Source organism: Nostoc sp. (assembly GCF_036916985.1).
In the GTDB taxonomy this organism is placed as follows: domain Bacteria; phylum Cyanobacteriota; class Cyanobacteriia; order Cyanobacteriales; family Nostocaceae; genus Nostoc.
The window spans coordinates 1-85,288 of the sequence record NZ_JBALFD010000050.1; the positions used below are offsets into that span (position 1 = coordinate 1).

74 protein-coding genes, 1 tRNA gene and 1 CRISPR repeat array are annotated in these 85,288 nt (G+C 39.3%); of the genes, 25 read left to right on the plus strand and 50 right to left on the minus strand.

From position 1 onward, the window contains the following. Positions 1-202: 202 nt before the first annotated feature. The 4 genes from V7L07_RS17190 to V7L07_RS17205 form a co-directional block, all read right to left on the minus strand. Positions 203-406 carry a hypothetical protein gene (locus tag V7L07_RS17190; RefSeq protein ID WP_335059785.1) on the minus strand — a complete coding sequence of 68 codons (204 nt, stop codon included), beginning with the start codon at positions 404-406 and terminating at the stop codon, positions 203-205. A gap of 36 nt (positions 407-442) precedes the next feature. Next, complete coding sequence (locus V7L07_RS17195; RefSeq protein WP_335059787.1) at positions 443-2,779, minus strand: NACHT domain-containing protein; 2,337 nt, start codon at positions 2,777-2,779, stop codon at positions 443-445. A gap of 287 nt (positions 2,780-3,066) precedes the next feature. Beyond that, the gene (locus V7L07_RS17200) at positions 3,067-4,200 is read right to left on the minus strand and encodes a hybrid sensor histidine kinase/response regulator (protein ID WP_335059789.1); all 1,134 of its coding nucleotides are present in this window, start codon (positions 4,198-4,200) and stop codon (positions 3,067-3,069) included. Beyond that, positions 4,197-4,787, minus strand: a complete 591-nt coding sequence (locus V7L07_RS17205; RefSeq protein WP_335059791.1) for a response regulator — start codon at positions 4,785-4,787, stop codon at positions 4,197-4,199. Before V7L07_RS17205 ends, V7L07_RS17200 begins: the two co-directional genes overlap by 4 nt. Before the next feature lie 1,086 nt (positions 4,788-5,873). Between V7L07_RS17205 and V7L07_RS17210 the strand changes: the two genes are divergently transcribed. Beyond that, positions 5,874-11,042 carry a PAS domain S-box protein gene (locus V7L07_RS17210; protein WP_335059793.1) on the plus strand — a complete coding sequence of 1,723 codons (5,169 nt, stop codon included), beginning with the start codon at positions 5,874-5,876 and terminating at the stop codon, positions 11,040-11,042. 547 nt (positions 11,043-11,589) lie between these two features. On the opposite strand, the gene V7L07_RS17215 is transcribed toward V7L07_RS17210, so the two are convergent. From V7L07_RS17215 to V7L07_RS17225, 3 genes are read right to left on the minus strand one after another with little or no spacing between them, the layout of a single operon-like run. Next, positions 11,590-13,431: an AAA family ATPase gene (locus tag V7L07_RS17215; RefSeq protein ID WP_335059795.1), complete on the minus strand. Its 1,842-nt coding sequence runs from the start codon at positions 13,429-13,431 to the stop codon at positions 11,590-11,592. A 37-nt stretch (positions 13,432-13,468) separates the two neighbouring features. Next, on the minus strand, positions 13,469-15,373 hold the full coding sequence (locus V7L07_RS17220) for an ArsA family ATPase (protein WP_335059797.1): 1,905 nt from the start codon (positions 15,371-15,373) through the stop codon (positions 13,469-13,471). Between the two features lie 28 nt (positions 15,374-15,401). Continuing rightward, positions 15,402-16,085 carry a GvpL/GvpF family gas vesicle protein gene (locus V7L07_RS17225; RefSeq protein ID WP_335059799.1) on the minus strand — a complete coding sequence of 228 codons (684 nt, stop codon included), beginning with the start codon at positions 16,083-16,085 and terminating at the stop codon, positions 15,402-15,404. 199 nt (positions 16,086-16,284) lie between these two features. Between V7L07_RS17225 and V7L07_RS17230 the strand changes: the two genes are divergently transcribed. Beyond that, a complete protein-coding gene (locus V7L07_RS17230; protein ID WP_335059801.1) occupies positions 16,285-16,542 on the plus strand; it encodes a gas vesicle protein in 258 nt (85 codons plus the stop codon). A 353-nt stretch (positions 16,543-16,895) separates the two neighbouring features. Here the strand turns inward: V7L07_RS17230 and V7L07_RS17235 are convergent, their stop codons facing one another. The 7 genes from V7L07_RS17235 to gvpA (V7L07_RS17265) all read right to left on the minus strand — a co-directional run bounded on the left by V7L07_RS17235 (position 16,896) and on the right by gvpA (V7L07_RS17265) (position 22,070). After that, positions 16,896-17,285 (minus strand): gas vesicle protein GvpG, encoded by a 390-nt coding sequence (locus tag V7L07_RS17235; RefSeq protein WP_335059803.1) that lies wholly within the window; start codon positions 17,283-17,285, stop codon positions 16,896-16,898. An 11-nt stretch (positions 17,286-17,296) separates the two neighbouring features. After that, on the minus strand, positions 17,297-18,034 hold the full coding sequence (locus V7L07_RS17240) for a GvpL/GvpF family gas vesicle protein (RefSeq protein ID WP_335059805.1): 738 nt from the start codon (positions 18,032-18,034) through the stop codon (positions 17,297-17,299). A 173-nt stretch (positions 18,035-18,207) separates the two neighbouring features. Beyond that, complete coding sequence (locus V7L07_RS17245) at positions 18,208-18,675, minus strand: gas vesicle protein K (RefSeq protein ID WP_335059917.1); 468 nt, start codon at positions 18,673-18,675, stop codon at positions 18,208-18,210. A 95-nt stretch (positions 18,676-18,770) separates the two neighbouring features. Beyond that, positions 18,771-19,220, minus strand: coding sequence for a gas vesicle protein (locus V7L07_RS17250; RefSeq protein ID WP_335059807.1), 450 nt, complete (start codon positions 19,218-19,220; stop codon positions 18,771-18,773). A 2-nt stretch (positions 19,221-19,222) separates the two neighbouring features. After that, positions 19,223-20,470 (minus strand): gas vesicle protein GvpN, encoded by a 1,248-nt coding sequence (gvpN, locus tag V7L07_RS17255; protein WP_335059809.1) that lies wholly within the window; start codon positions 20,468-20,470, stop codon positions 19,223-19,225. A gap of 406 nt (positions 20,471-20,876) precedes the next feature. Continuing rightward, positions 20,877-21,524, minus strand: a complete 648-nt coding sequence (gvpC, locus tag V7L07_RS17260; protein WP_335059811.1) for a gas vesicle protein GvpC — start codon at positions 21,522-21,524, stop codon at positions 20,877-20,879. Positions 21,525-21,854: 330 nt separating this feature from the next. Continuing rightward, entirely contained in the window at positions 21,855-22,070 is a 216-nt protein-coding gene (gene gvpA / locus V7L07_RS17265; RefSeq protein ID WP_015080752.1) for a gas vesicle structural protein GvpA, read from the minus strand. A 1,175-nt stretch (positions 22,071-23,245) separates the two neighbouring features. On the opposite strand from gvpA (V7L07_RS17265), the gene V7L07_RS17270 reads away from it, so the two are divergent. The 3 genes from V7L07_RS17270 (at position 23,246) to V7L07_RS17280 (ending at position 26,251) form a co-directional block, all read left to right on the plus strand. Further along, complete coding sequence (locus V7L07_RS17270; RefSeq protein ID WP_335059813.1) at positions 23,246-23,725, plus strand: hypothetical protein; 480 nt, start codon at positions 23,246-23,248, stop codon at positions 23,723-23,725. Positions 23,726-23,754: 29 nt separating this feature from the next. Continuing rightward, positions 23,755-24,006 (plus strand): hypothetical protein, encoded by a 252-nt coding sequence (locus tag V7L07_RS17275; RefSeq protein WP_335059815.1) that lies wholly within the window; start codon positions 23,755-23,757, stop codon positions 24,004-24,006. Positions 24,007-24,961: 955 nt separating this feature from the next. Continuing rightward, positions 24,962-26,251 carry a hypothetical protein gene (locus V7L07_RS17280; protein ID WP_335059817.1) on the plus strand — a complete coding sequence of 430 codons (1,290 nt, stop codon included), beginning with the start codon at positions 24,962-24,964 and terminating at the stop codon, positions 26,249-26,251. A 37-nt stretch (positions 26,252-26,288) separates the two neighbouring features. On the opposite strand, the gene V7L07_RS17285 is transcribed toward V7L07_RS17280, so the two are convergent. Next, complete coding sequence (locus V7L07_RS17285; RefSeq protein WP_335059819.1) at positions 26,289-26,975, minus strand: RNA-guided endonuclease InsQ/TnpB family protein; 687 nt, start codon at positions 26,973-26,975, stop codon at positions 26,289-26,291. Positions 26,976-27,000: 25 nt separating this feature from the next. Beyond that, complete coding sequence (locus V7L07_RS17290; RefSeq protein WP_335059821.1) at positions 27,001-27,180, minus strand: hypothetical protein; 180 nt, start codon at positions 27,178-27,180, stop codon at positions 27,001-27,003. 35 nt (positions 27,181-27,215) lie between these two features. On the opposite strand from V7L07_RS17290, the gene V7L07_RS17295 reads away from it, so the two are divergent. The 3 genes from V7L07_RS17295 (at position 27,216) to V7L07_RS17305 (ending at position 28,621) form a co-directional block, all read left to right on the plus strand. Beyond that, entirely contained in the window at positions 27,216-27,788 is a 573-nt protein-coding gene (locus V7L07_RS17295) for a hypothetical protein (protein ID WP_335059823.1), read from the plus strand. A gap of 8 nt (positions 27,789-27,796) precedes the next feature. Further along, positions 27,797-28,291 (plus strand): hypothetical protein, encoded by a 495-nt coding sequence (locus tag V7L07_RS17300; RefSeq protein ID WP_335059824.1) that lies wholly within the window; start codon positions 27,797-27,799, stop codon positions 28,289-28,291. 141 nt (positions 28,292-28,432) lie between these two features. Continuing rightward, positions 28,433-28,621 carry a hypothetical protein gene (locus V7L07_RS17305; protein WP_335059826.1) on the plus strand — a complete coding sequence of 63 codons (189 nt, stop codon included), beginning with the start codon at positions 28,433-28,435 and terminating at the stop codon, positions 28,619-28,621. On the opposite strand, the gene V7L07_RS17310 is transcribed toward V7L07_RS17305, so the two are convergent. The 16 genes from V7L07_RS17310 to V7L07_RS17385 all read right to left on the minus strand — a co-directional run bounded on the left by V7L07_RS17310 (position 28,618) and on the right by V7L07_RS17385 (position 48,597). After that, positions 28,618-29,850 carry a glycosyltransferase family 4 protein gene (locus tag V7L07_RS17310; protein WP_335059828.1) on the minus strand — a complete coding sequence of 411 codons (1,233 nt, stop codon included), beginning with the start codon at positions 29,848-29,850 and terminating at the stop codon, positions 28,618-28,620. The genes V7L07_RS17305 and V7L07_RS17310 overlap by 4 nt on opposite strands. Before the next feature lie 18 nt (positions 29,851-29,868). Next, entirely contained in the window at positions 29,869-30,702 is an 834-nt protein-coding gene (locus tag V7L07_RS17315; protein ID WP_335059831.1) for a glycosyltransferase family 2 protein, read from the minus strand. A 6-nt stretch (positions 30,703-30,708) separates the two neighbouring features. Continuing rightward, entirely contained in the window at positions 30,709-31,470 is a 762-nt protein-coding gene (locus V7L07_RS17320) for an FkbM family methyltransferase (protein WP_335059832.1), read from the minus strand. After that, a complete protein-coding gene (locus tag V7L07_RS17325; RefSeq protein WP_335059834.1) occupies positions 31,463-32,650 on the minus strand; it encodes a glycosyltransferase in 1,188 nt (395 codons plus the stop codon). Before V7L07_RS17325 ends, V7L07_RS17320 begins: the two co-directional genes overlap by 8 nt. 6 nt (positions 32,651-32,656) lie before the next feature. Then, positions 32,657-34,564, minus strand: coding sequence for an asparagine synthase (glutamine-hydrolyzing) (gene asnB, locus V7L07_RS17330; RefSeq protein ID WP_335059836.1), 1,908 nt, complete (start codon positions 34,562-34,564; stop codon positions 32,657-32,659). 61 nt (positions 34,565-34,625) lie between these two features. After that, positions 34,626-35,723 (minus strand): glycosyltransferase family 4 protein, encoded by a 1,098-nt coding sequence (locus V7L07_RS17335; protein WP_335059838.1) that lies wholly within the window; start codon positions 35,721-35,723, stop codon positions 34,626-34,628. A 76-nt stretch (positions 35,724-35,799) separates the two neighbouring features. Further along, complete coding sequence (locus V7L07_RS17340; protein WP_335059839.1) at positions 35,800-37,239, minus strand: hypothetical protein; 1,440 nt, start codon at positions 37,237-37,239, stop codon at positions 35,800-35,802. Positions 37,240-37,432: 193 nt separating this feature from the next. Next, the gene (locus tag V7L07_RS17345) at positions 37,433-38,968 is read right to left on the minus strand and encodes a hypothetical protein (protein ID WP_335059841.1); all 1,536 of its coding nucleotides are present in this window, start codon (positions 38,966-38,968) and stop codon (positions 37,433-37,435) included. Then, positions 38,965-39,624 carry a class I SAM-dependent methyltransferase gene (locus V7L07_RS17350; protein ID WP_335059843.1) on the minus strand — a complete coding sequence of 220 codons (660 nt, stop codon included), beginning with the start codon at positions 39,622-39,624 and terminating at the stop codon, positions 38,965-38,967. The genes V7L07_RS17345 and V7L07_RS17350 overlap by 4 nt, the downstream gene beginning before the upstream one ends. Positions 39,625-39,772: 148 nt before the next feature. Continuing rightward, on the minus strand, positions 39,773-40,747 hold the full coding sequence (locus V7L07_RS17355) for a glycosyltransferase family 2 protein (RefSeq protein ID WP_335059845.1): 975 nt from the start codon (positions 40,745-40,747) through the stop codon (positions 39,773-39,775). After that, positions 40,748-41,959 (minus strand): glycosyltransferase family 4 protein, encoded by a 1,212-nt coding sequence (locus V7L07_RS17360; protein WP_335059847.1) that lies wholly within the window; start codon positions 41,957-41,959, stop codon positions 40,748-40,750. 66 nt (positions 41,960-42,025) lie between these two features. Beyond that, the gene (locus tag V7L07_RS17365) at positions 42,026-42,967 is read right to left on the minus strand and encodes a class I SAM-dependent methyltransferase (protein ID WP_335059849.1); all 942 of its coding nucleotides are present in this window, start codon (positions 42,965-42,967) and stop codon (positions 42,026-42,028) included. Positions 42,968-42,972: 5 nt separating this feature from the next. Continuing rightward, positions 42,973-44,004 carry a CgeB family protein gene (locus tag V7L07_RS17370; protein WP_335059851.1) on the minus strand — a complete coding sequence of 344 codons (1,032 nt, stop codon included), beginning with the start codon at positions 44,002-44,004 and terminating at the stop codon, positions 42,973-42,975. Next, positions 44,001-44,759: an FkbM family methyltransferase gene (locus V7L07_RS17375; RefSeq protein ID WP_335059853.1), complete on the minus strand. Its 759-nt coding sequence runs from the start codon at positions 44,757-44,759 to the stop codon at positions 44,001-44,003. Before V7L07_RS17375 ends, V7L07_RS17370 begins: the two co-directional genes overlap by 4 nt. A gap of 8 nt (positions 44,760-44,767) precedes the next feature. Continuing rightward, the gene (locus V7L07_RS17380) at positions 44,768-45,931 is read right to left on the minus strand and encodes a glycosyltransferase family 4 protein (protein WP_335059855.1); all 1,164 of its coding nucleotides are present in this window, start codon (positions 45,929-45,931) and stop codon (positions 44,768-44,770) included. A gap of 485 nt (positions 45,932-46,416) precedes the next feature. Beyond that, a complete protein-coding gene (locus V7L07_RS17385) occupies positions 46,417-48,597 on the minus strand; it encodes a GumC family protein (protein WP_335059856.1) in 2,181 nt (726 codons plus the stop codon). 809 nt (positions 48,598-49,406) lie between these two features. Between V7L07_RS17385 and V7L07_RS17390 the strand changes: the two genes are divergently transcribed. From V7L07_RS17390 to V7L07_RS17410, 3 genes are all read left to right on the plus strand, one after another. Next, the gene (locus V7L07_RS17390) at positions 49,407-50,822 is read left to right on the plus strand and encodes a sugar transferase (protein ID WP_335059857.1); all 1,416 of its coding nucleotides are present in this window, start codon (positions 49,407-49,409) and stop codon (positions 50,820-50,822) included. Then, a complete protein-coding gene (galE, locus tag V7L07_RS17395) occupies positions 50,819-51,829 on the plus strand; it encodes a UDP-glucose 4-epimerase GalE (RefSeq protein ID WP_335059858.1) in 1,011 nt (336 codons plus the stop codon). The genes V7L07_RS17390 and galE overlap by 4 nt, the downstream gene beginning before the upstream one ends. Positions 51,830-53,475: 1,646 nt before the next feature. Further along, complete coding sequence (locus V7L07_RS17410) at positions 53,476-53,640, plus strand: hypothetical protein (protein WP_335059860.1); 165 nt, start codon at positions 53,476-53,478, stop codon at positions 53,638-53,640. On the opposite strand, the gene V7L07_RS33505 is transcribed toward V7L07_RS17410, so the two are convergent. Together V7L07_RS33505 and gvpA (V7L07_RS17415) are read right to left on the minus strand one after the other, a co-directional pair. Then, positions 53,615-53,734, minus strand: coding sequence for a hypothetical protein (locus tag V7L07_RS33505; RefSeq protein WP_442936062.1), 120 nt, complete (start codon positions 53,732-53,734; stop codon positions 53,615-53,617). The genes V7L07_RS17410 and V7L07_RS33505 overlap by 26 nt on opposite strands. Positions 53,735-54,078: 344 nt before the next feature. Continuing rightward, the gene (gene gvpA, locus V7L07_RS17415) at positions 54,079-54,294 is read right to left on the minus strand and encodes a gas vesicle structural protein GvpA (protein ID WP_335059862.1); all 216 of its coding nucleotides are present in this window, start codon (positions 54,292-54,294) and stop codon (positions 54,079-54,081) included. A gap of 448 nt (positions 54,295-54,742) precedes the next feature. Between gvpA (V7L07_RS17415) and V7L07_RS17420 the strand changes: the two genes are divergently transcribed. After that, on the plus strand, positions 54,743-55,009 hold the full coding sequence (locus V7L07_RS17420) for a hypothetical protein (RefSeq protein WP_335059864.1): 267 nt from the start codon (positions 54,743-54,745) through the stop codon (positions 55,007-55,009). Between the two features lie 732 nt (positions 55,010-55,741). Here V7L07_RS17420 and V7L07_RS17425 read toward each other — a convergent pair. From V7L07_RS17425 to ruvC, 5 genes are all read right to left on the minus strand, one after another. After that, positions 55,742-57,175, minus strand: coding sequence for a vWA domain-containing protein (locus V7L07_RS17425; RefSeq protein WP_335059866.1), 1,434 nt, complete (start codon positions 57,173-57,175; stop codon positions 55,742-55,744). Positions 57,176-57,587: 412 nt separating this feature from the next. Further along, positions 57,588-57,656 (minus strand) — tRNA-Leu (locus V7L07_RS17430). A gap of 32 nt (positions 57,657-57,688) precedes the next feature. Beyond that, positions 57,689-58,432 carry a hypothetical protein gene (locus V7L07_RS17435; RefSeq protein WP_335059868.1) on the minus strand — a complete coding sequence of 248 codons (744 nt, stop codon included), beginning with the start codon at positions 58,430-58,432 and terminating at the stop codon, positions 57,689-57,691. 473 nt (positions 58,433-58,905) lie between these two features. Then, on the minus strand, positions 58,906-59,106 hold the full coding sequence (locus V7L07_RS17440; protein ID WP_179066998.1) for a hypothetical protein: 201 nt from the start codon (positions 59,104-59,106) through the stop codon (positions 58,906-58,908). A 654-nt stretch (positions 59,107-59,760) separates the two neighbouring features. Beyond that, positions 59,761-60,252, minus strand: coding sequence for a crossover junction endodeoxyribonuclease RuvC (gene ruvC, locus V7L07_RS17445; protein ID WP_292852093.1), 492 nt, complete (start codon positions 60,250-60,252; stop codon positions 59,761-59,763). A 254-nt stretch (positions 60,253-60,506) separates the two neighbouring features. Between ruvC and V7L07_RS17450 the strand changes: the two genes are divergently transcribed. From V7L07_RS17450 to V7L07_RS17495, 10 genes are all read left to right on the plus strand, one after another. Continuing rightward, entirely contained in the window at positions 60,507-61,874 is a 1,368-nt protein-coding gene (locus V7L07_RS17450; protein ID WP_335059869.1) for a gluconeogenesis factor YvcK family protein, read from the plus strand. Positions 61,875-61,963: 89 nt separating this feature from the next. Continuing rightward, on the plus strand, positions 61,964-63,187 hold the full coding sequence (locus V7L07_RS17455; protein ID WP_335059871.1) for a tyrosine-type recombinase/integrase: 1,224 nt from the start codon (positions 61,964-61,966) through the stop codon (positions 63,185-63,187). 97 nt (positions 63,188-63,284) lie between these two features. Next, positions 63,285-63,521, plus strand: coding sequence for a hypothetical protein (locus V7L07_RS17460; RefSeq protein ID WP_335059873.1), 237 nt, complete (start codon positions 63,285-63,287; stop codon positions 63,519-63,521). A gap of 132 nt (positions 63,522-63,653) precedes the next feature. Next, the gene (locus V7L07_RS17465) at positions 63,654-67,706 is read left to right on the plus strand and encodes a hypothetical protein (protein WP_335059875.1); all 4,053 of its coding nucleotides are present in this window, start codon (positions 63,654-63,656) and stop codon (positions 67,704-67,706) included. A gap of 831 nt (positions 67,707-68,537) precedes the next feature. After that, a complete protein-coding gene (locus tag V7L07_RS17470) occupies positions 68,538-69,071 on the plus strand; it encodes a hypothetical protein (RefSeq protein ID WP_335059877.1) in 534 nt (177 codons plus the stop codon). Between the two features lie 33 nt (positions 69,072-69,104). After that, positions 69,105-73,730, plus strand: a complete 4,626-nt coding sequence (locus V7L07_RS17475) for a tape measure protein (RefSeq protein ID WP_335059879.1) — start codon at positions 69,105-69,107, stop codon at positions 73,728-73,730. A 235-nt stretch (positions 73,731-73,965) separates the two neighbouring features. After that, on the plus strand, positions 73,966-74,172 hold the full coding sequence (locus V7L07_RS17480; RefSeq protein ID WP_335059881.1) for a hypothetical protein: 207 nt from the start codon (positions 73,966-73,968) through the stop codon (positions 74,170-74,172). Continuing rightward, complete coding sequence (locus V7L07_RS17485; protein WP_335059883.1) at positions 74,165-74,380, plus strand: BRO-N domain-containing protein; 216 nt, start codon at positions 74,165-74,167, stop codon at positions 74,378-74,380. The genes V7L07_RS17480 and V7L07_RS17485 overlap by 8 nt, the downstream gene beginning before the upstream one ends. Continuing rightward, complete coding sequence (locus V7L07_RS17490) at positions 74,346-74,687, plus strand: hypothetical protein (RefSeq protein ID WP_335059885.1); 342 nt, start codon at positions 74,346-74,348, stop codon at positions 74,685-74,687. The genes V7L07_RS17485 and V7L07_RS17490 overlap by 35 nt, the downstream gene beginning before the upstream one ends. Before the next feature lie 193 nt (positions 74,688-74,880). Beyond that, the gene (locus V7L07_RS17495) at positions 74,881-75,534 is read left to right on the plus strand and encodes a hypothetical protein (RefSeq protein WP_335059887.1); all 654 of its coding nucleotides are present in this window, start codon (positions 74,881-74,883) and stop codon (positions 75,532-75,534) included. A 313-nt stretch (positions 75,535-75,847) separates the two neighbouring features. Continuing rightward, positions 75,848-76,248: direct repeats of the CRISPR family, unit length 37 nt; unit sequence GTTTCAATCCCCTTGCGGGGTAATAGTTTGTAGCAAC. Between the two features lie 324 nt (positions 76,249-76,572). On the opposite strand, the gene V7L07_RS17500 is transcribed toward V7L07_RS17495, so the two are convergent. Together V7L07_RS17500 and V7L07_RS17505 are read right to left on the minus strand one after the other, a co-directional pair. After that, a complete protein-coding gene (locus V7L07_RS17500) occupies positions 76,573-77,250 on the minus strand; it encodes a recombinase family protein (RefSeq protein WP_335059889.1) in 678 nt (225 codons plus the stop codon). A gap of 336 nt (positions 77,251-77,586) precedes the next feature. Next, positions 77,587-77,868 carry a hypothetical protein gene (locus V7L07_RS17505; protein ID WP_335059891.1) on the minus strand — a complete coding sequence of 94 codons (282 nt, stop codon included), beginning with the start codon at positions 77,866-77,868 and terminating at the stop codon, positions 77,587-77,589. Positions 77,869-78,094: 226 nt separating this feature from the next. Between V7L07_RS17505 and V7L07_RS17510 the strand changes: the two genes are divergently transcribed. From V7L07_RS17510 to V7L07_RS17520, 3 genes are all read left to right on the plus strand, one after another. Then, positions 78,095-78,325 (plus strand): hypothetical protein, encoded by a 231-nt coding sequence (locus V7L07_RS17510; protein WP_335059893.1) that lies wholly within the window; start codon positions 78,095-78,097, stop codon positions 78,323-78,325. A gap of 74 nt (positions 78,326-78,399) precedes the next feature. Further along, a complete protein-coding gene (locus V7L07_RS17515; RefSeq protein WP_335059895.1) occupies positions 78,400-78,582 on the plus strand; it encodes a hypothetical protein in 183 nt (60 codons plus the stop codon). After that, the gene (locus tag V7L07_RS17520) at positions 78,575-79,138 is read left to right on the plus strand and encodes a GIY-YIG nuclease family protein (protein ID WP_335059897.1); all 564 of its coding nucleotides are present in this window, start codon (positions 78,575-78,577) and stop codon (positions 79,136-79,138) included. Before V7L07_RS17515 ends, V7L07_RS17520 begins: the two co-directional genes overlap by 8 nt. Positions 79,139-79,377: 239 nt before the next feature. On the opposite strand, the gene V7L07_RS17525 is transcribed toward V7L07_RS17520, so the two are convergent. The 9 genes from V7L07_RS17525 to V7L07_RS17565 form a co-directional block, all read right to left on the minus strand. Next, complete coding sequence (locus tag V7L07_RS17525; RefSeq protein ID WP_335059899.1) at positions 79,378-79,776, minus strand: hypothetical protein; 399 nt, start codon at positions 79,774-79,776, stop codon at positions 79,378-79,380. A gap of 129 nt (positions 79,777-79,905) precedes the next feature. Next, a complete protein-coding gene (locus V7L07_RS17530) occupies positions 79,906-81,606 on the minus strand; it encodes a hypothetical protein (protein WP_335059901.1) in 1,701 nt (566 codons plus the stop codon). Positions 81,607-81,671: 65 nt separating this feature from the next. Further along, complete coding sequence (locus V7L07_RS17535) at positions 81,672-82,403, minus strand: hypothetical protein (RefSeq protein ID WP_335059903.1); 732 nt, start codon at positions 82,401-82,403, stop codon at positions 81,672-81,674. Continuing rightward, positions 82,403-82,798 (minus strand): hypothetical protein, encoded by a 396-nt coding sequence (locus tag V7L07_RS17540; protein WP_335059905.1) that lies wholly within the window; start codon positions 82,796-82,798, stop codon positions 82,403-82,405. The genes V7L07_RS17535 and V7L07_RS17540 overlap by 1 nt, the downstream gene beginning before the upstream one ends. Before the next feature lie 141 nt (positions 82,799-82,939). After that, positions 82,940-83,338, minus strand: a complete 399-nt coding sequence (locus V7L07_RS17545; RefSeq protein ID WP_335059907.1) for a hypothetical protein — start codon at positions 83,336-83,338, stop codon at positions 82,940-82,942. 11 nt (positions 83,339-83,349) lie between these two features. Continuing rightward, positions 83,350-83,541 (minus strand): hypothetical protein, encoded by a 192-nt coding sequence (locus V7L07_RS17550; RefSeq protein WP_335059909.1) that lies wholly within the window; start codon positions 83,539-83,541, stop codon positions 83,350-83,352. After that, positions 83,538-83,813, minus strand: coding sequence for a hypothetical protein (locus V7L07_RS17555; RefSeq protein WP_335059911.1), 276 nt, complete (start codon positions 83,811-83,813; stop codon positions 83,538-83,540). Before V7L07_RS17555 ends, V7L07_RS17550 begins: the two co-directional genes overlap by 4 nt. A gap of 191 nt (positions 83,814-84,004) precedes the next feature. After that, positions 84,005-84,268, minus strand: coding sequence for a hypothetical protein (locus V7L07_RS17560; protein WP_335059913.1), 264 nt, complete (start codon positions 84,266-84,268; stop codon positions 84,005-84,007). After that, complete coding sequence (locus V7L07_RS17565) at positions 84,261-85,220, minus strand: hypothetical protein (RefSeq protein ID WP_335059915.1); 960 nt, start codon at positions 85,218-85,220, stop codon at positions 84,261-84,263. The genes V7L07_RS17560 and V7L07_RS17565 overlap by 8 nt, the downstream gene beginning before the upstream one ends. Between the last annotated feature and the right edge of the window lie 68 nt (positions 85,221-85,288).

The window sequence follows — 85,288 nt, forward strand, 5'->3', positions numbered from 1 at the left end:
AGGGAGGAGCAACGAAAAATTAAGCTTTTTGCTCCCCTCTCCGTGTCGGAGAGGGGCTGGGGGAGAGGTCAAATAAGACTTGTCGAACTCACGTTTTGTTAGCGCAGCGTAAAGCCTTCTCTACGAGAGGCTCCGCCAACGCTTAGAGCGAGTCTTCTCCCAAAGGGAGACGCTAAGAGCGATAGCGCCAGCGGCAAGCGAGTCATCGAGCGTCACGAGCGTCATTTTGAATTTTGAATTTTGAATTTTGAATTGTTAATTCGTCCTTGTCCACGATTTGCATCCTCAACAGTTCTGGCTGTATGTTGGTTGGGGCATTTTCCATAAAAGGCGGCAAGTTGCTGATCGCACTCTGCGTTACAAGTGCTTCTACGGGTTGATGAGTTGCCTCAGCAATACGAACCAATTGGCGAAAGATAGTTTCTGGAAGTTCGATTGTTACTTACTGTGTTGTCATCGTTGTATCTGGCAGTAAAATCAAAGTCTCCTCAATCATCTCTCGTAACTTGGGAGTAACATTACTAGCAGTGCTGAAGCAATATACTAGTAAACTGTTTGCCTCCCAGTATTGCTGAATTAACTGTAACTGTTCATCACTAAATTCCCAATTATAGCCTATCTGTCGGTTAATTGTGATCGCTTCATTTAATTGTGTAGTCCATGATTGCCCGTTAGATTGCCACCATGCTTTTAATATCTCTCTATCTTGTTGTGAACTAGGCAATTCATTTTTGAGGTATTGCAGAGATTCATATAAAGATGTATGATCTTGTAATAAATAATCAATATCAAGAGCTAATTTTATAGCAGAGATGCGCTTACAAAAAATCTCTGGAGTCAAAGCTAGGCTAACGGCAAGGATATGGATTAAAGCTAAGTCTAAAGCTAAATCATCAGCTAATTTTCCAGCAAGATGGTTATCTAAAGATATAGCTAGAGTTTGATTGCGCGATAAAAAATAATGAGGAGGTAGGACGAGGGTAAAGTAAAAAGCACGGATAGCAGATGGATGACAATCTGAGGTAACTGTTGAAGACTTTTGCAGCACCCAAGTAAGAAAACGCTTTAATGTTTCATCTCTAACAGCTAATTTCTCAATTTGTTGCTTCATTAACTGGAATAAATTATCAAACGATCTGAGCATTTCAGATGTAAGCAAAATAACTTCACGCCAGCGTTTATCAAACAAATGATTGACAACTTGTTCTAATGTTTTTTGATCGCCATTAGCAACAAAGTTCCTCGCAGTGAAGTATTCGTGAAATGTTAAATGAGAAAAAGAATAAATCCCTCTAGCTTGTTCAACTAATAATCCATGCTGTAACTCAATTGCTTGAAGTACAGCTTTACTATTTACTTGTAAATCTTCTATATCAGTCGGTGCATTGGGTAGCAAATAGAGATAGTCAGCTATTAATTGACAAATTTTACTTTCTTCAAAAAAGTAATCCCCTGTTTCAAAAGAAATAGCAGCTATATAACTAAGTAATTTAATTTTCTGAGTTAAAGTTAAATTACGGTAAACCTCATCTCTTTTTATACCTCTTGCTTCATCCCAACGTACCAGTAATAACTCTAATCCTTGTTGATAAATTTCGGAACGCTTAGTCGGAAAATCGCCTAAATATTGAAAAACTAAACAAGTGAGATTTAGTAAAAGAGGTGTAGATGCTAGGTTTTGAACCAGTCGATTTTCGGGAAGCGCTATTGTATCAATAAATTTAGAGGCTAATGTTTTTCTTAAACGGAGATTATTTTTAGCAAATGCTGCAAACCATTTGTTAGCAAAAGTTGAAATTTGTAATTTTGTAAACTCAGCAATTTCTACTTCAGCAAACCCTTTAAATTTCTGATGTCTAAATGCAATCCTACAAGTAATAATTACTATATTTTTATAAAAAATATCCAAAAAATTGCTAATTACTTTATTGATTCTATCACTATTTTTATCGGCGATTTCATCCAAACCATCTAGCAAAATTAAAGCTTTACCTTCATGAAGTAGATATTCTAATTCTTGTTGAGTTATTTTGCAAATGCTAAATTCTTGAATTAAATAGCTTAATAAATAATTTTTATCATCATAATCCATGTTTTCAGCAAAATCTTTCAGACTAATAAAAATAGGAACCCTTTGAGTCTGAAATTTACCTTGATTACAAAGGATAGCAATTGATTGTAAAAAAGTAGTTTTTCCTGCTCCTGGCTTTCCAAGTAAGATAAGCTTAGAAGATTTTTCAATAGCTTGTAAACCTGTAATTTTCTTAGTACTAACTTCCTCGGAGTCAAATTTATCTAAAGCTTTATTATCAAATTTTTGTAAATCTGAAATATCTAGCCATCTTTGACTGTTAATTTCTTCTACTACATTTACCTCAACAAATAATTCATCTAATTCTACAGTACGAGCAACATCTAGCAACCGCATCGTACCACATTGGTGTTGAATTTTTTCCGAGTGAGCAGCACGTACTTTAATCACTAAAGGGTCAATGATAGTAGAATTTTTACTTTCCATTATCTGCTGAGATGCTAAGTCTTCATCTGGTTCAAATTCCAGTTTTTGAACAATATCTTCTGGTTCTAGTGCTAGACTCAAGCAAATTTCATGGAATATTTGACGGGCAACAGGTTTGCCAGTAAAAAACTTCCAAATTGGTTGGCGGCTGTCTAAACCAACTTGACTTGCAAGATATTCTTGTGTCCAACCTTTATGATTAAAAGCCTGCTTGGCTTTTCTAATACCTTCATCTGAAGCTTGGAGAGATCGTTTGGCCATGCTGATATCAGAAATTTATTCAATTAAAGAATTAATTGACATCAATTGTATTCAATTTTTTAAATTAGCGACAAGTGAATTATTTATACTAGTGTATGGTGTTGCTCTTTGTCAATAAAAAACAGAAAAATATAGTTGAATTTTTTAAAAACTTAGTTCGATAAACTTATCTAGAGAGACAGAATTTCCAAATATGCCATTTAATTTTCATTAATTCAGATAATCTTAATTAAGATTAAATAAGCTTATAGTGAATTTTTGTTAAGTAATCAATTTATTTATCAATATTAAACAGATACAGAATCTACTTTCAATGGAAGTCTAACTACAAAACTTGTTCCTTTACATAGCGTACTATCTACGTGTATTGTGCCTTTGTGCAGATCCACACATTGCTTAACAATTGCTAGCCCTAATCCTGAACCTGGAATTGTAGCAACATTGGTAGCACGTTGAAAAGGTTCAAATAGTTTAGCTTGAGATTCTGCTGGAATCCCTATTCCTTGGTCTGTTACTTGAAAACACACACTATTCTCTTCGCAAGTTAGGGATAACGAGATTGTACTACCTTTTGAAGAGTACTTCACTGCGTTGGAAAGTAAGTTATTTAGTAAATGCCATAGTAGCTGTTCATCTAAACAGGCAATATAACTTTCGGCATTTGCTAAAAAGCTAACTTCATACTGATCTTTAAGTGTAAACCGCAAAGATTCAGCTATTTCTGTACAGAAATTTACCACATCTATTGGTGTGGGGTTAAATAGAAAACTGTTAGATTCGGATCTGCCTAGTGTGAGTATATTCTCTAAAAGATTTGTTAAGCTATGGGTGGCAGAATCAATGCCGTTGATATGATTTTGTTTTCTTTGCTCTGACATCTGATTTCCATAGGCTTTCAACATTTCAGTACTAAGCTGAATTGTGGTCAAACGGTTACGAAATTCATGTGCTGCCATGTAAAAGTGCTGAGATTTTATCTGATTTTTGGACTCAGCAATTTGCTGATTAGTTTTGGCAGCAACCAGCGCTTTCTTAACTTCAATCTCTGCTTGGTGTCGGGAAAGAGCCATCTCAATTGTGGTAGCTAGTATTCTTTCATCAAATGGTTTTAAAATATAACCAAAAGGTTGGGAAATCTTAGCTCGTTCTAGTGTCGCTCGATCGGCATTAGCAGTTAGGTAAACTACAGGTAAATTAAAGCGAGACTGGATTTCTAAAGAGGCTTCTATTCCATCCATTTCGCCCTCTAGCCTGATGTCCATTAGTACTAAATCTGGCTGCAAAGTTTCTGCTATTAAAATAGCCTCTTCTCCTGATGCAACTAAAGCAGAGACATTATATCCCAAGTGTTCTAGAGTTTCTCTCAGGTCATCAGCAACTAACTGCTCATCTTCAACTATCAAAATTTGGGTATGATTCATGATTTATTTGGATTTATTTCCTGTAATCTTTGGCTTAAACTATAAATTTCTTTGAGATTTTTTAATATTTCATCTTTATCTATTAATTCATAGTTATCTATCAGCTTCTTGGAAATAGACATAATCTCCTGAAGAGGATTACACAACTCGTTGCTAGTCGATTGAGTGATAGAGTTATAATATTTGTTTATTTTTCTTTGAGTTTGTCTATTAATTATTTCTTGCTTTTCAAATCTTGCTGTTATTGCACCCAGTAAATCTGCTCTTGTAAATGGCTTAACCAGATAATCATCTGCACCTAATTCTATGCCTTGACGGATATCACTCTGAGAAGCTTTAGCTGTAATAAATATGAAAGGAATTGCTTCAGTTTCTGGATTTTCACGACACCAACTAACGACTTCATATCCATCTAACTTAGGCATTGTAATGTCGCAGATAATCAAATCTGGAATTTCTGCTTGTAGTAATTTAATGCCGACTTGTCCGTTCTCTGCATCCATAACATAGAAATTTTCGGCAGTCAGCATTTCTACAATAACGCTACGGATATCTTCCTGGTCTTCAATTACTAAGATTTTTGTCATTACTTGAGATGTATTGTCTGTTTTAGTATTTGGACTTCGGACAAAAAATAGTTGTTTGCAAATAATATGACTTTGGTAGGAAATTACTGAAACTTTGATTATTTACTAGGTTGTGTAGAACGAAGTTAAATCCAAACCTAACATTTTTCAAAGAAACGGTTTTTTATTGGCAGTCCAATTGTTAAATTATATTTTGCTAACTTTTGCCAACAAAGTCATAATATTCACGAACAAAAATGATTAATCTTGTTTATATTTTTTGCCCTCTTCTATTAAATCGCCTGATCCTTGCAGTAAAGGATCTACAGATTGTTGCAGTCATTGAATCTTGGATCTCACAGCTACTTGCTAAACCGCCATGAGGTAAGCTTTACGACTAGCTTTTTCAAGATGCTTGTATTTAGTATACTTCCCTTTTGTTTCGGTCGGTAAAATAGCTTGAAATATTTGTAGTTTATATAGGACTCCTATTTAATTTTTGAACAAAACTTAGTACATCTTTCTTCCCTATTCCATATTCCCTATTCCATATTCCCTATTCCATATTCCCTATTCCATATTCCCTCTCCCTACGAGTGATTCACAAATCAAATAGGATTGCTATAGTATTAGTAAGTAAGTAGGTAGGCACAAATCAACCCAACTATGTAACCAAATACAAAATGCTTGAAACCCTTGTGACTGCAAGTCTTAGAGACGCTACGCGAACACTTCGCTTCACTGAGTTCGCAATTATATAGTTATAAATTTTCTCGCCTACCTATTTAAGTATTCTTTTTAGCTAAATAGTGCATTATCCAAAAAGCAGGTGGAGTAAGCAACTGATTTGCTTGAAAAACTTTAATTTTTGTTTCCAATCGTTCTGAGGCTTTGTAAAAAAAACGTACATATTTTCAACTATACTGAAAACTCGATATACAACTTTTTTTATAGAGAGTTGTGTCAGTATTAATACTTCAGGAATTTTATTTATTCTGTTTTCAATACCCTATTCATGGTTGACTCGATATCAGAAAACTTTTGAATCTGGCAAATAGAGAATTTCAATTTTTTGATGAAATACGATCGCGTTTATATGTGTGATTTATGAGTCATCGTTCCTACCTAACTATTCTAGTGATTGATGATTGTGCCGAAGATCGGGAGATATATCATCAGTATTTACAACAGGATGCATTGTATATATATAATATTTTAGAGTTTCAGACAGCAAAACAGGCGATGACATCGTGTCAGGAACAGATACCAGATGTAATTTTGCTGGATTATTTATTGCCCGATGACGATGGATTAGGATTTCTGCAAAACCTGAGAGAAAACCTGAATAATAGCCAATCTGCCGTCATTATGCTCACAGGACAAGGAGACGAGACGATCGCTGTCCGTGCCATGAAAAAAGGCGCTCAGGATTATTTGGTGAAAAATTATCTCACACCGGAAATCTTGCAAAGTGCCATTCATCATGCCGTGGAACTGAAGTTGCTGACTCAGCAGTTAGAACAAAGTCGGCAACAACAACAACTGATGGCGGCGATCGCTTTACGGATTCGTCAGTCCCTCGATCTAGAAGAAATTTTGACTGCTACAGCCGCAGAAGTGCGCCAGTTTCTTCAGACAGACAGGGTGGTGATTTATCAATTTCAGCCTGATATGAGCGGAACTGTGGTGGCGGAGTCTATACTTCCCGGTTGGACAGTGGCGATGGGAGCGGGAATTCAAGATGATTGCTTTAAAGATGGTGCTGGAGCCGATTATCACCAAGGAAAAAAACGGGCAATTGACGATATAAATCAGGCAGGCTTAACGCTTTGTCATTTGCAGCTATTAGAGCAATTTGAAGTCAAAGCCTGTCTGATAGTACCTATTTTGGTGACAAATAACTTATGGGGATTATTAATTGCCCACCAATGTACTGCACCCCGTCATTGGCAGTCATTTGAACTTGACTTGTTGGATCAGTTGGCCGTGCAAATAGCGATCGCCATTCAGCAAGCCAGTGCATATCAGCAAGTACAAACAGAACTGCAAGAACGAAAACGAGTAGAAGCAACTCTGCGAGAGAGCGAACAACGGTTTCGGCAGATGGCTGATACTGCTCCGGTACTGATTTGGATGGCTGGATTGGATAAAGCTTGTCAATACTTCAATAAAACCTGGCTAGAATTTACTGGTAAAACCTTAGAAGAAGAGGTAGGCGATGGTTGGGCGCAAAGAGTACATCCCGATGACTTACAAGATTGTTTAGATACTTATATCAATGCCTTTGATGCGCGCCAACATTTTCAAATGGAATATCGCCTCGAACGCTTTGATGGAAAATATCGTTGGATTTTGGACACTGGCACTCCTCGTTTCACCCGTGAAGGAGAGTTTCTTGGCTATATTGGCTCGTGTGTAGATATTAGCGATGTCTACGACGAGTTTTGCTTACGTAAGCAAGTAGAGCAAGCCCTGCGGCAAAATGAGGAGCGGTTGAGTCTGGCTCTAGAAGCTGCGCGTATGGGTAACTGGGACTGGAATATTACCACAGGAGAAATTCACTGGTCGGCGAACTTGGAAAAACTTTTTGGTATGGTTCCCGGAACCTTCGATGGTCAGTATGAAACATTTATGACGACGATCCACCCGGACGATCGCGAGTCAGTTGTACTAGCAATTAATCGTGCTGTCTATGAGCGAGAAGATTACAACATCGAATTTCGATTTATCAAATTAGATGGTACTCTACATTGGGCGCTAGGTAGAGGTCGTGTCTTTTATGACCAAAAGGGTAATCCTGTGCGGATGAGTGGTGTAGATAAGGACATCACTGAACGCAAACATGCAGAAGTCGCCCTTAAAGAAAGTGAAGCTCGCTTTCAGGCGTTCATGAATAATAGTCCCGCCGCTTCTTGGATTACCGATGAAAATGCTCGGATGCTCTATCTGAGCCAGACTTACCTCCGTACCTTTCAACTACCAAGTGGAAAGCTAGAGGATGTGATTGGCAAGACAGTTTTTGAGGTGTATCCGGCGGAAATAGCCCAGCAGTTTTTGGATAATATTCACCAGGTTGCACAAACTCAGCAAATCCTAGAAACCATTGAACAGGCTCCTAAACCAGATGGTACACTGGGCGATTTCTTAGTCTATAAATTCCCTTTACCAGCAACGACCGAGCAATTAATGGTTGGTGGCATTGCAGTTGATATTAGCGATAAAATTCGTGCAGAACAGGCATTGCAACAACTAAATCAAGAACTCGAAGCCAGAGTTGAAGAACGCACGGCGGCTTTACGCGAAAGTGAAGAACGTTGGCATTTGGCACTACGAGGCAGCAATGATGGTATCTGGGATTGGAACATCAAAACTAGTGAAGTTTTCTTCTCGGCTCGTTGGGAAGAAATGCTGGGCTTTGCTGAGAATGAACTTATCCACAATTTTGAAGCATGGTCAAGCCGAATTCATCTCGACGATCGCGATCGCATTATGAAGGCGCTGACTAACCATTTAGCCCATAAAACACCCTTTTTCCAAGAAGAATACCAGATAAAATGCAAAGATAGCTCTTATATTTGGATATTAGACCGGGGTCAGGCATTGTGGGATGAATTCGGCAATGCCATTCGCATGAGTGGCTCGGCAACGGATATTAGCAAACGCAAGCAAACGGAAGCAGCATTATTAACCGTTACCAGACTGAAACAAGCTATTTTAGCTAGCATCGATTATGCCATTATTTCTACCAATTCCGAGGGAATAATTCAAACTTTTAACCTGGCTGCTCAGAAGATGTTGGGTTATACAGCCGATGAGGTTATTGGTCAGTTAACAATAAACAGGTTTCACGATCCAGAGGAACTCAAGCAACTTTCAGATGCACTCTCGCGGGAGATGGGCAGGGAAATTCCCTTTGGAGATTTATCTATGCTGAAAACCCAGCAAGATAATTGCGAGGTAGAATTAACTTTCATTCGTAAAGACGGTTCGCGCTTTCCTGTTGCTCTATCGGTTAAACCCCTGTGTAATCTAGAAGGACAAATTATCGGGGGTGTGGGGATTGCCAAAGATATCACCCAGCAAAAACAAATTGAAGCTCAACTCCGCAAAAATGCGGCTAACCTCGAATCTGCACAACGGATTGCAAATCTGGGTAGTTGGGAGATGGATTTACACACGCAACAATTAATCTGGTCAGAAGAAGTATTTCGCATATTTGGTTGTAATCCTGAGTCTGGGACACCAAGCTACAACGAAATGCTCAATTACATTCATCCAGACGATCGCGATCGCCGTGATTTGGTTTTGCTAGAAGCAATGGAACAGGGACAGCCTTATGAAATAGAGTATCGTTTTTATCGAGCAGATGGAAGTTTGGGTTATTTACTATCACAAGGCGAATTCATCTTAGATATTAACGATCAACCATGTCAATTAATTGGCACTATCTTTGATATCACCAAACGTAAGCAAACTGAAGAACAACTACGCAACCTTTCAGATCGATTGGGCTTGGCGCTCAAGTCAGCCAATATTGGTATTTGGGACTGGGATATGATCCACGCTCTCGACTGGGATGATCGAATGTATGAACTGTATGATTTACAACGGTCTGACGTGATTTTAGCGTATCAAGACTGGGCAAATAGGCTCCATCCAGATGATCGAACTGTAGCAGAAACTACTTTTCAAAATGCTGTAGAGCGGGTAAAAGAACTTGATACGGAGTTTCGGATTATTCTTGCCGATGGCAGTATCCGCTTTATTAAAGCCTCTGCTCTAATTCAACACAATGAGCGGGGTGAACCACAGCGCATGGTTGGCATTAACTATGATATTACCGATCGCAAACAAGTAGAGTTAGCTCTGCGGGAGAGTGAACACCTTTATGCTACCTTGACAGAAGCAGCCCCAGTTGCTATTTTCCGCCTTGATGCTGCTAGTAATTGTATCTACGTCAACGAGCGCTGGGGTCTGATGATGGGTAAACCAACAGCAGCAGCGTTGGGAAAAGGGTGGTTAGAAAATATACATTTAGAAGAGTGCGATCGCCTGTTGATGGACTGCTCTGACCCCTTTGAAACAAGATGTAAGCTGCATGAAACCTGTCGGCAAGAGGTCAAATATTTGCGTCCAGATGGTTGCATCTCCTGGTTCTATATGCAGATAGTACTCGAAAACAACCCCAGTGGTACGCTTGTCGGCTATATAGGAACCCTGACAGATATCACCATTCGCAAAGAAATTGAATCAGAAGTTAATCACCACCGTGATTTGCGAGAAGCAATCTTTAACGAATCAACCGATGCTCTTTTCTTAGTAGACAGCGATACCTATTTGATTTTTGATTGCAATCGCCGTGCAGTTGAGTTATTTGAGGTTTCAGAAAAGGAAGAATTAATTAATATTCAGGGGAATACACTGCAACGTTACCAATTTACTCCCCAAGAATTGGCTGAGATTATACAAGAACTGAATCAAAAATCTTCTTGGAGTCGGGAAATTGAATATGTCACCCGCAAAGGGAATTTATTTTGGGGGAATTTAGCAACTAAACGAATTACTGTCGCAGGGAAGACGATTAATTTGGTGCGATTGTCTGATATTAGCGAGCGCAAAAAATCAGTAGAACAAATTCAGCGATCGCTAGAAGAAAAAGAAACATTACTTAAAGAAATTCACCATCGAGTAAAAAACAACCTGCAAATTATTTCCAGTCTGCTCAGGATGCAATCTAGACGTTCTGACGATGAAACAACTTTGTCGATGTTTAAAGAATCTCAAGATCGCGTACAGTCAATGGCTTTGATTCATGAGCAACTGTATCAGTCAGCAGATATTTATGAAATCAACTTTGACAACTATATCAAAAGTCTGATAGATAGCTTATTTCGCTCCTATGGAGTCAGTCAAAAAAATATTGTTCTCAATATAGAAACTAATGGGATTAAATTACCACTTGATACAGCTATTCCCTGCGGATTGATAATTAACGAATTGGTTTCTAATTGTCTAAAGTATGCATTTTCCGAACAAGAGAAAGGCAATATTACAATTTGTCTCGAACAATCCTCAGAAAAACAATTAAATTTAGTAGTTAAAGATAATGGTATTGGCATTTCCGAAACATTAAATTGGGAAAATAGCAACTCTTTAGGCTTAAGAATTGTGAAAAATCTAGTTAGACAGCTAAAAGGCAATATTATTTTAGAGCGTGAAGGTGTAAACTCTCACAGACATCGCGGTACTACCTTCTATATTCACTTCCCCCAATAGACTCCGAAAAAGAATGTAGAGACGTAGCATTGCCACGTCTTTACAAGGGTTCTGGGTAACGCATATTTAATTTCTGGAGATGTCTATTGGACATCTCTGGAAAAGATTTAGAAACCACAAATTTGCACGCAGACCTAACCCCCCTTCCCTTGTAGGGAAGGGGGTTTTAAAGCCTCTCCCCGAAACGGAGAGAGGTTTGGAGAGGGATCTTTTTTCTTTTCTGGAGATGTCCAATAGTCACACCGATCGCCTAACCGCCCAATTGCGTGCTTTAGGCATTGAACCAGAATTATTAAGACATAAACTTACTATTAACGTAACGTAAGTTCGAGGAATCATATAGTGTCCGTCTAATTAGCCGTAACAAAGACCTCTAAGAAGGTTTTACTATGCAAAACCGTCCCTCTCCGAGTCGGAGAGGGACAGACTTGAACTTTAGTTCAAGGCAGGGAGAGGTTTATCGAACTCACGTTAACATAGGAGCAATTCATAAATTGCCCCTACGTTAATAAATCGCTAAAAACCTATGTTTTGATCTCAGAAAAAGCTAATCTGGGCGCTGTTGAGTTAGAACCTGATAAGCATAATTGAAATCATCAGTAGTAATCCTGATTTCAGTTGGCTCTGTCAACCCTTGGGAGCGGAAACGCCGAATTGCTTCTACCGCCGCTTGATTGCACAGTAAAGTTAAATCTGCACCATTCCAGTCTTTGCTCATCTCTGCCCAATAGTTTAAATCTACATCTTCTAGGGGTCGTCCTTGACTATGGACTTGCAGAATTGCCAAGCGACTAGCTAAATCTGGTAAATCTACCTTCATCTGTAAATCCAATCGTCCAGCTCGTAACAAAGCTGGATCAAGGGCATCAGGTCGATTTGTCGCCCCAATTACCAAGATAGTACTTCCCACTTCTATACCATCTAACTCAGTGAGTAATTGACCGACTACGCGATCGCTCACTCCCGAATCACCATTGTAACTGCCGCGTGCCGGGGCTAAAGTATCAATTTCATCAATAAATACTACACAAGGCTCCGCCTGACGCGCCTTAGCAAATAACTCGCGCACAGCTTGTTCACTCGCACCTACCCAACGGGTGAGTAATTCTGGGCCGTTGACACTAATAAAATTAGCTTTGGCTTGGGAAGCGACAGCTTTAGCCAATAAAGTTTTACCCGTCCCCGGTGGCCCCCACAATAAGATTCCCTTGGGTGCTAGTGCTTTAGTTTGCAGGTAAAGTTCTGGATACAGTAGCGCTCCTTCTACTGATTCCCGTAGAGTTTCCTTAATCTTATCCAAACCGCCAATATCTTCCCAAGCGATATGGGGAACTTCCACTTCCACACTCCGCAATACAGCCGGTTTAATTTCTTTGAGTCCTTGCAAAAAGTCAGTTTGGTTAACCGTCATGTTTTCAGGGATTTGTCCCTCAATCGAAGGAATTTGCCGACGCAAGGCTATGTAAGCAGCTTTTTGACAAACAGCTTTCAAGTCTGCTCCCACAAATCCTACAGCCCCTTCAGCAATGACATCTAGGTTAACCGTCTCATCCAAAGGCATCGCACGGGTGAGAATTTCCAGAATATCTCTGCGTCCTTTAGCATCTGGAATCCGAAACTGCACTTCGCGGTCAAATCGTCCAGGACGACGCAAAGCTGGGTCAAGATGGTCGGGGCGGTTCGTTGCAGCCAGAACAATCACACCTGGACTGTGAGAAAAACCATCCATCAGACCCAATAGTTGAGCCACAACGCGTTTTTCCACCTCACCTTCTACAGAATTGCGGTCTGGAGCTAGGCTATCGATTTCATCAATGAAGATAATACAAGGAGCATTCTTAGCAGCTTTCTCAAAGATACCGCGCAGTCTTTGCTCGGCTTCACCGTAGTATTTACCGATGATTTCCGGCCCCACAATAGCAATGTAATTAACGCCGAGTTCTTCAGCTAAAGCACGCGCAGTCAGAGTTTTACCAGTACCAGGAGGGCCAACTAAAAGTACGCCCCTGGTTGGTTCTAGCCCCAGTTTAGCTAGCAAATCGGGGCGTTTTAAGGGAATAGCAATTAGTTCTTTGAGTTCTCTGAGAATCTCATTAAGCCCACCGATATCTTTCAAAGCATTACCAGAAGGAGAATCAGGTGGTGGAACAATGTCAGGTGCAGCTCCATTCCCTGCATCAGAATTAGGAGAGGGTTGGGTGCGGATACGACTTGTGCCAATATCGTTAGCCATATTATTAGGACGCGGCATATTCCCAGACCGAGGAATATTGCTCATAGAACGGGAGCTAATCTGGAAATCCGTCTTAATTTCTCCCTTTTCTACTTTTTCTTCTAAAGTCTTAACTAATTCAATTAACTGCTCAAATCCCTTGAATAAATCACTCATACAATAACTCCAAAAATCTACTTTAATTTTGTCGTATTCATCTTTTTTTGTTAGTTAATTCCTCAACTTCAAATAAAAGATTTGCAGCTCCTTTAATCCGGGCTATAGGCTCCACAGAACGGGGTAAACCAGGTAGCCGAATCATAGTTTGCTCTGGAAATAGACTGCCATCAATTTCTACCTCTCGACTGTAACGATTCTGAACTATATAACGCTGGTTAACACCCATATTTTTGAGAGACTCTGTTAAACGTATATGTTCAGATATGATTGCCACTTCCGACTGAATTACACCAATAAATTGAGTATGTTGGGGATTTTTCAAATTCTTTTGCGCTTGTACAACTTGTTGGCGTAAATGTCGTAAGCGTCCAATTAAATCAACTTTACCCAAAACATCTTGATATTTTATCCACAATTTAAATATCCAAGATAACCAATCACCTAAAGCCGATGGCATTTCTAAAAATTGGAGAAGATGACCAGTTGGTGCTGTATCTAAAATAACTAAATCTTGCTGCTTACTGTCTAATAAATCCATCACAGTAATTAGGGCTAGCATCTCATCAATACCTGGTAAAGCTTGAGACATAATCTGCCGCCATGCCTCTGGAACATAAGCAACATTATATGTTGTATCTGTTTGCGAACCTTCACCACTAATCATATCCGCTAATTCCCAAAGATAATCTACGCGGAACTTTTCTAAAACTTTATGAGCATCAATTTCTTGGCCAGTCAAATTAGATGCTAAAGATATAGGCTCATGTCCTAATTTTGTCCCAAAAGCATCTCCTAAAGAATGCGCTGGGTCTATAGAAATGACCCGAATTTTTTTATCTGGATGTTGTTGGGAAGAAGCCCAAGCGATAGCGGCTGCTACTGTCGTTTTACCTACACCTCCTTTACCACCAACAATAATTAATTTGCATCCTTCATTGAGAAAATCATGGAAGCTAGGTAAAACTTTAGCAGGCCATTGAATCAGTGGTGGTGGAGCAAGTTCAACACTTTCTATTTGTTTAATTTGGGCTGCTAGAGAATCTAAAGCCACGTCGCCCAAAGGTTCTACCCTCTGTTCCGGTAAGATAAAAACAGGGTGATTAGGGCTAAGTTCTAAGTATTTTTTCAGGAGATTTTGCTGTTCGGCATAACGATCTGGCTCTAGCTCCGAATTTAGCAAAATTCGATTGATGAATAATCCGGCATAAGGAACTTCTAAAGTTTTTAAACTATTTAAAAACCGCTCAGTTTCTAAAAAACACATAGGTTCAGAAATACCTACGACCAAACAACCTGTAAATTTTTCGTCTTGCAGTAAGCGTCTGCCTTCTGCTAATTCGGTTTTCATGTCTACTAAAAATTTATCGACTTCATCAGGCGTATAACTGCCTTTAAAAGTTTTGGTGATAACTCGATATTTCTCTTGAAACAATTCTAAGGAATTTAAAATAACATCTAAAAAATCTTTTAAGCCTAATAAATTTAAGGTATGTCCAGAAGGAGCCATGTCCACAACTACACGATCTACCTTTTTTTCATACAGTAAACGTTCAATTTCTAGCAATCCCATTAATTCATTTAAGCCAGGCCAGTTTAAATCCCATACCGGTGCTAAATCGGCTCCATCAGCTAAACTACCACGTTCTACCAGCATTTCTAAAAAGTGGCTATATTTGGCTTTAAATGCCAACAACAATTTTTGAGCATCCAGCGCTTGAACACTCAAGTTAGGTAAATCTGTTAATGGTAGGGCAATATCATTAACTTCTGATTGCAATACATCACCTAAAGAATGTGCCGGATCTGTAGAGATTAACAGAATTTTTTCTTGAGGGAACTTTCGCGCCCAATAACGTGCAAAACTGCAAGAAATGGTAGTTTTACCAACCCCACCTTTGCCGCTAAACATAACTAGATGTAATGAATCATAGTAGTTCATAATTGAAAAGTCCCTGAAAAACTTGTAATTAAATAAAATGATAAGGAGGAAGAGGTTCTCCCAAGATTAAATTCCAATGAGGACATTTTTTTTGCAAGCTTAATACTTGTTCTAAAAGTAAAGCTTGATCATAGCGATTGACTAAAAGATGAAGCCGTACTTCTTCTGCATGATCTTGAACGATCGCAGATGATTGATAAGTTTCCGTAATTACATTAATTAGATGAAATTTTTCTTCATTTTGGGCAGCAAAAAAGCTTTTTTGCTGCTCATAATATTGTTTTTTAGCCAAAAAATAATCTCTGCCATTTGCCCCAGATGGCTTGGCAAGTTCTTCAACTTTCTGGGGAATGACCTTTAAAGTATATTCGTTTTTTCCCTGAATGTTATTTAGCTTATCTTGATATTCCTGAGCATGGAATTCTATATGATTTAGTAATGTATCTTCAGAAAGAAAATAAGTGCCAAAACGTAAAGGTAAAACTGTCATCTGACGAGATAGCTCACAGATAACACGGTCATGAGCTAAAACCATTTTGATGACTTGCTCATCGTTATTTTGGCTTGATTCTAAAGATATTCCCGATTCTACAACAGCTGAAATATTCTTACCATTAATCAAGAGTAATTCACCAAGATTGCCAGATGGCAAATTGACAGGGAAATCAGGAGTATTGAAAAATGCATAGGTGTATAAATTCTGCGATCGCATGATTTTAACCAGATAACAAACTAGGCAATCTAATCCACAGTAACTAAAACAATCATATTGGCATAAAAATAAAAAAAATGCTGGGATTTAGGAAAATATTTATATTCTTAAAATTTTAGTTATAATACTATCAAATATCCAGGTTAACCCCATGAAAAGAATACATAACCAAGGAATAACCAGACCTAAAATTAGCACAATGCCTCGTAATCAATCTGAGGCATCCAATCAATTAGAGCTTTATAAGCTAATCACAGAAAAACAAAGGATTAAGCAAGAGTTAGTTTTTATTGATCAGCGAAAAGTGATACTTACAAAACGGTTATCTACACTCCAAGGCCAGATAGATGCGACAGACAATAATATTAAGCATTTCCGTAATTCTGAGTCTCCAGTAGCGCGTCCAAAAATCTTCTTTGAAACTAATAACTACAAGGCTTTTGATATTGAATACTAAGCTCTAAAGCCTTAAAAGTTAGTTGAAAGTAAGAACAAAAAGTAAACAACTAACCCGCAAAAGCGGGTTATTAATTGTTTAATTTTCTAGATTAACTAGCTAGAGATAAATTAACTTTTGTAGCTATAAGCTTAGTATCCACTGCTGAACAAAAAACTAATTTATTACCTTTGTCCTCTAGTTTTTTCATCCGTTATAAGTATATACGGGACTCCTATTTAATTTTTGAACAAGACTCAGTACACATCTCTCCTTTCTTCCTTGTTCCTTCCCTATGCCAGTAAGTATGGCTACGCCACGCTCCGCGAATAGTAATCAAATCGAATTGCTATACAGATCGTGATGACTAGTTATTATGGTGATAAAACTAAATTTTTATTATCTTCATATTCTTTTATAAATACGTCTTTCTCTTGGCAAACTTCATTCTCTTTAGATACATCTATAAACTCAGATTGTACTGAATAATCTTCAGATTCATCATCTTCAGCTTCTAGAGCTAGGCGAGACTCTTCCTCCAATTCCAAAGCTTGAATTTTTAAGAGAAGTTCTTCTTCTTGAGTATCAAATTCTTCTTCAGAAAAATCGCCCATATCAAATTTTAGTTGCAGACTTAATAATTGTTTATGGAGATTTTCTTGAGCATCAAACTCAGTATTAGTACGTTCTTGAATTTGTTCTCCAATCCACACAAGTCCACTAATTGGGCCCATGAGTGGTAATAGTAAGATTTTCCCTAGCATAATCTTGACTCCTATGAAGCAATTTGAGCAAAAGTATAAGGTGCAGTAAAGTTGTTGTAGCGAATGCGTAAACGTTCACCAAATTTTTGATCAATCGCTTCGACTTGTTCGCTAAATATAGATTCTTGTTCCCAAGGAATCAAAAACGCAGCGTTATAAATCATGTCTTCTGTCATTGGAGCATTTTCGATCATTTCATCTGCCAATGGTTTTAACTCATCAAAAAACACTTGAATTATTGATTCCTTGCGAATTGCTAAATTATTTTCAATTAATTGTCCAATGTGAATTACCTCCTCCATACTTAATGTCTTTCCTTCCATTTGGTCTCGTTTGTTTTTCAAGTCTTTATGAGACTCCATCAAGGCCTGTAATTCATACTTACTGTCCCAAAAAATCTTAACACTGACCTCTCGGCGCCCAGCTAATTTTTGGAATAGCTCTTGTAACTGCTCTTTATATGGTTGAAGTAGTTGTGTAGATACTGTTTCCCAATTTTTCACAACTAATCCAAAACGTAAAGGCAGTAAGGTTCTAAATCCAGCTTGCATAGCTTGTTCTAGAACTTTTTCGTGGTTGATTAAATTGCGTCGAGAAGCTAAATACTTTTCTTGTTGTGCCTCTGAATATAAAAAAGTAAATCCATCGATTACTTGACTATAGACAGGTTGAGAATCCAATCCTTTAAGAGCAACTGTTTCTGGAATTGGCTCAGGAAAAATCCCGTATACGTAAAGACCAAATGTCATAAAACTAAAGAATACCCAAACTAAAGGAATTATCAGAATTTACGCAAGTATTAGAGATTTATTGATGAGAATATCAAGAGTCAATAGTCCAACTTGACTTAACTTTTGATTGTGGACTATTGACCACCTCTCTTCTTGTACTAGTGTGCCAATTGTGTAAGTCTTTTTTGTAATTACAACGGTCTTGAGGTTAAAACTAACCGCAACTTAAGATGAATGAGATTGAGTTGAGCTATACCTAAATCTACTTCACCGTCCACAACAATTCCGGTATTTAAAAGACGGTCTAGTAGTTCCAGTATAGAAGGCTGATTCCCAATCTCACCTGGATAATAAGATCCAGGTGATGGCAAAAGAGTACCAACATCTCCTAAATTTATATTCAAGTCTGCTGGCTCAATCTCAAAAATCTCACACAAGTTTAAAACTTGTTCTTCTAGCTTTTGCAAACTTTCGCCTGCTCGTTCTAAATCAGATTCGCTGAGAGAGTTTTGTTCCATACGCCGAATTACTTGTGCTTCCATCAGCTGGCGTACTAGTTCCACTACAGTCAAAAGTAAAGGAGCTAAACCTGCTTTGCTGTTAGCTTTAGAAGTGGTAGGTAGCAAATCAGGAGACTGTTCAGAGGGAGTACAAACCATTGCCATGATGCTATCTACCTTTTCTAAAAGTATTGAATTCGACTTAATCTTGGTATAAATTGGACATGGATTACTTTGACATTTCCAAAAATTTATTACGCCCCAACTTGGGAATCCTTTTCCAATTGGTCATTTACTTCGTATGTCGGCTGGAAATCGTCTTGATTATTCGCTGCGAATGTAGCTTCATCTTTCACATTTGCAGATGTGAGTAAACGTAGCTGTGATTCTAGACTTTCTAGCCGTTGTTGAAGTTGTTGGTTTTCTTCAACTAAACGTTGAGCTTTGGTACTGAGATATGGGTCACTTTCCCACCAGTTTATACCCATCTCACGAGCTTTATCAACTGAAGAAATTAACAGACGAATCCGAATATTTATCAGTTCAGTTGAGGCAATAGATATAGAAATGTCACCAGCAATCACAATTCCTTTATCTAAAACTCTTTCGAGAATATCTGCCAAGGTGGAGCCTTGCGTAGATGTAGGAACTACTCTATTTGAGTTAATTTGAGGACGTGTTGGGTGTAGTGGGGTGGTAGTCACAATTAATTCGGCTCTTCAATGGTATATAAACGGTTGTTCTTACTCACTAATCTTTTTTGCTCTAAAGCATTAAGAGCATTAGTTGCTGAGATCCGGTTGAGGTTGAATTCTTTTTGAATCACAACTAATGCTGCACTTTTGCACTGTTGTAAGTACTGATAAATTTCCTTCTCGAAAGGAACAGAATTATCTACAACTGGATGTTCTGGGTCTTCTGGATGAAGATCACTAAAATGAGAATCGATGATGGTAGGGAATCCGCCTTCAGCGATCGCTTCGCTATCTTCAAGACGCTCATCTGTATCCTCTGCTGTGATACCATTGTGCGATTCCTCTACTGCCAGTACTCTTGGATGGTTCAGTAATTCTAGGAAAATCGTTGTAGCTTCGCTAGTAGACAACTTAGTGCGGTTGAACAGCACATCTGCACAAATTTCCCGAAAATCAGAATTTTCTGGTGATACCAAAATATTGTGTTCCGCACATACCTTAGCAATGACCAAACAAGACCGCAATCCTGATGTCTTCTCGCCACCTGTACGTGAGCGAAATGCTTTAACCAACTGCACAATTAAGTGAGCATCTGGTCTATTGATGCCTGTTTTATTAGCTAATATCTCAGTTTGAGTTAGCTCATCCGGTTCTGGCATATTAATAGTGACCAACCGATCGATTAAAGCATCCTGAGTCGCATGGACTCCGTAGTACTCTTCTGGGTTGGAGGTGAAAATAGCCCGAAATTGGGGATGAACGTGCAGGTATTCTGGCTGATTACTACTGGGAGGAAGAGTCAGAATTTTTTCTTCTAAAGCAGAGAGCAAGACGTTATTCACTTCTGGTCGTGAACGGTTAAATTCGTCATAGACCAAGGTTAAGCCTTCTCGACAAGCTAGAGTTAGTCTAGAATCAACCCAATTTTGTTTAAATTCGTCTTCGACTTTGAGAACGCTGTGAATGTAGTTATCCAGTAACTTTTTATGGGTGTAACCCGATTCACTACCAATCAAATCAGAACTTTTAAATTCATCATCTCCGAAAATTAACATGATTGGTCTATCCAGACAGTTAGCCAGGTGCATGGCTAAGGTTGTTTTCCCTGTCCCTGCTGGACCACGTAAGTGAATCGCAAAACCTGATGCGAGATAGCGCAATGCCCGAATTACTACCTGCTCAATCGCTGGTGTGATGACAAATTGCCCTGGACGGACACGAAGAACAGCTCTTTTGTTGTTATTTGCAGTGATAGTCATAGATTACGATGATGAAAAATAGCTTTTCGAGACAAAAAACTCAGAATGTTGCAATTTGTAACTTGATATGATATTCTAATTAAACAGATTAACAAGCCAAAAAGTTAATGCTTCTTAGTTCCAAAAACTAAGCTCAAGCAAAACTTTAAGACTTGATAACTCAGTAACACTAAATTAATAGATAGAATATCTAAACTTTTACACTAAAACTCATTGTTGAATTTGCCCCCTTTTCTGACCAGTTATTTAACTGCAAGATTAGGGGGTTTTACTATTTAATCTAGTCCGCCAACAGATTACCAATTCTCTAAAATAAATCTACGCATGTACAGCGAGGAGCAAAGGAGAATTAACTGTAATTTAGAGAACGGGTATTAACTCCCTTGGTCAGAGCGTTTACTAACGACTAAATGTGCGTGCCAAAAATGCTCACAAACAAATCCTGACGAAATTGATGCAGAGATTGCTTTTGTGCTTTGGCTTGCTCAGTTCTGTTCTTTGCTGTTTCTGTGAGAAATTCGTGGGTTGTTTGCTCAAGTTCTTGGTAGAACTCCTGCAAAAACTTTGCTTGAGCTTGAGCTTGAGCAAACCTTTCTTTAGTAGCTTCTGTGAGAAACTCGCGGTTTGTTTGCTCAAGTTCTTGGTGGAGAGCTTGAGCTTGAGCAAGCCTTTCTTTATTAGTTTCTGTGAGAAATTCGTGGGTTGTTTGCTTAAGTTCTTGGAAGAACTCCTGCAAAGACTTGGCTTGAGCTTGAGCTTGAGCAAACCTTTCTCTAGTAGCTTCTGTGAGAAACTCGCGGTTTGTTTGCTCAAGTTCTTGGTGGAGAGCTTGAGCTTGAGCAAGCCTTTCTTTAGTAGTTTCTGTGAGAAACTCGTGGGTTGTTTGCTGTAGGTTTTGGTGGAACTGATGCAGATATTGGGCTTGCTTTTTGGCTTGCTCTTCTCTATTTGCTGTTGTAGCGGACAAGAATTCATGAGTCTCTTTAAATAGTTGAGATACTTCCTCAGCTATCGACTTATGCTCTTGCCGGATTTTTTCCATTAAAGCTGTCATGAGATTCTCCACAATATTATTAAAATCTTGAATAAACTACATTAACTGGACAATTAATATCCAGATAATGTAGCTCAAACAATATCTGCTCTTGGCATTTTATCCTTTGATAAATCTTGATTGAGAAGTATCAAGATAATCGACGAAAAACAGAAGACCAATCAGAATCACTTCTACCAAGTCTCTATGAAGATAGGCTGATGTGCAATGGATTAAAACGAACTGCAAAGAGAAAAACACAAGGAGATGAGTTATCCAGAAAGTCTGCCACGGCTGACTTCACAAAGAAATGGTTTGAGCAATTCTAATTTGATTGTATCTACTTAATAATTAAGCAGGTACAGCAGCTGACTGTGTTAAGCCTACAGCTTCTGCATATTTCAAGTAGGTTTCAACAGATGCAATAACGATCCGAGCTTCGATTGCAAGTAATTCAATACCAACTAGAGAAACACGTACCCAAGCATCTATAACGATACCTTTATCCAAGATACGGTCAATAACTTCTGCCAAGCTTGAAGAAGAATTGGTTTTTTCGACTGCCATGATTTTAGACCCTTAACTCATTGTTGATTTTTAGTATTAGCGAGGCATTTGCCTTTGCTTTCTACTGAATCAAATTAAACATACGTTTTCATAAATGTAAAGAGTTCATCTGTATAAAAAATGCAAAAAGATAGCCAATCAACAACAATTGAGAGCTTTGATGTTTAATTTATGTTGATTTAATATCAAATTTAAATTGGAATGTAATTTTTAATATGTAATTTTGTTTGTTTTGTAATCTTTAACGTATTTTTTTTTAATTTGTAATTTTTCAAAATTATTTTTACTCAATATGTTGATTTACATTGGACAAGTAATTTAGTAAGTAAATACACTGTAATTTTTCCACATTGTTTCTAAAGGTACGTGATATTACAGTTACTTAAATCTTGAAAAATTAAGTTAGGATGTTTTGAAGAATTATCTTGCGACAAAAATCAGTATCTGCTCGTTGAAGATAGAGACAAGGGGAGAAATCAGATGAGGATTCAAACCCCGCCTGATTTGGGGACTTTTAACTAAAAAAATAATCAGTCGCTTTGGGGAGCAGGGGAAGAAGAAATTTGATATTCGTATTGGATGCAGGAATTGAGTAGTTTAATTTTTGAAAGTCTCTAAGCATTCTTTCTTTTTACTTTTGCGTTCTTGTACTAGCTTCTCTAGAAGCAGGATATGACAGAGAGTTCAATTCAGTAAAAGGCTTCGTTATGAGCTTTTACTACAGAGGCAATGTCACTCAAAGCAAGCTATTAGAGTTTTTAGAGAATATTGGTATTTCGATAAAAGCAGAATATTTATCGAATCTACTCACGAAAAGAATATTTTAAGCCTGAATTGAACTAAGTATACATACAAGATTTAGCAAGTAGTATTTAGCAGCATTTTAACGTGTAAAGATAACGGCAATTTATAGACAGTGTAAACAAAAAACCTACCATAAATGCTTTTTTTTAACTTCTTATATGTACAAACTATCTAAATAACTATTTAATCTGTAAGTTTTGTTGTAACTAAGCCAGACTATAGTATGTTTGCTTAAAATTTTAATAAATCTGGAAAATATCGAATCATTGGTAGAGAAAATAACTTTATATTTAAATAAATTTTATTGTTCGTAATGTCCGGATAAAAAGATATGAATTACGAAATATTAATGTATATTAAGACAAACAAAAATGAATAATGCCCATTACACTGATCCTACTTTTGATCGACTTTTCGCTCAGATTAATCCACAAATTGCAAGTACCTTCACAGATAAGCAAATAGAAGCCCTAAAAAAGGCTTTTAGCTATAATAAGTCTTCTCCTCATTTTTTAGACATAAGAGTTTCAATACCAATTCCCAGACTAGAATTTTATCTAGTTTTATTAGCAGGATCAGAACGTCGCTCTCAAAACCGTTTACGCTCTGAAAAAGGTTTATATCCTTTTTGGACTCTTAGCAATAGCTTGTTCATCATAGGATTTTCAATCATTCTATTGATTTGTAGTTTCACAATACTTTCCTTTATATTGTCTTCACTGAATCTCACATCTACTCTGTATTACCCTACATCAATTCCTTGGATTTATGATAAATCAGAATGTGAATATACTAACAGAGTTTGGCGTGATGATAAGTGCTGGGATTATAAACACAGCCCTAATTTTTAAACTTTACTTTCAGTCAGGTAAAAAGCAAGATGTCTCAAAATAGTTCAAATAAAAATTCTTCCAAAAATGACCTTTTCGTGCAACAGTTTTTTGCTCGTATTCCTCCTGAAATAGTAGCTACTTTTACCAATACACAGTTAACTGAGATAAAAAAAGCATTTAATGACCGTATTTATAAACGTCATCTTGTTGATATTAGAGTTTCTATACCATTTTTTGTGAAGCGGTTTTATGTGGTTTTTCTATTAGGTAAAGAAAAGCGTTTAAAAAAGCGTGAATAAATTTGATTGACTAACAAAAACCTAAGTTTAAGAAAAATACTTGTGTATACACTGCAGCATGCATTGGGGGAAACAAGAAAATCTAGTTTCCTCCTCAATACATACGGGGAGGGCTAGGGTGGGGTAAAACTGACGCGAAAAACCAGGTGAGTAAACTATTTCAGACTTGTGTATACACCATAGCTTTTTAAGGGGGGTTAGGGGTAGGCTGTTGTGATTATAGTTTGCACATTGAGGCGGCAGGGGAGTAGGGTGCAAGGGAGAGGAGTTACAGGTTTTGCCTAATCATGCTAATGATGCATGCAATTTGTAGACGCAACAGCTTACCTTCTGCCGACGCTCTCTACGTTCGCGCAGCGTGTCGCAGACAGACGCTAAAAGCGTAGCTTGCTTCCCTGTAAGGGTACGCAGACTCGCTACCGCTGCGCTATCCTGCCTTATCCTGATGATAAATATTCACACCGACCTACTTACATCCAAACGAGAAGTGTTATAATTTTGGGGATAGTTGATTTTTTTCTTTATCAAATCATCAAGTCTTGTGATTATCTAGATAGTTTTGAGATGCCCGTTAGTTTTCATTAGGAAATAAGGTGCATTTCCCCTAGCCTCAAGTCCTTAAATACCAATTAGATAGCTCTGACTTTTCACGTTATGTGGAAAAGTTAACGAATTAAACTAACCCCCTTCCCGCACTTCGCGCCGCTACGCGAACTTAGGGAAGTGGGAAAATTTAAAGTCTCTCTCCTTTTAGGAGAGAGATTTAGAGAGAGATTTTACAGATACCGTGAAATACCAATTAGATAGCTTGGTATTATAACCTTTTTTTATCTTCTATTTTGTCTAAATCCTGTCAATTGTCTATATTGCTGTAGAGTTACTATTGCTGAATAGTAATTTTACATATAGATGAATCTCATATCTAGGTAAATAATTGTACAAAGGAATATCATTGATGCGTGAAACACAAAAAATTATTAATGGTAGTGATAGTTATGAAATGATTAGTATTAACTCAGCTTGCTGGAACTCAGGGAAAATCCTGTTAACTTTTCTGCTAATGTTGACTGATATTTCTATCCAATCGGCAGTTGCTGCGGATAGGGTTATTTCTGAAAATCTAGAGACTCAATTGAGACTATCTAGACTTAATACACAATCGAATATTAGCTTAAGACAAAGATTGCTGGTATCTCAAAAAAATAATACTGTTGCTGAATTAGAGACTGTAAGTATTAGTGATGGTTTTAGTGCTAACGTTAAACCTAAACTATTCAATGAGGAACAACAGGCTGCTTCTTTAAGAACTAACATTTTTTTTAAAAAACAACAGAATGCATCTTTAACTGAATCAACCAACACTCAAACCCGAAAAGCGATTTTTTCCCCTCAAGTAAACTCTTCAAATCTGAGTCCAGCACAACTGCTGATGCCACTCAACCAAGGCGATCGCCAGATTCTATCCCAAACTCAAACTCCCTCTACTGTCTCTGAAACTGAACTAAATGATGGTGAATTACGTCAAAGGCTAAAAATTAAGCCTTTGTTGGGAGGTACCAGTGGTAAACAAACCTATCCTCCTAGCCTCAGCTTTGGGATTCCTAGTGCTTTCGGCGCTAATTCGGGAGACTTTTTCTTAGCAGCATCGGGAGCAACTCGCAGGGAAGCAAATGGCAATGCAGGTTTCGATGGCAGTACAAGTGTAGGTTTTGGTTTGGGAAATAGCCAGAAATTAATTGGTTTAGAAGTCTCCTTTAACAACGGTAGTATCAAAAACTTTGGTGCTAATGGAACTTTCGATCTCAAAGCCCACCGTATTCTCTATGCTGGTAGTAAGAATCAAGTTGCAGCCGCAGTTGGCTGGAATACTTTTGCTCAGTATGGCAGTGAAGGAGTAGCTGATTCTACTGTCTATGGTGCAGTCACAAATGTCTCCGTGTTGCAACCGAATAGCTCTAATAATAAAATGCCATTGGCGCTCACAGTGGGAGTGGGAGGTGGTAACTTCCGCCCAGGAAATGACAGTGTTGGGGTATTTGGAGGATTCGGTTTACAAGTTCATCCTCAAGTTGGTATCGGTGCATCTTGGAGTGGAGTAGGCCTAAACGCTGGAGTTTCTTTTGTTCCCGTTCCAACTATTCCTCTGACAATTGTGCTTCAAGGTTCAGACCTCACAGATAGGACACCTGGCGGTACTGCTGTCATTCTCAGCATCAGCTATGGTTTCAATTTCCTGCCTAAGTGACATGACTCCGATCACTAGGCATCGGAGCCTCTAAGAATCACTTCTTAGATTTCCTAGTTGTTCCCAAAAGGGTTTTCGACTTTGACCTAGACTGAGATATCTCAACCCCTGGCAAAGCATCTGCATAGGCGTTTTGGATTCCGACATGTCCCGCCGTACTAATCAGTTCTATTCCTCTATTTCTAATTACTTGACCACTAGCAACATCCCTATCGGTTGTATAGTTGCAACTAGAACAATGATGCACTCTCACACTCAAGTCTTTTCTAACTTCTGCACCGCATTCTGGACACTCAATCGATGTCCCCCTTGCACTAACCTCAGAGAAGAATTTACCACGCTTCCAACACACATACTTGGTAATATTTCGGAACTGTCCAAACCCCGCGTCAAGCATCTGTTTACCCAGCATCCCTTTTGCCAAAGTCCGGTAATCCAAATCTTCCATGAAGACCATATCACCAGCCCCGCAAAGGGCGTGAGCTTGCTTAAAGTGAAAATCCTTGCGGGTGTTATCAATAGTGTGGTGAAGTCTGGCAACTTTGATCCGTTGTTTTTCGTAATTCAAAGAGCGCTTCTTTTTTCTAGAAAGTCTGCTTTGCAGCAATTTCAGCTTGCTTTGCATTACTTTCAGAAACTTGGGCGACTTCACAAGAACACCATCACTAGTTGCCAAAAACTTTTCAAGTCCCACATCCACCCCAATGGGATGACCGTGTGGCATAGGAGGACTTTCACCCCCATGAACATCAAGTTGTCATGATTTCCCATGCGGCTAATCCTCTACTCGTTTCAGAGTTAGTTTCTAGCCAACGATTCACACATATTGCTAATTCATGGTTAACATTCCAGTATTTTAAAACATTTAGTGGTGAATGTGCCTCTGGTAAATATAAAGCCGTCCTACAAGGACGGGATTTTAAACCCATTTTTCTGATAAATACCTTATCTCTAGAGAATCACCATGAGAAAAATCAAGTCTTTGATCCTTGCTTTTAGTTTGAGTCCTCTGCTGTTGAGTGCTTGGCAGTTACCAAGCGAAGCCCAACTTAGCCAAAATAGTCCCAGTAAAGGAACAGCGGGTTCAGTCAGTGGTAATAACGGAGGTGCTGCTAGTATTAGCGTTTTTTCAGTCCCCATCACTGTTCAAAGTGGTGGCGTAACCACATCAGGCAACATTACAGTCACAACTAATGCTAGTGGAACATTTATAATTACCGTTTCGCCTGCGATTCAAACAGCTGTGAATACGGCTGGACAAAATGCTATTGTAGCGTTACAAACTGGCGGTTCGATACAACAACAAATCGCATCGTTGCTTGCATCGGGGGCTGCTCTGACGGTGAGTAGCACTGAAGCGCCAGTTCTTAATCAAGTATCTGTAATAACTACAGTAAGTGGTTCGACACAAACACAGGGGTTTCCCACCATAGGGGATGCCATTGCATTTGTCAGAACCTCAATTGCTGCACTACCTGCCAATGGCTCCGTTTCTTTGCAAATTGGTGGTAACACAATAGTTATATCTAATCCATAAAGATGATTATGAACCAATTCAAGTCTTTACTGATTTCTCTGAGTCTTAGTCCCCTACTTTTAGGATTGGGGAATTTTCCAAGTCAAGCACAAACCCCTAATAGTTTATCTGAAGAAACTATAACAAGGGTTGTTACAATTAAGAAAACAAATGGAGAAAATCTTAGTTTTAAAATTGTTGGGCCACGCGATAAGGCAAACAATGCAGCCGTTGTTTTTGCAACTTTGTTGGGAGTAGGAGTTGATACTAATGTTGCCAAAACTGTTATTCCCATAGTCTTAGCCGGGGCTGATACTCTATTGACAACAGATTTAATTCTCAATCTCAACGGCTTGGTGACACAGCAAACGGGAGTAAATGTAACTAAGCTTAATCAGGCAATTAATACCTACAATACCATTGTTGACAAAGCTGATACAAATTCCTTGAAAGCTTTAAATAACACTCCCGAATTTACTGCTATTGGAGGGTTGTTGCGAAATCTCAGAGAGCCTTTAGGGTAAATATTTTGGTGTTGCACAATCAAAGGATGACTCTTGTCGGATGGTATATTGTCCGCCCAAAAAAGCAGGTACGGGCAATATGCCCATCCCACAATATTTTTAAAATCATCCCGCGATCGCTATGAGTTAAGTAAGCTTTGAATGAAACGCAAACAGAGATTGATGTGGTTGGTTTTAGCGATCGCAACCATAGTTTTGGGTAGTCTAGGGGATTCTGGTTACACCTGTGGCTGTAGCGTCTCAAAATCAACCATCAGAATCATTGGTAAGAGTATTGCGAGATTGTGGGCGATCGTTTTTGAGGATTTTCGTTGGCAGAACCGGATCTAGTTTGAACCTACGTTTGAAATAATTACTTCTTGGTAAGCATCATCTTGAAATAAAATCTGTTGATATTCCTCTAAAGCACGCTGAAATGTATATCTGCTTTTATAAAGTTGACGCGCCTTTTCACCCATTACCTTAACTCTTTGGTTATCATTGGCTAATTCACTAATTAACTTAGCAAGGTGTTCAGGATTATTAGGAGGTATATTAATACCACAACCAGAAGTTGTTAAAAGTTGGTCAATATATGAGTTTGGTGCAGAGATAGAAATGATTCCCCTACCTGCGGCTAGCATTCCGTAGAGTTTAGAAGGAGCAACTATTGATTCTGCCCCAGGTATAAGGCTGACTAGTGAAAGATCGCAAGCGGTAAGAGATAAGGGCAGTAGTTCTCTAGGTTGGTAAGGTAATAAAAGTATATTTTTTAGTTCCTGAGTGTGGATTGCTTGTTCAACTAATTTAGTTTTCGCTCCAGCACCAATAAAGACAAATTGAATAGGAGTGTCTTTCAGTATTTTAGCTGCTTCAGTGATAGTTTCAATATCATGCAGTCTACCCAAATTGCCGGAGTATAAAACTGTGAAAACTTTGTCAATATTATAATGTTGAGCAAAATTATTTGCTTGTTTATTAGAAATAATAATATCTTCTACTGCCCAATTCTCAATTACTTTGATTTTTGGTTTTAACTCAGGATATTTATTCTCCAAAAAACACTGCATAGAAGTGCTGAGGACTATAATATTGTCAGCATATTTGTAAGTTAAATAAATTAATTTACTAAAAAAAATAAATAAAAAGCTATTTTGCGGAATAATGCCAGACATTACAGCAGATTCGGGAAATATGTCTTGGAGTAAAAAATGATATTTTCCACCACGAGTAATTTTAAATATAGTGCCTATAAGGCCGGAATATGGTGGATTAGAAGCAATTAATAGAGGAGTTGTATGAGATAGGGAAAATATTACATATTTCAAAGCACCTAAAATAAAAAATACTGAGCTAATTACTTTACTCAAAATGCTAGTGCTGGCTGTGATGGGAGAGAAAGCACGGTAGATTGTAATTTGATTTGATAATTCAGGTGTAGTATTGTTTGCCTGAGTACCTGTGAATATATTTACCTGATAACCTTTTTGGGAAAGCCCTTTGGCTAAATCAGTCATGAGTTGGGCAGTAGCAGCATAGTTAGGGTAAAAGTATTGAGTGATTATTGTAATTTTTCCCATGTATTTATTGTGGAATTATCAAAGAGGTAATCCAGATTTTTTACGTCTCAGTTCTATGATTTTGACTACTATCATAAATTCATATATGGCATAGAGTAGACAGAAAATAAGAGCCGTTATTCCTTCTAAAAAACCTAATCTGAGAAAATACATTTGGATAAATCTGACAATGGGACGCAAAAACCAAAGTTTAGCTGCCAATAATCTAAGTTTTAGTTTGCGTTCAGTTCCTAGAGCAGATGCTTTGCCTGTTTCCAGAAATTCTACTACATTTTGGGCATCCCAAGAAGAATAGCGATCGTGCCGTTCTAACCAATCTCCAAATCCTTTAGAATTGGCATAATGATCGTAAGGAATATTAATTCTGCCAACTTTAGCATCTGAAGCAAAGTGTTCCCAAACACCACCTGTAAAAGTGACTTCTCCTAGCTTTAGTAAACGGGAATGCCAATTAGGATATCCTTGTGTAAGCTTGAGCCATTTACCCCAAAATAGATAACGTGCAGGCAGTTCATAAGCATTGTATTGTTGATTATTGGCAGAACATATACACTGAACTTCTGTTGCTAAATTGGATGGAACAACTTCATCAGCATCTATAAATAATACCCATTCACTCTTTAAATTGCAATTCTGTAAAGCCCAGTTACGTTGTTCAGAAAATTTGAATGGTGGAAGTTGAATATGGGTAAAAACTTTGGTTCCTAGTGATTCTGCCAATTGTATTGTTCCATCAGTACTGCCTGAGTCTAAAACAATAACTTCTTGACACCATTGTAAAGAGTCTATACACCGATTAAGATTGCAAACTTCATTTCTAGTAAGAATAACTGCACTAATATCTGAATTCATAGGTAGCTATTCCCTTATACAATAAAAGTAGCCAAGGTTTTTGTGATCTGCTCGCTTCACTATAAAGCCCTGTAATTGTAAAATCTTCTCTAATTTATCTACATCACCTTTGTTTGGATGATATTCTAATGCCATACTTTTAACAGCTTTAGTCCAAGATAAATCTCCTTGAAACAGGGGGAATTCACCACCTTCAACATCACATTTTAAAAAGTCACAAGTCCCCACACCTTCTATGTATTCATAAATATTAAATTCTTGTATTTGAGGATTTAATTTCAGTAATGATTGTGTCCATTCATCATAGAATCCACCAACGACAGCACATTTAACTTCTACACGATTTTCAGAGAAATTTTGTTTAACATTATGCTTAATGATATTGACAAATTCTGATTGTGCTTCTACTGCATAAACTTGTGCTTGAGGTGCTTCGGTAAGTGCAAATATTGTAAATGCTCCGCCATTTGCCCCTAAATCAAGTATGTGTTTTGCATCTTTTAATTCACCTAATTGAGCGTAACATAAGTGACCATATATTTCACGTATAACTCCAAAATCAAGATTATTGAAATAAAGTTTTTTCCCGTTAAAGTTTATACTAAATGATTCATTTAAGCTCTTATCTAATAGTCCTAAACTTTTAGTTGTTATTAAAGCGTTGAAATATTTTTTTATTCCTGATATCCAACGTATATATAAAGGTAAAGGCAGAAGTTTTTGAACTAACAATAATTCATTGTAAAAACGATATAAATTACTAAGCATAATTTTTCTCTCTAATCTGAATATAATAATTTGCTGTGTGTAGAGAAGTTTTATCAATGGAGAAAATATTTTCTATCCATGCTCTAGATTTAAATTTTATAGTTTGCATTTTGCTAGGAAATTGAATCAATTCCCTAATAGCCTCAGTCCACTCTGATGGAACTCTAGAACGCACCCACCCCACGCCACCTTCAGCTACCTCATCATGTAGCCCTACTTTGTCGGAAATTAAAACCGGACATCCACAAGCTAAAGACTCGACAACAACATTGCCAAAATTTTCATGGCGGCTGGGCAAGACAAACAAATTAGCAGCAGAGTATATTGCTGGCAGTTTCTTAGGTTCGCATCTTTCAAGAAAAGTAACTTTGTCTGAGAGGTTTGCTGCTTGAAACTGCTGCTGTAGTTTTGCTTTAGTACCATCGTCATCGCCACCGACAAAAACCATCTGCCAGTTGAGATGTTGTAAGGGTGCTAAAGCTTGAGGTAATAAATCTAACCCTTTTTTGTGGTGGAGACGACCTACATTCAAAAGTATAAAGTCATCTTCACTAAGGTTTTGAGATTTACGCCATATTTTTGCTTCTTCTAAAGCAGGTTGCCAAAACTCTGTGTTTAAGCCGTTGGGAATGATAAAAGATTTTCCCGGTAGTTTTAGCCAAAGACACTCTTGTAATTCTTGCTTGCTAGTGTAGTGTATACCAGCTGCATTTGTCATATTAAAGCGTTCTTGCCATAAATAATACAGTATTTTTTTAGCTGTTTTTTGCTGCCAGGAGTAAGGCCCAAGTGCGCCTCTAGGCGAAACAATATAGGGAACGCCTTGATGTTTGGCTGCTTTGCAAGCCGCTCCACTGGTACGCTGCCAAACACCTGTGATATGGATAATGTCAAATTCCCTGGCTCTTGCTGTTACTGCTTGCTCCATACCTGGGCAATAAATACCCATTCCTGGTTCTTGCTGAAAATATGTGACTTTGACTCCATTACGGATGACTGGCTGGTTGAGGGGCAATTCTGGTTGATTATTTAACCCAGCATTAGAAGTAAACACTTCTACTTCATGACTAAGGGCGGTTAATCCTTCACAAAGCTGGCTAACACTAAGAACAGGCCCCCCAAATTGCCAAGCAGGGGCGTAAACCGGGATGTAGTGTAGAATCTTGAGTTGGTTTTGCATTATTACCTAGCTATGCTTTTGCAGATAAAACCCAAGGCTCGTCAGTGCCCAGTAACGACGAACTTGTTTTGCCGGATCGCCAATTTTTAAATCATGTTCTACTTGGTCGGCATTCAGATGAAAGCCGTGAGCTTGATTAAGGTGAGTAAAAGCTGCGTGTAAACAGTCTCGCAGAGGGCCGCTTAAATACATTGCATAATCTAAATCGAAGCCTGTTTTCTGACGGCGCAGAGCGTGCTGTAAGCTTGGCGGAATCTGACTAGATAAAAGGGGCTTTTTCTTTTTTTTAGTTGTTCGTTTATCACGCCAAGGAATTTGAATTACTTTTTCCATATAGCGCCTACCTAAATAGGGTACGCGTAGTTCTTGCTGATTCGCCATTGTCGCCCAGTCGCTATCTCTTAGTAAGGTATTTCTTAGGTAGCCTTGAATTTCACCAAGAGAAATTAAAGTTTCTACATCAAGATTGAGTTTGCTGTCTGTTTCATCATCACAATTTGCCACTGGATTGTAAAAATCTGGCGCTACGGGCAAAAAGGCAGATATTTGATTAGGGGTAAAGAAACGTCGTGTTTCTCTTAGCATTCTGGAAGGCGAATCTATTTGCTGAAATAAAAGATTTAATCTTTCTTTATAAATAGAATGCTTACCCCAGCCCTTGATATTTTCTATCCAAGGCAGAAGTAGAGACTTCATATCACCCAAACACTTTCCTAATTGATATAACTTTGCTATGGAAGCAAAATGAGGATAGCCACCATGTAACTCATCTGCACCACAACCACTAAGAACAACGGTTATGCCGTGTTGTAATGAAGCTCTAGAAATAAGATAAGTATTTGTACCATCTGATGAGGGTTGATCCATTGCTGTAAAGCTATCAACTAACCAAGTATTTAGTGTTTTCTGAGATAGGTAGGCTACATAATGTTTTAGCTGGAGTTTTTGTGCAGTCATAGCTGCCAAATTACTCTCATCTTTAGTAGAGTCTTGTAAATCGAAGGTAAAAGTAGAGAGACGACCTTGCATAACTGGAGCTAACATACTAGCAAGCGCTGTACTGTCTATTCCGCCTGACAAAAATAAACCCACAGGAACATCAGCAATAATCTGCTCTTTGAGAGTATGTAACAAAACTTCGGTATGACTTGTGTGAGAAGTCGGTTCCTGTGTGTGATTGCGTGCGTGTTGAGCTAAATTCCAATAACGAATAGGGGTAGATATAGTGGCTAAGTCTGTCCGCAAATCAATATAAGCATAATGAGCAGGGGGAAAAGCTTTAATCGCTTGTCTGATAGTACGCGGCTCTTGGATACTGCCATATATTAAATACTCATCGATACTCTGCTTGTCCCAGTCTGTTGCTACTAATCCAGACTTCATTAATGCTCGTACTTCCGATGCTAAAGCGATGCCTCCGCCGCGAGTTTGAGCATAGTATAGTGGTTTAATTCCAATGTGATCTCGTGCTACTAACAGGCGTTGTTGAATAGAGTCAAACAATAAAAAAGCAAACATACCGTCTAGGCGTTCCACTATTTGCTCACCCCAGACACGATAACCTAATAACAAAACTTCTGTATCACTATGAGAGGTAAACTCTACACTCTGTGCTTTCAATTCTTGGCGTAGTTCTGAGAAGTTATAAATTTCCCCGTTAAAAATAATCACATTACCCGTTTTTGCATCTACCATAGGCTGATGCCCAGCAGGACTAAGGTCAATAATTGCCAGACGAGTATGCAGTAGATGAATGTGGTTTGTTGCTCCTACAGTTCTTTGCCACGTACCTTGGGAATCAGGGCCTCGATGATGCAGAGCAGCTAAGACATTTGATAAATTAAAATCTTCTCTGCCTATGTAAGCATATATACCACACATACGTTTAAGAGATTTGATTGGTAGATTGAGCAAGATAACTGTGATTTTGAGCAGAGTTGTTTAGTTATTCTCGAATGGCAATTCATAAAATTGTTCACACGCTAGATTCTTGCAATATTTGGTCGCAAATCTGGTGACACCTCCGCTCAAAATTTTCATAAGAAAAATAGTCTAATCCTTGCGGTATCATTCCTTTAGGACGCTTCAACGCCTCTAAAATTCCCGCTTTTACTTCTTCTAGGTCATCAGGATTAACAACAATACCTAATAAACCATTTCGTACTGCCTCACGACTGCCATCAACTTTACTTGCAACTACGGGAATACCGCAAGCCATTGCCTCTAAAAAAACAAAGCCAAATCCTTCTCCCTTACTCGGCATCACATAAACATCTGCTAGGCGATAGTGGTCGGCTTTTTCGGTTTCAGAAATAAATCCTGTGAAGATTACTTTTGTCTGAAGATTAAGCGATCGCACTTTCTCTTCTAATCTCTCTCTATCAGATCCTTCTCCCACTATTAAGTAGGCTAAATTAGGAATTATTTCGCTCAATTTAGGTAGCAGCTCGATTATGACATCAAACCCCTTATATCGTTCATAAGAGTCCAAACGTCCCAATGTCATCAGAACTATCTTGTCCTTCAGTCCATATCGGGAAAGAAGTTCAGAATTTTTATCATCATGCCCATACTGTTCGAGGGCGATCGCATTTGGCAGTAAAAATTGTTGTGCCTTGGGTATCTTTGCCCAAGATTGAAAGCGATCCAATGTAATTTGGCTGATAGAGACAATATAATCTACTGCTGGAAGACAATAGTTGACTAGCTTGCTATAAGGCTTCCAGGCTTCGATGCCATAGATTTCTAGGAGTATAGGTGCTTTTGTCCACAGTTTAACTAGCCAGGCAAGCGGCAGCATGTAAAGATGGCCGCAGACAATTAGATCGAATTTGGGGTTGGCTCTGATGGTATGGGAAATGGTATAAATGTAAGCCAGCTTACCTTTTATTCCTGAGGTAATATATGTAAGTTTTTGGGGCAAAACCTCAATAGGATCGACAACGCATCTTGGAATAGCAACTACTTCATCACAAGTCTTGGTACTACAGAGAGAGTTAATGAAGTCTCGGTTGTACTGTGAGATACCCCCTCGTCCTCCAAAGGCATCTGTTAACAGAAAAAATATTCTCATTTTTTCAAAAAATAATAAATTTTGTTAATTAAAGTCTTTATTAAAAGTGTTGGGACTACTTTTATATAATTCATTTTTAGGTTTTTTCATGTACATTTTTAACTTTTTTTGTTGTTGCTTCTAGCAAAAATATAAAACCCCATATCAACAAGGCATCTCTAATAAAATTGTAAGTTATAATACTGATGCATCCCAGAATACTTGGAGCATAAAGTATGGAGCAAGTGTAAGCAAAAGATATCCTTAAAGTTATTCTTAGTAATTGGTTTTTTAACCTGCCAATATATTCACTCAGTTTTGTTAAATAGAAAGATATAATTAGTGAAAACATAAAAACCGCTCCATAACCTCCTCTCTCAAAAGCATCAGCCATAGAAGTTATAGGTGCGTTAGTAAATTGAGTTATATCTACACCATATTCATCTCTTAATCTTTCCCCTCCATCATCCATAGGCTTTTTGTCGCTTATAATTTTGGGTATAAATACTGTTGCAAGACGTTCAAAGTTGCGTAACCCAATATAAGATCCGGTCTCAGCAACATGATCGATTACTATTTGTCCTGTAGGCTCTGCAATTCTCGTGAAAGTACTATAAAGAGGATCATCATAATCAGATCCCGTTGCTTCTAAATTTCCAGTGGCAGCTTTACCTATGAGTTCTGCACGAGTAACTAGATTTATAGAGTCACTAAAATCTAAATTTCCTCTAACATTACCAATTGTAATAGTAAAAAACAAAACAAATGGAATTGAAATTACAATGAATTTAATTATATCTTTAGACTTAAGATTGGAATAAAAGCTTCCTAAAATAGTATAAATAAGCATACGAATACTAAAGCCACGTCCACCAGTTAGACTAGCTACCAGCATAGAAAAAATCAAAATTATTAGACTAACAATATTTGATGGATTGAGGATTGGGCGACTTAAGCGAACTCCTAAGAATAAAAAGAACAAGTACTGTAATGTACTAAAAGCAGTTAAAAAGTATAATGGGCTTCCAGTCTCCACTGCGTTCCCGATCTGTTGCCTAGCGAAAAAACCACCACTTAAATAATTGACAACCATAAAAAATACAAAAATAGCACCAGTTATTTGAAATCCTTTATAAGTTAATTCACTTGTGATTTTTTCATTATGATTTAAGCATTTAGATGGATTTTTTTTAAAAGGTTTAGCAATTGAAGTACCTACTAAACTTCCCCAAATTACTAGGTTAATCAAAACCATTGTAACTATGGTATGTTTACCAATGCTGAAGCCTGATGGAGATAAAAAATATACACAACCTAAGAACCCGATAACCCAACAAATGAATTGACTGATTGAATAGCTTATTGATAACATCCGAATTTCCAAACTTCCATCCAATAATGACAAATACATCATCATAATTAAAGGGATAGTAGCGAAAATTCCCAAAGATAATTCAAAAAGACTAAAAAGACTTGTAATAGCTGAAGATATTAGTAGAAATACTAATATTGTGCCTATATAAGAAAGCTTATTCATTGGGGTAAATGTAGTATTTTTTTATTTACAATCCTATATCAATGTAGCTGAAAACGAGATATAAATTATCAATTTGTAATTTAGATTTGATGTTAACATTGACTTAAGAAATCCATTTAATTATTGAAAATCCAAGCTAACTTAAATGTTACTGGAGAGGATAAAACTTAGTTTTTAGCATACTTAGCAAGACTCAAGTCCGATGCCTATAGCTTAAAGATGTTAATTTATGAAATAGTTTAATTAGTCTATAACGCACATCCATAGATAAATATTGCCATTGCCATAAGTATAGTCCTATTAAAATTATTCCTCCAACTATTGATGCAATTAACGGACTCAACCAATATAGTCCTACAGATACATAAGTTAACCCCACTATAACAACAGAAGAAAAAGCTAAAGTAATTTTAGTAAAGTTTAGATTACCGCCCAGACTTTGAACTTCTATAATGGTGTAAGTTGTTGCCATTATCACTGAACCAATTATTTCACTACAAACTATTGCTATCCCCACAGCAACCAACCCATCTTTAGCCAAGAAAAGGCTAGTTATGCCTAAAATAATTGTCGTTTGCACAACCGCAATTGTTGTTTGTGCTTTTATATGATTAATACCTATTAGATAAACGCTTTGAGGATTACCAAAGTTTTTTAGTGAAATTGACCAAGCTAATATTAAGTAAAGCACCCAATTAAAGCTGATTTGACCTCTTGTCCAATGTAAATATATTGGCTCGATACATGGTAGTGTAATCACTAAGCCAAGATTAATTAATAGACCCCCTGACCACCAAGCCGTAGAAATCATATCTGCTAACTTTTTATGTTCACCCTGAGTATGATAACGCGTCATCTCAGGTACTAATGACATGGTAATAATTGCAGTCCCCGCTAAAAAAGTATTAGTAAGAGTTCGCATAGTGCTAAGTGCAGGAATAAATGCTGCTCCAACTATGGCAGACACAAATAAAATTAACCCATTATTTTGTAATTGGGATAAAAATCCTACACCTGTAAGAATCAATGATTTAGAAATATTAGTAAATGCAGTTTTTAAATTTCCACCTATCCAGAAAGGATAAAGCTTATAAAATATTTTATAAATATCCCAAAAAAATAGTATATAAATCAAACACACAACTATACTGCTAATAATACAAGCTACAAGTATTCCGCCACCTAATATAGCAGTCAGTAAAATGCTTGCAACATTAAACAAACGTGCAATAATTCCCCAAAGAGTAAATCTGACGAATAATCCAGCTGGTAGATATAGACGAGATAGAATTCCACCTACAGAACCAGTTATAACCCATGTAATTGTTAAAACAAGTAATCCTAATCCAATTTCTTGATTCTCTCCTACAGGTGAAGTATATCCTATTAGTTTTCCTGTTACCCCAAAAACTACAATTCCAACTGATATTATTATTTGTAATAAACCTAGTAAGCCAGCCGTCCAAATACTTGATGCTAAGGTTGTCTTTAGTTTTTTGGTATCAGTTGTGTAAAACTTAGTTAACTCGTTACCTACGTAGCTTTGATGCCCAGTATCAATAGTTTGTAATAAGCTGCTCAATGCAGATAAACCTAACCACAATCCATAGTTGTTAACACCCCAGAATTTCATAAGAATAGGAACAATTAGAATAGTTTGCCCTATTGTAATTACAAATGAAAAAATACCAATAAGAGTACCATTAAATGCACGTTTTTCTACGGTCATAGTATAGCCTCTGATTTTCTAATCACAGCACCTACTGCTACGTGAGAAGGATTATTCATACTCCTTCCATAAGTATTGAATAGTTTGTGAATTAGCCGAGATTTGATTATCTTTAATTTATTTTGAGAAGGTTTTGGAAGATTATATTTGCTTCCTTCTCCTAAATTTATTTCTACCTTGGAAACACCTATATACTCAAAATACTCATCTACAAGTGTTAATCCTTTCCTCCGGCAGTATTCTTCATAAAATGCAGGATTAATTCGCCAACAATCAATTGGATAGTCATGAATTGGCCAGACTGTGGGAGTGATGATAACACAAGTTCCGTTGGGTTTCAAAATAGAAAATACGTTATCTAATACCCTGATTGGATCAAAAGTATGCTCTAGAACGTTAAGAACTAAAATAGAAGAAATTTTCTGATTATCAAATGCTTTATTAATTTCAACTTCTGAATCTTCAAAATTAGCGACAATATCAACTCCTTCTCCTGGATAAATATCAGTTCCAATATATTTTAATCCAGCATTTTGGAGTAAACTTTTACAGTTATGCCCCTCGCCGCCACCGCTTGCACCAAGGTCTAAGCATGGAGAAGAAATCAAACCAGCATTGAGTAATTTTTTAATATATTCAAAATCTGCTCCTATCATCTTATTAATCTCCTGCGTTAGTTTTAAGTTAGCAAATGATAAAACACTAAGATTTTCTAATTTACTAGATTTATTTCAATCTAATTAAATTAATTTGCTGTAAAGCGAGTTGCTATTAATTAGTTTGTTCATAGACACAATTTTTATATTAATTTGGTGGTAAAATAAAGCTTTTATGTCTACGAGCAGTCCATCTCTGGGGTAACGTTTTCAACATAACCCAGAATGTTTTACCAAAGCCCGTAACTTGATTTACAGCCCTAACAATAGTTAGAGCCTCTGATAAATATCCTCTAAGAGCAAGTTTGAAGGCAAACCACAGATGAAACTGCATAATATGCAATGCCCAATTTGGTGCTGACTTAAGATTTCTGACATAGGGATTGGCCAAGAGCATCTTTACCATTTCAGCTCCTTCTTTGGAAGTACTGAGATTCTTTCCATTGGCAACTGAGAGTTGTTCTTCGTGAACTCTAATAGCTGCTACATTGACTCTAGAAATCAGAATTGGGCTACAACAAGCAACTCGATATATCCATTCCCAGTCTGCTGCATGTCGCCAGTCTGCTCTAAAATCACCAACTCGTTTATAAAGGCTCTTTCTAAAAAACATTGCAGTAATATTGCCATTAATACTCCCAAATTTAAGTAATAATGGAACACTTTGATTGGGTTGCAATATTTGAGTTTCTTTCGCTATGTAATCATAATAAAACTTTTTAGCATCAGGCAATATTTCTCCATTCGCATTAACTGAATATGTAGAAGATAATATAAGATTAGCCTCTGAGTATTGTTGAATTGCATTGATATTAGTCTCTAGGCAATGGGGTAAGAAAAAATCATCAGTGCAAATAATTGTTATGTATTCACCATTGCAGTGATTAATAGCTTGATTAAGATTAGCAAAAAGACCTATATTCTGAGAGTTATAATAAACGTTTACTTTCGGTAGCGCGGCATATTTTTGTAATAAATCTTTTGTATCTTCTGAAGAATGATCATCTGCTATAATTAATTCCCAGTTTTGATAGGTTTGCTGTAAAACACTATCAATGGCTTGAGCCAAGTATTTTTTACGATTGTATACAGGCAGAATAATTGATACTAAAGGTTCTGTCATTTAGACCTCAATTTTTGTCTTAGCAGATTTTGGTTCATGCAGGGATTTATAAGATGCAATAGCACGTTGAGCGTAAAAACTCCAATCCAAACCTATAGCTCGGAATGATAATGCTGCTTCTCGTTTAGATAAAAGTAAATTTCTATCCTGGGCTAGTATTTGTAAGCAAGTGGCTATAGCTTGGCTATTCCGTGCAGGCACTAAATATCCTGCTGGATATTCTTCGATGTCGCCGTATAATTTCATAGGTTCTACACCTGACATTCGTAGTAAGTCTTCACCGCCTGAATTAGTTGTACAAATCAATGGCAAACCACAAGCAAGCGCTTGTAACTGAACCATTGCCATACCCTCTGCAATACTTGCCATCACAAAGATACTGCTATTGTGGTAGTAGTCTGTTAACTCAATCTGCGGTACATGACCAATCAATTTAACCCGCTCATCTGCCCCTGCCAACAAAACGGGACTTTCCGCCGTAGCTCCACCAACTAAACACAATTCGCTATTGGGTATATCTGCTTTCATAAAGGCTCGTACTAAATAATGAATGCCTTTACGCACGCTCAAAGAACCAGCATAGATAACCCTAAAAATATCATCCTGCTTTGCACCTGGCAAAAAGCTTTTAAGATTCGTTCCAAAAGGGTTATGAACTAGGTGTTGTTCAGGAAATCCCTGAGCCAAAAAACCACGTTTCACAAACAAGCTAGGTACTGCTACCTTTTCTGCTAGTTCGTATTCTCGTAGTTCTTGAGCAACAATCTCTGGGTGGGTTTCTGCCCAACACAGACCTAACTGCTGATATTCTTCCCTCAATATTTGACATTGCACCTTCATGTGAGCAGAACTACCTTCTAACAAAAAGGGTATGTTATTCCGTTTTGCCCAGTGCATAGCAGGTTCAGAAAAACTTGACCAGCCGTGTACTAGCGTGCTGCCTTCTAGGTATCTACTTGCTGCTTCAGCAAATAAATTATGAACTAAGGCTTGACATTTCCTCATCCATTTTTCTTTACCTATTTGGTATATGATTTTCCCTAATAAAAGAGTTAGAGGCAAGCTAATTACTTTATCATCTGGTATTCCCCATTTGCGGGTTTTATATTTAGGATAGTTAGTGATTAAACGATGTAAAATCCCTGCTGAGTGCAGTTCTTTTGCTAGGTCAAATGCGTGCCATCTTCCACCAACAACAATAGATATTTTCATTTTTACACAGATACTTTTCTACCAATTACGATAAGTGTATGTATTCACTCAATGTTCCTTTAATCTTTAGTAAATACTAGATGGTTTAATCAAGCGGACTAGATTAGCACTAATTAAAAAATCATCCTCAGATTTATTAGTGTTTTTATTGCATAATTCTCTGAATTTTTCGGAGAATTCATTCTTAAAGACTAAAGATTTAGGGTCTAATTGAAGAATTAAATCTTTTATTTGGAAACCTATTTCGTAAAAAAATTCACAATATTCTTGAGTACTTAGACGTGAAAACAAATCAATTTCAACATAACGACCTCCACTTTGAAAATCTTCATTAGTTTGTAAAAAGGAGAGAAAATATTTCATATATTCTTCAGAATCTAGCAACAAATGGTTAAAAGAATTTTGTAACCCACCCCTTCCTGAAAAATGATCGCCACCAGCACAAAACCACAGAGGCCCATAGCTAGCATATAAAATTCCCCCTGGCTTCAAAATCCGAAACGATTCTTTGAGAACTGATTTTAAATCTTGGCAGTGTTCAAAAACTGCATCTGAAGCACACAAATCAATTGATTCATTTTTGAGAAATGAATGAGCTTCCAAAGGAGATTGATAGAACTCAATTTCAACATTTAATATCTTTTTACAATAATGCGTAATTTCACTCCAAGATTCTTTGAATTCAAATAAGTCAGTTGCAATAATTTTTTTAGGCTTTAATCTTGCCCAAGAAATAACATCCCAGCCAGTTCCAGTTCCTTGAACAAGGATAGTAGCTTCTCTAATTTTGCATAACTCTGACCCCCAAAGACGACGAGTTTCTAAAGGCATTCCACGTCCTGGAAGTACGAGAGATGGTTGAAGAACTTTTAAAGTCTGTGTTGATAAAAATTGGCTAGCATATATAGAAAGTAAAGGGCGACTAAAAAAGTACAATAAACGCTTAACTATGCTTGTCTTATGTAATTTATCTTGCTCTAACCAAGAGATATTATAGTAATTTTCCATAATGGCTATTCACAACACATCTCTAATATAGTTTTTAATCGACTTGTATATGTATTTGTATCTTTGATGATAATTTTCATGCCAATCTTTCGCATTTCTTCTCTTTCAACAGGATTTTCCAATAACCATTTACACTTATTAGCTAAATCTTCTGGTGAATTAAAAAAACCGTACTCAGGATACCCAGCTAAAATTTTTCTGTGTTCTTGAGTATCTTCATAAATTCCGCATCCGCCACAGGCAGCTATTTCAAATGTTCTCATAGTAGATTCATCTTTATTGCGTTTTCTGACAATACCTAGTGATAACTTAGAAAAATAAATAGCTAGCCGTAATTCATGCTCAAAAACTGCTGGTAGCTTTTGCCATTTTTTTAGATTTAGTCTATCCCAAGCTGCACCATAAATTTTTAAGTTTAATCCATTCAATGAAGATAGAGCATCCAAAAAAGGAATACGTTCACTATCACCTGTACCTATAAAGGAAATATCTGCTTTAAATAAATCTTGCTCAACTTGAGAAACGTTTATCGGCTGGTGGCAAATAAACGGAGCATAGGCAAATGGCAAATAATGAACTTTTTTAACTTCGTGTTTAATTAGCTCTGACAATATTTTTGTTTTTGTACTTATAACTAAATCATACCTTTTAAGATTGGATATAAAAAATTCGCTCCGATGGTTTGGATTCCACGGATAATCAGTTAAATAATTAACAATCTTTGTACCTATTCTAGAGCAAATATCGAATACTTCATTTGTTAAAGGAAAAATTCCTGTTACTAAAACAACTTGTGGGCTAAATTCATTTATACAGCTAACTATTTTTTTATTAAAAGACCACCATTCTAAAGGACGTTTTCCTGATATTTTAAAAAATATTTTGCCCCATAAGTGTTTCATAGATGGAGCGTAGGAATTCCAGCTTGTATCACTGGCATAAAATAAAAGGTTTAATTCTTGAGATCCTCTGGCAAATATGGAACCTAATTGATAACTTTCCGAAATATTGCCAACAATTAGTATTTTATCATTCATAATGAACAATTATTAGGTGTTGCCAGCCATTCATCGCACTTTAATCCATATAAATCTTTATTTATTAGTGCCATAGAATAGTTGTATTTATGCAAAATAACTTGACAATCATTAACTTGATTTTCTCCATGTGTAGCTAGTAAGATAATTGGTCTATGTTCTTGAAAAAATTTCTCTCCACCCTTCAATACATTTGCTTCAGCGCCCTCAACATCTATTTTCACTAAGCTAACTGGATCATTTAAATTATTTAACGAATCTAAAGAAATAATAGAAACTTCTAAATTTCCCTTGTCTGTCAAATATCCTTGTGCGTGTAAATGAGAAGTAACAAACTTCATTTTCCCTATTTTGTCACTGACTGCTGCTGAAATAATCTCAATATTATTTATTTTATTCAACTGTATATGCTGACGAATAAACTCAATATTTCTAGGTAATGGTTCAAAAGATATTACTTTACCTGTTGCTCCAACTAGACGGCTCAACAAGATACTAAAAAAACCTACATTCGCACCAATATCTAAAACAGTAGTGCCTTCCAGCGATAGCTCAGTCAATAGCTTCTGCTTATCTGCTTCATAAGAGCCTAGCCACATTCCATGTACTCCACTTCCCACAATCCACTTCATTCCTTTTGCTGGGCCTTGCAGGATAGGAAATATAGATTTTGTAGGTAATAGAGATAAAGGAAGACGAAGAAACTTCCCAATTAGATTGTTTGAGCGAATATTACTAAACTTAAATGCAACCATAATATTACCTACGCAATTAATTGAACGTAAACATTTGTAGCTAGGTTACTTGGATTAGGTAATGATTTTAATTCTCTATATCGTAATTTAGACTGTACAATTGCCTGCGAAATTATCCTCGTTAATTGTAGAGTATCACTACATGAAAAAATCCAACCATGCTTAATATTTGTTATCAAATCCTTTGCACAACCAACCTTATCACTTACAATAACTCTCAAACCAAACTGAAGAGCTTCATTAACAACTAATCCCCAGGTTTCTCCATTCTGAGAGGGGAGAATTAATGTATCTGCCATTGTATAATATTCACCTAATTCCGACTGATTTTTAAAGCCAACAAAAATAGCTCTTTCACTTAGCTGTAATTTTACTCTTTCTTCAAACTCTTCTCTTAATTCCCCATCTCCCACAGCAAAAAACCAAGTTTTTTCTTTTTCTACTGATGATAGTTTTTCTAAAGCATCAGGAATTATTAAAGGATTCTTTACTGAAAACATCTTGCCGCAATAGATTAGAACATGATCTTCTTCTCTAATACCTACCTTAGCTCGTAAAGTTTCTCTCTGTGGTAGCCAAAAGTCTACCTGTTGTTGAAAAAACTCTGTATCAATGGCGTAGTGAGCTAAAGTCATACGACTCTTATCTACTCCCATTCGCAAATAATGATTGATAGAATTTGTTCCAATCGGGAAAAAATGAGTAAATTGACGATAGTAAAAAGATAAGAATAGTTTACGTATTTTGTCCTTGATATAAAAACGTGATAATGCCTCATCTGTTGTTTCAGCCCTAAGCATTAACTTGTGTCTAGCTAAAGTTAAGAGCAAAGTGCTAACAGTAATGAAAGTAGGTGAATAAGCAAAAATCAGTACAGCATCAGGTTTATAGCGATTAATTGCAGCAACAGCTTTAGTAGCTAATTTGATACCTTGTATTCCTCTTAAATCTTTCAGCGAACTTGTAGAGATGAATTCGTGTTCAAAACCTGCTGTTGGTTGACAATCCCATTTAAATACTACACCAAAGTTAGGATCTTCTCTGGGTATTACACCATGATTACAGCCAAAAAACACTTTTATTTGTAAATTTGGTTGCTGTGCTAACTCACGAAATACAGGTGCAAAATACTGAACTGGATGAGTAAGCAGAATTGCAAGTTTTATTAACATTTTAATTACTTTATCCAGTATATTTTGGTGATTCTAAATTACTTGTACAAAACTTTAAGTAGTTTAGAAGTTAAAATATGGTGTTCAACATACACCATTCGGATATTTCAAAAATTAAACAAAAATCCTCTATGAATTTTCAAACTTATGATTGAATTCCTAAATCAATCACCGAAGAAGCGGAGGGGCACTTTGCTGGGAGCAGGGGGAGCAAGAGAAGAGTCCCGGAGCCGTGGAGCGGAGCGTAACATGGGTATGTTCGCGGAGCAGAAGCCCCGCCATAAAGGGCGCTCTTACTGGGGCGGAGTACAAGCTCCGTCTCAGTTTCCCCCTTGCTCCCTGCCCCCTGCTCCCCTGCCTCTTTTGACATTAACTTCATATCTCACCTGTAATCCTACTAACCTAAATATTGAATTACCTCAGAGAAAACACTGGCTTATCAAAATTACTAACCAGTTAAAGCAGTTTTAATCCAGTGATTCTACTTAAGTTCGACTTAATCCTATCTTTTTTCCAGAATTATTCTCTCCAGTTTGTGTATGTGAGTAATAATACGCATAATTATTGTTGCCAGTATTTACAAAATTCACTACTATTCCCAACACAGGTACACGTGAATGCTCAATAAGTGCCTTTGTAGTCTTAGCCGCAGCAGAATTAACTACACCAGGACGTACAATTAGCAACATTCCATCTGCCATTTTGCCTACTATCGAGGCATCAGCTAGAACACTTAAAGGCGGAGTGTCAATAATTACGCAGTCATAATCTTGGGAAGCTTGTTTCAATAACCCATTCATCCGCTGTGAGTCCAATAGTGCAGCAGGGTTAGGCGGTATGGTGCCAGCAGTGAGCAATTCTAGATTGCTCACCACTTCTTTAGCTACTCCTGCTAACGTAGCCTGCCCCACTAAAACATTACTTAATCCCATCAAGTTAGGTTGTTGCCATATTTCGTGTTGATGGGGGCGGCGCATATCTGCATCAATCAATAGCACTCGCTTTCCCATTTGGGCAGTTGCTACCGCCAAATTAGCTGCCACAAAAGATTTACCCTCATTCATCACAGAACTGCTAACCACAATTACCTTCAGTTCCTTATCAGAAAAAGTGAACCCCAGGTTAATCTGGAGCATTTCAAAGGCTGCATTGATTGATGAATAAGGATTATTGAGTACCGGTAATTCGGTTATACTTTCACCACGAGCCAGTTTATCTTTTTGATCAAAAACCGGGATTGTACCCAACAAAGGATAGTCCAACAACTGTTGAGCTTCTTCTGTCGTCTTCACAGATGTGTCTCCAGCTTCTAGTAATAAAGCTGCTGCGATCGCTAAGAAAAATCCTAAAAATCCCCCTAATGCCAAATTCAAGAGAATACGAGGAGAAATTGGTTTTTTCGGAAGTAAAGCTTCGGAAACAATCCTGGCATTACCTACATTCTGATTTTCCAGCACTTGAACTTCTTGCAATCGTTTGAGCATTTCTTCGTAGGTTATTTGAGCAACCTGTAGCTGTCGTTGCCGTTGTCGTTGCAGTTGTTCTAATTTGGGTAAGGTTCTCAGACGTGCTTGATAAAGTACAAATGGCTTCATCAACACACCAACTTGATTCTCCAATCCCAACCGTTCTACTTCCACTTGCACCAAATTAGCGGTTAGGGTCTGCTTGAGTTCTCCTATTTGTAAATCTTGGTCTGGGATAGGCTGCACACTACCCAGAGTTTGGGTCACTCTTCGTTCTAGCTGCTCTTTGAGAGCTTGTTCTTTACTTAACAAACTAGTAATGACTGGGTGTCCATCGGTAAATCGTGACCTCTCCACAGCTAACTGATCTTGAACCTTTTGATATTCTGATAGCACTTCTTGTACTGCTCTTGATTGACTTAAGCTGCTAAGTGCTATAGCTTGCTTTGTGTTCAATGCCAATTGATTTTGCAAAGCACCAGAACGGCTCCTAGCATCTACCAACCGCGCCCGAAGTTGGGTTATTTGATTGGATAATTCATTGAGACTTCTAATGCCTTCTTGAGCTTCTACTTCTAAAGAAACAACCTCGTATTTTTCTTTAAACTGACGCAGTGCTGCTTCTCCTTCTGCAACTTTTACCTCAACTAGAGGTAGTTGCTTGTTTAAAAATTCCCGTGCTGCTCTGGCTTCAGAACGGTTAATCCGAACATTATTTTCCAGATAAACACTCATCAATTTATTGATGATAACAGTGGCTTGTTGAGGATTACTACTACGGTAAGAAAGTTGTAAAATATCCGTCCCTCGGATAGTTTTTATTTTCAAGTTACTTAGAAAAGTATCTATTTCTAAAGGTTGTCCCAGTTTATTTTTCAGATGCAACTCAGCAATAGTTTTTTGAGTCAGGGGGTAGGAGCGAAGAATTTCCGCTTCAGTTTCCAAAGGGTTAGAGAGATTTGTCACCCCGCTAAGTTGTCCCAGTTGTTCACTTACACCTGTAAGGGAAGAAATGCCACTTTGCTTATTAAAAAGAAGTTTACCCTCGGCTTCATAAATGGGTTTTTTACTAGAAGTAACTAACCCTGTGACTCCAAAAACCGACCCCATAATGATTGCCATCAGGAACCAACGTCTTTTTAGAATCCGCCAATACTGTTGAAAATTAATCAGGTCTTGATCGTCTTGATGAGAAGGCATAGTTTAGTTAATACTCCAGATGTTGACACAGATGTTGACACTCCTAAGATTTAGTTGACTCATTATTTACTGATACTACAGTGAGGAAGTGGAAGAGGATAAAGTTCACTTTGTCCAAATATTCTCTGAAATTGTTCCTCATTGATTGCAACTGGATCTGGATAAACCATAAAGCTTTAGTCAAACACTATCAAGCTTCCGCGATAAAGACCTACGTATTTTTACTTGATTTTTGTAATTACTTATTTTTGACGTATAACTTGCCATAAATATTACTAGATTTTGGACTTAATTAAAAAATATCTTATTGTAGGCGTAGCCCAATCCAGGCATCATTTTACTACAGCCAAAGTGAATCAATAAATATACAAAGTATACAAAACATACAAAGTATACAAAACATACAAGGTATACATTAATGAATGAAAAAATATTAAAACCTTTTAAAATTATAGGGTTAAATAATTTAGTTATCATCTCAAAATAAATACGTTAATTGTAATAGTTACGTAATTTCCACATAGCTGATAGCTAAGATCAGGGTTAATAATAAAGAGAAAGGAAAGAGTTCATAAATACTTAATCAAACAAATCAAGACGATTTTTTTGAGTAATCTCACATCATTTTGTTTTTTTAGGTGTTGAAACCAGGATTTTGTTTTCGATTACTGGTCTTGTAGTTTGCTGATGAGTTTGAAATTATTTTGAACTATTGAAATCTGATACTAAAAGTTTCAGGACAATTATTGCTTACATCCAATTTTTTATGTCTCTACTATAATCTTTCTAATTTTTATTAATGTACGTAAATGACTACTAATCTTGCTATTGCTATTGGCAAAAAAAACAAGAAGTTATATCAGGCACACAATATCCTCTCTCTATTACTGTTATTAGGTGATATTGTGGGTTTATTATTGGGTTTGTCTCTCTGTTTATGGTTGCGATCGCGTCAATATCTGAATGGTTTTGATCCTTTTATTTATTTATTTATTTTCCTCGTTCTCGCTGGGCTGTATTTAGCAGATACTTATCATCCAGATACTCAAATAGCAGGATTGCGCGCTCCATCTCGCATTTTGATTAGTAATGTTGTTGTTGGTCTCATTATTGCGTCTCTCATTTACCTTACTGGTGTTTGGGGCAAAGAATCGGTCTTGAAACGAGGAATTTTGCTCCCCTGCTTAGGCATATTTACCACCTGGGCTATGGGATCAAGAATATGGGCAGCAAACTGGGCGCGATCGCAAGCTCAACACAGCCGTTGGCTGATTTTGGGTGCAGGTAAAAAAGCCATTCTATTTGGCAAAACTTTTCTAGAACGCAGTTCATTAGGGCGCTTAGTTGTTCTAGTAACAGCAGAGCAGAACATTAATGAGTTAGCAAAAAGCAATCGAGTTTCTGCGGGGAGCCTCAATGACTTATCCCAATGGAGCCAACAACCTTGGTCAGGGGTAGTAGTAACAACCCCGATGGAATTATCTGATGCACATATACAGCAGTTGATGCAGTTACGTTTATCTGGTATCTCCATCTACGGGATTCCCGATATTTGTGAAATCTTGTGGTATAAACTTCCCTCATTCCTGCTTCAGGATAACTGGCTGGCTTTTGGTGCTGGTTTTAATTTAGCGGCTGACAGCATTAGTCAAAAGCTGAAGCGGTTATTAGACATTATTCTGGCATGGTCATTATTTCTGTTTCTATCTCCACTGATGTTGCTAACAGTACTGGCAATTAAGTTGGATAGTCCAGGCCCAGTGGTGTACACACAGATGCGGACTGGTTTGGAAGGAAAGCCCTTTAAAGTTTATAAATTCCGTTCCATGTATCAAGATGCCGAAAAACGGGGAGCGCAGTGGGCGTATGAAGGAGACCCTCGGATTACCAGATTAGGACGCTGGTTACGCCTAACTAGAATCGATGAACTACCACAGATTTTAAACGTCCTCTGGGGAGAAATGAGCCTCATTGGTCCTCGTCCAGAACGGCCAGAATTTGATATCAAGCTACGACAAGAAATTCCCTACTATGACTTACGTTATGTCGTCAAACCTGGAATCACAGGCTGGGCACAGGTTATGTACCCCTACGGTGCATCAGTAGAAGATGCTTACGAGAAATTAGCTTACGACCTCTACTACATCAAAAACTATTCCCTAGCTTTGGATTTAGCGATCGTCTTTAAAACCATTCGAGTAGTATTACTAGGTAAAGGCAGATGAATAAAAAAGTCTTAGTCACTGGTGGAGCAGGATACATTGGCTCCCATGTCGTTCGTCAATTGGGCGAAGCTGGTTACGATGTTGTGGTGTATGACAACTGTTCTACAGGTTCACCCCAAGCAGTATTAGATGGTGAGTTAATTATTGGTGATTTAAAAGATTCAGAATCTCTTTACCAGGTATTTTGTCAGCATCAATTTACGGCAGTGTTACACTTTGCTGCCAGTTTGAATGTACCCGAATCTGTTTCTCATCCCTTAGACTATTACGCTAACAATACTCGCAACACCCTGAATTTACTCCGTTGTTGCAACAACATGGGTGTGAAGCAAATGATCTTTTCCAGTACAGCAGCGGTCTATGGACAACCAGAAACGAGTCCTGTCACTGAATCTACACCAACTGAACCGATTAACCCCTATGGGCGATCAAAACTTTTTTGTGAATGGCTAATTCGTGACTATGCAAAGGCTTCTGATTTGCGTTACGTAATTCTACGATACTTTAATGTTGCCGGAGCAGAACCTAGTGGGCGATTGGGGCAGATATCAAAAAAGGTATCTCATTTGATTGGAGTTACCTGTGATGCTGCACTCAAACGCAGAATAGGAGTACAAATTTTTGGTACGGATTTTCCAACACCCGATGGAACGGCAATTAGAGACTATATTCATGTTGAAGACCTAGCAACAGCACATCTGGATGCTTTGGCTTATCTGGAGCAAGGTAACGAAAGCCAAATTCTCAATTGTGGTTATGGGCAAGGTTACAGTGTCCGTCAAGTTATCGAACGGGTTAAGGCTATTTCTGGGGTAGATTTTCCGGTCATTGAAACAGAACGTCGCCCTGGCGATCCTGCTTGTGTGATAGCTAGTGCTGATAAAATCCGTAAATTACTGGGCTGGCAACCAAAATATAATGACTTAGATCAAACTGTCTACACTACCCTAGCCTGGGAAATGCAGAAGAAAGATTTGATCTTAAAATCACTAGCCGAGGTTGCGTAAACCAGCAATTCTCATGATGAGAATGGTTATCAGTCCGACAAAGAACGTCTATGATAAGCGCTCTCCTGTTTCCATTGGTTAGATCCAGCGTGACGCACCCTTCGTATGTTTTCATCGCGTGGATGAGGCAGTTCTTTATAGCCCTGTTTTGTCGCTCTCGTAAAACAATAATCGAAGCAAGATTCTGAAACTTTGATTGAATCAAGCTTTGAGCCTTTATTTTCTAACAGGAACTTAAATGTATAGGCAAAACCTCGATATTAAAGCTCTGAAAGGCTTTCAGCGATTGGGTTATCCTAAAGTGATAAAAGAGGGATAGTTAGCATGTTGCTGAATCTAGGCGCTACTGCGAGGTGGAATCACTGCTTTGGCAAAGCGCTCAGTGATTGTTTTGTAACAGTAGAATGTGTCATAACCGCTATCAGCCGACACTTGTTGAATCTATATGATCAATCTGTTCCAATAAATCGGGCAGTACCTCGCAATCAGCTACATCACTGTTACAGTTACTAACGCCGCCAAAATTTCCCCACTTCCCTCATCACAGGCTAAATGCAACTTGCGCTATGTCCGAATGGCACGCTTGTAAGGCTCTAAGCGATGCAGAGATGATGTACAGTAGTCATCACAGCCGCAAAACAAGTTCTATCAAAACTTAATTCTATTAAGCAAAAATTTTACTAGGCAAGAGTTTCAGTAGCTTTTCCAGTTACAGCACTATCCAAGGCGTGTGCAAATACTTGCTGCCACTTAGATGTCATGTGACACCAGTGAAAGCGAATTTGTATATCTGCTAAATCTTGCTTTTAATCGCTAGGCTTCTAGCGGCCAGTCATCAGACAAGGAAGTACCAAAGTTTGATGGTACTAACTCCCAAGCTTGAGCTAAAAGAACTTGCATAGTGTGATACCCCTTTGAGCCACCTTTTATTTCATAATCTGGTAAACAATATTGGGGAAAACTTGTATATGGTTGTCAAGGGTCTTGAGGAGACAAACGCAGGTGAAGGATTTTCTAGTTAAATAAATGGATGTCGCAAATGCCAGCACATTTGACTTTTGATTTTGACTTGTAACTAAAATTTCAGTAAATGAACAACCTTTGAGCTAACGAATGAGATTCACAACGAAAATAGAGAGCTACGAGGTTGGGCTAGGATTCATTAGTTATTCGCAATTAAACAAGAAGCAGCTTTTTTGCTGTTATTTGTAGCGATAGTCATAGATTACGATGATGAAAAATAGCTTTTCGAGACAAAAAACTCAGAAAGTTGCAATTGGTAAACCGATATGCTATTCTAGCTAGATAGATTACCAAACCAAAAGTTAATGCTTGTTAACTCCAAAAAGCAATCTCAAAGAAAAACTTTAAAACTTGATAACTCAGTAACACTAAATCAATAGAGAGAATAGAATATCTAAACTTTTATACTAAAATTCATTGTTGAATTTGCCCCCTTTTCTGACCAGTCATTTAACTGTAAGATTAGGGGGTTTTACTATTTAATCTAGTTCGCCAACAGATTACCAATTCTCTAAAATAAATCTACAAATCTACAGCGGAGAATGAACTGTAATTTAGAGAAAGTGTATTAACTCCCTTGATCAGAGCGTTAACTAACGACTAAATATGCGTGCCAAAAATGCTTGCAAACAAATCCTGACGAAATTAATGCAGATATAGCCTTTGTGCTTTGGCTTGCTCAGTTCTGTTCTTTGCTGTTTCTACTAAAAACTCGTGGGTTGTTTGCTCAAGTTCCTGGTGGAACTGATGCAGATATTCGGCTTACTTTGCTCTGTTTGCTGTTGTAGCAGACGAGAATTCATGAGTCTCTCTAAATAGTTGAGATACTTCCTCAGTTATCGACTTATGCTCTTGCCGGATTTTTTCCGTTAAAGCCGTCATGAGATTCTCCGCAATATTATTAAAATCGTGAATAAACTACATTAACTGGACAATTAATATCCAGATAATGTAGCTCAAACAATATCTACTTTTGGCATTTTATCCTTTGATTAATCTTGATTGAGAAGTATCAAGATAATCGACGAAAAACAGAAGACCAATCAGAATCACTTCTACCAAGTCTCCATGAAGACATACTGAGGTGCAAGTCCCTAAAAAACTACAAAAAACTGCAAAGACCGCAAAGAACAACACAGGGAGATGAGTTATCCAGAAATTTGCCACAGAGAACTTCACAAAGAAATGGTTTGAGTAATTCTAATTTGATTGTATCTACTTAATAATTAAGCAGGTACAGAAGCTGACTGTGTTAAGCCTATAGCTTCTGCATATTTCAAGTAGGTTTCAACAGAAGCAATAACGATCCGAGCTTCGATTGCAAGTAATTCAATACCAACTAGGGAAACACGTACCCAAGCATCTATAACGATACCTTTATCCAAGATGCGGTCAATAACTTCTGCCAAGCTTGAAGAAGAATTGGTTTTTTCGACTGCCATGATTTTATACCTTAACTCATTGTTGATTTTTAGTATTTAGCTAGGCATTTGCCTTTGCTCTCTACTGAATCAAATTAAACATACGTTTTCAGGAATGTAAAGAGTTTACTTGTACAAAAAATCTAATAAAGATGACTATTCAACAGCAATTGAGAGCTTTAATGTTGAATTTATGTTGATTTTATATAGAACTGAAATTAAACTGTAAGCTTTAATATTAAGCTCTGTTTATTTTGTAATTTTTAATGTATATTTTTTTGATTCCTGTCAGATTTAAAATTATTTAATAAATATATTTTTTTAATGTGTGACTATACTTTGAAATCATATTTTAAGTAAATACACCGCTATTTTTATCCATATTTTTCAAATTAAGTGAGATTACAGTTACTAAAACCTTGGGTAAATAATATAGGATATTTTCAACAATTATCTTGGAACAAAAATCATGTCTATAGAAGCTACTTCTGATCTAATACGGCAGGAAGCATTAGCAGGCTTAACTGCTAGTTTAGTAAATCAAGGTCATCCACTTCAATATGCTCAAGTGATGGCAACTTCAATTATTTTTCAGACAGACCTAGATTTAAGAAATGCTCAGATGGCTCGTCTTTTAAATTGGTTGAAACACGAACATGAAGATATCTATGCTTCTTCTCTGGTTATAGTTGAAGGAACCCGTGAGGAGTTTGAACACCGAGTTCAAAAGGGTTGAGTCGAATGGCACACTTGTAAGGCTCTAAGCTATGCACAATAAGTACTAAGTCAAAGCACGCTTATAAGGCACTTACCAGCAATAAAATGCCCTCTACGCCACCTCATTGATAAGGCAATACGGTTCACTTAAGGGTTGTTGATGTAGATAATTGGTCTTTTAAGACGCTAGAAATCGCGTCTCTACATCAGCGTTTTGTTGCTCATTCTGAACTGTATTGATTGATAGGGACTTGCAAAAAATAGAATCCAATTAGTTCGTTATTGTAGAAGGTGGGGAGTTAGAATAGCTTTATGCTACCCTAACTCCCCTTTTTGTAATAAGTTCAATTATGTAAAGCACAATGGGATGAATGTCGGATTCGTTCTCTGTACAGCCCAAAGAATTTTAAAGGGAGAAACATCTTTACAGCTATTTTCAGGTAAATAGACCACGCGGTAGGGGTGCAAAGCCTTACGCTTCTAGGATAAGAGTAGTTCAAATACATGAAAACTGCTGTAAGTCTTTCTCTAAAAAATAATGAAATTAGCTACTTACGCCAATTGTTAATTGATATAGATGGGTATCCATTACCTGAGATACACCAACTGTTCAAAAATCTTTAACTCAGCTTTAGTACTTACACACTGTACAAATTGGCCATTCTTGTAGATAAGAATCTTTTGTCATTTTTTGACGGTGTTAGTATATCAGGATGCGTTAGAAATAAATTATGACGCACCCTGATGTACTCTACTTATCATCTCGCATAGGCAACGGCATATCCAAAATCTCCATCAGCAAATCTAGACGAGAGGGGCGCGTCAGGAGTGGGACGATGTTCGGCAAACTGTAGTAGTCACCTGCGAAAGTGAACGTATCTACAGGTGCTTGCTGTTGCTTTAGCTGACTCTCTACCCAGTTGTAATGAGTACCCACACGGACAATCACCACATTGGGCATTATCGCCAACTCCCGGCAGTAGTTTTTGTAGACTTCACCGAAGTAAGGAGCCGCATTTTCACCCTCATCCGTCACCAAGATGATTTGGTCAACCACCTGCTTTTTCCGCCGCATTGCTTCCAATGCACAACCGATACTAGTACCACCGCCTGCATTGATATGCTGGAAGGCACGCTCCCAGTCGGTCAACTCCTTGCCCTTTGCTGTAACAGGATAGGGAATTGTGTCAAAGGCGTAGACAAACAGTTCTGCCTGAGTGATACCAGAGATTAGGGCCGCGAGTTGCAAACCCGTCGCGATCGCATTTTCCATTGAACCAGACTTGTCTACTAATAAAGCAGTTGGACGTGCGATCGCACCGCGCCGCTTCACCTGTTCATTTGTCACCTTTTCCAGTTGGGCAACGGTGTCTGCGTCAAAATCTCCTGCGTCTGTGGCAATCTGGGCTTTAAATGCTGAGACACGCGTACTTTTAGACGCTAACTCCAACTTGGAATCAATCAGCTTCTTGACTTGTGGGTGATCCATTGCCCCTCTAGTCTGAAGCGATTTGAGGTTATTGATCGCTTCTTGAGGAGACATGCTATTGATCAACGCCACTAATACAACTGGTGTAAGTTGCTTGATTGCACCAATTGCGATCGTGTAAGGAATGTTGAACTCCACAATTAGCCGTGCTTGTTCTGCCGCACTTTCAGCCTTAGCAAGCTGCTTCAGCACATTGGCTAAGGAACCCTCTGGAGGAGTATCGCCAAACAGAATCGCATTTGCCCGCTCATTTGGCTTGATGTGCAGTGAAGCATACAGGTGCTTCATTGCCTTACGACCTCGTAGCGCAGCGCGATCAAATAGAGCTAGATTGCTCTCCCGCACCTTTAAATAACGCCGCACCGCAGTGCGAGCCGAACGAGGCAATTTATTCTGCTGTTGCTTCATGAAGTCAACTACACGAGCCACCTGATAGGGTGGAAACTCTTGCAGCATCATAAATCCAGCATCTCGGTGTTCAATCAAATTGCTGGTTAACAAATGAGCAACAAACACTTCCTTGTGGTCACGGACATCACCATAACGCTGATACCAAACTGCCAGATGTCCGTAGAAAATAGGATCGAGTTCAATAATTAACTGATGAATTTCTGCGACTTGCTCAAGTTTACGGTGAGGAGTTGTCAGCAAACTGTTGAGCATTTCCAAACGCAGGTCACGTTCTGCGGTATTCATTATGAACCTCCTCTAAGAATTTTAGATTTTAGATTTTGGATTTTGGATTGCAACCTAAAATCCAAAATTGCAGGAGGCAGATGTTGCACGCGGGGCGATAAAGTCACCGCGCAAGTTGTGGAAGCATTGGATATAACTTATGCAGAGTTATGTAAGCTTCCGCGATCGGGGCGCGGCAACAACTGCCAAGTAAAAGGGACTGGGGACTGGGGACTGGGTAATGAGCTGATTAGTAAGTGAAATTCTCTGTCTTTTCTCTTCACCTTCGCGTCCTTCGCGTCCTTTGCGGTTCGTTTAAAAAAACTAGTTTTCGCAACTCAAAGACACTAGATCCTACGCAAAAAGCACTGAAAGCAAAGAGAAATTATCATCAAATAAAATCACCTCATGCAAGTCGAAAAAGCTGTTGATTCACACACGGGATTTGAACCCGTAGTTGCTTGAGCCTTATTCAAGTGCCTTACCATTCGGCTAGTATGTAAGCTTTTTCAGTTAGGGCACGAAGTGAAAATTTTAGGTTTTAGAAAGTTGATTTAAAATAAATCGAATTTCTTTCTTATTACATTGCTGTTTCTTAACAGCGTAAATCATTCGACCTGTATATGCCACAGAACGATGAATCATACCTTTGACAGCATCTGTCACATAATGAATGGGTGGCGATGGCAAATCTTCAAAGGTAATGAAATACCAAATATCATTTAACTTCTGGTATTGATGATAATTATCAATGATGACAATATCAGTTTGTTCCGGCTTTTGCTTCTGCTTTCGAGGTACTTTCTCGGCTGCACAAAGAATTCCGGTTTCAGGATGGATATAGAAGCGATCGCGATGGTTTGTATCTAGCTGACTTCGATATCCTCGATAAGGCTTGCTATAAAAACCACCATCAATTATTTCTACATACCGTTCCACATAGTCCCACACATGATCGATAACATGCCGTCCGGCCATAGTGTTGGGGTCTAATCGTTTACACAGTTGGCTGTAAACGTCATTCCAAGGCTGTCCGACTTGCGATGCCTGCGGCGGGCTACGCCTACGCAAAAACCGACGCAGAGGGCCAAGATGGTCTGAAAGATACTTAGATTTATTTATTGGTTTAATCAGGTAGGGATTCAATAATCCATCCTGAATTGCGTCCTGAGTGATTTTGTATAATTGCTTCTTAAAGCCAGTCACTTTTTTGAGACTTATTCTCCTTCCACCGCGAGGACGCTCAATCACAATCTCGCTCAAACGATGTTCGCTCATATCTCACGTTGTTTAAATGCAGTTGTACTAATTGAGTTGTGATTAAACATGAGTTAGCTAACATCATTGAACTCACCTCTGTATTGAGTAAGGGTTATAGATTAATACAATTTAAATAATTTAAATTCCGCACAAGTTAGCAAAGCAGTTTTCACAATTGCCTATACCAATTTGGCTACGCTCCCATCAAAGGGAGCGGCAGGATTTGAACCTGCGATCCGTTGCCGGATAGTGTGTGTAGGCTTTACAAGTTAGGGCGCGGAATTAAGTCTTAAATCATTCCGTACAAGTTCAAGAAGCTTTTTACAGCTACGGCCGCTCTTACCAACTATTGGCAGTGGGCACGCACGCTAAATCTGCGAGAGACTTAGAAATCATGCTTCGCTTATTCGATCGCTCGAACTTTACTACCTTAGGGCCGTTATCAATGTGTATGTATGCTTCTTCTGTTGGGGTACGGAAGACTAAATACTTTAACCATAAACAGCTTCAGGGCGGATAATCAAATCACCACTGGGGCGACGATCGATTATGTAAGCAGAAAGGCGATCGCTATTCACATCTAAATGGCGAGCAACCCGCTCTTTCACTGCCACATCATTCATCCCTGCTGCAATTCCTAGTTGTGTCTCTGGGAGATCAACAGAACGTCCTTCAAATCGAATATGAACCATTGCAATCACCTCTTTTTAATCACGAATTCGTATTAGTGGATCTGATCGGGATTGAACCGATACCCTCCCTGTGAGAGTTACACTCACACCTCGCGCAAGTCGAAAAAGCTGTGGTGACACACGCAGGAATCGCACCTGCAACTTATCGTTTTAGAGACGATAGCTCTACTATTGAGCTAGTATGTAAGCTTTTTCTGTCAGGGCACAAGTGACATCCGGGATCTCTACCATTAGAGCTACAGACCCAAGTTTGAATCACACCGATGTACTCAACTTCAATTGAAGTAGTGTCTAGTGGAGCCGTCGGGAATTGTAGGCTTTGCCTTCCCGTAGGGTACCCGAATCCTGCAACCGTCCGTTTGTTGGTTTCGGAGCAGTCGAACCCCAATCGCGACGCCAAAAGTAGGCACTACCGAAAGAAGTTGCGAAACTAATCCCCAAAAAGTAGCATCTATGCAATTGTCACAGTTCCAAGAGGTTTTAGTTTTGCCTTTGAGGAGGCTTTGATGTTCATATTACATTTGTAATATAAAACTTACATAATGTCAAGAGGATTACAAATTTTTTAGTAGGACTTACACACAAGGAGCAGTTAAAAATTAATAGAATTGCACTTTTGTCAAGAGAGTACAGGAATTTATTTTCGTTTTACATCTACAGCTGATACGAAGCTGTCAAAGCCACCGCCAACGCATCCGCAGCATCATCCGGCTTAGGAATCTCATCTAAATCCAATTCCCGCGCCACCGCTTCTTGCACTTCCGACTTATCGGCATTGCCATAGCCTGTTAAAGCTTGTTTAATTTGAGCAGGAGTAAACTCTACGTAGGGAAGACGACGCTGCCCCAACACTAAAATAACTATACCCCGCGCTTGTGCAACCAGGATTGTACTTGACATTCGATAGAAGAATAGTTTCTCGATCGCAACCAAGTCTGGTTGAAATTCCTCCATTACGGTGTGTAAGTCATCGAATAAGGTACATAGGCGCTGTCCCATTTCTACATCTGCTGACGTTTTAATTACTCCAAAATCCAGCATATTTACTGTAGTCTCTGGTATTTTGTTGGGATTTTGTGTGCAGCTAATTGCCCCAAATCCTAAAATTGCCAATCCTGGATCTAATCCTAAAATTCGTTTTTCCATTAAATTCACTTTTACCAAGCCAGGATATTTTTTACAGTAGTTTTCAAGTAATTAAACTACACCACTTCTTGCTTAGTCTCTCAGATGTGGTCTAAATACCCGAAAAATTCTGTCACTAGGAATACTGGCAATCTTGACCACTTATTCTTAGTCTAATGGGATTGACAAATATAATAGTTTCACGCCTATGGTTTTAAACCAAGTGGTGTACGTTTTCTGTTAATTATTGTTTGTAGCACTGCTCCGAATCAGGTATGTCAATTGGTTTTCTGAGACAAGCCCTCAACGCCCTGCAAAAGCAGTCGCGCTCTCGTACTTCCTATCGGGTTAACCAGTGGTTCAAATGGTTATCCCCTGGACTATCGGTAAAACGTTGGTTGTTGATTAGTGTTGGGGGTGTACTGCTGGCAAGTTTGGGGTTAGCTATCTGGATTAAGCTGACCCCAATTTTTTTGATGATTGAGTTGATTAGGAATTTCCTGGGAGTAATCACCAACATCTTACCCAACTATATCAGCGGCCCTTTGGTGTTGCTCGGCGGTTTGCTGTTAGTGCTTTGGGGGCAAACTCGGACTGTCGGCTCAATTACTAAGGTACTGAGAGCAGAAGGGGGAGAAGAACTCATTGATGTTTTGCTGGCTCATCGTCGATTGTACCGAGGCCCAAAAATAGTGGTAATTGGTGGTGGTACGGGACTTTCTACGTTGTTGAGAGGGTTGAAAACCTACAGCGCTAATATTACTGCAATTGTCACTGTCGCCGATGATGGTGGATCTTCTGGGCGGTTACGCCAAGAATTTGGTGTGCTACCACCGGGGGATATTCGCAATTGTTTGGCTGCACTAGCCGATGAAGAAAAGTTATTAACAGAATTGTTTCAATACCGTTTTCGGGCTGGAGATGGGTTAACGGGTCACAGTTTTGGCAATTTGTTTTTAACGGCTATGAGTGATATTACTGGAGATTTAGAACAAGCAGTTGCAGCTAGTTCTAAGGTGCTAGCGGTGCGGGGACAAGTACTACCAGCAACTCTCAGTGATGTTCGCCTCTGGGCAGAATTAGCCGATGGTCGCCGTATTGATGGGGAGTCTAGCATTCCCAAAGCTGGGGGTAAAATTGTCAAAATTGGCTGTATTCCAGCTAATCCTCCAGCAGTGCCAGCAGCAATTAAGGCACTTAAAGAAGCTGATTACATTATTATTGGTCCAGGTAGCCTTTATACAAGTTTGATTCCTAATTTATTAGTACCAGAAATTGCCGATGCGATCGCTCAAACAGATGCACCCCGTATTTATATCTGCAATATAATGACTCAACCAGGAGAAACTGAAGGCTACACTGTTGCTGATCACATCAGAGCAATTGATGCTGCTTGTGGCGAAAGACGGCTATTCGATGCTGTCCTAATACACAAAAAATCCCCCTCAGAGCAATCACTCATTCGTTACGCCCAACAAAACTCCCATCCCGTTTTTCTGGATAGAGAAGCCGTAACTCAACTAGGGCGAAGAATTGTTCCAGCTAATGTTTTATATGAAGATGAAACAGGTTTTGTACGTCACAATCCGCAGAAACTAGCACGAGTGTTATTGCGGTGGTACGGTAGAGGTCAGCCCCGTTAAAAAGAAGGCTTATAAGACGTAGTTAAGAGCAAGAGGTTTAAGCCTACAAAGCTTATATAAAGAAGCTTCTAGCGTTTCCTCGTTGAAGAATGATAACTGTATTTCTCGGCTATCAACTATCATTCTTTCTGCGAGGTTTTACTGTGTCTGGGGTATCTAAAAATACGGTTGGCATCGAGAACTTTAGAGGTTACTTCCGGTTACGACTACCTGCGTCTGTAGCTAAAGGTACGTCTAGGTATTTCAGTACAGGATTAAGCTCAACAGAAGAAAACAAGAAAAAAGCCCAAATTCTTGCTTGGACTATAGAAGAGGATATATCTAAAGATGCCTTTGACTGGACTCTAACTAAATACAAACCTCAGAGTGCAATATCGATTCAAGCACAGGAATGGGTTTGGAATTTAGAGAAGCTTTGGGAAAAATATTCTGATTTCATGCGATCGCAGTTGGCGGCGACAACTTACGAGAAGGATTACAAGCGGAAACTAAAAAATCACATCAAAGAATTCCCAACTAAAGACGCTCGGAAGGCAATTCAGATAAGAGATTGGCTCTTGGCTAACTTATCACTAGAGTCAGCAAAGCGTATTTTAAGGTATATGTCAGCTTGTTGCCACTGGGCGGTACGCTCCAAACTACTGCCTGTCAACCCGTTCGATGGTTTAGCGGCTGACATTAGAGCAATTAGAGGAAAGGCTACCACCATTGATCCGTTTTCCATTCAAGAGAGAGACGCGATAATTGGGGCGTTTGAAGCTCACAAGCTGCATAAGTACTATGTTCCATTCGTAAAATTCCTTTTTTATACTGGTGCGCGACCTGGTGAGGTTATAGCTTTGCAGTGGAAGCATATTAATACAGACTGTACCGAGATACTTTTCGCAGAAAGTTATAACGCAAATTTAAAAATTCGCAAAACTACCAAGACAGGTAAAAGTAGACGATTTCCCTGCAATGCGCGATTGAGGCAGTTGCTACTAGAGATTAAGCCAGATGATGTAAACCCGACTGCCGTCGTATTCCCAGCGCCTCGCGGTGGTTTTATCTATATGAATCGGTTTACCAACCAGGTTTGGAGAGGGTATAAGTCTGGGAAGAAAACATACAAAGGCATCGTTACTCAACTTCTCGAAACTGGTAAGGTTTCTCGCTACCGTCCTCCCTACAATTGTCGTCACACGTTTATTACAGAAATGCTACAGCGTAATGTGCCAGTTCAACAAGTGGCACAGTGGTGCGGTAATTCTGCGCCGATTATCTTCAAACACTACGCCGGAATCGTTGGTAATGCTGAGGTTCCAGAGTTTTAGGACACTTATTAAGCCTGCCTCAGTATTACGCCGTCAAGCAAAAGTCTTTATTTATACTAAGTGTGTTATAGTTTATTTATGAATGGAGTGTAAGACAATGCGAACACCAACAATTAAGCCTCAAGAAAAGAAATTGAAAGTTGATTTAACAGCCCAAGGTCACGCCACATTAAAAAGAAAAGCGGCGGCGGCGGGTAAACCTGTATCCACTTACGTGAGAGAAATTTTAGGCGTTGAATCACCTCACGATCTGACCTATAAACGGAGAACGCCTATCCCAGAGACTTTACAACTCTCGGATCAAGCCCAAATTCCAGGTCAAGTCCAAGCCTGACAAATTAAAAAGCCCCCTTGCCGTTATACAAGAGAGCTTTTAATTTTTCACTTATTCACCCTTGCCCTAAGTTTCGCGACAGCAAGCAAGGATCTAACAAATCGGCTCAGGAGAGCCAAGGGGGTTGTTCTAATGAACGATTTATCGAATCACCAAGAAATCATTCAGTTAAATAAACAATCGGCTCAGGGGGAGCGTCATGTAATGAAAAATAATAGTTTACCGAACGAACAAAATTCAACCGAGTTATTACTTAAATATTCTAACATAAATGACGGTGTAATTGCAACTCAGTACAATGCTGGTAAGGAAGATGGGGTAATCGCTCCAACCCCTATTACTGGCAGAGAAGCGGCGAGAATCCAACTTGAGCGATTGGGTTTTGAGCCAGGTAAAACGTTTCACGCCAAACTCAATAACAATATAATTTTTGAGGCAACCGTAACTAAAAACGGTTTCTCGATCCGCGAACAGGAAAAACTACTTGATGCAGACGGTAATCCAGTTTGTAAACAAGGTTCTACAGCGCCGTTTTGGACAGATAAAGGCAACTCAATCTATAGCGACGGCTGGAAATATTTAGAAGAACGAGCAGAGGTAGGTACGGGCTTATTCATTATCCCCAACCATACACAAGGCGGGATTGGTGCTGACTATGCTACAGATTTTAGTAATCTGTTTGTGGAAATTGACGATCGCCCAATCCCCGAACAGTGGGAAAAAATTAATGAAATTCAATCACAGTACGGGCTAACACCTTCTCTAATAGTCGGTAGTGGCGGCAAAAGCCTCCACGTTTACTACAAATTAGCCACAAGCCCAGACGCAGAAACTTGGAAGTTTTTACAGAAAAAACTAATTCTTCTATTTCAGAGCGACCCAGCAATCATTAACCTAAACCGCGAGATGCGCTTCGCTGGGTTTACTCGTAAGGCTAAAGGAACCCAACAGAGTGTAGAGTTCGATTCTGAAACAACTTACACGGTAGAAGACTTTGAAGCGCGTTTAAGTAGTGCTTACCCACACGGTCTATCAGAGGGTCGCTGGGATGAAGCACGAAAAGCGCTTAAATTTGACGGCGATCGCAATGCTGAAATTAAGAGAATCCTTAGCTTACCCGAAGAATCCTTAGCTAAGAACATTAAAAAAGCGCGGAAGTCTCAAACAACAACGGGCTTAAATTATGTTGGTGAAGGCTCTTTAGTTGATGCCGTCAAGTACAACGGTGGGAAAGTTGAAGGCTCTTTATCTCATGCCGTCAATACCTGGAAGGTTCAGGGCGGTAAGGATTTATTCAACTGGCCGGGGCACAACTGGGATGGCTCAGGTAAGCGGGGTTGTTGCCCGTGGCATGAATCTACAACGGGTACTAGCTTCTGGCTGTCAGAACTTGAAAACGGTACATTTTTGGCGCATTGCCCAACCTGTACCGACAACAAAGGCATTGACGCTCTGAGATACCAGTACAAGCTACAGCACGGAGTAGATGCAGAGCCGACAGGTAAGGACTGGATAGAGTTTGCTAAGGAAATGACGGGCTGGGTTGATGCTCCAGTTGTTGCGATCGCTGGTGGTGGTTCTAAAACTAAAGTCAAAACTAAGTCTAAACCTACGCCAGAAGAAGACGCGCTACAGCTTGAACTTGAGCGTAATCTCTACCATGAGTTGTCCAGAATTGACTATAAAAAATGTAAGGAACTAGGAATCAAGGTAACTTTCATTGATAAATCACACACGGAGTTTACGCCCGAAGATTTGAATATTGAAAAGGGCAAAATCTCGATCATCTCTTCTGGTATGGGCACGGGTAAAACAATTAATGCAGGTAAAGCGCTTGCTAACTATTCCTGCCTTTACTCTTGGTTTAGTCGCCGAGTGCTTGCTCAATCAGCAGCCGCACCACTGAGCCTAACTTATATTGACGATCTCAACGAATATACGAGAAACAGAGATCGCGTAAGCTTCTGTTCACAGCGTTCTTACCAACGAAGCCTTACGCCGCTAGGAGTTAATGGGGCTTTAGTCATTGATGAGTGCGACGATGTTTTCGACTACAACTTTGGGAAATTATGCAACAGCGAAAACATCAGACCGATGATCCTCAAAACTTTAGAGGCACAATTACAATCCGCGCTGTATAACGGGACTGCGGTTTTTATGAGTGCTGACGTTAGCCAAAAAGAGATTGACTACATCTTTGCGATCGCTCCACAAGGAACTCCGATTGAACTAGTTGTCAATACCTACCAGATGCCTAAAGGCAAATGTTACTTCTCTACCGATGCAAGTCCAGAAGGTTTGATAGAGAAAATACTGGAGCTAGTGAAAGCAGGGGAGGCGGTTTATGTAATAGACGACTTCAAGAATGGTTATAGAGGCTGCAAAACCCTCTCTGAATACATTCAACAACAAATGCCGAAGTGTGAGGTTGTAACAATCCACGGCGACAACTCTGGCAGCCACGAGAATAGAGATTATGTTGAGGATATTAACGAATCTTCGTTAACCACCTCGTTAATATGCGTCTCACCGTCCGTAACTCAGGGCGTTAGCCTTACTAACGGGCATTTTAAGCACGTTTTTGCAATTATTAACGGAATTTTAACCGACAAGAAAGTGACTCAAGGTATTAGTAGAGTACGCGACATAGAAAATACCTACATCTGGGTTGCAGAAAAGGGCGTAAACATTAATAATGGTGGCGGTATAACGGCTGGAGACGTAAACAACTACTATCAACGTAATTACGATGCTAGGAATATTCATTTGCACTCTTACGGTGTTAACTACAACGTAATTAAGGATGAATGGAACTCACCACACTGGGAGTTACGCTGCAAGAACGTAGCTTACGACAATTTAGTAATGCGGCGATTACGCTACTGGGTAGAACAAAGGATCGTGGGCTTAGGATACGAGCTAATCCCTACCGAGTTTGGATCTAACAAAGATTTGGATCTATATCTTAAAGACTTATGGAAAGGCATCGGAGTATTAGAAGCTCTAAGAATCGGCGACGCTAACGTTTTAGACAAGGTAGATGAGGATAAGCTAATCGCTAAAATTAAGCGCGGTGAGTCGTTAGCACCTAGCGAAAAAGACGATCTAACAAAAACACACATACATAAGGTATTCGGCGAGGAATTAACCAAAAAAACTCGTGCAGAGGCTTCTCTGAACGCTAAGACAGTTCCTTTAACCGGATATGCGGCTGTAGCATACAAAAACAGAAATAACCGCAGTTTCGAGCGTAATCTAATGCGAAACTATCATCTATTCCACGGTGGATCTGTCGCAGCAGCAAAGCGAGATATCGATAAAGAGAAAGCGCAAGAAAACTTACGCGTAGGCGAAAAATTTGTAGGAGATATCAAATGGAGTACAAGAGAGTTCAAGATGTGGGAATTGTTTGATGTAAAACAATTCTTCGTGCCAGAGAAGAGATTTACACCACTTGATTTTTACCAGACTTACACCAAAATGCTAGAGGTGTCCGACCATATTAAAGACGCGGGTTGGATCGATATTTCAGAAACAAATTGCGGCACGGTCTTCGGTGAACTGTTACGAGATTTTGGGTATGAGACAAAGAACAAAAAAATCACATTATCAAACGGAAAGCGGGGGCGTGAATATTGGATCACTCAAGAGTCCTTCGATTATGTGACAGAGTTTATCAATTATCAATTGGCTAAAAAAGAAGATACCGAACTCGTGACAGTGGACTCTGGAAGCTACTGTCCACCCCCCCAAAAATATATAGTAAATGGTCTTTCTCTGGGTGGGGGTGGACAGTTAACTCAAAACCTTACACCACAAGGCTTACAACCTGTTTTTGAAACACCAATTGTAACCCACTTAAGCAGTTGTCATAATAGAGGGTGGACAGTAGTAAAAAGTGGGGTGGACAGTAGCGCAGTAGATGATAATATCTATCAACAAGCTAATGAAAAACTAAGCCCAACCGACGCGATGATGGCAAGAGTATCTAAGGAGTCTAAGCGATTTTTAGACAAGGATGGCTTACCACCACTGCATAAGCCAGCTAAGAGTTCTAAGTCAGCGATCGCAAATCCAACTCAACAACCTACCAACACTGGATTAAAACGTTTTCAAGAGAGAGTAGCGGCAATAAAAGCCAGATTCCAACCGGAATACGACCCCAACATACCAATAGCACTCTAACTCCGCTTATTTAGAGCCTCCCCACGTAGCCCACGGCTACGGCTCTAAACGTCCAAGCCTACAGCCAGGTTTTTTTCTGGCTGTAGGCTCTTACAAGCTCACCACAACGCAAAGTTAAACAGGAGTTTGAACCTATGTCACAGAGACACAGGAATTAAGAACGCAAAGTTAAGGCAGACTGCTTTTTTAACGGGAGAACTCAACCACTACACCCAGCCTTCCTGCCTCTTCTTATCCCCGTCTGCGTAAGCCCGTAACCCACATCTACGAGCTACGCAGACCAATCCCGCAGCCAAGTGCTTTAAACCCCTCTCTTGCCTCTTGTAGAGTCTCTATCGCTAAGGCAAGACGTAGGAGTGTATTAAAAAGTACGCTATACTTGTCAGTATCCGGCACTAAGTCGGTGTCTTAAATTACTATTTTTAAACTCTTATTTCTCCAGCCGTTAACCGTCGCACCTTTCCTCTTGCGGCGGTTAATTTTTTGTATTTATTCTACAGACGGAAGAAAATCTTAGCTCTTATCAACTTTTCTTGATAAGACAAATTCCTTAGCTCTTAGCTTAAATTCCTTAGCTCTTATCAACTTTTTTTGATAAGACAAATTCCTTATTCCTTAGCTCTTATCAACTTTTCTTGATAAGACAGATTCCTTAGTTTAAATTCCTTAGCTCTAAGAGGAGTGATTTAAAATTATCTGCTTTTGTATAAAGTTTTTTCTATATTTTCGCTGAGTTGTTGTTAGTATTAACCGCGCTCACTGGCAGTTTTCATACAACATCAGTACAATAATAATACAAGTATAGTTATTAACATGAATAAGTAGGTAAGTATGGTAAATAATCTTAGTCGTTCAGCGTGGTCTTTTTCTGATGAACTTGACACTTCTCAGTCTTTTGAAACATTTTGTGTCTACCGTGATATGGGTGCTAACCGTGAATTAGCTAAAGCAGCAAAAGCCACAAACCGCAACATAACCTTAGTTCAGAAGTGGAGTAGTAAGGGGAATTGGCAAGAGCGAGTTAATGCGTTTGATGCTTATGTTGATGAAACGATGGTTGACATGAGATTGAAACGAGATATAAAAGAACACGTTAGCAAGATAAAACGCTATAGAGAGATGCACGAAAACCTTGGCTGGCAGAATCTAGACGTAGCTGAAAAGTGTTTAGAAATAGCTAGAAATGCACTTTCTCACTGGGTTGAGAATCCGCATATAGAGTTAAAACCAATGGATGTAAAATTAATTGCTTCAACAGGCGTTTCAGCCACAGAAATTGGTAGCCGTTTACTATCAGATGCTTTGGCTGTAGGCAAGCTTTTAGAATCACTCCCGGTAGATATTGAAGCCGAAACAGTCGATTAATAAATATTTTTATTTAGCGGGAGAATTATTGTTATGGAATTAAATCTTGGTCAGTTAATTATCGAATTAGTAGGCGATTATTCGCAGCTAACAAAAGATATAGAAGCCGCTAAAGTTCTGGCTTTGAAACAGGCAAAAGAACTAGAAAAAAGTTTCTCTTTAACGCCAACTTTCGAGGCTAAAAGTTTACTTGCTAGCGCCGATTTAGCTGGTGTCAGCGCGGGTAAATCACTAGCCCGTGGCATTGAGAAAGGACTTAACTCTTATAAATTCAGTAACACTTCATTTAAAGCCGCCGGCGAGGCGATCGCTCAGGGATTAGCTCAGGGGATAAAGAATGGCGACAGCCAGGTAAAAGCCTCTGCTTCGAGAATGGCTGGGCTTGTGATTGATGAAACCAGGACTAAGCTCAAGATCCATTCGCCTAGTAAAGTTTTTGAGGAGATAGGTAGCGAAATAGTAGCGGGTCTGAGCGCAGGACTGGGCGCGGGTTCTGTATTAAGCATAAGTGGTTTTATCCAAGGCATTATCAACGATGCAAAAAATGCAGTTGGCGCTGGACTAGCCTTTGCTGGTGATTCAGTCAATAAAGCCAGTGACTTTAAGGCTACCACTACGCAACTTACGGCTTTGGTTGGATCTACTGCGGCTGCAACCGAGTCTCTAAGATTTCTGCGTAGTGAAGCAGATAAACTGGCTCTACCTTTTCTTGAAAGTGCCAAAGCCTATACCCAACTCACGGCAGCCACTAACGGCACTAAACTTTCTAGCAGTACTAAAGATATTTTTGATGGTTTCTCTACTGCGGTCCGTGCAGCACAGTTAAGCACGGCTGACTTTTCAGGGGCGATGCTTGGACTCATCCAGATGATAAGTGCCGGGAAGATTTTCCTTTCTGACTTACGACAGGTCACGAGCCGTATCCCAGGCTCCATGCAGCTAGCTGCCCGATCCGTGGGTCTGACTGCGGCAGAGTTCCAAAAACTAGCTCAGAGTGGAGAGCTTACAACTAACGTTTTCCTGCCAAGGTTCGCCAAAGCATTAAAAGAAGCTAATGTTGGAACTATTGCTGAGGCTACAGATACTTCTACTGCTTCATTGACCCGCTTAAACAATCGTTTAGATCAAATTAAGGTGAGTTTGGGGCAAGCAATAACCCCCGTAGTAGTCGCGGGGTTAAACTTCGCTCAAGATGCCTTGTCTGAGTTGGGTAAAGCAGGTTTATTTGACGATCTGAATGCTGGAGCCAAAGAGTTTGCAGCATACCTTTCTTCAAATCCCCAGCTAGCCCGTCAACTGGCGCAAGAGTTTAGATCCACGGTTCAAACTGCGCTAAAAAATGTAGTTGGCGCGGCGAAAGACTTAGGCGATTATTTACAGAAAAATCCTGACGCTATCCATCGGTCGGTAGAAGCCGTAGGTGGCTTTGTTAATAGCTTAAAAGAAGCTGTAAACGTTGCTGGACAATTGATTCAACCGTTTGCAGATATTGCTAATTTTGCGCTACAGACAGAACAACGACTGGCTAATGCTGTAAAGTCTGTGGCTAAAAATCTAAACTCAAGTCCAGCGAAAGATATAGAAGATGTTTCGCCACTGCTACGACCCGTAGTCAAGCTATCGCAGTGGTTAGGGTTTAACAAAGAAATTGGCGATCGCAATAGTAAGAGTATGGGCGTTATGCGTCCAGTAGACGGGCCGATAACTTCTGGATTTGGAGCAAGAAAAGCACCTACGGCTGGCGCTAGTACCTTCCATCCAGCGATTGACTTTGGTGTACCAGTGGGAACCGTGGTTAAAGCGCCTACGGCTGGAGTAGTGACCGGAGCTAGCGGGAATACGTTAACGCTAGAAAGTATCGATCAGTCTGGCGATAAAATTGTGCAGAAGTTCTTACACTTAAGCTCTTTCTTAAAGAAGGTTGGCGACGTTGTTAGTCAAGGGGACGCGATCGCAAAAAGCGGGAATAAAGGCATTAGTACTGGCCCGCACTTAGACTGGAGAATTAAAGTCAACGGACAAGTCGTAAACCCGTTGGTTTTTGAGAAACAATTCTCTAAATTAGATATCAGTGCTGGCACGAGTGGCGGGGCAACCCCAGCCCAAACTATAAAACAAGCTATTCAAGCTTACGGGCCACCTACTCCAAAACTCACTCGCACCATAAACGCTAGTGAAGGCTGGATGCGTACTATTGCCAGTACCTACGGCGCGGGAGATGGTTTTGATGGCAAACCCACTGCATCGGGCAGAACGTTCCACGCTAATGAGCTAACGGCTGCAATTAATGAGAATCTAAAAAAAAACTTAGGCGTGAAGTGGGGCGATCGCGTTGAAGCAATTAACCCCACCAATGGGAAATCTGTAATTGTTCAAATTACGGACGCTGGCCCATATCAGCGCGGCAAGAACGGCGGCTGGGTTCCTCACTCATCAAGAGGCTTTGACTTAAGCACGGCAGCCGCTAACCAAATCGGCATTAGCTTGGGCGAAATTGCTTTTAGAGTCTTAGGCAAGAACGGGCAAGCCCAAGCTCAGGCTATTGCCTCTGCCCAAACCACCACAGCTACGACTTCTACAACTCAACCGCCAGAGATACGGGCGATATTGGAGGGGCAGAAGCTAAAGGATGCAGCCGAGCGCCGCCAGAAACTTCGAGCAGCAGCACAAGCTACGATGCAGTCTACGCGAAGCTTAGAAGATTTAGACTACAGCATAATCCGTAACCCAAGCCTTAGCGATCGCCAAGCCGAGGAAGCGCGTAAGCAACAGCAACGATTTGACGACTCTATCCGCGAAGCAACCCAACGACGCGAAGATGCTCAATCTAGAATTGGCATTAACACCAATCGCCTAAACAGTGGGAGTGTATCAGTAGATGAAGGTAAGGATCTTCAACTACAAATTTCACTAGATAAACGCTCTTTAACCGAGCTAGATGCAGTAATCACCCGGCTGAGTGCTTCTAGAGCTAAGGCAACCGCGCAATTAGCCCAATACCAAGCCGAACAGCGAAATATTAGAACTAGAAGCTTAAACTTTGACTCACGTTCGGCTGACATCTCAATACTTGGTGGGCAAGTAGCAGGATTGAAAGGCTTAGAATCGCTAAATCCTACCGATACTCGGTTAAATTCGTTACCTGGGCTAGAACGTGAATTAGCTTTAAAACAGTTGCAGTTAGATTTAGATCGGAAATTAGCCCAGGTAACGGACGCGAAAAACAAGAATGATATTACCAGCGCTGAGGCTACAGCAAGAATCGCCCAGTTAAAGCAAGAGAACGACCAACTTTTACTAAATATCAACACCCAATACCAGGCAGCAACCGCATCACGAACACTCGCCAAGGCTAAGTTAGAGCTAAATTCTCTAGTCAGAGATAATTCAAGTAAAGCTGAGTTCTTGCGCCAAGACGCACAATTAAGCGAGTATGGTTTTGGTGGTAATAAACTTGTTTTAGACAGGGACGCTAACAATTTAGAATTACAAAGCAAGTACGCTCAAGACAAAGTTTCATTGTTAGAACGGGAAGGACTAACACCAGAGCAAACAAATGGTGAAAAGCTACGTTTAGCTCTTAGATTTAACCAATCTAAGTTGTTAAACAACGCTCAATTCAAACGTGCTACAGATGATGAAGTTTTTAGCAATTCTCAGAACTTAGGCAGGTCTAACATAGACTTATTAACGGCTCAAAGTGAGCAATTGCAAGGCTTAGGCTTAAATTCAAGCGACAAATCAATTCAAAAGCAAATTTCTGTAATACAACAAGAGTTAAGTTTTAAAGATGCGCTACAGCAACTACAAAAGCTCAGGGAGACTACGAATTTAAGTACTGCTGATTTTGTTAGGATGAAAACTAATTTAGAGCAAATTAATAATATTAAATTAGACACTATAAATCAACAATTCTCTGACTTAAGTGATGTTGTCAAAGGCGTACAGTCTGATTTTACGGCAATTACTAAAGACTTTATTCTAAATACGAGTAGTATAGGCGATAGCTTAAAAAAGCTCTTAAGTTCTATTCTTTCTCAATTCGCCAACCTTGCTAGTCAAAAGCTCTCTAGTCAACTATTCGGCTCAATCCTGGGCGGTAACAGAACATCTACAAGTAAAAATCTCGGAGGTGGCTTTGGCTCTATCCTTAGTTCTGTTGGTGTTTTGTTTGGCGGGAGCAGTGGCTTAGACTATTCCTCTTTTCTTGGTGGTGGTAGTAGTGGTGATAGCTTCTCATTCCTTGGTGGTTTCATGTCGGGCGGCATGGTTGGGGATATCGCTAAGTCGATGGAGCGTGAACGGTTATTAAGCGGCAATAAAGCTCATTTAATCGTGGCTAATGAAGGCGAACGCGTTCTAAATAAAGAGCAAACACAGATTTATAACCGCTTGATAGCGTCTCGCAGGATTCCCAACTATGCCCAAGGCGGTTATGTTGGCGGAACCCCAACCTTAGCCACGGCACTATCGACTACTAACAGAGGCGTAAGTGTGGGCGATATCAATATTGATATGAGCGGCAGCATTGGCGGCGATGTAAATGCACCACAGCTTAAGCGAGTATTGCAAGCACAGATTTACAAAACACTCCAAACCGAACGTAGACCTGGGGGGTCGCTCAGTCCTAGCCGTTCTGGTGGACTTTACGATCGCTAAAGCGAGTCTACGTAGTTGAGCGTCAGTCAAATTCGCGTCAGTCAAACGCAATAATTTCTATCTTATATAGGAATTTGACTGACGTTTCAAAGGTAGAAAACGCTGAAACACTTATTCTTACGTTCGCAATAAAAAACCACGCTCAAATTAGAGTTGTGGTTTTTTTGCTTTGCCAAACACCAAAATAGATATCTGTATGTTATTATTTATACATGAAGTATTCACAAACACACGGATGAGTAAGAATTTAATTCCAAGCTATCCGCTCAGGCTCTCTCCAGAGCTTAAAGCAGAAATGGTAACGCAGGCAAAGTCAGAATCACTCAATCTCAATAAGGCGATCGCAAAAGCAATCCGCTTTTATCTCAATTCCAAAAAAGAAACTCCCAGCGCGTCTAACACCAGAAGTTCAAACAAAATTAAGGATTCTAATAATGACTAATTTAACAATCTTTGCCTTTGAGGGGCAAGAAGTACGCTTTGTCGGAACGCCAGAGAAACCGGAATGGGTTGCTCAAGATGTTGCCAACGTGCTTGGGATAAAGAATGTTCACCAAAATCTGTCCAGCCTTGAAGACTACGAAAAGGGTATCCGTAAAATGGACACCCCTGGCGGTGAACGTAACGTCCATCAAATCATTATTAGCTGAGTCAGAGCCGCGACTAGCGCAAATCTTAGTTGATTACGCTATGAATGACGTTTTAGAAGGGATGCCCACTACTAAAACGCTTCCTGAACATAAACAGCCAGAGCTAAGAGGAGTCGCTGAGATTGCAGCAGATATGGGTTATACGATTACTCATTCCAATCGTTCTTCACTGGGCAAGTTCGTTAAGAAACAACTCGAACACTTGGGAAAACAAGAACGCAGGTTATGTAGTGGAACAATGAGATCGGTTTGGTGTTATCCCGATATCCCAGAGGTTAGAAAAACGATTGAGGAATATTTTTCTTAGTTAGAGCTTCCTACCCTGCCCCCGGCATTGTCCGGGGATTGTTGTATTCAACGTCAGTCAAACGCAATAATTTTCTATATCTATGGGATTTTGAGTGACGTTAATCGCCCCAAACCTGATTCTTACGTCAAATCTGTTTTAACTGGCGTACCAGGCGGGTAAGCTATTTTATAATTATCTTTCAATAAAAATCATGCAAGAGTTTTATAGAATTATCGAATCTGCTACGGAAGAACAGCGACAGAACTTTGCACAATTAACAGGGTCAGGTTTCGGCAGTTCTCCTGAAGTTCTTTGCAATCATATACGATATCTCAGAGCAGGGAGTATTGGGCAACTTTTTTGGAATGATTCTTGGAAGCAGGTTGTGACAGATGTCGCCGATACGATCGGTATTGATTGGTCAGCAACATTAAACGGTCGTAGCTGGCATGATTTGGAAACTCAAGAAATAGAAGCTACTGTAGTCTCCAAGCTGTTTCAAAATATGCTAGAACAACTTTCACCAGAGCAACGGCAACAAATTGTTATGGAGATGGCAAGAGACGCTAATGATCCAAACATTGCCAACTTACTGGTAGGTGGTAGTGCAATGGCTGTTGCAAAAATGAGTGGGTTCGGCGTGTATTTGTTGGCAAGTACCGTACTAGGCGGACTTACTAATACTTTAGGGATTACCCTGCCATTTGCTGTTTATATGGGTATGAGTCAAACCATTGCATTTATACTTGGCCCTATCGGGTGGGCAGCGCTAGCTGGAGGTATTCTTTTTACAATTAATCAACCCAACTGGAATCGCCTAGCTAATGCTGTCGTGTATATCTCGATACTGCGACACTCAGCGTAAAAAGGCTGTAGCGGTGCGATCGCTTAATCCCTTTGCGGGGTAACAGTTTGTGGCAACTTACACCAGCGCATTCGGTAAAGCACTATGGGAAATATTTCAATCCCCTTGCGGGGTAATAGGCTGTAGAAACCATCAATTACAGGACTAAAAACGATCGCTCATGAACTGTTTCAATCCCCTTACGGGGTAATAGTTTGTAGCAACTATTCATTGCTAAAAAGCAAGGGTACAAGTTAGCTGTTTCAATCCCCTTGCGGGGGTAATAGTTTGTAGCAACCCCAGCAGGTTCTAATCCATCATTTAGAAGACTAGAGTTTCAATCCCCTTGCGGGGTAATAGTTTGTAGCAACTAACAAATCCAGCGATCAAACTTCTAAACCAATTCCATGTTTCAATCCCCTTGCGGGGTAATAGTTTGTAGCAACTTAGAAAGATTGTACAAGACAACATAAAGGAAAAAGTTTCAATCCCCTTGCGGGGTAATAGTTTGTAGCAACTAACAGGGTTTATTGCCATTATTGAAGGCGGTGTATTGTTTCAATCCCCTTGCGGGGTAATAGTTTGTAGCAACAAAATGGCAGGTTCAAAAAAATATTTTGTCTAGTTTCAATCCCCTTGCGGGGTAATAGTTTGTAGCAACCAGCAACCGCAGCCGATCAATTTATTGAGGTTTTCATGTTTCAATCCCCTTGCGGGGTAATAGTTTGTAGCAACTGCCCCATATTGAAACTGTTATAGAGCAAGCTTTCTGGGAAGCATTCTGACGGATCGATTTTTTTAGTCAATTCTAGCCGTTTCTATTGCAAATTACTTGCAACTCCCCTTAGCACTGAAACGCTGTAATTATTATGTTGTCAAGGTTCTGGCGTTTTTGGCGAGTCTCCAGGGTTTTAGCCCTCGCTTCGACTTGCCATTCATCAAGCTGATATAGCAATAGTAATATTGTTTCTGTCCTTTGTCGATGCTAAGTTACAAAAATATGCCCTTCCAGAATCGGCTAGAAAGGCATCAAGTTTAATTGGTAGCGTGTTTGTACCTTCACACAGACGCTTTAATTGCTGTAAATCTAGAATGAAGCGCTGATTTACTCCATCTACTACCTCGGCTTGTTTTAAATCCTTCACTATTTAAAACCTCGCATACTTTATCTAAGCTCAATCCTGCGTCTCGCAATTCAAAAGCACGGGCGATCGCGTCTTTAGTAGCGTCTTGCGCTTTAGCTGAATGTGCTTGTCTACCGGCCTTTCCCAGTTCTGCACCCTGCGCTTTTTTTACTGCCAAGGCCGCTTTAGTGCGATCGCTAATTAGTCTGCGTTCTTCTTGTGCAAGGCTGGCCCGTAGATTAATTTCAAACTCAGAGGCGTTAGGATTTTCAGCAATGATTAGCTTAGGGCAGTTCTTAACCATAAACCCATTTGTGAATTGAGATATATAAAAAACATCTCTACTTAGTCTATCGAGTTTGGCTATTAATAGCCTTGCACCCTGCTGGATAGCTGTTTCAATGGCTGCTTTAAATCCCTCGCGCTGCATTGGATCTGATTTGCCGCTAACTACATCCTGGAAGCTTGCAAAAACTTCTAAGCCTTCATACCCTGCTAGTTTCTGACACGCTTCCAGTTGTGCCTCTAACCCCAACCCGGATTTACCTTGCTCATCGGTCGATACCCTGGTGTAGATTACAACTTTTGTTAGTGACGGTTTGATATATACCATTTTTTCTGCCTTCTCTTCTTGTTTATGCTCTAATTGTACAGTTCTAACGTTAGTATTGTCAAGTTCTAACGAGCGTTAGAAATAAACAAAGCAAAAACAAACTGGCACATATCTATAAATATCTATGCAATTCGCTAAATAACACCGAACTTATCTATGAATAAAAATACATAAGCCAAAACTAGCGATCGCCCACTCAATCTATAAGCTGCACTTAACCAACCTTCTAAATTATGCAAAGTACAGAATTAATAACTTTGGCTTATGCCTATGCTCACACACACAAAAACCTGCGGAGAGGCTACCGCAGGTTGATGGTTTAGTTTGAGTTTTTAATTAGACGCGAACGGCTGAATATTCCTGTGCTGCTTGTTGTGCAAAGCGTAACCCCATGCTGAACATCTTACACGGCACACGGATCATGAAGACCGTTTCAAAGCGCGGCATCTCGCTTAAGGTAATTACTACCTGTTCACATTCATCTAGGTTGCAGAATCCAGTTGTAAAACTGATTGCAAACTTTTCTCCCCAACCTGGCAGATACGTTGATATATGCCCATCTGAGCTAATACCGTTTTCGATACCGTTTTCTATTAGTAATTCTATTAATTCTTTCATAGTGTTTAAGTAATTTTGTTTAAGTTATTCACTTACTACTCTTACATATAATATACCATTGTCCGCCAAAGTCCTAAATCGTTTTTATATAAGACTTTTCACAATTTTAAACTTAGATTAAACTATTACTATTTATGTTGCTTATTTAAGGTAAAAAGATATTGCTATCCTTGTCCGACAATGGTACTCTATAAATATAGAGAAACAAAAAACAAGGAGAAAATAAATGACCTACTACTACGACGCTTTGAATTTTGATAAGTATTCTAAAGACGAACAAAAACAAATATTGAAAGATGCCTTTAACGGAATTGCTAAACCACAGAAAACAATCAAATTCTCAAACGAATTACGCGGACTTCTAGCGACAGAAAGAACGGCTCCACCCTACCGTACCAGCCGCTATATGAAGCCCAAAACACCCACAAAGAAGATTACATTATTCATCCCAGCGTAAGATACGCCAAGCCTCACACAAAGAGGCTTACTCTTACACAGTTCAGTTTATTATTCTGTTGGATAAAAATCGAAATGGTAAAAAGAAAACAGGATGATTCTACAGGAAAGTTTATTAAATCTGAGAACGATTTAAGTTCAAGGATTTATCTTCGTTGCGATCGCAAACTTAAGGAATGGATCGAAGCTAAGGGCAGCGACTATCACCGTAATTTACTTTTAGAAGCAATGAATAACGAGGTTGAGCAAAATGATTAATGCTAGCAATATAGATATTGATTCTTTACCGTCTGTGTATCTCACGCAGACTAGCCGATTACCTCAGATATCAGGCGTTTACCTTGCAATTGATTCTCAAGGCATCGTCCAATACATCGGGCAAAGTACCAACCTACTATCGCGCTGGAGAGCGCACCACAGACACAAAGATTTGCAAAAATTAGATGGTGTGAGAATTTGTTATCTAGCAATTAGCGATATCTCAATGCTAGAAGAGATCGAACGGGCATTAATCGAGTATTTCAACCCATATCTAAATGGGTTGTCAATGAGTTTGGAGCCACTAAGGGCGGCGAGTCGTAATCATGACAAAGGTACTGGTAAGTTTATAAAGAAAGAAGATACTAACGATTATGTAATAGCTATTAGAGTGAACGCTGATTTAAAGGCATGGGTACAAGAACGCGGTGGAAGCATTTTTGTGCGATCGGTAATATTGAAAGCCAAGCTTAGGCATGAGCGAGAAGTTAGGTTGAAAGCAAAATACCCTGGGTTACGGCAATCACTTGAGTCTGGGTTAGTGCGTAGGGGGTAGGGGGGGGTCGAGAGGGTGGCGGGGTGTTTAAAAAGGCGTGGTGTACTTCTGGATCACTCCCCTGAGCAAAATCTATATCCAAAACAAAGCCCGTCTTCTATCGATTCGTAGTTAAAAAGACGGGGGGGTTGTTTAGTTTTGAAGTGCTTGCTTGCTTACACTTATTATAACATTTTTATGCAAGTTTCATCCGAGAAAGGCGGGGTCTTTATATAGGCAGTTGCTCCCAGAAAATTTTTTTAAAAAATCACCTGAAAACTAAAACTTGACGGCGTAAGGTTGGGTATTCCGATTGGCGCAAACTCCATAAACTCTCGTAATCTTTTCTTGTCTTCTATCTTCGCGTGAAGCTCCAATAAGCCTTGATTATCCTCTTTGCTGGAATCTAGTATGCTCATGTGCCAGGTGAATGTATCGCATTGGTTTAGGCGTGGTGTACGCTCGTTCCAGCGATCTAAATTAGACAGACCGTGACTATCAAAGAAGGCTTTTTCTTCTCTCAAGACTTTATTTAGAAACCAATCTTTTTGCTTCTGCGTTGGTTGTCCGTCTTTGGTAAGATACGCTAAGGTCTGATAGCAAGGACTATTCAGAGTGTAATCATCAAATAAGTACTTTTGAGATTTAGATTTTTTCATGATATGATTGATAAACGAGAAGAAACTTAATACTTAATACTTATTATAATACACCCGTACTGCTAATAGTAATACGGGTGTATTTTTGCTATTTAAGCCAACTTCAGCTAACAGAATGCTTGAGCTTATTTATTCCGAAATCAGGCGTTTATATTCTGTATGCGCTGCTTTCCATGCGTCACTACCTCCCTTTTTTACGCTCCATAGATGCTCTATTATTTGTGTCTGATTCATTGTCTGGGATAGAACGCGGTTCAGGTTCATGAACTGCTCTTTTGATAGGTTTAGAGGCGTGAACCGCTTTGAACTGTCCGGTTCTGAACCGTGAACCGCGTCATGAGTTGAACCGCTAAAAGCCTTGTCAGATGGTTGGTTCAACGGTTCAGGCTCCTCAGTTCGTGACGGTTCAGATAGTTCAGACAGTTCGGGGCGTGAACTGGACGGAAGCTTGAGAATGTCTTCTAATTTTTGGCGATCGCTTGAGATTTCCTCACCGAAATTTGTAATCTTTTCACCAACCTTCGGAGTAGTAATTTTTGTCCATTGTTCTGAACCATCTAACTTTATTAAAGCTTCACCACTAGCTACTGGTTGGCTGGTTATAGGGTCAGTTTTTGGTAATAGCTGTATCTGCTGCATCCGCGAAATTAAATTAGCTAATCCTTTGATTTCACCCAAGCAACTCTGAGTATTATTGTGAGTAATAAAAACGCAAGGAAGCTCTTGCTTCCGCGATAAGGTAGCAGCGACTTTAACGAATTTAGTTAATAGTTCTTTGTCGCTGATAAAATCGGCGTATGTTGTCATCTCCTCACAAATTACAGTTATTGCTTGCCCGTTATCCCACAACTGTTTACGCCACTCAGCTTCAGATATTTCAGATTTACCAAAACGACGATATCGGCTCTCTACCTCATCTACATACCATTGCATTTTTGCTTCGATATCTTCGTAAGTGTTGTACAATTCAACGCCTTTCCATTCACTCTTGTTTGAGTTAGGGTCAAATACTATAACTCTGTATCCTGCTGCTTTCTTCCGCAGTGCTAGGAGTCTTACAAACCAAGATTTACCAGAGCCTTGATTACCCCATACGAGACAGGTAGAACTAAGAAAACCCTTAATCCAGTTATCTTCATGCAATGAAATGGGTGTAGGAGTTTGCAATACCGTTGGATCACTTTGTAATAGCTTCGTTGGCGTAGAATCCTGCAACTTAGTCGGTGCGTCTTGTAATTGAGCTTGTGCGGCTCTTTCTAATAGCACAGTCCTACTTATTCCTAGTCTCTCAGCGCAAAAGTCTACGGACGTAGCCAGTCCGTTACGCCCATCGTTCCTAACAAGCTTGCCTTGGTGATTTATACTTCCTTTGCTAGCACTAACTAAACTTTCCAGAAATAGCTCTGTTCCAGCTAGATGCCAGAGCGTAGCCCAATCTTTGCTAGAGCTAGAGCCAAGAGCTAATGAGTAGCGTTTGAGTTTTGGTATTTGCTGAGATAACTTCTGATTGTGGAGGCAAGATCCAGCGATAACGGCGGCTGCACTACTTACACCCGTAAAGCCTACAGCTACCGCTAAAAGTGGATTTAACAGGCTCATGCCAGCAAGGGTAAGACAACCAGAGAAACCACTAAAGATTGAAACGGCGTAGAGTTGCGTTATTTGGTTCTCGGAATTGCACTCTAATTCTTCTAACTCATGCTGAAAACGTTGCATTAAACCTGTTTTGGTTGCCAAACTTTCGCAGTCTTCATCTTGGATATGTGCAAAAAATAAGACTTTTAGCGGGTCAGACGGGAGACTTTTAGATATAGAAATATTTGATAACATGGTACTAACTCCTATAGTTCAAAAACCCACGCAAGCGTCAATCTAGCGTGGGTTAATTTTTGTTTTTAGCTAAAGCTTACGTGGTCTTTCTCTGGCTCGGCATCATCTATTGTCTGCGACACCTCACCGAGTACTGAAATCATGCTTGAAACAAGCTTTAAGCAGTACTCTGGCAGAATTAAGCTAATTCCGGCTGTTGCGATCGCAAAGAAATCTAGCCCAGTTCCAAAAACAGCGTAGCTCAACACCAAAGCCGTTTCTACAGCAAAGGAGACTAATCGAATCTTCTTTAGATTGCTGTGCTTTATGCTGTTCCAGTTTTCATCCAACGCTCTAGGCGTAGAGTCATGTTCAAAATCATCAACTTCTATCCCCATTTTTGAATAGGCGATCGCCCACGAGCGCTTAATTTTGTAGAGTTCTGGGGTTAATTGAAACACATTGATCGAAATTCCCAGAAGTAAGCCGCAAGTGCCAGAGCCTACGCCCCATAACCCTTTCAATCCCAGGAAATGCCCTAGCCAGATGCCGATTTGCACCCATTGAGCAGCAGCGATCGCAGACACTAAGAGGAACAGGCAGAGGCTAACAATAATCCCAGTGTTGGGATGCGTTAACTGATCGGTGATTATTCTAAAAGCCTCAATCACCAATCGCATAGATTCTTGGATTAGGTGTGAAATGTGCCGCAGAATTTCTCTAAAGATAGAGAAAACTTTTTTAATAAACTTCGTAACGGCTTGCCCTTGCTGGGGTTTAGCGCTTCTTTCAGTTCTAGCTCTATACCTAGCTCTCATTAGTTATTCTCCTGTTTTTGTTGCTTTAAGATTGAAATTTGATTTTTTACTTCGCGCCGCGAGAAGACCTGGCTTACTACCAATTCACCATCCTTGTAAGCGAGAAAGAGGAATTGGTTGGTGCGTGGGCTATAGATGCAGGATGTGGGCGATTTCCCGTCTTCTGAACCGTCTAGAACTATGGAATCACCTAGTTTGAATGGGGTTGTTTTGGTGCTTTTCCAGCAAGTATCGGCTAAAACGTGTTTGGCGAGGACGTTTAAGCTATTGGCTCTATCTGCGATCGCATTACTACTTTTTAAACGGGCGTTAACAGATGCAGACGTTACGACACTTAAGGAAAGGATATTAACGCCTAGTGCTACCCAAATCACGGGCGAGATACTGATTTTCATCTTTGTCTCGGTGGCTGGTGCTTGAGTTGGTTAATAATTGCTTCCGCCAAGTCCAGTTGATCGCTAATTGACAATTGTTGGTGGAAGTCTATTTTTGAAATGTTCGGAATAGGTTCGTTCGGTGGATAGGAGCAAATTAAGCTAACAACTAGTGCATTGAGTAAGTGCAGTTTCTCTAGACCGCTTAATCCTTCCAATTGACTGCCATAGCTCTGTTCTAGCCAGTCTAAGTAACTGCCGTCTCCCGCCCTTAAATTGCAATAGTATCCGATAGGTTTTGTCATGGTCGTAATTATTGATAAATGCTAAATTTCTTTGTTGTCTAACCCATTGTTTGAGGGTAAGACCCTTAGCTATTAATTCATCCCGTACCCACTGCCGATAATCTTCAACAGAACCGAAGTAATAGCTAGCGCCTAGATAATCACTAATCCAGTAATCGTGTTGACCCTCTGAATATTCCAAGTAATCTTCGAGCGTTTTAAATTCTTCACCAAAGTTCGGGCACACAAAGACATAGCTATCTAAATCTGAAACCATTTGATTTACTCCTACTCAATAAAAATGCGTGGGTAACGTGGTTCTTGCAATGCCCAGTCCAACTCTTGAACTGCTAGAATTGCATCGCCTATCATTACGTCTGGGGAATACTCAAGTGCTTTAAATTCAGGATGTTGGCGAATTTCTTCTAAAAGCGCCAGTGCTTGTTCTATTAGTTCTTGCAGTGTTTTGGTATTAGTCATAACGGTAGAGCTAACTGAATGTATTGCGTAGAAACTACAGAAGCCTTGGTACTCATACCTTCTACTACATAGACGCGCCTAGTTAATGCTCTGTGATTTAATTGCAAGTTGGCTACTTTTCGCTGCCCTGGCAAGGGTTTAAAGACGTATTGCGGAGCGCGGATCGAGTCTGTTTCGTACAGAAATTTGTAGAGGGTGCGGTCAATCTGGTAAACTTTCGACCGCGATAAAAGCGTAGAGTCGTTGACTAGAGTAAGATTGCTTAAGTTCATTTTTCTTTGTTGCTCACCGCATAGGGCAAACTATACGGTGAGTGTTTTTTAGTAAGCAGTTGTAGTATCTTGCACGGGGGCAGGCGTGGTCTTGGTTGTTGCTTGTCCTAGTTGAAACGTGAAAAACAACGCGCTGGAAGTGAAAAGAAGGAACAGAATTTTTGCTCCCGTGATTCGGGTGTTCATAGTTTTCATAGTGTCTTACTAGCCATTGCTGCTAGTTTGCTAAAGTTTGGCTTGAGAGTTGGCGTAGTAACTTCTGGTATCTCTGGCGCTGGCACTTGTGTAGGAGTTGGCGCAGGAGTTTGAGAGCTAGTGCCAGAGCCAAATTCAAAAATCATTCGTTCAACATATCCGGCTAAGGTTTGTGGCGGAACATCATCAGGTAAGCTGTAAATCTGCTTTAAGCGTTCAATCGCTGGATAGCTAAGGCTCAATCTCTGAGATTTATACATTTGTTGCCTCCCCTACCGATACTTGAGTGAGTAATTTCAATCCATTGGCGTTGATGAACTGTGGGTTAGGCAGTAGTAAAACGTTAAATTCTGCTAATGCCTCAGCCATTCCGGGTAGTTGCGCGGCTCCACCCCAGGCTACAAAACACTTTGCTCTATCCGTGTAGCCTTGCCCAGAAGCGAAATTAGCTATTTGCTCAATCTTTAAGTCGAACCATTGTGAAAAACACTGTTGATATTCTTCCTCAAACGGTTTACTGGCTAATGCCGACACGCCGTAGATGAACTTGCCACGGTCTTGGAAGTTCTCAACCCCTTTACGAATAAGGCTTATATCATGCTGGGTATCGCGCATCATTCGGTTTGAGGCAAGATTGCTTTTATCCAATTCATCGGCAATATTCTGATACAGTTGACCGCTACCGCCTTCGATTACGCTGCGTTCGATAATTGAGCCAGTGCCATCAAAAACCGTTGCGATAACTGTTGATGTTCCGAAATCCAAGCCAATTGCAATCTCGCTTTCATCTAATTCGATAGAGGCTTTTTCATCTCCAGCGAATAGGCAGTAAGCGATACTGCCGTAACCTTCGGGCTTAACGTCGTTGAGTGTGATTTTGTAAGTCTTCTGAACTCTTGAACGACTGGCATCGGCTCTCAAATGCTCAATTGTGTGAGCGCCGGAAATATTGCGGCGAATGTCTTGCGCCCATTTTTCGGGATTGTGCGAAGAAGTTGTAACAATCACCTCCGTGTTGTCGGGGATATCAAGTACAGCTAAGTCTGCAAGAATACTTTCTAACGCATATACCGCCTTGGCTTTAGTGTCTTCGTGCAGCTTTAGATAGTTCTTTGGATCTTTGTTGATAGCCGCAGTCCCCCAGTAGTACTGACTATCAGCTAAATCTTGGCGGGAACCCTCTACATAAGCTATTCCACATTTAACTTGCAATAGTAATATTGCCCTTATTCTTAACTTTTCTTCCCCATTTAATAATTAACTCTCCTTGATTTAACAGC

Excerpts from the sequence above, each read along its gene's own strand:
- V7L07_RS17195 (WP_335059787.1), bottom strand. The coding sequence starts at position 2,779 with ATGGCCAAACGATCTCTCCAAGCTTCAGATGAAGGTATTAGAAAAGCC.
- V7L07_RS17200 (WP_335059789.1), bottom strand. The coding sequence starts at position 4,200 with ATGAATCATACCCAAATTTTGATAGTTGAAGATGAGCAGTTAGTTGCT.
- V7L07_RS17205 (WP_335059791.1), bottom strand. The coding sequence starts at position 4,787 with ATGACAAAAATCTTAGTAATTGAAGACCAGGAAGATATCCGTAGCGTT.
- V7L07_RS17210 (WP_335059793.1), top strand. The coding sequence starts at position 5,874 with ATGAGTCATCGTTCCTACCTAACTATTCTAGTGATTGATGATTGTGCC.
- V7L07_RS17215 (WP_335059795.1), bottom strand. The coding sequence starts at position 13,431 with ATGAGTGATTTATTCAAGGGATTTGAGCAGTTAATTGAATTAGTTAAG.
- V7L07_RS17220 (WP_335059797.1), bottom strand. The coding sequence starts at position 15,373 with ATGAACTACTATGATTCATTACATCTAGTTATGTTTAGCGGCAAAGGT.
- V7L07_RS17225 (WP_335059799.1), bottom strand. The coding sequence starts at position 16,085 with ATGCGATCGCAGAATTTATACACCTATGCATTTTTCAATACTCCTGAT.
- V7L07_RS17230 (WP_335059801.1), top strand. The coding sequence starts at position 16,285 with ATGCCTCGTAATCAATCTGAGGCATCCAATCAATTAGAGCTTTATAAG.
- V7L07_RS17235 (WP_335059803.1), bottom strand. The coding sequence starts at position 17,285 with ATGCTAGGGAAAATCTTACTATTACCACTCATGGGCCCAATTAGTGGA.
- V7L07_RS17240 (WP_335059805.1), bottom strand. The coding sequence starts at position 18,034 with ATGACATTTGGTCTTTACGTATACGGGATTTTTCCTGAGCCAATTCCA.
- V7L07_RS17245 (WP_335059917.1), bottom strand. The coding sequence starts at position 18,675 with ATGGTTTGTACTCCCTCTGAACAGTCTCCTGATTTGCTACCTACCACT.
- gvpN (WP_335059809.1), bottom strand. The coding sequence starts at position 20,470 with ATGACTATCACTGCAAATAACAACAAAAGAGCTGTTCTTCGTGTCCGT.
- gvpC (WP_335059811.1), bottom strand. The coding sequence starts at position 21,524 with ATGACAGCTTTAATGGAAAAAATCCGGCAAGAGCATAAGTCGATAGCT.
- gvpA (WP_015080752.1), bottom strand. The coding sequence starts at position 22,070 with ATGGCAGTCGAAAAAACCAATTCTTCTTCAAGCTTGGCAGAAGTTATT.
- V7L07_RS17270 (WP_335059813.1), top strand. The coding sequence starts at position 23,246 with ATGAATAATGCCCATTACACTGATCCTACTTTTGATCGACTTTTCGCT.
- V7L07_RS17275 (WP_335059815.1), top strand. The coding sequence starts at position 23,755 with ATGTCTCAAAATAGTTCAAATAAAAATTCTTCCAAAAATGACCTTTTC.
- V7L07_RS17280 (WP_335059817.1), top strand. The coding sequence starts at position 24,962 with ATGCGTGAAACACAAAAAATTATTAATGGTAGTGATAGTTATGAAATG.
- V7L07_RS17285 (WP_335059819.1), bottom strand. The coding sequence starts at position 26,975 with ATGCCACACGGTCATCCCATTGGGGTGGATGTGGGACTTGAAAAGTTT.
- V7L07_RS17290 (WP_335059821.1), bottom strand. The coding sequence starts at position 27,180 with ATGGGTTTAAAATCCCGTCCTTGTAGGACGGCTTTATATTTACCAGAG.
- V7L07_RS17295 (WP_335059823.1), top strand. The coding sequence starts at position 27,216 with ATGAGAAAAATCAAGTCTTTGATCCTTGCTTTTAGTTTGAGTCCTCTG.
- V7L07_RS17300 (WP_335059824.1), top strand. The coding sequence starts at position 27,797 with ATGAACCAATTCAAGTCTTTACTGATTTCTCTGAGTCTTAGTCCCCTA.
- V7L07_RS17305 (WP_335059826.1), top strand. The coding sequence starts at position 28,433 with ATGAAACGCAAACAGAGATTGATGTGGTTGGTTTTAGCGATCGCAACC.
- V7L07_RS17310 (WP_335059828.1), bottom strand. The coding sequence starts at position 29,850 with ATGGGAAAAATTACAATAATCACTCAATACTTTTACCCTAACTATGCT.
- V7L07_RS17315 (WP_335059831.1), bottom strand. The coding sequence starts at position 30,702 with ATGAATTCAGATATTAGTGCAGTTATTCTTACTAGAAATGAAGTTTGC.
- V7L07_RS17320 (WP_335059832.1), bottom strand. The coding sequence starts at position 31,470 with ATGCTTAGTAATTTATATCGTTTTTACAATGAATTATTGTTAGTTCAA.
- V7L07_RS17325 (WP_335059834.1), bottom strand. The coding sequence starts at position 32,650 with ATGCAAAACCAACTCAAGATTCTACACTACATCCCGGTTTACGCCCCT.
- V7L07_RS17335 (WP_335059838.1), bottom strand. The coding sequence starts at position 35,723 with ATGAGAATATTTTTTCTGTTAACAGATGCCTTTGGAGGACGAGGGGGT.
- V7L07_RS17340 (WP_335059839.1), bottom strand. The coding sequence starts at position 37,239 with ATGAATAAGCTTTCTTATATAGGCACAATATTAGTATTTCTACTAATA.
- V7L07_RS17345 (WP_335059841.1), bottom strand. The coding sequence starts at position 38,968 with ATGACCGTAGAAAAACGTGCATTTAATGGTACTCTTATTGGTATTTTT.
- V7L07_RS17350 (WP_335059843.1), bottom strand. The coding sequence starts at position 39,624 with ATGATAGGAGCAGATTTTGAATATATTAAAAAATTACTCAATGCTGGT.
- V7L07_RS17355 (WP_335059845.1), bottom strand. The coding sequence starts at position 40,747 with ATGACAGAACCTTTAGTATCAATTATTCTGCCTGTATACAATCGTAAA.
- V7L07_RS17360 (WP_335059847.1), bottom strand. The coding sequence starts at position 41,959 with ATGAAAATATCTATTGTTGTTGGTGGAAGATGGCACGCATTTGACCTA.
- V7L07_RS17365 (WP_335059849.1), bottom strand. The coding sequence starts at position 42,967 with ATGGAAAATTACTATAATATCTCTTGGTTAGAGCAAGATAAATTACAT.
- V7L07_RS17370 (WP_335059851.1), bottom strand. The coding sequence starts at position 44,004 with ATGAATGATAAAATACTAATTGTTGGCAATATTTCGGAAAGTTATCAA.
- V7L07_RS17375 (WP_335059853.1), bottom strand. The coding sequence starts at position 44,759 with ATGGTTGCATTTAAGTTTAGTAATATTCGCTCAAACAATCTAATTGGG.
- V7L07_RS17380 (WP_335059855.1), bottom strand. The coding sequence starts at position 45,931 with ATGTTAATAAAACTTGCAATTCTGCTTACTCATCCAGTTCAGTATTTT.
- V7L07_RS17385 (WP_335059856.1), bottom strand. The coding sequence starts at position 48,597 with ATGCCTTCTCATCAAGACGATCAAGACCTGATTAATTTTCAACAGTAT.
- V7L07_RS17390 (WP_335059857.1), top strand. The coding sequence starts at position 49,407 with ATGACTACTAATCTTGCTATTGCTATTGGCAAAAAAAACAAGAAGTTA.
- galE (WP_335059858.1), top strand. The coding sequence starts at position 50,819 with ATGAATAAAAAAGTCTTAGTCACTGGTGGAGCAGGATACATTGGCTCC.
- V7L07_RS33505 (WP_442936062.1), bottom strand. The coding sequence starts at position 53,734 with ATGACGGCTTTAACGGAAAAAATCCGGCAAGAGCATAAGTCGATAACT.
- gvpA (WP_335059862.1), bottom strand. The coding sequence starts at position 54,294 with ATGGCAGTCGAAAAAACCAATTCTTCTTCAAGCTTGGCAGAAGTTATT.
- V7L07_RS17420 (WP_335059864.1), top strand. The coding sequence starts at position 54,743 with ATGTCTATAGAAGCTACTTCTGATCTAATACGGCAGGAAGCATTAGCA.
- V7L07_RS17425 (WP_335059866.1), bottom strand. The coding sequence starts at position 57,175 with ATGAATACCGCAGAACGTGACCTGCGTTTGGAAATGCTCAACAGTTTG.
- V7L07_RS17435 (WP_335059868.1), bottom strand. The coding sequence starts at position 58,432 with ATGAGCGAACATCGTTTGAGCGAGATTGTGATTGAGCGTCCTCGCGGT.
- V7L07_RS17440 (WP_179066998.1), bottom strand. The coding sequence starts at position 59,106 with ATGGTTCATATTCGATTTGAAGGACGTTCTGTTGATCTCCCAGAGACA.
- ruvC (WP_292852093.1), bottom strand. The coding sequence starts at position 60,252 with ATGGAAAAACGAATTTTAGGATTAGATCCAGGATTGGCAATTTTAGGA.
- V7L07_RS17450 (WP_335059869.1), top strand. The coding sequence starts at position 60,507 with ATGTCAATTGGTTTTCTGAGACAAGCCCTCAACGCCCTGCAAAAGCAG.
- V7L07_RS17455 (WP_335059871.1), top strand. The coding sequence starts at position 61,964 with ATGATAACTGTATTTCTCGGCTATCAACTATCATTCTTTCTGCGAGGT.
- V7L07_RS17460 (WP_335059873.1), top strand. The coding sequence starts at position 63,285 with ATGCGAACACCAACAATTAAGCCTCAAGAAAAGAAATTGAAAGTTGAT.
- V7L07_RS17465 (WP_335059875.1), top strand. The coding sequence starts at position 63,654 with ATGAACGATTTATCGAATCACCAAGAAATCATTCAGTTAAATAAACAA.
- V7L07_RS17470 (WP_335059877.1), top strand. The coding sequence starts at position 68,538 with ATGGTAAATAATCTTAGTCGTTCAGCGTGGTCTTTTTCTGATGAACTT.
- V7L07_RS17475 (WP_335059879.1), top strand. The coding sequence starts at position 69,105 with ATGGAATTAAATCTTGGTCAGTTAATTATCGAATTAGTAGGCGATTAT.
- V7L07_RS17480 (WP_335059881.1), top strand. The coding sequence starts at position 73,966 with ATGAGTAAGAATTTAATTCCAAGCTATCCGCTCAGGCTCTCTCCAGAG.
- V7L07_RS17485 (WP_335059883.1), top strand. The coding sequence starts at position 74,165 with ATGACTAATTTAACAATCTTTGCCTTTGAGGGGCAAGAAGTACGCTTT.
- V7L07_RS17495 (WP_335059887.1), top strand. The coding sequence starts at position 74,881 with ATGCAAGAGTTTTATAGAATTATCGAATCTGCTACGGAAGAACAGCGA.
- V7L07_RS17500 (WP_335059889.1), bottom strand. The coding sequence starts at position 77,250 with ATGGTATATATCAAACCGTCACTAACAAAAGTTGTAATCTACACCAGG.
- V7L07_RS17505 (WP_335059891.1), bottom strand. The coding sequence starts at position 77,868 with ATGAAAGAATTAATAGAATTACTAATAGAAAACGGTATCGAAAACGGT.
- V7L07_RS17510 (WP_335059893.1), top strand. The coding sequence starts at position 78,095 with ATGACCTACTACTACGACGCTTTGAATTTTGATAAGTATTCTAAAGAC.
- V7L07_RS17515 (WP_335059895.1), top strand. The coding sequence starts at position 78,400 with ATGGTAAAAAGAAAACAGGATGATTCTACAGGAAAGTTTATTAAATCT.
- V7L07_RS17520 (WP_335059897.1), top strand. The coding sequence starts at position 78,575 with ATGATTAATGCTAGCAATATAGATATTGATTCTTTACCGTCTGTGTAT.
- V7L07_RS17525 (WP_335059899.1), bottom strand. The coding sequence starts at position 79,776 with ATGAAAAAATCTAAATCTCAAAAGTACTTATTTGATGATTACACTCTG.
- V7L07_RS17530 (WP_335059901.1), bottom strand. The coding sequence starts at position 81,606 with ATGTTATCAAATATTTCTATATCTAAAAGTCTCCCGTCTGACCCGCTA.
- V7L07_RS17535 (WP_335059903.1), bottom strand. The coding sequence starts at position 82,403 with ATGAGAGCTAGGTATAGAGCTAGAACTGAAAGAAGCGCTAAACCCCAG.
- V7L07_RS17540 (WP_335059905.1), bottom strand. The coding sequence starts at position 82,798 with ATGAAAATCAGTATCTCGCCCGTGATTTGGGTAGCACTAGGCGTTAAT.
- V7L07_RS17545 (WP_335059907.1), bottom strand. The coding sequence starts at position 83,338 with ATGGTTTCAGATTTAGATAGCTATGTCTTTGTGTGCCCGAACTTTGGT.
- V7L07_RS17550 (WP_335059909.1), bottom strand. The coding sequence starts at position 83,541 with ATGACTAATACCAAAACACTGCAAGAACTAATAGAACAAGCACTGGCG.
- V7L07_RS17555 (WP_335059911.1), bottom strand. The coding sequence starts at position 83,813 with ATGAACTTAAGCAATCTTACTCTAGTCAACGACTCTACGCTTTTATCG.
- V7L07_RS17560 (WP_335059913.1), bottom strand. The coding sequence starts at position 84,268 with ATGTATAAATCTCAGAGATTGAGCCTTAGCTATCCAGCGATTGAACGC.